Genomic DNA, 115,343 nt, shown 5'->3' on the forward strand with positions numbered 1-115,343 from the left:
TTCTGCTATCGCAAAACTGAATCCACCTCCCTTCGCCACAAGGGAGGAGCTGTGTTTTTTGCTTTGTTGTTTATTTATAGATTGTTTTGACGGATCTATGGTGAATGTAAAAAAAGGGGAAAACACCCTTAAAATTACATGCTTTTACCTCTGTTTTACTGTGTGTATGTGTTATAGTTTTGGCAGTATGAACAGTTTATCTTTAATCGTCGAGAATATTAAAGCAGATACCCAACTGAAAGAAGTGGAGTGTGACGGGATTTTAATCCCGATCTACGGACATCTCATTTGCACCGGGGAGTCGCACCGGATGATCGTTTATTTTGTAGACAGACAACACACCTTTTTGCCTTCCAAATATATTGAAGAGCATAAACTGGCCGTTAAATTCGTTTCGCACAAAGAAATGGACGGCTATTTTATGCTTACTAAAATAAAGGAGCCTGTTTATGCCTATCTAAATACGGTACATCCTGAACTGAATTGCTTATCGGTCAACGAACCGGTAAGGGAAACGTATTATCAATTGGCCCATTAAGTGGTCGTTGAAACTGTGTAATGATTTTTTTGTTTGGATAGTAGTTCCAGTTTTTGTTTGAGTGAAAAGAGGTTGTCTAAAAAGCCCTGAACAAACTTGATTTGTCACCCTGAGCTTGTCGAAGGGTAGTCGAAGACGCATTGATAATCAATTAATGATGCTTCGACAGGCTCAGCATGACATCTGAGTTTATAGCTTTTTAGGCAGTCTCTTTTATGTGTTATTTTGTTGTTGTTACTTTACCACCTCCACAAATAAACCATCATCGGTTTTATTCACTTTTGCCAGTTTGTGCTTGGTAAGGCCTTTTATGGTCTTGTCCCATTTTTTGTTGCTTAGCTCTGATTGTGCTTTCAAGTCGGATAAGGGCATGGGTTCTTGTTTTTTCAGGAGGTCAAAAACCATTTTTTCTTCTTCGTTCAACGCGACGTCCAATTTTTTCTCCGGACGCATTTGCGGGAAGAACAACACTTCTTGAATGGACGAGTTGTTGGTCATCAACATCACCAAACGGTCGATTCCGATTCCGATTCCCGAAGTAGGGGGCATTCCGTATTCCAAAGCGCGAAGGAAATCCTGATCGATAAACATGGCTTCGTCGTCTCCTTTTTCTGAGAGTTTCAGTTGTTCTTCAAAACGTTCGCGTTGATCTATCGGGTCGTTCAACTCCGAATAGGCATTGGCGAGTTCCTTTCCATTGACCATGAGTTCAAAACGTTCTGTCAAAGCCGGATTATCACGGTGTTCTTTGGTAAGCGGACTCATTTCTTTGGGATAGTCGGTGATGAATGTCGGCTGGACGTAATGGTGCTCACATTTTTCACCAAAGATCTCATCGATCAGTTTCCCGATGCCCATACTTTCATCAACAGGGATATCGAGTTTTTCGCATACGCCATGCAATTCTTCTTCATTCATTCCCGCCACATCATAACCGGTGTGGTCTTTTATGGCTTGAAGGATAGGCACACGCGGGTAGGGCGCTTTAAAGTCGATTTCATTATCGCCTACTTGCACTTTCGAACTTCCGTTGGCATCCACAGCTACTTTTTCAAGTAATTCTTCGGTCATACTCATCATCCAGTTGTAATCTTTGTAGGAAACATAAAGCTCCATCACGGTAAACTCCGGATTGTGGGTTTTGTCCATTCCTTCGTTACGGAAATCCTTGGAGAACTCATACACGCCGTCAAAACCGCCCACGATAAGTCTTTTTAGGTACAATTCGTTGGCGATTCTCAGGTAAAGCGGAATGTTCAACGCATTGTGGTGGGTGACAAACGGCCGTGCTGCCGCTCCCCCCGGAATGGATTGTAAAATCGGGGTTTCCACCTCGATATAGTCACGCTTGTTAAAGAAATCGCGTATGCTGTTTGTTATCTTGGTTCGTTTTAAGAAAGTCTCTTTTACATGCGGATTCACGATTAAATCCACATAACGTTGTCGGTAACGCAATTCCGGGTCGTTAAACTCGTCAAACACTTTTCCTTCGCTGTCTACTTTTGGCAATGGCAACGGACGAAGGGATTTGTTCAGCACCGTAAAGTTCTTCACCATCACAGTCATTTCGCCTACTTTGGTCTTGAAGAGTGTTCCTTCAATACCGATAATATCACCGATGTCGAGTAGTTTTTTATAAACGTCGTTATAAAGCGTTTTGTCTTCACCGGTACAAATTTCATCCCGGTTAAAGTACAACTGAATACGCCCTTCACTATCCTGCAACTCAGCAAAAGAAGCCTTCCCCTGGATACGTCGGCTCATCAATCGTCCGGCAAGCACCACCTTCTTGTCCTCCTCAAAAGTTTCCTTGACCTTTTTAGAGGTATGGTCAACCGGATATAAAGCTGCCGGATACGGGTTAATGCCCAATTCACGTAGCTTTCCAAGCTTTTCCCTGCGAATGATCTCCTGTTCTGAAAGTTGCATAGTCTGTCTTTTGCGTTTTAAGCTTGCAAATTTACATGAATTTTTTTTCATTAGAAATTCCAAAAAGCTAATAAAATTTTATTGGTCTAAGTTGTGGGTTTAAACCCCTGCCCCCGAACCGTCGGGGTATTGCAGTTGCTTTTAGTTTCTATAAATTATAGCCACAGATTCACGGATATATTTAACTCCCCTCCTTTGGAAGAGTTGGGGGGGGAAAGCATTTGTGAATTAGTGGCAAATAGACTTTCAGTTCACTGCAATCCCTCCCTCGAAAAGTGTAACAAAATGAGGAATATGACGTCATATAAATAAATCATCAATTATATTTGTCATTTACCTTGGCCTTGTTCCGATGTAAAATACCAAATAATAAAACCCACTTAGTGGGATCAGTCAAAAAACAAATCAAAAATGAGTATCTGGAGAGTATTGCTTTCAATTTTATGCCCGCCTTTGGCCGTATTGGACAAAGGTTGCGGTTCTATCGTTATCGTATTTATATTATGGCTTTGTGGGTGGATCCCCGGAGTTATCGCTGCACTTATTATTTTAAATAATCCGAATAGGTAGAAGAAGTTTGTTGTTTTTGACCAAGAACCTCCTATTGTACGTCCCTGATATGGGTTGACCACATATATTATAGGTCTTAATTTAAAGTTACTTAATAATAAAAACAAAAAACGGTTCCTCCCTTCAGACGAAGGGAGGTGGATTCAGTTTTGCGATAGCAGAACTGAAGACGGAGGGTTTTGAAATCCCATGTCATTGGTATAGAACAAATGCTCGGTGATTTAACCATAAAGCTTGGGCTTTCAAAACTCCCCTTTCTCCGCCGTTGGCAGATTCATTCCCCTCTTCGTCTGAAGAGGGGAGCTGTTTTGATAACTAATGAAAGAATATTATAGATTCAAAAATGGTCAACCTTATTTAGGGATATACTGTACTTCTAATTTCGTATTTCGTACTTCTAACTTCCTTCGTATCTTTGTCCCTATGAACAAAGCTGTTGAGTTACAGGATTTAGGTTATAAAGATTACAAGGAAACCTGGGATTATCAGGAGGAGCTTTTTAAAGGGATTTTGGATATCAAAATTCAAAACCGGCGTGAGAATACGGATAAAGAGACGCCTAATTATTTCCTTTTTGTAGAACATCCACATGTGTACACCTTGGGAAAGAGTGGCGATATCGATAATCTTTTGCTAAATGAAGATCAATTAAAAGCAAAGGGGGCTACTTTTTATAAGATTAATCGCGGGGGTGACATTACCTATCACGGCCCCGGACAGATCGTAGGTTACCCCATCCTGGATTTGGACAATTTTTTTACCGATATTCATAAATACCTCCGCTTTCTTGAGGAAGTCATTATTCTTACTTTGGATGAATACGGTATCAAAGCGATGCGTAGCGAAGGCGAAACAGGGGTGTGGATCGATGTAGGAACTCCTTTTGCCAGAAAAATTTGTGCGATGGGCGTGCGGGCTTCCCGCTGGGTAACTATGCACGGATTTGCTTTGAATGTCAATTCCGATTTGGGGTATTTCGACAATATTATTCCGTGTGGGATTAGGGGAAAAGCTGTAACATCACTCAATGTAGAGCTGGGAAAACCCGAAATTCCGGTGGAAGAAGTAAAAACAAAACTGTTAAAGCATTTTAAAGCACTTTTTGAAGTGGAGTTTTTTGAAAGGGAAAAAGTGTAGATTAGATGGTAGAGGGTGTCTAAAAAGACTGTTTACACAAATTGTCAGTCTGAGCCTGTCGAAGACGATTTAATTCTCATTACACTTCGACAGGCTCAGTGTGACAAAGGTTTTAAAGACTTTTTTAGACACTCTCTTGCTATGAAAGAGCCTGCCATTTATTAATTCATTTTATAGCAGATAATCGAGTTTTCATCACCAACAGTTACAATCTCTGGTTTTTTATCATTGTCAATATCGGCCATGTCGATGGCAGAATCACCATAAACAGGGAAATTCTTGATCATTTTTGCGTTGCTGTCATATAAATACACCTGATGTGTCTGCCTGTCGGTTACGGAAACGTATATTTTGTCGTTGAGATAAAATATTCTGGGTTCGGTGTAGATGCCGAAATCCAATGTAGCTTTGTTCTCTTTGACAGTTAAGATATTTTCAGAAACCGTGGCCAGGGTTTTGGTGGTGGCATCTATCCTGTGTTCATCTTTCAGTCCTAACTCAATTTTGTTGATACCTCCTTTTTGATCAATTTGGATCAGGTCTCCGGAAGAGTTTGTTGTTGTAAATCTTCCGTTATAGAGATATACCTTGTTACCCGAAAAGTCAATTTTCCCATTAAGTTTGATCCTGACACTCCCCGTACGGTGAAGAATATCCAATTTTCCGTCAGATTCCTGCATCACAATATAATCTTTGTTCCCAATGCGGATATGCTCGGGTGGGTTGATCAATGGATTTTGGGTTTTCTTTAATGTAAATCCGCTAACGATAGAGGCGTTGCGGTCATACATTTTTATTTCGTTCCCCATCACGACAAGGAAGCGGTAATTTTTGTTTTTGTCATAATCAAAAACAGCCAAAGGTTGCGTAATGGTGTTTTTAAAACTCAGTGGAAAAGGCGGAACATCTTTTCCGTTCCTGTCAACGATCATCAATTTGTCAGCGGTGGTGAAAGCAAGTTGTAGTCTTCCGTTTCTGTAGAGGTCAACCTGGGTGATATCACCTTTTATTTTGCTGTCCAGTTTTTTCTTCCAAAGCACTTTTCCTTCAGTAGAAATAAGATAAAGATTGTTATCGGCATCCTGAATAACGATCTCCTTTTTCTTGGTGTGGTGATTCAAAAGAAATTGTGGTCTTGTAATGGGTTCGGCATCCAGTGTCGTATTGTACATCTGGGTAATGAGGCTGGAGCTGGTTGTGGAAGTGTTTGCTTTTTTCAGCAATGCATGAAAATGTGCAAAATCACCTTCAGCTATATATTGAACCGCTGTAAACTTATAGTCTTTAAAATCTTTTTTAGCAATTCCTTTACTGAAGTCTTCAGAGAGAATATTGTTGTTGTCTTTTAGTTTTTCGAGATTCCCGACAATTAAAACTGAAGATTCACCGGCAAGTTCACTTCTTAAATTTTTATAGGTGAGTAGTTGTGACAGGGTTGCATTGTTCTGGAAGTTGGAGATGATGTCTTCCAGCACCTCACGATTTTCAGTAAAAACATAGAAATCACCAATTTTAGCTACCAGGTTTGTGGGTAGTTGCCCCACAATTTTTGAAAAATTGGTAGTGATCAGCTCGTCTGTGTTGAGTTGCCAGATGGTTTGATCCCGATAAGAGCTTTTTCCACTCACATATTTTTGAAGGATATCTTCAAATTTAACCTCCTGAGTGGTTTTGACAGCGAAGACTTGAGTGTCGTTGAAGCTTATTTCAGCTACTTCCGTACTGTTAAAGAAAAGGGAATCACTTGGTTTTCCCAGTTTTTCGGCAAGCTTTTCTTCTAATGGATATGATACAAAATAGGAAGTGTTGAGCGGAGTGATATCGGCAATACTACTAGCGCCCGGAGCGGTGTATTTAAGAATATTCAACGTGTTATTGATGGAATCACTCGCCACGGCAATACCGTTGAGTTTGATGTAATCTTGAGCAATACTGGAATCGAAGGAGGTCCAATCGTTGAATTTGGTCAGTTTTTTGGCAAAAGTGCCGGAAAAGACATTTTCAAAAAACGAATTCCCTTTTTTGTGATTGATAAAGATGTTTGCCGGAACATTTTCCTGAGCTACTTGATATAGCTTAAGTAGTTTTTTATCGGTATAGTCCGCACCGTTATTTCTTATCAGGTTTTCTATGATGAGTTTTGATGAAGATCCTATAAAGTGATCGTCGATGGAAGTACTGTATATTTTTTTATCCCCAATGGACAATACTTTTATAGAAGCATTTTCATAAGTCAGGGTTTCAATTTTTCGATCGGTTGTAGAATCAATGGCAAATAGTTCGTTGTGGTTTTTGGTGATAAAAGTATAGTCGAAAGCATTTTTCCCAATTTCATTAAAAGCCAGAAGTGAAGTTCCATTCGGGTTCAGATACTTTAGGGAAGAAAGCAGGGACTGTGAATTTTTATAAGGACCGATGTTTTTTAATTCTTTCAGGAAATTATTGTTGATGATCTCACTTTTGAAGGCTTGGTAGTCATTGATCTTGATAACTGATGTAGCGTTAAGCGGGGTATAGGAAACAAGTCCGTTATCACGAGGGGTAGGTTTTTCACAAGCGTGAATAAGAAAAAGGACGATAGGCAACAACCAAAAATATCTTTTCATCTGTTATTTTAATTATTTCTTCAAAGTCATCCCGTCCCGATAATAACGAGAGAGGTCAACATAAATTGCCATGGTTCATTCTATCATAAACCAAGAAGCTCAGCACAAAAATATAATTTAATTGTCAAGTGGCAATTTCAAAAAAATAATCGAAATAATGTTAAAAAATAGGTTTGTGATAAAAAATAAGTTGTTAAATGTGAGAAATTATGTCAAAATGATATTATTTTAACTTATTAAATATTTAATATGTAGAAAATATGTCAATAATAAAGATTTTTTTTAAAATATTAATATTTATAAGTGTTTTTATTTTTATTATTAAGAAAAATTTAAGATATTGCATATGGCTAATTCAAATAAATTAAAGATGAGATTAAAATTTACTTGGTTGCTAACACTGTTCTCGGTGTTAGTAATGCAGTTTTCTTTTGCACAGGAAAAAGAGGTTACTGGAATTGTAACCGATCAGGACGGCTTGCCGTTACCGGGTGCAAATGTAACTGTAAAAGGAACAACAACAGGAACACAAACAGATTTTGACGGAAACTATTCTATCTCTGTTGCTACAGGAATGACTTTAGTCTTTTCATATGTAGGTCAAACAACACAGGAAAGGGTAGTAGGTGCTTCGAGCACGATTAACGTAACCTTACAAGAAGATGCTGAGGCATTGGAAGAGGTGATAGTAACGGCTCTGGGTATTAGGAGAGAAGAAAAAGCCCTAGGTTATTCTGTACAAGGAATCGGAGGAGAAGACCTTACCGAAGCAAGGGAAAGCAACTTGACCAATGCTATTAGTGGTAAGATATCCGGTGTTCAGGTAACTGCCACTTCTGGTAGTGTAGGTGCCTCTTCAAGGATTGTACTAAGAGGAAACTCTTCTATTACAGGTAATAACGAGCCGCTCTATATAGTTGACGGTGTGCCTATTGATAATACCAGTTATGGTAACGCAGGATCTGGCGGTGGTGTCGATTTACCAAATGGTGCAGCAGACATCAACCCGGATGATATAGAATCCATATCCGTGTTAAAAGGACCTAACGCCGCTGCCTTGTACGGATTAAGAGCAGGTAATGGTGTGATTGTAATTACAACAAAAAGGGGCTCAGCTGGAAAAAAATTCAGTGTATCTTTAAATACCAATGTGACTTTTTCCAATCCTCTAATCCTGCCGGACTATCAAAACAAATATGGCCAAGGTGGTGACACCAGTGGTTTTGAATTTGTGGATGGTGCCGGTCATGGTATTGGCGATGGAGTTGACGAAAGTTGGGGGCCGCCCTTGGACACAGGTTTAAGTTTTGTCCAATGGAACTCACAGTTGCAGGGAGGAGGGCCATTGCCGTGGGTTTCCTATCCGGATAATGTTAAGGATTTCTTAGATACAGGAATCAATATAAGCAACAACTTGTCTTTAACTACTGAGAACCTGAGGCTGTCAATTGGTAATAGTGAAGAAAAAGGTATGATTCCATTTACTGAACTCAATAAATTTACTGTAGGTTTTGCTGGCAATTTAGAATTAGGCGATCAGTTTACTGCGGGGCTTAATGCTAATTATTTCAATGTCGATAGCGACAACTTACCAATCACTGGGTACAATAACGAAAACCCTTTCCAACAATTTATATGGTCTGCCAGAAATGTTGATTTTCAACAATTGAGGGATTGGAGGAACTTTCCCCTGGCTCCTGAGGGTACAGCAGCCGCAGGAACTCCCTTGAACTGGAACCACAACTTCCAGAACAACCCATATTGGGTACTCGAGACCAACAGGAACACTCTTGAAAAGGACCGTTTGGTAGGTAATATAGACTTGAATTATGATATAAACGATTGGCTGAGTTTAAACACCAAATTAGGTGCTGATTTCTACAGTCAATTTGAAACCAGGCGCAAAGCCAAAGGAAGTAACGGTGCTCCAGATGGATATTATCTCCAAATCCAAAGACGTTTTGAAGAGATTAATGCCAGCTTCTTGGTAAGTATGAACAAAGACATTACTGAAGATCTTTCATTTTCGCTTAATCTGGGAGCGAATCACATGAACAGAAGGTACAACAGTACTCTGGGGGAATTGCCCGCGCTAGAGCTTCCCGACCTATACAACCTGTCTAACTTACAAACAGGATCTACAGCACGTTTAGACAATGCTGAACAGAACCAAAAAATTAACAGTTTATACGGTTATGGTCAGCTAGCTTATAAAGGCTTCTTATATGTAGACTTTACCGGAAGAAACGACTGGGCTAGTATTTTACCCATTCAAAACAACTCCTTCTTTTACCCCTCTGTTTCAGGATCATTGGTTCTTTCTGATGCATTTGATTTGGGAGAAAATATCGATTTACTCAAACTAAGAGGAGGTTGGTCCAAAGTAGGTAGTACAGGAGCGCTCGATCCCTACAGTATTAATGCGACATTCAACTTGACTAATACAGGTTTTGGTAACCAGGGTTCTGTACCAAACACTCAATTTAACCCTGATTTAAAAGCGGAAACTGTTACCGGAATTGAATTTGGTCTTGACGCTAAATTTTTCCGAAACAGATTAAGGTTCAGTGGTACTTACTACGATCAAAAGAGTGAGGACCTGTTAGTACCTATTCAAGTGTCCGCATCAACTGGTTACACCAGTGTATGGGACAACATTGCAGATATGAACAACAAAGGGGTTGAAATCCAACTCGGAGGTACTGTATTGAGATCGGATGATTTTAGTTTTGACATAGATCTGAACTGGGCTATAAATGACAACCAAGTCACCTCACTAGGGGAGCTTGACACTTATATCCTAGGTGGCCAATGGGGAGTTACCCTGGAAGCCAGACCTGGAGAACCTTATGGTGTAATCGTCGGTAGAGATTTTGAAAGGACCGAGGATGGGCAAGTCATCTATGAAGATGGTTTACCGCTAATCGACCAGACCGCACAGGTACTTGGAGACATTGCTCCAGACTGGACCGGTGGTGCCAACTTTGCTATTAGGTATAAGAACTTCGATTTTTCAACGCTGATAGACGCCAAGATAGGCGGTGATATCCACAGTATGACTTATGCTTGGGGTAGATATGCCGGTACACTGGAGGAGTCCACCATAGGAAGAGAAGACGGTTTGGTAGGAAATGGAGTGATGTCTGACGGAAGCGGAGGATATGTTCCAAATGATGTGATTATTCAAGCCAAGTCATTTAACCAGGCTTCGTATAACAACTCTGTTGAATCAAGTGCTGTCTTTGATGCTTCATACGTAAAATTAAGACAGGTCACTTTGGGCTACAGTATACCGTTAAGGTTATTGGAGAACACACCTGTGGAATCGATTAAATTTTCTGTAGTAGGTAGAAACCTAGCAATATTATACAAGAAAGCGCCACATATTGACCCCGAAACAGGGTTTAGTAGCTCTAATGGTGAACAAGGTCAAGAATTCGGTCAATATCCTTCTGCAAGGAACATAGGTTACAACATAAGCATAAAATTCTAATAGGTTAAAAGATATATCATGAAAAGAATTAAAAAAATATTGTTTGCGTTATTCAGCCTCGCATTGATCACAAGCAGTTGTGACAAAGACTTTGAGGAGCTGAACCAAGACCCGAACAACTCTACGGCACTTCCTGCCCATCTATTACTGGGCTCCAGTCAAAGAATATACACCAATGTGTTATATGGTGTTTTAGGAGGTACAGGAGGTGATATGGGAGCCATTTGGGCTCAACATATGACCAAAGTGCAGTATAATGATGAGGAAAGGTATGTACCACGTAGAGGTGTAATTGATAATATATACAATTCTATTTACTCTAATGTTGCTTCTGAAACCAACGCCATGTACAATTTGGCTGCGGAGGAAGAAAACCAGGTACTTCAGGGCGCTGCCTTAGTAATGAAAGGCGTTGCATTCCAAACTTTAGCGGAACTTTACGGCCCCGTACCTTTTACCGAAGCATTAGACCAAACCATTTTAAAACCCGCCTACGACGATGAAGCAACAGTTTTCGAGGGGGTAATTGATCTGTACACTCAAGCAGCCGGCTTGCTAGGCTCAGGCAACGGATCCATTGAAGCAACATCAGACCTCTATTACGGAGGGGATGCCTCCCAATGGAGAAAGCTTGCCAATTCGTTAAAATTCAGAGCCTTGATGAGGATTTCTTCAACGCGGGATGTGAGTTCAGAATTACAAGCCTTAGTTAATGGAGGGCAACTCTTTACCTCTAATGCTGATAATGCACAATTACCGTATTTAGAAGCTTCACCAGACGCCAATCCATTTTATGAAACCATCGTTTTTGGTTCTAGGTTGGAATACAAAATAAATTCAGCATTGACTGACCTTATGGAGTCTTTGAATGATCCAAGGTTGGAAGTTTATGCAGGTGAGAATGTTGACGGAGATATTGTCGGTAAGCCGTCCGGATATGGTAGCCCAACAACGCTTCCAAACGAGGATCTTGGCTATACCTATGCTAATATTTCCGGTTTGGGTGATTTTTATCTTGACCCTACTTTGCCGGGGGTGTTGATGTCGTATTCACAGCTTAACTTCTTAATGGCTGAGGCCGCGAATGAAGGTTATATTTCGGGGGGCACAACTCAAGCCCTTGAGTATTATATGGAGGGAATACAGGCCAGTTTTGATTTTAATGGTGTTGATGCTTCCACATACTTAGCTCAGACAGATATAAGTTTTTCCTCACAAGCTGAAGCGAGAACTAAAATAGGCCAACAAGAATGGTTAGCATTGTTCGGGCAAGGTTTTGAAGCATGGACAGAATGGAGAAGAACCAAACTTCCAGCATTAAGTCCTGCCATAGAAGGTGCTCTTAATCAAATACCTTCTCGATATTATTACCCTACTACCGAAGTTTCTTTAAATAAAGACAACTACGATAGTGGTGCGCAAAGAATAGGAGGAGATGAATTAACATCTGCATTATTCTGGCAGTAAATTTTAGACTTTAAAAAACAGTAAAAGATGAAAAATATAACATATATAATTTTTGCTTTATTCATATTATCCATCCCGATGTCATGTGTTGATGATGATAATGATGAGTTAACGGGTAATGCGGCAACTGGAGGTGTCATGATTGATATTAAATCTGACTCTGAAGGACAATTTTTAGGATCACCTGAAAGTGGGGTTGACCTAAGCGAAGCTATGGTGGATGTCACTTCAGCCAGTCTCCATTTGGTGATAAACCAAGTTTCGGGCTCACTTGAAGATGTTGAAAAACTAGAGATTGTCAAATCTCTTAACGGAGGGGAAGAAAGTCTTGTTTCCGAAACCACATCGCTTCCTTATACTTTAGATTTAAACTCGATTGGGGATTTACTTTCCGGAACAGGTGTATCTGAATCTGATTTAAGGATTGGCGATCAACTGGCGTTTAAGATCAAGGTGTACAAAAGTGATGGAGATATTCTTTCCTATGCCAATTCTATAGGAGTGTTTGCGATGACTTTAAACTGCTCTTATGACCTTGCGGGCACTTATACCATGTCCAATACATATTGCGAGAGTCTGGAAACAGTTACTATTTCGCAAAATGCAGATGGAACATGGTATGCTTCAACTGCTGACGGAGGTTTGTTGCAGTTCTGTACTACAAACACTTCATTGCAAAATGACGGTAATTTTTCAGTTTCTTGTGGAGGTGTAGTCCCTCCAAGCGATGATGTTGCCTTCTGCGGTAGTAATGGAATTGGATGTATTACTGGAGGTACTTGGGATCAAGAGACCGGGATTTTGATTTTAGAGCACAGTGACGCATTCTTTGATGCTGGGAATTATACTTCGACTTATGTCAGGCAATAAGATTTAAAATGAACCACCAAATAAATAAAGGTCGTCTAACAATATTTAGACGGCCTTTTTTTCCTCCCTTTTGCATCTCTACATTGATTATTTCTTTATTGTAAAAAGGAGCCGATAAGTTTCTTTTAAGCTAGGCTTACTTTTATTAGTGTCTAAAATAGAATATTAAATGATTTTACTAATGAAAACAATTAAAAGTAAAATTTTAAGTAATTTTTAATACTATTTTGGTAAAAAATAACATTTTGAAGCATTTTTGTTTTTGTTGTTAAGAAAAATTTAAGATATTCGGTGTTGCTAATTCAAATAAATTAAATATGAGATCAAAAATTACTTGGCTACTAACACTGTTTTCGGTGTTGGTAATGCAGTTTTCTTTTGCACAGGAAAAAACGGTTACTGGAAATGTAACTGACCAGGATGGTCTGCCGCTTCCTGGTGCGAACGTAGTAGTAAAGGGTGCCGGCACAGGTACTCAAACAGATTTTGATGGTAACTACGCCATCAATGCTGAATCAGGACAAACTCTTGTTTTTTCCTATCTTGGAATGGTAAGTGTTGAAGAAATTGTAGGCTCCAACAACACTATTAGTGTTCAGCTAAGTGAAGATGCACAAGCCCTTGACGAGGTTGTAGTTGTAGGTTATGGTACGCAAAGCAAACGTAAATTAACAGATAATATCGCTAAACTTACAGCTTCTGACATTGATGAAGTACCAACCCCCGGCCTACAGAATTCACTTTCAGGTAAAGCTGCTGGGGTGCAGGTGACACAAACCAATGGTAAAATTGAAAGTGGGGTTTCCATTCGGATTCGAGGAGTTTCCAGCATTGGTGCAGGAGCTGAACCTTTATACGTTCTCGATGGAGTGCCGCTAATCAATGATAACGAATCAAACAACGGATCACCTACCAATCCACTGCTAACCCTGAGTTCAAACGAAATTGAATCGATTGATATTCTAAAGGATGCTTCTGCATCGGCAGTGTACGGATCCAGAGGAGCCAACGGAGTTGTGCTTATTACCACCAAAAGAGGAAAACAAGGAAAGGGCACCCTATCTATTAATTTGTCTCAAGGCTTCAGTCGCCCTACCAACAAAAGAGAGTTTCTCAATGCCTCCGAATATGTAGAGCTACTTACGGAGGCCGCAGTCAATTCTATGGGGCAAGAAGACGGAACCGCTTATATAGAAAGTTTCTTTGACACATATTCTGCTGGTACAGACTGGCGTAATAACGAAGTAGACACGGACTGGCAATCTCTCGCCTTTCAAAATGGCTACACTACAGATGCCGACGTTTCCATGTCAGGCGGAAATGAAAAAACAACGTACTTCTTCTCAGGGTCATACAACAACACCGATGGTATTGTAAAAGGGAACGAACTCGAAAGAATTACCTCCCGGATAAATGTTACCCATAAACTGTCCGACAAATTTACTGCCGGTGCCAACTTAAGTTTTTCAAGAACAGACATTGATAGAATTGCTAACGACAATGCTTTTGTAACACCATTACAAGCTATTGCACAAGCCCCAATATCACCAGCATTTTTAGATAATGGAGATCCAAACCCGGATACCATTTATGCTAACTTCCTATTACAAGATCGACATGCATACTACAATACTGTAATCAGAAGGGTTACCGGTAGAGCTTTCGGGGAATATCAATTTTTGCCATTCCTTAAATTTAATTCCGACTTCGGTTATGATCTTTACTATCAAACAGAAGACTCCTTTACAGGAAGACTGGCTCCGTTTCAATCTACAAATGGAGAAGCTTACGCCTCTTCTTTGGGAACAGAATCATATGTTTTTAGTAACTACTTCACCTTCTATAAAAACATCAACAACACTCATGATATAGAAGTTGTTGCAGGGACAGAATTTAACAAAACCAATAGAAGGTTTCAAAGTGTGACAGGAATTGAATTTCCTACAGATGACTTCCAGACCATCGACAGTGCTGCGGAGATAACAGCAGGAAGTGGAAGTACTTCAGGAAATCGATTTGTTTCTTATTTTGCCAGAGCAACCTACTCTTTTTTGGACAAGTACCTGATCAAAGCAAGTATCCGTCATGATGGTTCTTCTCGTTTTGGTAGGAATGTACAATTTGGTACTTTCTCCGCCTTCTCTGCCGGATGGATCATTTCAGAAGAAGAGTTTCTACAAAATTCTGAAGTTTTATCTTTCTTAAAGCTAAGAGCTAGTTGGGGAGAAACCGGAAATGCCAATATTGGAAACTTTGCGTCGCGAGGACTGTTTGGCGGAACCTCATACAACCAACGTCCTGGTATATCACCAAGCCAAGCAGAAAACTCTCTGCTCACATGGGAAAATGTAACTCAAACCGATTTCGGTATTGAATACGGTTTTCTAAATAATCGTATTTCTGGTGAAATTGATTATTATATCAAAGAATCAGATGGCCTTATTTTTGACACTCCCTTGCCTGGCACTTCAGGGCAATCCAGTATCCAGAAAAATATAGGCTTGATGGAAAACAAAGGGGTTGAACTTGTTTTGAACACCAAAAATGTCCTAACCGAAAACTTTAAGTGGAATACCAGCATTAATATCGCGAAGAATGATAACCAGGTAAAATCACTACCTAACGAAGGCGCCGATATTATTACCGGAAGATCAATCTTAAGAGAAGGTCAGCCTATTTCGGCATTTTACCTATTGGAATATGCAGGAGTTGATCCGGAAAACGGAGATGCCTTGTTTTACACCAATACTGAGAATGCTGACGGAAGTCTTAGCAAGGAAACTACTAACGACTCGAACCAAGCAAGCAGAATTATTGCAGGAAAACCCTATGCAGAATGGATTGGAGGTTTAACCAACACCATTACATATAAAGGAATTGATTTCAGTTTTACATTCCAAGGGGAATGGGGAGCCAGCATCTATAATGGTGGTGGTATTTACCAAACCGCTAATGGAGATTATTTCGACAACCAGACCAGGGATCAAATGAGAAGATGGCAAAACCCAGGAGACATTACTGATGTTCCTCAAGCCCGTTTGTTTGGAGGAAATGGAGTCACACATTCTACCCGATATTTACAAGAATCAGACTTCATTAGACTGAGAAACCTGACACTAGGCTATACCTTGCCAGAACAAACCATAGAAAAAATGGGGCTTAGTAAACTACGTGTATACTTCACAGGTCTCAACCTATTAACTTTTACAGATTACGATGGGTACGACCCTGAAGCTCGTAGCGATGCCGGTTCTGGTGCCGGAGTTGATTTTTATTCAGCACCTGCAGCATCCACATATTCTATTGGTGTAAATATTAACTTTTAATGAAACGTATTATGAAAAGATATAACCTTACAGGGATTCTGGTTTTGATTATCTTATTTGCTTCATGCGAAGATGAACTCAACCTTGAACCCGCTCAATCAATTTCTGTAGAAACAGCGCTTTCCACTTCGGAAAACATACAGAACATCCTTATAGGTACTTATGCAGAAGCAGGGCAATCTGATTCCTATGGTGGCCGCCTTCAAATGCTTTCAGACCTATATGGATTTACAAGTCAAGCTTCGTGGAATGGTACCTTCCAACAACCCAGAGAAGTTTTCAATAAAAACATATTGACCGACAACAGCTTTATCAGGGACTACTGGTTGAACTCGTACGAAGTTATAAATCAAGCCAATCTGGTAATCGATCATATCGACATTGTTGAAGCCGAAGTTCAGAGCACGGTACTCGGAGAAGCAAAATTTATTCGCGCCCTTGCTTATTTTGATTTGGTGAGGCTTTTCGGTAGTCAATATGTAGCCGGACAGCAAAACAGCCAGCCCGGAGTTCCTCTTTCCCTAGAAGGGATTATCGATTATTCCGGAGATTTAGAACTCCCGAGGAGCAGTGTTGAAGAAGTATACATTCAGGTTATTAATGATTTAAACGATGCTTATGGGTTATTACCTGCTACAAATAGCTTCTTTGCCGATAAGTATTCAGCACAAGCGTTACTGGCCAGAGTCTATCTTCAACAAGGAGATTATGCAGGTGCCAGAGATACAGCACATGATGTTATTGAAAATAGTGGGCACGCTTTAACCGGTACCTATGCAGCTGCGTTTAATAACGATGTTGATTCTTCCGAAGACCTGTTTGCCTTTCAGGTAACCACCCAAGGCGGGACCAACCAACTCATTGTTCATTATGCAGATCAACCCAACGGAGGAAGAGGAGATGATATCACTGTCAACGACGAATACCTCGCCATGTTTGATTCGGCTGATGATGTGAGAGCTTCATTCTTTTATCCCAGTGCACAAGGAGGAGGAAGACTGACATCCAAATACACCAATCAATACGGAAACATCACACTTGTCCGTCTTGCTGAAATGTATCTTATCAGAGCTGAAGCTAACCTAAATGAAGGAACATTCATCGGCAATAGTCCTGTTGACGACATTAATGAAATCAGAATACGGGCTAATGCAGAGGCTTTAGCTGCCGTAACCCTTGACGATATTCTTTTAGAAAGGGAGTTGGAATTGGGCTTTGAAGGTTTCCTAATCCATGACCTAAAAAGAACCGGAAGAGCAGTAGGAACAATTCCTTCGGATGACAACAAACTCATCTACCCTATTCCGCAAAGAGAAATGGATGTAAATTCACTTCTTGAACAAAACCCGGGATACGGTTTATAAACTCTCTAACATATTAAATTTGACAAAGGCTGCCTAATTTCAGGCAGCTTTTTTTGTTATTGGTTGGAATAGAAGATCACAAATCAAACTTCAACTGCTCAGGCAATAACCGAAAAGATTTTCGGTGGTATTTGGTGATACCATATTTTTTTATGGCTTCCCTGTGTTCTACTGTGGGGTAACCCTTGTTCTTTTTCCAATTATACATAGGAAACTCTTCATGGATCTTTTCCATATAAGCATCACGATAAGTTTTTGCCAAGATAGATGCTGCGGCAATACTCAAATATTTACTGTCCCCTTTTACGATACATTGATACGGAATATCCAAATAGGGTTTGAATTTGTTTCCATCAACAATAATATACTCGATAGCAGTCTGTAATTGCTTCAAAGCTTTGTGCATTCCCAAAATGGAGGCGTTCAGGATGTTTATTTCATCTATTTCCACAGGAAAAATATGGGCAACACCAAAAAAAGAGGCCTCTTCTTCGATGATGGGCTTTAGTAGATTACGTTTGCGTTCGCTTAGTTGCTTGGAGTCGTTAATGACTTTATTTTCAAAATCAGGAGGGAGAATAACGGCAGCGGCCGTCACGGGGCCGGCCAAACATCCTCTTCCGGCTTCGTCGGTGCCGGCTTCAAGAGGGTATGAAGAATGTGATTTCAGCATAAAATAGAATCAATGTAGTTGTAAAAATAGTAAAAATTAGCTCTTCTCTATAAAACTCTTCAAGGGTTTCAAACCCTTGAGGGGCTCAACTTCTCAGGGATGTAAAATTTTGGCATTTGGCATTTGGCATTTGGTGCTTGGAATTCGTGATTTGAAAATTTTAGCACTTTTACTTGAAAAATCTCCATTCCACAATTTCAAACTTTTATTTTCGTTCAAATACTGTACTTTTGTTTTTCAAATAAAAATGGATGAAGTGTATTAACTCACGAAGTGAGATTTTATATGTTCCGACGCTTGTGTCGAAATGTTTTTTAGGTTTTCTGCCTAATATCTCGTGGGCTTATCCCAAGAGGGTTTGTTTTTTGTTAGTCTTTTTTGCGTTTGGTATTGGGTTCACCAATGCGCAAGACAAACCTATTCCTGAGCTTGATAAGGATACGGTTCCTGAAGTTGTTAACGACACAACCCTGGTTGCTGCCCAAAAAAGAAAACAACCAAAAAAGAAGAAAGGGAAAGATGGCGAATTTCCTATTGAAGATTATAAAATCATCTCTTATGCAAGGGATACTACACATTTTGATACAACCCTGACCATACAGAAAGAATACAAGTATAATTACCTTCGGAGAGACGATTTTGAATTGCTTCCGTTTGCCAATGTGGGACAGACGTACAACGTACTAGGGGTGCGTGTAAAAGAGTCGAGTTTTTATCCGAGAATGGGGCAGACGGCCAAGCACAATAACTATATGGAGGTGGAAGATATCAAATATTACAGGGTGCCCACACCAACAACCGAACTTTTCTATAAAACGGTTATGGAGCAAGGACAGATCCTGGATGCGATGATCACATTGAATACTTCCCCGCAACTCAATATGTCCATTGCCTATAAAGGAATGCGCTCTTTGGGAAAATATAAAAATATCTTGTCAAGTACGGGGAATTTCAGATTTACTACCAGCTACCAGACCAAAAACGGACGGTACAGAATGCGATTGCATTATGCAGCACAAGATATTTTGAATGAAGAAAACGGTGGATTGGCCGTTCCGGAGCAGTTTACCGGGGAAGACGATGAGTTTGATGACCGTTCCCGTATTGATGTGAAGTTTGAAGATGCTGAGAATTTCTTGTTGGGGAAACGTTATTTTCTGGATCATGAATTTTTTATTGCCAAACAACAGGATTCTTTAAAAAATTATGGCCTTTCGTTGGGACATATCCTCACTCATGAAACCAAGACGTATGAGTATCGGCAAAATGGGGCGAATGCTTATTTTGGAGATGCTTATCAAACCTCAAACCTGAATGACAAAGCAAAACTGAGAACCACCACCCATCAGTTGAATTTGAACTACAGCAATAAAATCACCGGAAAGGCTACGTTTTTGGTGAACTATTACAAATACAATTACTTTTTCAATAGTTTGGTGATCTCAGAGGAAGATGTGATTACCAATCAGCTTCGGGATAATGAAATTTCCCTCGGGGGGAAATGGTCCAAACGGATAGGCGGATTTTCATTGGCGGGCGATTTTACCCAGAATATCGTTGGCGATATGGGAGGAACGACTTTCAACGGAAAAATGGAATATCAGTTAAAGGATAATTTAAATGTGAACGCATCCTTACACTCCTCGTCAAGGATGCCTAACTTTAACTACCTCCTTTATCAAAGTGATTACAAAGAATACAATTGGCAAAATACCGAGAATTTTGAAAAGCAAAAGATATACACCATACAAGGAGCGATCAGCCATAAAAAATGGGGGAGTGTGGATGTTGCTTATACCGTAATGGACAAATATGCGTATTTCAAGGAAAGGATCGATCAAGGGGATTCGCCCTCTACAACAGAGGATGATGTACAATATGTAGATCCTATGCAGTTTCAAGGCTCTATTAATTCGATGAAAGTGAAATTCAGCAATGATTTGCACTTTTTACGCCGATGGGGACTGGCCAATACGGTGATGTTTCAAAGCGTAAGTCAGAGTGAAAACATTTTAAATGTGCCGGAGATTGTGACTCGAAATACACTTTACTACTCCAATCATTTGTTTGACAAAGCACTTTACCTACAAACAGGGGTAACGGTGAGATATTTCAGTAAATATTATATGAATTCCTATAGCCCTGTTTTGGGAGAACTCTTGATTCAGGACAGGGAAGAGATCGGGGAATTCCCGATGATGGACTTTTTCATCAATGCAAAAGTACGCCGTACGCGCATTTATCTAAAAGCTGAACACCTCAACTCGTTTTTCTCTGAAAACAACTATTACAGTGCACCAAACAATCCGTATCGCGATTTTATTATTCGTTTTGGAGTAGTCTGGAATTTCTTTTCTTGATATAGATGTTGTGGCATTCTAAAACGTGTCTTACCTTTAGGGAATCAATCTAAAAGGTTTATGACAATAGAAAAATTCACCAATGACTTTCCCTTAGCAAATCACTCAACCTATTTAAATACCGCAGCATCCGGTTTGATGTATGAAAGTTTGATGGAATGGCGGCAAGGCCAGGATATTGATTACCTGATAAGTGGAAGCAAACTCAGGGATTCCGCCGGAAAACGTATTGAGGAGATACGCAAAACCGTTGCCGGTTTTTTTGATGCTGATGTTGAAAGTACAATGCTTGTTCCTAATTTTTCATTCGGATTAAAAACATTTGTGAATGGTATCAATAAGAAGAAAAAAGTACTGCTGCTGGAGGAAGATTATCCTTCTGTGAATTGGCCTTTTTTAAGCGGGGGATTTGATAAAGTGTCTTTTGTAAAGGTCGATCGCGATCTGGAAAATAGGATTGAAGAGGCTTTTAAAACGGATGAACCTGACATATTTGCTTTTAGTATTGTACAATACATCAGTGGTGTAAAAATAGATCTCAATTTTATCAAACAACTGAAAAAAGATTATCCCGAAGTGATTTTTTTAGCTGATGGAACTCAATATTGTGGAACAGAAGCGTTTTCTTTTAAAGATTCGGGGATCGATGTGTTGGGAAGCAGTTGCTACAAATGGTTGCTTTCCAGTTATTTCAACGGATTTATGCTGTTTTCTGAAAGGATGAGCGAAATGCTTTTTCCTGATTCTTTTGCGTTTGAACCACTACCAGAGCCATTTTTGGAGGGAAAAAACCACTTGATGTATCATTTTGAGCCGGGACATCTCGATACCTTGACTTTGGGGAGCTTGAATTTTTCCCTGCAACAATTCAGCACCATAGGAATGGAGGTTATTCAGGATTACCTCAAAGAATTATCAGTATATGCCAAAGAACGTTTGAGCGAGCTGAAGGTCATCTCCGAGGAGGTTTGCAGTAGAAAGGAGCATTCTACCATATTCAATTTGGAGATTGATAATAAAATGGTTGGAGCCATGAAATCGAGGGATATTATTTTTTCCATGCGGGGCAAAGGTGCCAGAGTAAGTTTTCACATCTATAACAGCAAAAAAGATGTGGATAAATTGGCTAATATCCTGAAACACCAATAGCGTAGCATTTTTTATTCATAGCCGTGTATTTTTAAGTATTTGAAGTTTTGGTTAAGGCTGTTTTAATAAAATGATAAATAGTTGTTTTTTAGTTGTTTATGCTGATTTTATAACTTAATTTTGAGAGGATAACCATTAAATCAAATACTTGAGAATTATGGCAATTATGAAACAATACTTAAAGTCAAGACCAGTGTGTAAGGTGACATTTACTGTGCCTGCTAAAGAAGCAAATGAAGTGGTCGTTGTAGGCGATTTCAACAACTGGAATTCTAAAGAAGCATGTTTAAAAAAGCTGAAGAACGGCAATTTTAAAGGAACTTTTGAAGTGCCGAAAGACATGACTTATGAATTCCGATATATCATAGACGGAACATACACCAATGAAGCCGAAGCTGACGCATTCAAATGGAATGATTATGCTGGTACTGAAAATGCGGTACTCTACGTGTAGATCAACCGTATGATGTTATCATTTTGCAAGCCTGATACCGGTAAATTGCCATCGAGAATGTGGGTGAAGGAAATTCCTGTAGGTATAACGGGTGAGGCTTTTGGAGGTAACAACAGAACCGCCTCGTAATACCTTTTGGTTGACCATGAATTTTCCCGTCCGCTCTTTTAAACTACCTTGGTTTTTTTTGTATTTTGGATAAGGAAGATAAGCGCTTGCCGTCCATTCCCAGCGTTTTCCCCAGTCAAAATAATCTTGTGCAGTTTCCCATTCGAATTCCGTTGGCAATCGTAAACCGCGCCATTCGGCATAGGCAAATGCCTCATAATAGGAAACATGGGCCACAGGGGCTTGAAGATGGAGTTTTTTTAATCCTTTGAAGGTGTATTGATGCCATTCGCCATCTATTTTATGCCAATACAAAGGGGCTTCAATCTGGTTTTTTTTGATCCATTCCCATCCTTCTGCATGCCAAAAATCAAAATTGGAATACCCACCATCATTGATAAATTCCAAATATTCTTCGTTAGTGATGAGTTTGTTCTTGATTTTATAATTGTGAAGATATACCTTGTGCTTGCCCAATTCGTTATCAAAACAAAAGTCTTTGGTAGCATGGCCTATTTCATAAATGCCTTTTGGTGTTTTGATCCACTTTGATTTCTGCTTTTCGATCTTATTTTCTTCAAAAGTTTCAGAAAATACAGGAAATAAAGGATTAGTCCCCAGAATGTATTTGATATCGGTAAAGAGCAATTCCTGGTGTCTTTTTTCGTAGTGAATACCAAGCATCACCAATTCTGCTACTTCTTCGGTTAAATAATCGTCCAGAAACTCAGAAAGATAATTGGTGACATGGTCCCTGTAGGTATAAACTTCTTCAATAGAAGGGCGAGTCAAGTTCCCGCGACCTGTTTTTGAAAGATTTTGATAATCACTTTTAAAAATGTTACTATACTGCGGATTGTATTCAGTATAATTTTCATCAAACTTCTTCAGGACAAATTCTTCAAAAAACCAAGTGGTGTTTCCCAAATGCCATTTCGGAGGAGAAACAAAGTTAGCCGATTGCGCCACGTAATCTTCTTGTGTTAACGGAGCACAAATTTCTTCGGTGGTTTGTCTTGTCTGAAGAAAATCATTGATTATTTCATTGGTAACGATCATGAATTTCGTATATGCTGTTAGTTTGACAGTTAAAAGTAATGATTTTAACTAAAGCTTTACGTATCAAGCCGTTAAAAATTATGAACAATCAGATATATTCCCCTCGCACATTACACCGCTACAACACCTTTAATATGCGGGTGTGGATCGTAATTCTCTAACGTAAAATCTTCAAATTTAAAATCGAATATGTTTTTCACTTCCGGATTCAGTTTCATGACAGGAAGTGGTCTTGGTTCTCTTGAGAGTTGTAGCTCTAATTGTTCCATGTGGTTGTTGTAGATATGGGCATCGCCAAAGGTGTGAACAAAATCACCGGGCTCATAGCCGCAAACCTGAGCCATCATCATGGTAAACAAGGCATAGGAAGCAATATTAAAAGGTACACCCAGAAAAATATCGGCACTGCGTTGGTATAACTGGCAAGACAGCTTTCCGTCAGCTACATAAAACTGGAAAAAAGCGTGACACGGAGGTAGCGCTGCTTTGCCGTTGGCCACATTTTCTGAAAAAGAAACAGAAGTATCCGGCATAACACTCGGATTCCATGCAGAAACCATCATTCTCCTGCTGTTTGGGTTGTTTTTAAGCGTATTGATCACCTCTTTTATCTGATCGATCTCTTCGCTGTTCCAATTCCTCCACTGATGTCCGTAAACAGGTCCGAGATCACCATTTTCATCAGCCCATTCATTCCAGATACGTACACCGTTTTCCTGTAAATATTTTACATTGGTATCTCCTTTCAAAAACCAAAGCAGTTCGTAGATAATGGATTTTAGATGTAGCTTTTTGGTCGTCACCATAGGGAAACCTTCGCTCAGGTCGAACCTCATTTGGTAGCCAAAAACGCTTTTTGTTCCGGTTCCTGTCCGGTCTCCTTTTTCATTTCCATGTTCTAAAACATGCTTTACAAGATCGTGGTACTGCTTCATTTTTTCTATTCTAAAAAGGAATGACTTAATGTAGGTCGAAATTTTGGGCAATTATAAGGATGTCTAAAAATTTTGTTTTTACACAAATTGTCAGTCTGAGCCTGTCGAAGACGATTTCATTTCTATTGCACTTCGACAAGCTCAGTGTGACATAGGTCTTCAAATTTTTTAAAACCCTTATAAGATACAACGAAAATAAAAAAAGAGCCATAACATTTTATTAATGTAGGCTCTTTTTTATCAAAAGGTTATTAACCATCCACTCACTAAGTGGGTTTTATTTTGTGTCGATTTGAAGTAATTTTAAAATTTTGTGGAATACCTCATTGTTTTCATACACTCCGGTAAATTTATTTGAATGCGGTCCGTAAGCAAAAATAGGAATTAGTGTGCCGGTATGATCGTTTGTAGTAAAATCACCTTCAATGGTATGGTTTTTCATATCCCCTTGAGGGATGCTAAACCCTCCGGTTTCGTGATCAGCAGTAATAATGACTAGGGTTCCCGGGTTTTGATCGGCAAACAGGATGGCTTGGCTTACGGCTTTGTCAAAATCAATGCCTTCGCTTACAATGGTACTTGTACTGTTGGCATGTCCGCCACTGTCAATTTTTGCAGCTTCAACCATCAGAAAAAATGGTTTTTGTTTGTCTTTTAAATACGTTAAGCTGTTTTGGGTAACTTCTGCCAGTAAATCATTTCTTCCTTCAAGAACAGAAGGAACTCCATTTTTAGCCATAAAATAACCGACTTTATCAGTTTTTGCTTGGGCAATGGCATTGGGGGAATCGACAAGAGTGAAATCTCCATAGGACTTAAAGTGATCTTTCCCACCGGCAGCAAATAAACTAACATTGCTTTCTAAAAAATCTTCAACAATACCTGAAGTCATACCGCGATCCTTCACATGGGCATAAAATGCTGAGGGCGTAGCTCCTGTAATCTGATCGGTAGTCACAAGACCGATGTTATAACCGTTAGGATGGAGTAGTTCTGTGATGTTGGTGATGGGCTGTCGCAACGAGTCCATTCCAATAGATCGGTTGTAAGTCTTTTCTCCTGTAGCGTAAGCAGTTCCTCCCGCTGCTGAATCCGTAGTAAAATCATCTGAAGATTGGGTTTTCAACAGACCTATACTTTTTAGTTGTGTAATGGTCAATGCACCATTATTGGCCAAAGTGGCTGCGGAAAGCTGTGTTAAACCATTGCCATCTCCTATCATCAAAATGACATTTTTGACGGTTTCCGGCTTTTGATCGTGTTTGAAAGTAGGATGATATACTTCTGAAAACACCGTGTTGGTATATACGCGTTTTGATAGTGTACCGACATAATTCACACAGGTAAAAGGATAATCAGTATTGATAAAATCAATCCCGAGATCAGAAAAGGCTTTCCACGCTGTTTTGGTGTCCGGAGTGGCCCAAAAACGGAAAGGTTTGTTGTATGCATGCGTTTTGTTGATAACTTCAGTAACCTTTTCCAAGTCTTCTTTTGTAAGTCTTCCCAGGCCGTTCCATTGAGAGTAATTGCGGAAACTCAGGCTGATGAGCGCTACTTTCTCCCAGGATTCTTTAGGAATGTTTTCCAGATCTTGATAATCGAACTTTATAAATTCAGGGTAATTTATGTATTCCGATGGTTTTGGGCGATTCCCGGAAATAACAAATGTTAGTTTTTTGTTTTGAGTCAGCTTAGGGTACTTTTTTAAAGTGACAATTAAGGCATCCAGCGTTTTGTAAGCATCAGATTTAAAATCAATGAGCAATTGAAGGTCTTGTTTTTCTCCAAGACCCAAAGCGAATGCCTTTTGTAAAGGTTGAAGGTACAGATTCTCTATATACCGGCCTTTCTTGATTTCGCCTTCGCTATGTGTAGCATACAATTGTCCGTTTTTTAGGAATACATCGACTTCAATAGAATGTACACCTGACGAAAAAGCATTCCAAAACGGAACGGGATGCTCATAATCGTTATGGGAATGAATTTTTGTTTGTTGGGCCTTGCCACTAACAAAAAATAAAATGAGGAAACCTAAATAAAGATACTTTGTTTGCATGCGGGTAAAACTACAATATCGTCTATAAGCGAATTTAAACATAAAATTAAATCTATCTCAGGTTAAGGTTAACTACTTTGATTTTTTAAAGGAATACCAGGTTAACCATTAATGTTGAATTAACACTTTTAACATTAAGTTCAAACAAACTTGTTGCTTTCTTCATTTAAGGGTAACGACTTCTGATTTTCATCGCTATTACTTTGCGCAACTAACATTTAAATCAATATCATAACATGTTTAAACATTTTAATTCAATACTGTTTGTGTTTTTAATGGGCTTTATGTCTATTTCATGGGCACAAACAAGCATTTCAGGTCTGGTAGTAGACGAAGAAGGTGCTCCCATACCAGGCGCTAACGTGACAATAGAAGGGACAACCCGAGGAGTGCTCACCGATTTTGACGGAAATTTCACTATAGAAGTTGAAATAGGGGATGTACTTAAATTCAGTTATGTGGGGATGAAACCTCAAGGAGTGAGCATTACAAATTATAACGATCTTTCTATAGTGGTGCAGACAGACCAAATGGAATTGGAAGGGGTTGTTGTGGTTGGATATGGAACCCAAAAGAAAACCGATGTAACCGGATCTATCGGATCGGTAGCTAATGAAGATTTTAACAAAGGCTTGGTGAGCAATCCGGGGCAGCTTTTGCAAGGTAAGATTGCCGGGGTAAATGTTTCCGTAGTTAATGGAGAACCCGGAGCCTCACAAGATGTGATTATTCGTGGTGTAGGGAGTATGCGTGCCGGTACGACCCCTCTTTATGTAGTGGATGGTTTTGCATTGGACAATTCTTCAACAGGGGTAGCAACCAATCCGTTAAACTTTATCAATTCAGAAGACATTGAAAGTATAGATGTGTTAAAAGATGCGTCTGCTACAGCAATTTATGGATCGAGAGCAGCCAATGGGGTGATTGTAATTACCACTAAAAAAGGAAAGTCCGGTAAGGCGCAAATGGACTTGAGTATAACATCGGGTGTTTCTACCCTTGCCAATAAAGTGGATGTGTTTACTGCTGATGAATTCCGCCAACAAGTGGTAGCTGCCGGGGGTACCCTCGATGATGGTGGTGCAAATACTGATTGGCAAGATGAATTGACCCGAACAGCTTATTCCAAGAATGTAAATTTATCAATGAGTAATGCGAGTGATAATTTTTCATATTATGGCGCACTGGGGGTTAAAGATCAGGAAGGAATTTTAAGAGGAAACGATCTTAAGCTTTATTCAGGGCGTTTGAATCTTACTCAAAAGGCACTTGAAGACCGGTTGAATGTAACATTTAACTTATCAGCAACAAGAACAGAGAATACCAGGGTAGACTCCAGGGCTATGGTTACTAATATGTTGCAGTTGAACCCTACAACTCCGGTTTATACCAATGGTGAACCAACCTTGTTGGATAATATGCTAAACCCGCTGACCCGTGAGGAGATTTACAGTGACGATGCGATAAACAACCGTATTCTGGTCAATATTTCCCCTTCAGTTGAAATTATAGATGGCTTGACTTATAAATTAAATGTAGGAGCTGATTATTCGACCACAAATAGAGATATTCAATACAAGCCCTATCCACTGTTGGAAGATTATATTAACGGTGGTTTAAATTCTATCACTACAACCAATAAAAACTTTTTGGTAGAGAATACCTTGACCTATAATTATTATACGGAAAAGCACAATGTGTCTTTTTTGGTGGGGCAAACCTATCAAGAGACCTTTGCGCATCAAAAGCGTTTTGATTTAGAAGGGTTTTCGGATAATGGAATAGATCCGAAGTATCAAGATCAGATCAGTGGGGAAAGTACACCGACATATATGAGTACTTATGCTTTTGAAAATCAGTTGCAATCTTTCTTTGGCCGGCTTAATTATGTATACGACAGCAGGTACATGCTTACAGCGACCATGCGGGCCGATGGTTCGTCAAAATTTGGTGACAATAATAAATATGGATATTTCCCTTCTGTTGCTTTAGGTTGGAATATCATGAATGAAGATTTCTTAAGTTCATCTGATGTTATAAACAATCTTAAATTAAGAGCGAGCTGGGGTAGGACAGGGAATCAGGAAATTCCTCCTAAAATAACAAAGTTGAGTTTTTCCGATAGCAAAGGTGAAAATGATACTTATCCTATTAATGGAAATGAAACGAATATAGATGATTACCCATACGGAACCATTTTTACGCGTTTGGCCAATCCCGATATTCAGTGGGAGGTTTCCACGCAAACCAACGTTGGGCTTGATTTCGGCTTCTTTAATTATAAACTGACAGGGACGATAGACTACTTCAATAAAGTTTCTGAAAACATTTTGCTGGAAGTAACCCCGGCAGATCCGGTGCAACCAACGGACAGGTATTGGACCAATATCCCGAATATGCAAATCAAAAACAACGGACTTGAAGTCGCTTTGGATTATAGAGGGAATTTCACTGAAGATTTCAGCTACAATATTGGGGGTAATATGGCTTATACAAAGAATGAAGTTGTGGATTCTCCATATAAAGTGTTAACTACGGGTGCCGCACAAGGCGCCGGACAAACCGATGCAACCATAAATGGTAATATCAATGGAGAACCCATAGGATCATTTTATATGCAGGAATTTTTGGGGATTGGTGATGATGGTTTGAGTTTATTGTCTGATGAGCGCACAATAGTGGGCAGCGCATTACCGGATCTGGTTTATGCTTTTTATCTGAACCTGGCTTACAAAAGCTTTGATTTTGAATTGAATTTTAATGGTGTATCCGGTAATAAAGTATACAACCACAATGCCATGACATTATTTAATAAAGGACAATTGGTTTCCAATTTTAATACCACTGATATGACAACTCAATATCCTAACGAGGATATCACAAACTCCAATACCGTATCGACCCGCTATTTGGAAGACGGTGATTTTCTACGGTTGAATAACGCGAGTCTGGGGTATAACTTGGATCCGAAACAGATAGGTTTGGATAATGTGCTTACTAACATCCGATTTTCCTTAACAGGTCAGAATCTATTTGTCATTACCGATTATAACGGATATGACCCGGAAATCAATTCCAATCTCTCAATGGATGGAATCCAGACATTCGGAATTGATTATTTCAACTATCCAAAATCAAGAACAATACTTCTTGGTTTAAATGTATCATTCTAATCAAAAAAACACTTCAAAATGAAGAATACTATTTTAATTACACTTTTCGGGGTTTTCTTACTGTCAAATGTAAGTTGTACCGATTTAGAAGAAGACGTTTTAGACGAATCCCTAGAGGGAAGCGGACAGGCTGAAACCATTAGTGGTGCGATAGCCCCGGCTTATGGACAAGTATCATGGACATGGAGGCACACCAATTATTACGGTTTACAATTAATTCCTGCTGATGAAGCCATATTGCCTTATCGCGGAGGAACAGACTGGTTTGATGGCGGAAAATTTCTGGATGCCCATGCGCATACCATTTCTCCAAGTAATGATTTGGTTGGGAGCGCATGGAATGAGGTAACCAAAAATATATCGAGAACACTTTTGGCTATAGAGGTTTTAAGACCTTTGGCAGAAGAAGGAGATACGGAAGCCGAAGGAGCTTTGTACGAAATGATCGCCTTAAGAGCTTATTTAAACATGCTGATGCTGGATAGTTGGGGATTGGTATTCAAAAAAGAAGTATCGGATGAAGATTCTGAAATTCTCCGCCGGGAAGAGGCTATCGGTTATATTGAAAATGAACTTTTATCAGTGGTAGATGTTATCAATACCGACAGGGAACCTGGTCGAATGACACAAGGCGCAGTTTGGGGTCTGTTAGCAAGACTGTATCTGAATGCTGCTGTTTATCGCGATCCATACGGAACGCCACAATTCACTCAAGAAGATATGGACAAGGTGATCATGTACACAAGCAATATTATCGATTCGGGTAAATTCAATTTATCACCGGAATACTTCGATTTGTTTAATGATAATAATCACAAGAATGCTGAATTGATCTTTGCATTGGATCAACGAGGTGTGCTGAGAAGGGAGCATAGTCGTTGGGCATATTGGTCGCTTGCAGGATCTTGGTTTCCCAGACCTGAACATCCAAGTGCAGATGGAACCGACGGTCCGGCCATTACATCGGATTTCTACCAAACATGGGTGGATGCCTATGGAGGTGTAGATCCTGCTGATGCTGATGCAAGGTTTTATAAGAAAAATCAGGAGATTCCGGAAGAACTTCAGGATCTAAGCGGACTTTCACCCTTAAATGATCAGGATCATTACTATTGTATTGCTGCTGAAGATTTTGAGATCGACAGAGGGATTATAAGAGGTATCATTTGGGGGCCTAGAAAAGATGAAAACGGTTCGTTCTACACCTGTGATGGCGGTTATCGAATCTATCCTGTAAAACAAATAAAAGGAAATGGCCCTGATAAGGATGTGGGATATGTAAATCATATTGAGCAAGTTGATTTCACCAATGAAGGAAGATTGCACAGGAATGGTTACCGTGTTTCCAAATACCAGTTTAGCCATACTTCGCCCAACGGGAACAATTACAGCAGTGTAGACCTTGTCTTGATGCGTTATGCTGAAATATTTTTAATGCGTGCAGAAGCCAAATTGAGAAACGGGGATAATGCAGGTGCTTTAGCCGATGTGAATACCGTAAGGACTTCCAGAACTGCCCGGGAACCTATTCCTCAGGCACTTTCTTCGATTGATATAGAAACCCTGTATCGTGAGCGTGGTTTTGAATTGTATTGGGAAGGGTTTAGAAGAGGAGATCAAATCCGATTTGGGCATTATGAAGATTCATGGACTGAAAAAACGGATAGTGATGTGAATCATCGTTTGTTCCCTATTCCTCAAGATGCTATAGACGGAGCTTCCAATTCCCCCGGGTATTTGGAGCAGAATGAAGGGTATTAATCTGATTTAACTTTTTTAAATAAACCACATTGAGGCTTTCTGTTAAGGCTTGATGTGGTTTATTTATTGAATAATTGTTAATCATAATGCTATGTCTCCTCGAGCGCAGTCGAGAGGTCATATGCTTTTACGTTTTTAAAATTAGGTCTCGACTGCGCTCGACCTGACAATCAGTTATATTTTAATGAAAAACAACACATATATATTATCAGTTTTGATTCTCTTGCTAATGTTCACGTTTGAAGCATGTAGTGAAAAAAAGGAAAAACCACAATCGGAAGAAAAAGAAGAACCTTTAAACATCATTCTTATGATTGGTGATGGCATGGGAATCTCACAAATTTCCACTGCCTTTTATTTTGGTGATTCCATCCCTAATTTTGAGCAGTTCTCCAGTATTGGTTTTGTAAAAACATCATCGACTAGTCACACCATAACCGATTCAGCTGCAGGAGCATCTGCTTATGCTACGGGCGAAAAAACCTATAATCGTGCAATCGGTGTTTCTAAAGATACAGTGGCACTACCTACTATTTTAGAAGATCTGAAAGATGAAGGCTATGGAACTGGTTTGGTCAGTTTGACCACAATAACACATGCCACACAGGCGGCTTTTTATGCACATGTGAAGGATCGCGACATGCACGAAGACATAGCGATGGATATGGCAAATGGTAAAGTGGATTTCTTTGCCGGGGGTGGACTGAAATACTTTGCTGATAGAAGTGATGGTAAGAACTTGTATCAGGAATTGGAGCAAAAAAATTATCATATGGACTCTTTAAAACTGAGTCAGCCTGATCCGAATAAGAAAAACGGATATTTGCTGGCAGATGAGAGTTTGCCTTCTAAAGTTGAAGGGCGAAAAGATTTTCTGCAAGATGCCACCCGATTAGCTCTTGATTATTTTGATGCTAAAAAAGAACCTTTCTTCCTGATGGTTGAGGGATCGTATATCGATTGGGCGGGGCATGCAAATGATGATGATATGATGATTCAGGAAGTGTTGGATTTTGATAAAACCCTAGGCATTGTGTTGGATTATGTGAAGAAAAATCCGAATACATTGTTGGTAGTAACAGCCGACCATGAAACAGGCGGAACATCTGTCGGAAAACACTATGAAGTAGCTGCTGACGGAAAGAAAACTGAAGTGCCTGAAAAAGTAGCTATTTATTTTAATACTGATCAACATACGGGAGAATTAATTCCTGTATTTGCCAAAGGAAAAGGAGAGCAGCTATTTTCCGGTATTTATGAAAACAGTATGATTTACCACAAACTAAAACAAATACTCAAGCAGTAGTTGCTTACTGAACTGACTGCCCGTAGTTGAAATTCGGATCCAGTTTATGTGCCTTCATCCCGATTCGGAAAATGGCATAGGTAACATTTTTAAAAGGATCGTGGTAATTTCCGGAAAGCAGGTCAGTATTGCTTACATGAGCCGGGACGAGTTTACCGTAAGTGGGATAGTAGTATGCATTGGCGTTGATGAGGGTTTTGAAATCCCTTCCTCTGGCGAGAACGCAAAATCCGGGGGATAGGGAACCAATGCGAACGCGTTCACTCCCGCCGGTATATTCGTCCTTGGCTTTTTTTGAAAGAGCCAATCGCAAAGGTCTGCTTTTAAAAAGCACTTCCGGTTTTGATCGGTTTAGTTTATTTAAAAGTTCGTCGATGAGGTTAATGGCAGTATTTGTTATAGCAGGGAATCCAATGGCAGAAGTGAAGGCTGTTCCTGTATCCGATTTTAAAAATTTAAAAATGCGTTGCCACCACCTTGGTTCTAGGTGTTTGACCACTTCAAAGGTCATTTTGGCCAAACCACCCGGAATTTCAATCGGTCGGTTTCCGAAGGCTTGTTTAAAATCGGTTTTAAGGTCCCTGGGTTCTACGGGTTTCTTTTTAATTTGATTATAGAGATCCAAACCGGCAGCAATGCTCCAAAAAGCTGCGTCAAAATATTTGTCGGAGGAGTTTTCATCCTTTCCAATGTTGATCCGCATCGTAGCCCGTGTTTTTTTATCCACTTCTACATCTTTTCCGATATGAAAAGACTGCATTTCCATGCTCATGAGAATATCCGGTTCTTCTTTCGAGCCGTCGATAAGTGGGGTGACCTCAGAAGATTCAAATACAGGGGCACCCTCTTCCTTATTTGATAATTGAAAAACAATAAACTGATTGCTCAGCTCACTTTCATTGATGATCTTACCGTCTTTTTGACTAAAAGCGATGGTACCACGACTATTGGGCAGTTGATAAGCCGCCAAATCGGGGTTTTTAACCGCTTTCTGAAGCGTTTTTGCTTCCCCCGAAATAAATTCAGGGCTTATAATATCATCTTGGTGGAATTCAAATGGTTTCATGGTCTGCCTATTTTAAAAAATGAGGGGTTACTCAAAGATAATGGATATAAAATAAAATCTAAATGGAAATTCTTTCAACTTTGAGAAGATAAACAGATTTTACTTCCGCAAAGTCAGGAGTCCCGAAATTCCTGAGCTATTGCTGCCGATAATTATCGGGATTAGTTTCCACAAACATTAGACTTCCAAAATAAATTACCCTTTTAAGAATTTGCACTCTATTATATCACTTGCTGTTGTTGCTCTGAATTTATAACTACCAAAGACAAGAATAAAATTTTCAATTCCGCTATTGCGGGAAATTGCCCAAATTGCACTTTATTGCCTCGAAATACAAATAAGGATTTTTAATACTGTAAAAAATCCAAATCTTATTTTTGACAGAATTTTCTTATATAAAACCTTGTTTATTCCTGTAGTTAAGAGAGAGTTTCCCCATATCAACCCCTAGGATACCCCATAGATAAGCCATTACATGTACTAAAACAGTGTTTTTTTATCCATAAAATATCCGCAATTGCTGATAGTGTGGAAATGTTTTCCGTGCAGTGTATTATTCATGCACTGTTTATAAATGGGATATATAGTTGTTAGAGCTTAGTTTTATAAAGAATATACAAAGCAATAAAATATAGGGATACAAAGAGGATCAGGGTTTTCGTGTTTATTTTAAAGGATGCCCACTCCATAGTAGAAGTTGAGGTTTTATCAACTCCAAAAATGTATATCAACACAAAAAATAGAATGGTAATTATTAAAAAGTATACTTTTTTCATTTTAGCTTTTTATTCTGTTGCTCTACTCCTCGAAGTCGCCCGACTTCGAGCAAATGAACCGGTTTTACTTCCGCAAAATGAGAAGGAATTTTCGGATTTGATTAATATTCTAAAGGTTCTTTTATGGCATAACGCACCCGAATAATAAATACAGTTTCTTTTTCAATAAGATAGGATATTCTATAAGAGTGTTTTTCGTAAGCTCTAATATTCCCTTTATTGTTTTGTTTGAGCGTATCTAATTTATAAATCTCCGGATTTGTAGCTAATATTGAAGTCGATTCGTAAATTTCTGTAATAATTCGTGTTGTGATTTCAACCGATTCGGATTGTTCTAATAGGTCTAAGAAAGCTTCGTGTAGTTCTGCATCAGCTTGATGTGTCCAAATTATTGTTTTGTCCATTGCTTGATACGTTCTCCCATTTCTTTATGAGTGTAAACTTTCCCACTTTCTATTTGCTTAATAGACGCATCAATTTCGTTGTTGTATTGCTCGATACTAATACGGTCTGACGATACTTTTTCTCTGTACTTCAACATATTCTTAAAAACTTTGATTAAAGTAGGATCTTTTACTTTATCCAGTTCTTGGTGTATCCATTTTAAATCGGCTTGTAAATCCATAATGATGATCCTTTAGATATTGTAAAGATACAATTTATGTTCAATATGTTTAGTTTGTACAAGCGCATAGATTTTACTTCCATAAAATCAGCCCCGAAGCTTCAGGATGCGGAACAAGTCCCCCTCCCTTGGGGAGGAGCTAAGGGTGGGCTTTTCACCCAATAATCATCCCCGCAATAGTCGCAGAAAGTAAGGAAGCCAGGGAACCACCCAAAACAGCTCTCATCCCAAATTCAGACAAGGTTGTTCGCTGCCCCGGCGCCAAAGAGCCAATACCACCGATTTGAATCCCGATGGAAGCAAAATTGGCAAATCCGCAGAGCATATAGGTCGCCATGATAACCGATTTGTTGTATGTAAAGTGTGTAATGCTGCTCATGTTTTTTAATTCGGCTAACTGTATATAACCTACAAATTCACTAGCAGCCAGTTTAATTCCGAGTAATTGTCCCATAAGCATCATATCTTCCTTGGCAACACCGATCAGCCACATGAGAGGAGCAAACACAAAACCAAGAATGGACTCCAAAGAGAATTTTTCATAGGGAGTATTGTCTGCCAAAACAGAATTGAGCGTAGTAAAATCACCTATCCAGCCCAAAACATGATTGATCATAGCAATAAAAGCGACAAAAACTAATAACATCGCTCCTACATTTGCGGCCAGTTTTAACCCTTCGGTAGTTCCGTTAGCAATGGCATCCAGGATATTGGCGCCTATTTTATCTGATGAAACTTCAACATTGGTGTCTATTTTTTCTTGCTGCGGATAGAGCATTTTGGAAATAACAATTGCTCCGGGAGCGGCCATTACAGATGCGGCCAATAAGTGTTTTGCAAATTGAAGGCGAAGTTCGGGATCGTTACCCCCGAGGAAACCAATATAGGCAGCCAACACCCCACCGGCGACAGTAGCCATACCGCCTATCATCACCAATAAGATCTCTGATCTTGTCATGCGTTCCAAATAGGCCTTGATCATCAAGGGGGATTCCGTTTGCCCCAAGAAAATATTTCCGGCAACAGATAAACTTTCAGATCCGGAGATACCCAAAAGCTTTGTAAGTGCCCACGCCATACCTTTCACCACAATTTGAATGATACCCAAATAGAACAATACCGATGTGAGTGCTGAAAAGAAAATAATGGTCGGTAGTATTTGGAATACGAATATAAATCCGTAACTGTCTTCATTCATCATATCACCCAAAAGGAATTCGCTTCCGGCCTTGGTGAAATCGAGGATCAAGACAAAAATACCTCCAATCCACTCAAAAATACTTTGAACAAAGGATATTTCGAGTACGCCAATGGCCAAAATCAACTGTACAGCCAGTCCTATCCCTACGGTTTTCCAGTTAATACCTTTTTTGTTGCTGCTGAATACAAAAGCGATGAGGAGTAAGCACAGCATACCTACAATACCTCGTATAAGACTTTGAAAACTGAATCCCTGACTGGGGATAAGTGAAGCAGTATCAATTATTGTGTTATCTTCATCGTTCTTCTGGGAAACCTGAAAATGAAGCGCGGTTTCTTGATTTTTAAGTACAAGTGTAGAGTCTGTAAGCGTATTTACCTTAAACCTTTCAATACTATCAGCAGGGATGTCGAAATAAAAGATGAGGTTGTTGTTTTGATAGATGTAACTCCCTTTGAAACGCTCTTCGTTTTTGTTGAAACTGAAATCCCCATTTTTAAAACTGAGCTCTTTGATAGAGGAAGTGGTCGGGTTGTCTTTGGATAATTCCCAGTTTTTTTGGATAGACTGGGCATTTAAAAACAAGGCTGTAAAACATAAAGCCAGGAGTAGAGATAGTTTTTTTTTCAACACGTTTACACGTTTTTGTTTAACAAAATGCTAATTTGGTTACGGTTGGTTGCACAGCGTTATTTTTGTTCTCTTTTGGAGATTTCATCCCTGATCTTGGCCGCTTTTTCATAGTCCTCGTTGGAGACGGCTCCGTCAAGCATTTTATACAATTCTTGTAGTGAATATGTTTTGTATGAAATGTCGCTTTTTTTGGGTTTTTCTTCAGTACTCAACACTTCATCTACGATAATACTTTCTTCTTGATCTTCATTTTCTTCCTTCTCTTCTTTTGAGGAAAACTTGAGATAGATGCCGGCTTTATCCAATATGTTTTTATATGTAAAGATTGGTGCGTTGAATCGGAGGGCAAGGGCAATAGCATCACTGGTCCTGGCATCGATGATCTCTTCGATTTTATCGCGCTCACAAATAATACTCGAATAGAAAACCCCATCGACCAATTTATGGATAATTACCTGTTTGACCACAATGTCAAAACGGTCGGCAAAACTTTTAAAAAGATCGTGTGTCAACGGCCTTGGCGGTTTTATCTCTTTTTCTAATGCTATGGCAATAGATTGTGCCTCAAAAGCCCCAATTACGATAGGGAGTTTTCGTTCACCATCAACTTCGTTCAAAATTAAAGCGTAAGCACCATTTTGAGTTTGGCTATATGAAATTCCTTTTATGTTTAATCTGACTAAACTCATACATCATCTAAAAATAGCAAGGGCTGTCTGAATCATTGGGCTTATCCCAAAATTCAGACAGCCCTTCCGGGCACAATTTAACAAAAATTATGCGTTATTTGCCTTAAATTCCTTCAATTTTTCGATTAACTGTGGTACCACTTCAAAGGCATCTCCAACCACACCATAATCTGCTGCCTTGAAGAATGGAGCTTCCGGGTCGTTGTTGATCACGAGTTTTACCTTGGATGCGTTGATCCCGGCCAAGTGCTGAATAGCTCCTGAAATCCCGATAGCGACATAAAGATTGGCTGCTACAGGCTTTCCAGTTTGTCCAACGTGTTCGCCATGAGGTCTCCATCCCATATCCGATACCGGTTTGGAACATGCGGTAGCCGCTCCGAGTACATCGGCCAATTCTTCGACCATGCCCCAGTTTTCGGGTCCTTTTAATCCGCGACCACCAGAAACTACGATTTCTGCATCGGCTATGGTTACTTTTCCGCTTACTTTGTCTATTGAAGCCACTTCTGTAGAGAAATCGGCATCGTTTAATGCCGGGGAAAAGTCTTCGGCAGTGGACGTAGCACTATTTTCTTTGAGTCCAAAGGCATTTTTAGAAAGTCCGATAAGTTTTACATCCGTAGTGATTTCAGTGATATTGAAAGCCTTATTGGTGAAAGCAGTCCTTTTCACTTTAAATGGACTTTCGCTTTCAGGCAAAGCAACAACATTAGAAGCATAACCGGCTTCAAGGTTGATAGCAAGTACAGGAGCCATGAATTTGGCGTCGGCGCTGGAACTTACCACGACAACCTTACTACCTTCTTTTTCGGCGGCTTGTTTTAACACATCGGCATAAGCTTTGGCGTTGAAATTGTTGAGTTTATCATTTTTTACAGAAAGTACCTTGTCAACCCCATATTTTCCCAATTCGCTGGTGTCATCGGCATTGATGGCTACGGCAGTAACCGTTGTACTTATCATATCAGCCACTCCTTTAGCGTAAGAAGCGACTTCAAATGCTGTTTTTTTGAATTTTCCGTTTTCCGTTTCAGTATAAACAAGAACAGACATATATTTTTGAGTTAAAAGTTATGAAGTTGAAAATTTAAAAGTGACGCTTTGGTAAGTTACTCTTCTTAGTTAACTACGTCATATCTTCTTATTTCAAACTTCGTATTTCTAATTTTATATTACTTTGGCTTCGTTGTGAAGTAAGTTTACCAGTTCGTCCAGATTATCAGGCGAAACAAGTTTTACCTCTCCTTTTGGCGCCGGTTTTTCAAACTTTACTGCTTGAGTGGTGTTGGCACTATCGGTAGGTTCTACTACATTCAAGGTTTTTTTACGGGCCATCATAATACCACGCATGTTTGGGATTTTAAGGTCGCTTTCTTCAACCAAACCTTTTTGTCCGCCGATAACTAGCGGCAATGTGGTTTTAAGGGTTTCTTTCCCACCGTCTATTTCACGGATGGCAGTAGCGTTTTCACCTTCAACTTCCAAACCGATACAATTGTTTACATAATTGGCGTTGGTCAATGTAGCCAACATGCCGGGTACCATACCCCCGTTGTAGTCTATGGATTCCCTTCCGGCGATAACCAAATCGTAATCTTTGGCGATTTCAGCAAGTTGTTTGGCAACAAAAAAACCATCGGTTGGTTTTGCGTTAATCCTAATAGCCTCGTCGGCTCCTATGGCCAAAGCTTTTCTAAGGGTGGGTTCGGTCTCAGCTTCACCAACACTGACCACAGTAACGGTAGCGCCTTGTTTCTCTTTGAACCACATAGCACGTGTTAAACCAAATTCGTCATTCGGATTTATAACAAATTGCACACCATTTGTATCAAACTTGGTGTCTCCATCAGTAAAATTTATCTTTGATGTAGTGTCTGGCACATGGCTAATACACACTAATATCTTCATATTTCAGGTATTTTATTGTGATTTTAATAAATGTGCTACGAAGATACTGATATTTTATAAAATATGCTATGCGCGCATAATATTTTTTTATTCAAATCTTCTTGAAATAGTTATTTTAGAATTACTATTTTTGCTATGCCAAAAAAAGGACTAAAATAATATCAATATAAAATAGATGAGAACAATTCAGTTTAGAGAAGCAGTATGCGAGGCGATGAGCGAAGAAATGCGCAAGGACGATACAATATATTTAATGGGAGAAGAAGTAGCAGAATATAACGGTGCGTACAAAGCTTCTAAAGGAATGTTGGACGAGTTTGGAGCAGATCGTGTATTGGATACACCTATTTCTGAACTTGGTTTTGCAGGAATTGGAGTTGGGTCGGCAATGAATGGAAATAGACCTATTATAGAGTTTATGACCTTTAACTTCTCTTTGGTTGGAATTGATCAAATTATCAATAATGCTGCTAAAATAAGACAGATGTCTGGCGGACAGTTCAATTGTCCGATTGTTTTTCGCGGACCTACGGCATCTGCAGGTCAGTTGGGCGCAACCCACTCACAGGCTTTTGAAAATTGGTTTGCCAACTGTCCCGGGCTTAAGGTAGTAGTTCCTTCAAATCCTTATGATGCAAAAGGATTGTTGAAATCGGCTATACGGGATAACGATCCTGTGATTTTTATGGAATCTGAGCAGATGTACGGAGATAAAGGAGAAGTGCCAGAAGATGAATATACACTTCCGCTTGGGGTTGCCGACATCAAAAGAGAGGGGAATGATGTGACGATTGTTTCTTTTGGTAAGATTATTAAAGAAGCCTACAAAGCAGCCGACGAACTGGAAAAAGAAGGTATCAGTTGTGAAATCATCGATTTAAGAACTGTTAGTCCGATGGATCACGATACGATATTGAAATCAGTTAAGAAAACAAACAGATTGGTTATTCTTGAAGAGGCTTGGCCTTTTGGAAATGTGGCTACAGAAATTACATATCAAGTACAGTCACAGGCATTTGATTATTTGGATGCTCCGATTGAAAAAATAAATACTGCAGATACACCGGCACCATATTCTCCTGTTTTATTCGAAGAATGGTTGCCTAATGCAGGCGATGTTGTTAAAGCTGTTAAAAAAGTTTTATACAAATAATAGGTTCTTTACGTTATTATAACTTCATCGGCTATATATTAGCTGGTGAAGTTTTCTTTTTTATAAAATGAGCATAACAATTGAGTTGATACCAACCGATATGTCTAATGGCGAAACCGAAGGTTCACGAACTCAATTAATAAAACATAATGTATGTGCATAATTCCATCTGACCTTTAAAAAGCAATAAATATGAACAGATGAAACAGGTATTTTTATTGACCATATTGTTCTTTTCAGCTACCCTTTTTTCTCAAACAAAGGTGAGTGGAGTGGTCGTAGATGATTTTGGAGCGGTGATTCCTTATGCAAATGTCATGTTTCAAAACTCTACTGAAGGGACGATCACCAACGAAGAAGGTCGTTTTTACCTTGAATCGGACACTACCTATGATGTGCTTTCGGTAAGTTTACTGGGATATACTGCTCAAGAAATAGACTTGGAGAAAAAAGTGAATTACGATATGGAAGTCATGCTTACTGAGGGGGAGGAATTGGACGAGGTCGTGCTTTATGTAGGGAAACGACCGAAGAAGGACAATCCGGCAATAGCGATATTGAAAAAAGTTTGGGCGAAAAAAAGGCAAAATGGAATCTACTTGTTCGATCAGTATAAGTATGATAAGTATGAGAAGATAGAATTCGATTTCAATACCATCGACAGTGCTTTTATGAACAGAAAACTCTTCAAAGGAATGGAATTCATCTTTGATGAGGTCGATACTTCTAATGTTACCGGAAAAACGTATTTGCCTATTTTCATCAACGAATCGATAGCTGAAGTATATGGCGACAACAATTTAAACGAGAAGATAGAAAAACTGAAAGGGAACAAAAATTCAGGTTTCAGTACGAATCAGAGTATTACGGCTTTTGTAAAAGACCTTTATGCCGATTATAACATCTACAATAATTATATTAAGCTTTTCGACAAGAGTTTTGTGAGCCCGCTTTCAAAAACAGGAGTCGATGTATATAACTATGTCCTTTCAGATAGTGCATATGTAGATGATAAATGGTGTTATAATATTACTTATTACCCGAGACGGACAAATGAACTGACATTTAAAGGCTACTTTTGGGTAAACGATACCACTTTTGCAGTAAAGGATATCAATATGCAAGTATCTAAAAGCGCCAACTTAAATTGGATAAAAGAACTGTATATTGAACAGGAATTTGATGTCTTGAACGACTCTGTTTTCCTTTTGAAAAAGGATTATCTGTTGAGTGATTTTAGTTTTCGGGATAAGGAAGAATCAAAAGGACTTTATGGAAAACGGACGACGGTTTATGATAATTATGTCTTCGACGAAGAAAAACCTAAAAGTTTTTATAAGCAAAAGGTCGATCCGTATAACGAACTTGTCTACAACAGAGACGACTCCTTTTGGGATGAAAATCGTCTGGAGAAACTGAATGAAGACGAAAAAGGGGTGTATACCATGCTGGATACACTTAAAACCGTACCTAAATTCAGACGTCTATATGATCTCGCTACGATATTGGTTTCGGGTTATGTCGAGTTTCCTCAGATAAATTTTGATTACGGACCCATTTATTCAACCTTTGGTTATAACGATGCTGAAGGTGTTCGTTTACGCGGTGGCGGACGCACCTATTTTGGTCCGAACGATCCTTGGCGATTAGAAGGGTATGTCGCCTACGGATTCAAAGACAAAAAGATGAAATACGGATTTTCGGGGAAATGGTTATTAGACAGAAGGAACCGACTGATCGTTTCCGCAGGAACAAGAAGGGATATTGAACAATTAGGGGTAAGTCTGACATCTTCTGCTGATGTCTTGGGGAGAAGTTTTGCCTCATCGGCTGTATTTACGGCGGGAAGTAACACAACGCTTACAGATATCAACCTAACAACAGTAGGGATTGAATATGAATTTCTAAAGAATGTAACCTTTAAAACCGGAGCTACGTTTAAAACTTTAAAATCCGCTCTCCCGAATGATTTTAACCTTGATTATGTAAATCCGGAAGCCCCTGACGGAATTTCAAGTCAGGTTAAACAATTTGATGTCAATCTCTCATTGGACGTAACACCAGGCAGAAAAACAACCGGGTATGGGGTGGAAAGAACAATTTTGAGTAGTAATTATGCACGCTTATATTTGATGTACACTACTGGTTTGAGAGGATTTCTTGAAAGTGATTTTGAATATGAAAAGTGGCAATTTTACTACAGACAGCCTTTTCAATTGGGTGGATTGGGACGAACAATCACTACGGTTGAAGCCGGGAAAACCTTTGGGGAAGTGCCACTTGGTTTGCTTAGCCCCATTCCGGGGAACCAAACTTATTTTTCGATATTCAACACCTTCCCGAACTTGAATTTTTACGAATTTGTGACCGATACTTATGTTTCCGGACAGATCGAACACAATTTTAATGGGAAATTGTTTTCCAGAATTCCTTTCCTGAAAAAATTGAACTTGAGGGAGATTGTAGGATTCAGAGCCGTTTGGGGAGAACTTTCAGACGCCAACAGGGCTTTGAGTGCACCTACGGGAGCGGTGCTTCTTGCTCCGACAGACGAAGTGTATTATGAGTATTCTTTTGGGGTGGGGAATATTTTTAAAGTTATTCGTATCGACTTTAACTTCCGCGGAAATTATTTAGACCTTCCCGATGCCCGTCCGTTCTCCATCACTGGGAATTTTGAATTTTCTTTTTAGGGAATTGTTAATATCACGTTCGTGGAATGGGAAAAACGGTTAACTCCTCTCCTTTGGAGGGGTTGGGGGAAGACTTTTGGCAAAGATTCAACAAACTAAATCCTTTCATTCATTGCCTATATAGCGATATTTGACTACTTTTGCAGTCCTTAAAATGTAAGTTTTATGTGTGTTTAGTGAAATGAAGTCAGTCAATAACACATAAAACTCGTCTAAACTTTTTTGATTGAAGCGAAAAATGATGATTTTTGTTCCATATGAAGGCTTTTTTGAGCCGCATAGCCATAGCTACGTGGTGAGGAAAAGACGAATATGGTGCAAAAAGGGCATTTTTTCAGCCAATTGAGAAAAGTTTAAATGAGTTCATAGTTTAAAAAGAAAAACAAAACAAGATGAGTTCAGATCAAATAGAATCTTTTGATGTATTAATTGAGATCCCAAAAGGGAGCAGAAATAAATATGAATACGATTTTAAATTGAAGAAGATACGATACGACCGTATGATTTTTTCTTCGATGATGTATCCTGCCGATTACGGCTTTGTGCCTGAAACATTGGCATTGGACGGGGATCCCCTGGATGTGTTGGTGTTGGTTACCGAGCCTACTTTTCCGGGATGTGTGATGGAAGTAAAGCCAATCGGAGTATTCCATATGGAAGACGAAAAAGGACCGGATGAAAAAGTAATCTGTGTGCCGATTTCAGACCCGATATCAAATAGGGTAAGCGATTTGAGCGAATTGAATCCGCATTTGATCAAGGAAATAGAGCACTTCTTCCAAGTGTATAAAGATTTGGAGAAAAAGAAAGTGTCTATCGGTGGATGGGGCGATGTTAATGAGGCCAAAGATATCGTTGTAAAGTGTATCGAACGTTTTAAGAGTAGCGATATACCAAAAGAAAAGGTAAGTATCCAATAGAGGAAAACAAATAGAACTTGTTTAAACGAGTTCATATTTAAATTATAGAGAAAGCAATAACCGAAAAGTTATTGCTTTTTTTATTCTAGTGGTTTTCTTACATTTATCCGAAACTTATTTACTAACGAACCTTTTAATATGGAATCTAATATTATCTACGTACCTATTGTAATGGCCATTCTTGGCCTTATTTTTATGGGTGTAAAAGCAGTTTGGGTTAAAAAACAAGCTGCCGGGAATGAAAAAATGCAATCTATTTCAAAAAGTATAAAAGAAGGAGCCTTAGCCTTTTTGCATGCTGAATATCGCCTGTTACTCATATTTGTCATCGTTGCTTCTATTGCGCTGTTTGCTGTTTCATCCTTTGTTGATACTACGAGTTGGATGATCGTTCCGGCTTTTGTTATCGGAGCTGTCTTTTCAGCATTGGCAGGGAATATCGGGATGCGAATCGCTACCGAAGCTAATGCCAGAACAACTGAAGCCGCAAAAACGAGTTTACCTCAAGCCTTAAAGGTTTCTTTTGGAGGAGGTACCGTTATGGGGCTTGGTGTTGCCGGATTGGCGGTATTGGGGCTCAGTCTGTTTTTTATGATTTTTGTTGGACAATTCATGGGGCAAGAAGGTTCTTTTTATAATAATATGACTGTGGTTCTTGAAGCGCTTGCCGGATTTTCGCTGGGAGCCGAGTCTATCGCACTCTTTGCCCGTGTTGGTGGTGGAATCTATACCAAAGCTGCCGATGTAGGAGCCGACTTAGTAGGAAAAGTTGAAGCCGGAATCCCGGAAGATGATCCCAGAAACCCGGCGACGATTGCCGATAATGTGGGAGATAATGTAGGTGATGTAGCCGGAATGGGAGCTGATTTATTTGGATCGTATGTTGCTACAGTGTTAGCCGCAATGGTGTTGGGGAATTATGTCATTCGCGATATGAGTATTGATACACCTTTTACTGATGCTTTTAATAATATGGGACCTATTTTACTTCCTTTGGTTATTGCCGGAGTGGGTATTTTGGCTTCTATCATAGGGACTCTTCTAGTGAGAATTTCTAATAATGACGCAAAAGAACCTCAGGTTCAAAAAGCATTGGATATGGGTAATTGGGGCGCTATCGCCCTTACATTGGTGGCGAGTTACTTCTTGATAGATTATATGTTGCCCGAAACCATGAATATGAAATTTTTTGGAAGTACTGAAACGGTAGCCATTCCTTCGATAAATGTATTTTTGTCGGCTTGCATCGGTTTGGCCGTGGGAGCATTGATATCAGTTGTGACTTCTTTTTATACCAGTTTGGGTAAGAAGCCTGTATTGGATATTGTGCAAAACAGTTCTACCGGGGCGGCAACAAATATTATTGCCGGTCTTGCCGTAGGGATGAGATCAACGTTTTGGTCGGTATTGTTGTTTGCAGCGGCTATTTATGGTTCTTATGAATTTGCAGGATTTTACGGAGTAGCGATAGCGGCTTCGGCTATGATGGCTACAACGGCGATGCAATTGGCTATCGATGCTTTCGGGCCGATTGCCGATAATGCCGGAGGTGTTGCCGAAATGAGTGAATTGGAGCCGGAAGTAAGGGAACGCACCGATATATTGGATTCCGTAGGAAATACTACCGCAGCCGTAGGGAAAGGTTTTGCCATTGCTTCTGCTGCATTGACGGCCTTGGCGTTGTTTGCGGCCTATGTTACTTTTACCGGAATTGATGGTATCAATATTTTTAAAGCTGATGTGTTGGCGGCTCTTTTTGTAGGAGGAATGATTCCTGTAGTGTTTTCAGCTTTAGCGATGAAATCCGTTGGAAAAGCGGCTATGGAAATGGTACAGGAAGTAAGACGACAGTTTAAAGAAATCCCCGGAATTATGGAAGGAACTGCCACTCCTGAATATGGGAAATGTGTGGCAATTTCAACCAAAGCTGCGTTAAGGGAAATGCTTTTGCCCGGATTGTTGACCATTATTACCCCTATTATTATTGGAGCAGTTTTTGGTCCTGAACCCCTTGGTGGATATATGGCAGGAGTTTGTGTGTCCGGAGTAATGTGGGCGATTTTCCAAAACAATGCTGGAGGGGCATGGGACAATGCCAAAAAATCGTTTGAAGCCGGAGTGGAGATCAATGGTGAGATGACCTACAAAGGTTCGGATGCACACAAAGCGGCAGTGACCGGAGATACGGTTGGAGATCCGTTTAAAGATACCTCAGGACCGTCTATGAATATTCTGATAAAACTCACCTGTTTAGTAGGATTGGTTATTGCGCCTATTTTGGGCGGACATGGCTCAGATGAAATAGTGGCCAACTCCAAAGATATCCTTCAAAAAGAGATAAGAGTTCAAACGAGTGCTGTAGATGAAGAAGAAACTAAAGCAGTGATAACTATTACAAAAACAGTTGATGGAGAAACCGTGACCGAAGAAAAGGTGGTTGAGGGAAATGCTGAAGAAATTCAGGCTAAAGTAGAAGAACTAAAGAAAAAGGAATAACCTCTGGTTTTCTGTTATCCCGAAGAGGGTGAAAGTAAATTTTTCAGCCTAAATCATTGTATATCAAAAAAATATGATTAAATTTGTAACAGAAACTGTTGCCCACAATTAATGAGTAGGATGTGGGTAACTTGGGGTAGTTTTGAGAAGCTAAAAGCGTTGTCATCAATGTTTTTAGCTTCTTTTATTTAGAATCATTGTTGTTCTATAAAAACTGAAGCAATAGGATAGAGCGGAAATGTTTTCTGTGCCAAGCATTATTCATGCACGTTAAAACAAACCGTTTATTTCTGCATCGATCATATTGATAATCTCTCCCAGGTCTTCCGGATTGTCCACAAAATTGTATTTGTCCACATCAACGATAAGTAGCTTTCCTTTGTCATATCCATGGATAAAGGCTTCGTAACGTTCGTTCAGCCGACTTAGGTAATCAATAGAGATCGAATTTTCATATTCGCGTCCGCGTTTGTGGATCTGATTGACCAAATTCGGAATCGAACTTCGAAGGTAAATAATCAGGTCGGGCGATTGCACCAAACTTTCCATCAATTCAAACAAAGAAGAATAATTGTTGAAGTCCCTGTTGGTCATCAAGCCCATGGAATGCAGGTTGGGAGCAAAAATATAAGCATCCTCATAGATGGTCCTGTCCTGAATGATCTTTTTTCCACTTTCCCGGATTTCCAGTATTTGACGGAAGCGGCTGTTGAGGAAGTAGACTTGCAAATTGAAGCTCCAGCGTTCCATTTTCGTATAGAAATCATCCAGATACGGGTTATCCACAACATCTTCAAAATGTGCTTCCCATTTATAATGTTTAGATAATAATCGGGTTAAGGTGGTTTTTCCGGCTCCTATATTGCCTGCTATTGCAACGTGCATGGACGATTTGTTTTTTAAAAGATAAATTTAGGTAAATATACGAGATATGCCCGTTTGATGAAAAATAATTTTGAGGAGATACCATCCTTTTAAAAAAATCGGTTAAACGTTTTTAAGTTTCAATCTTATTAGTACATTTGCAATCAGAATTTTGAGGAAAGATTTGACTGATTGCCACCTCGTAAAAAAAGAGCTAAAGCAGTAATCACTTCTTTAGACGCACCTGTCAAAATTCTTTCCCAGTTCTATAAAGTAGAAGATTAAAGAAAATTATGGCGTATTTATTTACATCGGAGTCCGTAAGCGAAGGACATCCGGATAAGGTCGCAGATCAGATAAGCGATGCCCTTTTAGATCATTTTTTAGCATTTGATCCTGAAAGTAAGGTCGCGTGTGAAACCTTGGTTACTACCGGACAGGTGGTTTTGGCCGGAGAGGTGAAAAGTCACACCTATCTCGATGTGCAGAACATTGCACGGCAAGTGATCAATAAAATTGGATACACAAAAGGAGCTTATCAGTTCAGTGGGGATTCTTGTGGTGTTATTTCGCTGATACATGAACAGTCCAAAGAGATCAACCAGGGAGTCGATCGCGCTACTAAAGAAGAACAGGGAGCCGGTGACCAAGGGATGATGTTCGGCTATGCGACCAAGGAAACCGAGAATTACATGCCCTTGGCTTTGGATATATCGCATAAAATTTTGATTGCCTTATCAGATTTGCGTAAAGAAGGAAAAGAAATAACCTATTTGCGTCCTGATGCCAAAGCGCAGGTTACAATCGAATATTCTGATGATAATGTTCCGCAGCGGATCGATACCATTGTGATTTCCACACAACACGATCAGTTTGATGACGACGATGAAAAAATGTTGAACAAAATCAAGAAGGATATTCTGGAGATATTGATTCCGCGTGTTGTAAAACAATTACCGGAATACATTCAGAAATTGTTCAACGATCAGATAAAGTATCATATAAACCCAACCGGGAAATTTGTTATAGGAGGTCCACATGGCGATACAGGACTTACGGGAAGAAAGATTATTGTGGACACCTACGGAGGTAAAGGAGCACACGGTGGTGGCGCATTTAGTGGAAAAGACCCGAGTAAAGTAGACAGAAGTGCAGCTTATGCGGCCCGACACATTGCTAAAAACTTAGTAGCAGCCGGAGTGGCTGATGAAGTATTGGTTCAGGTAAGTTATGCAATTGGTGTAGTAGAACCTACATCAATTTTTGTAAACACCTACGGAACTTCAAAAGTACCTTTGTCTGACGGAGAAATCGCCACCAAAGTAAGAGAGTTGTTTGATTTGCGTCCGTTTGCCATTGAAGAACGTTTAAAATTGCGCAATCCGATCTATTTGGAATCGGCTGCATACGGACATATGGGGAAACAACCAAAAGTAGTGACCAAGGTTTTTGAATCTCCGTATAACGGAAGGATAGAAAAAGAAGTGGAATTGTTCACTTGGGAAAAACTGGATTATGTGGACAAGGTAAAGGAAGCCTTTTCCTTGAACTCGGTTAAACAAGTTCATTAATAGTAGATTACAAGTAGAAGATTTGGAAAATCAAATATTATTTCTGAATCTTTGACTTAGTGTAAGTTGAGTGGCCAAGAAGCAACTCACTTAATGTTCACGCAAATACTGAGATGTTATCAAGAAAGGCGGAAGGAATAGACCTGATGATGCCTTAGCAACCCTTGTTCCTCCCCCTAACCCCTCCGAAGGAGGGGAGTTTTTGGCTCCCTCTCCGACTAAGTCGGAAGGGCCGGGGAGGGGATAAGAAGGTGCTACATTCTACTCTTAGTACTGAATTTATTTCAGGACAGGGATAGATAACGTTGAAATTACTTCCCGTAGTTTTTACAACTTTCTTTTTAACATCATATACATAGAAGTAAAAGTATCCGAATTGATTACTTTTTTAACGATATGCTAATGATTGTATTTACCGAATTTCCAAAATAGGGATAAGAAAACATAGAAATAAAAAATAAAAGTTGAAAAACGAATTATTGCACATATCACTTGAGAATTTCACCACGCTAAGCGGTGTGACACAGGATTTGAACCTGTCCTACCAGCTTTTTGGTCGGCCTTTGCATTCGGCGCCAATTGTGATGGTAAATCATGCGCTTACGGGGAATTCGAATGTAAGTGGAGAAGATGGCTGGTGGAAAGACCTGATAGGAGAAGGAAAGGCAATCGATACAGATAAATACACCGTTCTCGCACTTAATATTCCCGGGAACGGCTATGATGGTTTTATCATTGACAATTACAAAGATTTTGTAGCCCGTGATGTTGCCCGAATCTTTTTATTGGGATTGGAAAAATTGAAGGTAACAGAATTGTACGCACTTATCGGTGGCTCTTTGGGAGGAGGAATTGCATGGGAAATGGCAGCTTTAAAACCGGATATAACCCAACATTTCATTCCTGTGGCAACCGATTGGAAATCGACCGACTGGTTGATTGCCAATTGCCAGATACAAGGACAATTTTTGGTCAACTCCAAACAACCGGTACACGATGCACGTATGCACGCGATGTTGTGTTACCGTACTCCGGAGTCGTTTAAAGAACGTTTCAAGCGAACGACCAACGACGAACTTCAGGTGTTTAATGTGGAGAGTTGGTTGTTGCACCACGGAAAAAAATTACAGGAACGTTTTCAGCTGTCGGCCTATAAATTGATGAATCAGCTCTTGAAAACCATCGATGTAACCCGAGAGAGGCCGGAGCACTTTAATGTGTTGGAGTCCATTCAGGCCAATGTACATATTATCGGGGTGAGTTCCGATCTCTTTTTTACTGCGGAAGAAAATAGGGAAACACACAAGCAGCTGGCACAGGCAAGCGATCGTGTGCGATACGGAGAGATTATTTCGGTACACGGGCATGACGCCTTTTTAATAGAATATGAACAGTTAGAAAAATTGATCGGAGGCATTTTTGAATCGTCTCTTAAAGATAACAAGATGAAAGTTTTAAAGTTTGGAGGAAAATCCCTGGCCAATGGCAAAGGGATCAATAATGTAGTTGATATTATAACCAAAAAGGTAAAGGATGGTGAACGAATCGCAGTGGTGGTTTCTGCAAGAAATAATGCTACGGACGAGTTGGAAAGTATTTTAGATACTGCTTCCAGAAATCAGGATTACCAGCATTTGTTTGAAGCGTTTAAAAAATACCAAACAGAGGGTTATGAAAATTTAGACCTTTCAGCCGAGTTTGAAAAACTTGAAAAACTGTTTTCCGGTATAAGCTTGTTGGGCGACTACAGTGCCAAGGTGAAAGATGAAGTGCTGGCACAGGGAGAGATTATTTCAGCTAAATTACTCACAGAGATACTAAAGGAAAAAGGGATCAAAGCCAACTTTACCGATTCCCGAAAACTGATAAAAACAGATACTGCTTTTGGGAATGCACAACCATTGGAGAAATTGTCTAAGAAAAATATAGTATCACACTTTTCTGAACATAATGGAGCAACGGTTAATATCGTTACCGGTTTTATCGGTTCTAACGAAAAAAACGAAACGACCACTTTGGGAAGAAACGGAAGCAACTATACGGCTTCTTTGTTGGCCAATTTCTTGGATGCAGGGGAATTGCAAAGTTTTACACATGTGGATGGTATTTTTACCGCCAATCCCGACTTGGTGCCTACAGCACAGCGAATCGAAGAGCTTTCTTTTAACGAAGCGAATGAGATGGCCAATTTTGGGGCAACAATCTTGCATGCAAAAACCATTATTCCGCTACTTGAAAAGAATATTCCGCTGCGGATTTTAAACACCTTCGACCACGATAATGAAGGGACTTTGATTACAGCCCATCCGAAGAAAAAAGGCACCAAATCCTTGTCAGTTTTGGAAAATGTGGCCTTAGTCAACCTTGAAGGACGTGGATTGTTGGGGAAAGCCGGAGTCGATGCGCGTATTTTTAATGCGCTTGGAAAGAAAGACATCAGTGTGAGTATAATTTCCCAAGGTTCTTCGGAAAGGGGAATCGGTTTGGTGGTCAATGCAGAAGATGCTACCGAGGCGGTTATTGAACTGGAAAAAGAGTTTGAAAGCGATTTTTACTCCAAAGATGTCAATAAGATCTCTGTGGTAGATGATGTCTCTGTGATCTCGATTATTGGTTTGGATTTGAGTAGTTTCCATAAACCTTACAACGCACTTATCAAAAACCAAGTGGTGCCCATCCTTTTCAACAACACCGTTACCGGGAAGAATGTGAGTTTGGTAGTGAAACATTCAGAATTGCACAAAGCACTGAATGTAATTCATGGGGAGATTTTTGAAATTTCAAAGAAAGTTAACATCGCCATTTTCGGTCATGGATTGGTAGGCGGTACCTTGATCGATCAAGTGCTTACATCAGCGGCAAATATTGAAGAACGTAAGAAGATAAAACTCAATATTTTTGCGGTTGCCAATTCCCGAAAATTACTATTGGATAAAAAAGGCATCGATGCAGTTTGGAAAGATGAGATTCAAAAAAGTGAAACCGTATCGGATATTCAGCATGTGATTGATTTTGCAAAAGAACACCATTTGGAAAACCTAGTGGCTATCGACAATACAGCGAGCAGTGAATTTGTTGAAAATTATGGAACATTGGTTGAAAATGGCTTCGATTTGGTATCGTCCAATAAAATTGCCAATACCTTGAGTTTTGATTTTTATAAGGAGCTAAGAGCCTTGTTAGAGAAAAATCAGAAACAATATTTATACGAAACCAATGTTGGGGCGGGGCTTCCGTTGATAGATACTATCAGGATATTACACCTTTCCGGGGAAAACATCACACGGATTCGCGGTGTCTTTTCAGGAACCTTGAGTTATTTGTTCAATCGTTTTTCTTCAGAAGAAAAATCATTTAACGAGATTTTAAAGGATACGATCGACAATGGATTTACAGAACCCGATCCGAGAGAAGACCTTTACGGAAATGATGTAGGCAGGAAATTGCTTATTTTAGCAAGGGAGCTCGATCTTCATAATGAATTTGAAGATGTAAATATCCAGAATTTGGTGCCCGAAGGACTTCGGGATAAAGAAGTGCCGGAATTTTTACAAAGCCTCGAACAGTTCGATGAACCTTATCAGCAAATAAAAAATGAACAGGAGGAAGGACACGTTTTACGTTATGTAGGCGATTTGCACGGCGATCTTCAGCAAGACAAGGGAGAATTGGACGTGAAACTGGTTTCTGTGCCTTCAACAAGTGTGTTGGGGCAGGTAAAAGGAGCCGATTCCATTTTTGAGATTTATACCGAATCCTATGGTGACCGACCTATTGTGATCCAAGGAGCTGGTGCCGGTGCGGCAGTAACCGCAAGGGGTGTTTTTGGTGATATCCTGAAATTGGCAGAACGTGGATAACAGTAGGGGGCGAATCCGTGTATTCGCCAAAAAAATAAAAACAACAAGTTAAAATAATGAGCAAAAAGAATTTTGAAACCGAAGCGATCAGAACACAAATTGAACGATCTGAATTTTTAGAACATTCCGCACCCATATACCTGTCTTCAAGTTTTGTTTTTGAAGATGCTGAAGATATGAGAGCTTCGTTTGCAGAAGAGAAAGAGCGAAACCTCTACAGTCGGTTTACCAATCCGAATACGACAGAATTTGTAGAAAAGATCTGCAAGATGGAAGGTGCAGAGGCCGGATATGCTTTTGCGACCGGAATGTCGGCAGTTTTTTCAACCTTTGCTGCTTTGTTGAATAGCGGTGATCATATAGTGTCTTGTCGATCGGTTTTTGGTTCAACACATGCCTTGTTTACCAAATTCCTTCCAAAGTGGAATATAGAAACATCTTATTTTAAAGCAAATGAGGTCGAGGATATTGAAAAATTCATTCAGCCCAATACAAAAATACTTTTTGCTGAAACCCCAACCAATCCTGGTGTGGATGTGTTGGATTTGGAATATTTGGGGGCTATTGCCAAAAAGCACAATCTTATTTTGGTTATCGATAATTGCTTTGCAACCCCTTATTTGCAAAAACCACTCGATTTTGGCGCGCATATCGTTGTGCATTCCGCTACAAAATTGATCGACGGACAAGGCCGTGTTTTGGGGGGTGTAGCTGTTGGCCCATCAGATTTGATCAGGGAGATTTATCTTTTTTCACGCAATACCGGTCCGTCACTTTCGCCTTTTAACGCCTGGGTGTTGTCAAAAAGTTTGGAGACCTTGGCAGTAAGGGTCGATCGGCATTGTGAAAATGCACTGAAAGTAGCTGAGTTTTTGGAAAGTAACGAACATGTAAATTGGGTAAAATATCCATTTTTGAAATCACATCCGAAGTATGAGGTTGCTAAAAAGCAAATGAAACAAGGTGGTAGCATCGTAGCTTTTGAAGTAAAAGGCGGTGTGGAAGCCGGTAGAAAATTTCTGAATAACATCAAAATGTGTTCGCTTTCGGCCAATTTGGGTGATACCAGAACCATAGTGACACATCCTGCATCAACTACGCATAGCAAACTTTCTGAGGAAGACAGGATGGAAGTGGGCATTTCCGACGGACTTGTACGTGTTTCTGTAGGTCTTGAAAATGTTGAAGATGTTATAAATGACCTTCAGCAGGCGTTAAGTAGTTAAAATTCTTAAAAATGGTTTGTTTTTTAGGAATTAAGTATTACTTTCGTCTTTTAATTCTATTAACCTATCGATTAAGTAGAGTAATAAAATTGATGGACTATGATTTTGGATAAAGTATTAGAAGGAAACCGCAACAAACAGAAGGCAAAAATCGCTTCATCAGAAAAAATAAGCAGAAGCATTGCCAAATCAGTGAGCTGGAGGATTATTGGTACTTTAGATACGATCGTGATCTCTTGGCTTGTTACAGGTACTTTAACATTGGCATTGTCCATAGGCTTTATAGAATTGATCACGAAAATGACCCTTTATTTTTTCCATGAAAGGATATGGGAGAAAATAAAGTGGGGAAAGTAAGGCATTAAAGAAAGTTGTTTTTCAGGTAATAAAGGAAGATAACAACATTGCAAATAATGAAAACTTGAAAATATGCAAAGTTTTAGAACAGAGATTGAGAATCCCGTTGTAGAAAGAGATATTATAGAATTAGAGAAGAAAATTCGTCTTTTTAGAGAGGGAAAAGTAGATGAAGAACGCTTTAGGAGTTTGCGTTTGGCACGTGGTGTTTACGGTCAGCGTCAACAAGGCGTTCAGATGGTTCGTATAAAGTTGCCCTACGGAAAGGTAACAGGTGATCAGCTATTGCGTATTGCTGATGTTTCTGATGAGTATTCACGCGGGCGATTGCATATTACAACCCGTCAGGATATTCAGATTCACTATGTGAGTTTAGACAGGACTCCTGAGCTTTGGGCAGAACTTGAAAAAAATGATGTAACATTGCGTGAAGCATGCGGAAATACGGTTCGTAATGTTACGGCAAGTCCGGAAGCGGGTATAGACCCTGACGAATCTTTTGATGTGACTCCGTATGCCGATGCAGCATTCCGTTTCTTTTTGCGGAACCCTATTTGTCAGGAAATGGGAAGAAAGTTCAAGATGTCTTTCTCTTCTTCAGATTCTGATACGGCCTTGGCTTATATCCATGACTTAGGGTTTATTCCGAAGATAAAAGACGGAGAAAAAGGTTTTAGAGTATTATTAGGTGGTGGTTTGGGTTCTCAACCGAGACATGCCGATGTGGTCTATGAGTTTTTACCAACAGATCAGATCATACCGTTTATAGAAAGTGTCTTGAGGATTTTTGATAGACATGGGGAGCGCTCGAAACGTTTAAAAGCAAGAATGAAATTCCTGGTTAAGGATATTGGTTTAGAAGCGTTTTTAGAATTGGTTGAAAAAGAAAAAATTGCACTAGCTTACCAGTCATATCCGATAGATGATAGCGGTTTTGAACCCGACCATACCTTTTTAGATAACATACAGGTTCCAAAAGTGGAATTGAAAGACGTTGAAGGCTACGAAAAGTGGAGAGCTTCTAATGTTTCTGAACAAAAACAAAAAGGATTTTACGCCATCGGTATCAAAGTGAAGCTAGGTGATTTCTATACAGATAAAGCAAGAAAACTGGCTGCTTTGATTAAAAAATATGCAGCTGATGAACTCAGGTTGACCTTGCGTCAGGATATTTTGATCCGTCATGTAAAAGAAGAATTGTTGCCGTTGTTCTATTTAGAGCTGAAAGAAATGGGCTTTACCGAACTAGGGTATAATTCTACAGTAGATATTACGGCTTGTCCGGGAACAGATACTTGTAATCTAGGAATTGCGAGCAGTACGGGAATAGCCGATGTACTGGAAAAAGTGTTGGATGAAGAATATCCTCAGTATAAAGACAATCGCGAGATAGCCATTAAGATCAGTGGTTGTATGAATGCATGTGGACAACACAACATGGCACATATAGGTTTTCAGGGAATGTCGATCAGAACCAAAGATAAATTGGTAGCACCGGCACTTCAGATTTTGTTGGGTGGTGGAGTCCTTGGAAATGGAGAAGGAAGATTTTCTGATAAAGTGATAAAAATCCCTTCCAAAAGAGGGCCACAGGCTTTGCGTTTGATCTTGGATGATTATCAGCAAAACAAAGAGAAAGAAGAAGACTTTTTAGCGTATTACGATAGAAAAGAGAAAATCTATTTTTACGATTTTCTAAAACCTTTGTCGGATACCGATAACCTGACTGAAGACGATTTTGTAGATTGGGGACATGATAAGAGATATGTTCAGGAAGTAGGAGTTGGAGAGTGTGCCGGAGTTGTGATCGACTTGGTAGCTACGCTGTTGTTTGAAAGTGAAGAAAAAATTGAAAAAGCACAATTTTCTTTAGAAGAAGGAAAATGGGCAGATAGTATATATCAGTCATATACGTCGTTGGTAAATACCGCTAAGGCATTATTGACGGCAGAAAATAAAAAAACCAATACCCAAGCAAGTATCATTAACCAGTTTGAGGAGGTTTTTGTCGCAACAGGTAAGATAACACTAAACTCATCTTTTCCTGATCTCGTTTATCAAATTAAGAATAATAAACCATCTGAGGCATTTGCAAAGTCGTTTTTAAACGATGCGCAGGCTTTTTACCAAAAAGCTGATGCTTTCAGGAAACAAGAATTAGCTCATGCGGACAAATAACCAACCAAAACTGACTTTAGTAGGGGCAGGTCCGGGAGATCCGGACTTGCTCACTGTTAAAGGTATGAAAGCTTTACAAACAGCTCGCGTTGTTTTGTACGACGCCTTAGTCAATAAAAAGTTGTTGAAGTATGCACCGGAGGCAGAACACATTTTTGTGGGAAAACGAAAAGGTTGTTATGCCTATCGCCAGGAACAGATTAATGAATTGATTGTGAGCAGAGCAAAAACACACGGACATGTAGTTCGGTTAAAAGGAGGTGATCCTTTCGTTTTTGGTCGAGGAGCAGAAGAAATGGAATATGTAACAAAATATGGTATTGAGACAGCCTTTGTGCCTGGAATATCATCGGCTTTAGCAGTTCCGGCATATCAAAATGTACCACTGACCAAACGAGGAAGCTCTGAAAGTTTTTGGGTCATTACGGGCACCACCAAAGCACACAAATTGTCAAAAGATGTGGAGCAGGCTTCAAAATCATCGGCTACGGTTGTGATTTTGATGGGTATGAGCAAGCTGGGGGAAATCACAGCATTGTTTAAAAAAGAAAACAAACATCAACTGCCGGTGGCTATTATCCAAAGTGGGACCACGGCAGAAGAAAAAATAGGAATTGGAACTATTGACACCATTGAAGCGGTTGTTGCTGAAAAACAATTGGCCAACCCGGCAATTATTGTCATTGGAGAGGTTGTAAACCATCGCGAAAGTTTAGCGGCGGTATATGAACAGGCAAATACTGTTGTAAAATAGAGAGATATGGAAGGGGTAGCACAAAACGAATTGTATCCGGTTTTTTTGAAGGTCAACAAACTCAATACCCTTATTGTCGGGGGTGGGAATGTGGCCCTGGAGAAACTTACTTTCCTGCTGAAATCGAGTCCGAATGCCAAAGTGCAAATGGTAGCTCCCTTTTTTAAGGAAGAAACCGTTGAAAAAGCAGTGGCACATGATGTGGAGATGATCGAAGATCATTATAATAAAAAATATCTCGATGGAAAACATATTGTGATCGCTACGACAAATGACGAGGAAGTGAATGTTGAGGTGTATAAAGATTGCAAAGCGAATAATGTGCTTGTGAATGTAGCCGACAATCCGCCATATTGCGATTTTTATATGGGAGGAATTGTAACCAAAGGAAATGTAAAGATTGCCATTTCGACCAATGGAAAGTCGCCGACAACGGCCAAACGATTAAGACAGTTTTTTGAAGAAGTGATTCCTGAAGATATCGACGAACTTGTTCAAAACCTGAATAAATACAGAAAGACCATCAAAGGGAATTTTGGGGAGAAAGTTGAGAAACTGAACGAAGTTACCAAGAGTTTGGTTTCAAAATAGAAAAAGAGAAAAAAGAAAGAAAAAAGTAAAAGTTAGAAGAGATGATTAAAACAGATATGCTGATTATTGGCGCAGGGCCAACGGGATTGTTCACTGTTTTTGAAGCAGGATTGTTAAAACTGAAATGTCATTTGATAGATGCCTTGCCACAACCAGGAGGGCAGTGTTCGGAAATCTATCCGAAGAAACCTATCTATGACATTCCGGCCTTTCCGGAAGTGTTGGCGGGTGATTTGGTGAAGAATCTGCTGGAGCAGATCAAGCCTTTTGAACCCGGATACACCTTAGGGGAAAGAGCAGAAACCATCGAGAAGCTGGAAGACAAAACCTTTGTGGTTACGACCAATAAAGGGACAAAACACCACGCGCCGGTGGTAGTTATAGCCGGAGGTTTGGGTTCGTTTGAACCGCGTAAGCCAAAGATCGATAGTATTGAAAAATATGAAGATAATGGTGTGGCATACATGATTAAAGATCCGGAGATCTATCGCGACAAGAAAGTGGTCATCGCTGGTGGCGGGGATTCAGCATTAGACTGGTCTATTTTCTTGGCCGATGTGGCTTCAGAAGTTTATTTGGTACACCGTAGAAATGAATTTAGAGGTGCTTTGGATTCCGTAGAAAAAGTAGCCGAACTTTCTAAAAAAGGAAAGGTAGAACTGATTACCGAAGCAGAGGTGGTACAAGTACACGGTGAAGATAAACTGGAAGCAGTAACGGTAAAACACCTTAAAAACGGGGAATCGCATATCGAAACCGATCACTTTATCCCGCTTTTCGGACTCTCACCAAAACTCGGACCTATCGGGAATTGGGGATTGGAGATTGAAAAAAATGCCATAAAAGTGGATAATTCATATGATTATGCAACCAACATTCCCGGGATTTATGCCATAGGTGATGTGAATACATATCCCGGAAAATTGAAATTGATCCTTTCCGGTTTCCATGAAGCAGCAATTATGTGTCAAAGTGCTTATCAACGAATTTTCCCCGACAAGAGGTATGTTATGAAATATACAACTGTAGGTGGTGTTCAAGGCTTTGACGGAACCAAGAAAGAAGCGAAAAAAGAAGTGGTGAAGAGTATAGTGTAAACCCCTTTTTTACTTGTATAGCAGGACAAGCCTAACACATTGTGAAGGTTTGTCCTGTTTGTGTTTTTGGTCGGAAGTGTCACGCGAAAATTGATGAATTCCATTTGTTTAAAGGGTAAATGTAAGTTATATTTGCAGTTCATTTGTTCATAAGCATACTGAACGTTATCAAGAAAGGTGAAGGGATTAGACCCATAGAAGCCTTAGCAACCCTTAGTCTCCCCCTAACCCCTCCCAAATGGAGGGGAGTTTAATTAACTCCCTCCCCGCCTCTGGCGGGAGGGTTGGGGAGGGGCCGAGAAGGTGCTACGTTCTACCACGCTTTGACGTGGGCAGATAACAAAAAGACTTCTGTTTTTTTACTTCCCGTTTTCTTGATAATATTTTTGTATAAATGCTGTATTTTGTTGCTTGTTCATACTATTGTAACACAAAGTACAGTTGAAGGAATATGTGATTGAAAATCTCGTATCAGTAAACAACCTCGGGGTAATCCCACGAGGCATTAGGGGGAAAACCTACCCGTCGCTGTGAACGACGCAAGTCAGGCAGGCGTTTGGGCATTTCAAATCTCACTTAGTGAGTAAAAAGAAAAATTGGGAGATGAAAAATATAAAAGAAGAACTTAAAAAGAGGATTTTGGTCTTAGACGGAGCCATGGGAACCATGTTGCAACGTCATAAATTCACCGAAGCCGATTTTAGGGGAGACCGATTTAAGGATTTTGAGCATCCGCTTCAAGGGAATAACGACCTGTTGTCATTAACCCAACCGGAAGCCATTGCTGAGGTACATGCAAAATATTTTGAAGCTGGAGCCGATATTGTAGAGACCAATACATTTTCAGGAACAACCATCGGGATGGCCGATTATCATTTGGAGGATGTTGTGTATGAACTCAACTACGAATCGGCTAAAATAGCCAAAAAAGTAGCTGATGAATTTACAATCAAGGAGCCTGAAAAACCTCGTTTTGTAGCAGGTTCTATTGGACCGACCAACAGAACAGCCAGTATGTCTCCTGATGTGAACGATCCCGGTTTTCGCGCCATTACTTTTGACGAATTGCGAATTGCCTATAAGGAACAAGTAGAAGCACTTGTAGATGGAGGGGTGGATATTTTGCTTGTCGAAACAGTTTTTGACACGCTGAATGCGAAAGCGGCTTTATTTGCCATTGAAGAGGTGAAAGATGAACGTAATATAGATGTTCCGATCATGGTGAGTGGTACAATTACTGATGCGTCGGGACGAACACTATCCGGACAAACAGCTGAAGCTTTCTTGGTGAGTATTTCCCACATCCCTTTATTGAGTGTTGGTTTTAATTGTGCTTTGGGTGCCGATCAACTATTGCCCTATGTAAAAAGATTGTCAGAACAGTCGTCTTTTTATGTGTCGGCACACCCGAATGCCGGTTTGCCCAACCATTTTGGAGAATACGACCAAACAGCTGAAGAAATGCAGGAGTTGGTAAGAACCTATTTAGATGAGAATGTCGTCAATATCATAGGAGGCTGTTGCGGAACAACCCCCGAACATATCAAGTTGATAGCAGATTTGGCGAAAGAATATGAACCGAGGAAAGTGGTTGTTGGTTGTTAGTTGTTGGAATTTCAATGATAATCATAAATTAAAAAATGAAGTCGTATCTAGAATTAGACGTTTGGATTGAAGCAAGAAAGTTAGCGAATGATGCTTATGCGATTACTAAAATCTTTCCGAAGGAAGAACAATATAGTATGATAAGCCAAATGAGGAGATGTGCTGTTTCTGTTGTTTCCAATATAGCTGAAGGTTGTGGGAGGAGTTCTTCTAAAGAGACAATTTATTTTTTACACATTTCAAGAGGTTCTTTATTTGAACTTGAAACTCAGGTTTACATTGCATTTGATCAAAATTATTTGGAAGAAAATAAGCTAAATGAAATTTTGGAGCAAATTACTGCCTGCAAAAGATTAATTAACGGCTTCATAAATTATTATAAGAAACTGTGATGGCTGAAAACGAACAATCAACAACCAACAACCAACAACGAGCAACCAACAACCAAAAGCAATTAAAACTTTCGGGCTTGGAACCGTTGGTCGTGACCTCGGATAGTAATTTTATAAATATAGGGGAACGAACCAACGTTACCGGATCACGTCGTTTTCTTCGTTTGATAAAAGAAGAAAATTACGATGAGGCTTTAGAAGTAGCCAGAGCGCAAGTTGAGGGTGGTGCACAGATCATTGATGTGAATATGGATGAAGGAATGCTTGACGGAGTCAATGCCATGACAACGTTCCTAAACCTAATCGCAGCAGAACCTGATATTGCCCGTGTTCCTGTTATGATCGACAGTTCGAAATGGGAGATTATTGAGGCTGGACTTAAGGTGGTACAGGGGAAAGGAGTGGTGAATTCCATCAGTTTGAAAGAAGGAGAAGAGGAGTTCATCCATCGTGCAAAACAGATAAAAAGATATGGAGCGGCAGTGATCGTTATGGCGTTTGATGAGGACGGACAAGCCGATAGTTATGAAAGACGTATTGAAATATGTAAACGATCGTATGATGTCTTGGTAGAAACAGTGAAATTCCCTCCTCAGGATATCATTTTTGATCCAAATATTTTTCCGGTAGCTACGGGAATGGAAGAACACCGACAAAATGCGGTCGATTTCTTCAGGGCTACACAGTGGATCCGTGAAAACCTTCCCCATGCACATGTGAGTGGGGGTGTGAGTAATGTGTCCTTTTCTTTCCGTGGAAATAATACGGTTCGCGAAGCGATGAACGCCGCTTTTTTATACCACGGCATAAAACACGGAATGACAATGGGGATTGTCAATCCCGAAATGTTGGAAGTATATGATGAAATTCCGAAAGACCTTTTGGAATATGTTGAAGATGTATTGCTGGATCGGCGGGATGATGCTACAGAACGCTTGTTGGATTTTGCTGAAACCGTAAAAAACAATGGCAAATCCGATGAAAAAAAGGTCTTGGAATGGCGAAGCGGGGAATTGCAAGAACGTATTACCCATTCTTTGGTAAAAGGAGTGTTGGAATTTATTGAAGATGATGCAGAGGAAGCCCGGCAATCGGTAGAAAAACCGATAGAAGTGATCGAAGTGTTTTTGATGAATGGAATGAATGTTGTGGGTGACCTTTTCGGAAGTGGAAAGATGTTCTTGCCACAAGTGGTAAAATCGGCCAGGGTGATGAAAAAGGCGGTGGCTTATCTCTTGCCGTTTATTGAAGCTGAAAAAACCGATGATTCACGTTCCGCAGGAAAAATATTAATGGCCACCGTAAAGGGTGATGTGCATGATATCGGAAAGAATATCGTAAGTGTAGTTTTGAGTTGTAACAACTATGAAATCGTAGACCTTGGGGTGATGGTACCGCCTGAAAAGATCATTCAAACAGCTAAGGACGAGCAGGTTGATGTTATTGGGCTTAGCGGACTTATAACACCTTCTTTGGATGAGATGGTTTACCTGGCTAAAGAATTGGAAAAACTGGGATTAAGCATTCCGGTTATGATTGGAGGGGCAACAACATCCAGAGCACATACAGCGGTGAAAATCGCTCCGGAATATTCAAAGACAGTGGTTCACGTGAACGATGCCTCAAGGGCTGTGAATGTTGCCGGAAGTTTGATCAATCCGAAGCTGAAAGAAGACTATGGAATTGCACTAAGAGCGGAATACGATAAATTGCGCGAAGGTTTTTTAAACAGATCCCGCCAAAAGAACTTTTTGAGCATAGAACAGGCACGGGCCAATAAATTATCATTGGATTGGGACGAATATACACCTTCGAAGCCTGATTTTATTGGGGTTAAGCAAGTGGAAATAGAACTGGAAGATCTCAGGGAGTACCTCGATTGGACACCATTTTTCCGTTCATGGGAGTTGCATGGGAAATATCCGGCGATTCTAACGGATAAGGTAGTGGGCGAACAGGCATCCAAGTTGTTTGCTGAGGCTACCGATATGTTGAATAGGATCATTGATGAAAAATGGTTGACTGCCAAAGGGATTCTGGGTATTTTCCCTGCCAATCAGGTGGATGATGATGACATTCAATTGTATGATGAAGATGGAGCAGAATTGAATAAATTCCTAACTCTTCGTCAGCAATCACAAAAAACCAAAGGAGCGCCTAATATCGCTTTGGCAGATTTTATTGCACCCAAAGATTCAGGAAAACAGGATTATATGGGCGCTTTTTGTGTCACTACCGGATTTGGAGTTGATGAGATATCAGATCAGTATATAAAAGATCTGGATGATTATAATTCGATTATGATTAAAGCCCTAGCCGATCGGTTGGCTGAAGCTTTTGCTGAATATTTGCACGAAAAGGTGCGTAAGGATATCTGGGGATATGCTTCTGATGAAAAACTGACCAATGCTGAATTGATCAAAGAATCCTATAAAGGGATTCGTCCGGCTCCGGGTTATCCGGCATGTCCGGACCATTTGGAGAAAAAAGTGATTTGGGAGGTTTTGGATGTAGAGAATGAAATAGGCGTGAAGCTTACCGAAGGCATAGCCATGTGGCCAGCATCATCCGTTTCAGGATATTATTTTGCTCATCCGAAAAGTAGATATTTCGGACTGGGGAAAATTAAAAAGGATCAGGTGGAAGATTATGCTAAACGTAGGAATATCAGTATAGAAGAAGCTACCAAATGGTTAAACCCGAATATAGCGGATTAATATAAATTTGGTCGGAAGTCCGAAGACAGAAGTCGGAAATTTTGAAAAACAATCCCCCTCCTTTAGAGGGGTTAGGGGAGGATTAGAGATACGTAATAAATCCAATTAAACAATAAAAATGAAATCAAAATTTATAGAATTATCCTTAGGAAGTCATATTATTGTTCATGGATACGATCAGTTGAATAAAGAAATTACAGAAGAAGTAAAGTCAGACAGGTTTTCTAAAAAGTTGGTCGCCCTGTCCAGGATCAAATCAGTAAGTGAAAAATATATACTGACAGACTACCTCGGCGGTCGATGGATTTACTGGGAGTATGAAGGGGATTTTGAAGACATTAGAAAAAAATTATTATAACCAACCAAAACGAGTAAGAATAGAATAGATGAAAGTAACCGATCATATAAAAAGAGCCCAAGGGAAAACTTTGTTCTCTTTTGAGATTGTACCACCCCAAAAAGGAAAAAAAATTGAGGATCTATACAAAAATATCGATCCGTTAATGGAATTTAACCCGCCTTTTATTGATGTAACAACCTCTAGGGAGGAATTTGTTTATGTTGAAAAAGATGGCTTGTTGGATAGAAAAATAACAAGGATGCGTCCCGGGACAGTGGGAATATGTGCCGCCTTGAAACACAAATACAATATAGATACCGTTCCGCATGTACTCTGTGGAGGATTTACCAGAGAAGAGACAGAATACTTGCTGGTGGACTGCCATTATTTGGGGATTGAAAATGTGATGGCCCTACGTGGCGATGCGATGAAACATCAACGCTATTTTGAGCCTACAGAAGGAGGACATCGGTATGCAAATGAGTTGGTGAGCCAGATTCGGAACCTGTGTGAGGGGAAATACCTGCATGAAACTATAGAAGCTAGTAAAACTGATTTTTGTATCGGTGTGGCAGGATATCCTGAAAAGCACCTCGAAGCCCCTTCTTTGGACTTTGATCTTAAAAAACTAAAAGAAAAAGTTGATGCGGGTGCGGATTATATCGTAACACAGATGTTTTTTGATAACAGCAAGTTTTTTGAGTTTGTAGAAAAAGCCAAGGCATTCGGGATAGATGTGCCTATTATTCCGGGTATAAAACCCATTGCTGTAAAAAGACATTTACGATTATTACCTCAGGTGTTTAAAATAGATCTTCCTGAAACGCTGATTACTGAAGTAGAAAAATGTAAAGACAACAAAGAGGTGCGTCAGGTCGGAATCGAATGGTGTATTCAGCAGTCTAAAGAATTGAAAGATGCAGGAGTACCTTTACTTCATTATTATTCCATGGGGAAATCGGATAACATAAAAGCTATTGCATCGGCAATATTTTAAAATATAAAATTACTTTTGCCGTTGAACTAAGTGGTATGCAAAAAACTATTGTAGTCCTTTTACTGTTATGTTCCTTTTCTGTGAGTGCACAGCAGGAAGCAAAAACGAAATCTTATATCGATCTTAATTATTTCTACGGAAATATTTCAAGACATAACAACGATATCTATCATTTAATAACAGGGCATCCCGAAGGGTATATCCTAAGTTGGAACCGGAAAACCTATGGGAAAAAGGAGTGGGAACAACTTTTTAATTATCCCGATTACGGACTTTCCCTGGGGTATCAAGACTTGAAAAACAAACACCTCGGTGATAATGTCGCGATTTATGCACATTATAATTTTCATTTTTTTAACCGAAACCTGATGTTCCGTATCGGGCAGGGGGTTGCCATAGCAGGAAATCCATATGACAAAGAGGAAAACTACCGAAATGTCGCCTTTGGTTCCCGGTTCATGAGTAGTACCTATATGATGCTCAATTATAAAAAGGAACGCATTTTTGACAGATTCGGACTTCAGGCAGGGCTGACTTTGATCCATTATTCCAACGGAAATACTAAAGCGCCCAACACTAGTATCAATTCGGTTGCATTTAATGTCGGACTCAACTATCAACTGGATGCTGTTCAGCCGGAATATATTGATGATGATCTTAGTTTGAAATTCAACGAACCTGTGCGCTATAATTTTGTTTTCAGAACCGGAATTAACGAGAGTGATGTGGTGGGAAGCGGACAATTCCCATTTTATGTCTTTTCTTTTTATGCCGATAAGCGGATCAACAAAAAAAGTGCTTTTCAGTTAGGGACCGATATTTTTTATTCAAATTTCCTGAAGGAATACATAGAATACAGCGGAATAGCCTATCCTGAGCGAGGTATTGATGGAACGGAAGATTTTAAACGAACAGGGATTTTTATCGGTCACGAATTATTTATCAACAAATTTTCGGTCATAACCCAAGCCGGGTATTATTTGTATTACCCTATCAATTATGAAGGGGAAGTCTATTTAAGGGGCGGACTGAAAGGTTATTTTACGAAGAAGAAAAACCTGTTTGGTGTCATAAGCGTAAAAGCGCATGCCGCCCAGGCAGAGGCTATCGAAATCGGAATTGGTTACAGATTGTAAAGAATGGAGAATAAAAAGAAATATAAGATCCGAGTTTTTAAGCTGACTTTTATTACTGTGCTGTTCTTTTTATCAGCATGTAACAGTGAGAGTGCGAACGATTGTTTCCAATCCGCCGGAAAAATGGTAAAAGAGGAAAGGAGTGTACAGCCGTTTACCAAAATTTTGGTAAACGAGGGTATATCAATGGTAATTAAACAAGGGGAAACTTATAAAGTAGAAGTGGAATCCGGTAAGAACCTGTTGAACGATATTACAGCAGAGGTTATTGACGGTCAACTGATCTTGACAAATGAGAATGTTTGCAATTATGTGCGCGATTATGAACTCACGACTTTTTATGTAACAGCACCGGAAATTGAAGAGATTCGAAGTGCAACACAAAGGGAAATCCGTTCGGATGGGGTGTTGAATCTTGAAAGTCTTATGGTTTATTCCGAAAATTGGAGTGAAAATGAATATTTAACCAGCGGGGATTTGTATTTAAATCTGAATGTAAATTCGTTCCGAATGGTTTTTAACGGACTCTCCAACATTCATCTTACAGGAAGTGCAAGCTCTCTTAACATTAACATGGCTTCCGGAAACGGACGCTTTGAAGGGGAAAATTTTATGGTTGAAAATGCTCAGGTGTACCACAGGGGATCCAACGATTTGATACTGAATGTGCAGAATTCTTTAAAAGGGAATATCTACAGCACGGGTGATATTGTTTTGGTGAGCAGGCCTGAAACCGTTGAGGTGGAAGAACATTATCAAGGACGACTTGTTTACAGGGATTAAGGAGAGGTAAGTTCGATAAACAAATGCTCCAACCCTTTATTTTTTTGATTTAGTTGAAGTGTTTTGAGTCCGTTGTCATGCGCAAAATCAAACACGGTTGATCGCATGTCTTTTTCTGTCTCAAAAGTAATTTCATAAACAAACCCAATAATGTTTTTTACCTTTTTCACCTTCGGTAATTGCTGAAGGAGGACTTCTTCAACCCGATAATCAAATTCAACGGCTATTATTTGTTCCTGTGTTTTTCTGAGATCGCTTAACTTTTTGTCAGCTACGATTTCTCCTTTATTGATGATAATCACACGGTCGCATACAGCTTCTACCTCCTGCATGATATGCGTAGAAAGTAAAATGGTCTTTTCTTTACCGATATTTACGATAAGTTTCCGGATCTCTATCAACTGATTAGGATCTAACCCAGTGGTGGGTTCGTCCAGAATCAAAACATCCGGGTCGGAGATTAAAGCGGCAGCCAGCCCCACACGCTGACGGTATCCTTTGGAAAGTGCTCCTATCTTTTTATTCGCTTCAGGTGAAAGTCCACATTGGGAAATAACAGTTTCAATCCGTGTTTTGGGAGCCTTGTAGAGGGAAGCCGTGTATGCCAAGTATTCCCGCACATACATATCCATATGTAGCGGATTGTGTTCAGGGAGGTACCCTACGCTTTTTTGTACGTCGTTCTTTTGGGTGTCAATATCAAAATCGTTGACTTTGGCATGTCCTTCGGTGGGTTGGAGGTAGGTCGTCAAGATTTTCATCATTGTTGATTTTCCGGCACCATTAGGCCCTAAAAAACCAACAATTTCCCCTTTGTTGATGGAAAAAGACACCTTGTTGAGCGCGGTTTGCGCTCCGTAGGTTTTAGTAATATTGGAAACAGCTATAGACATATTTCAAATATAGGTGTAAAGTTGAAAGTTTGAAAGACGTGGGGATTTAAAACCGTTAAAATGGTTAGTTTATTGCTGTCTTTACTCTGCTAGCGCGAAAATGTTCCTTAAATCCGCGTTATCATATTAGTTGTCAAAATTTGGTGCTCATGTCAAACACGATAGTGTGGAAATGTTTTCCGTGCAATGCATTATCCACGCACGGTAGTACTTAATACTTTGTACTAACTACTTTAATACTTTTCTTCACTTCTTCGGCAGTACTTCTGGCGGTGTTTATATCTTCGTGGACAATGGTTACATGGCCCATTTTCCGAAACGGACGGGTTTCGCGTTTTCCATAGATATGAGGGGTAACGCCTTCCATGTCCATGATTTTTTCAATGTTTTTATAAACTACAGGTCCGTTATGTCCTTCTTCGCCGACAAGGTTCACCATGATTCCGGTCACTTTGCTATCGGTTTTTCCTAATGGAAGTCCGAGAATGGCTCTTAGGTGTTGTTCAAACTGATTGGTATAGCTGGCTTCGATGCTGTAATGTCCGCTATTATGAGGTCTGGGGGCTACTTCGTTGATCAGGATTTCGTCATCTTGGGTCTGGAACATTTCCACAGCCAAAAGTCCTACGTGTTGGTAGGCCTGGGAAACCTTGAGGGCGACGAGTTGTGCTTTTTTAGCTACTTGATCATCGATGCGAGCCGGACAGATCACATATTCTACTTGATTGGCTTCGGGGTGGAATTCCATCTCTACCACCGGATAGGTTTTTACATTTCCTTTGGTATCCCGGGAAACAACAACTGCCAATTCATTTTTAAAAGGGATCATTTTTTCAGCAATACATTCCCCTTCCGGCAGGGTATCGAGATCAGAATAGGTTCTGATGACCTTCACCCCTTGTCCGTCATACCCAAAGCGGGCACTTTTCCACACAAACGGGAACGATAAGGATTCGTTTTTAATGGCAGTCAGCATTTCATCCGGATAGGCAAAACGGGAAAAATCGGCCGTTGGGATGTTGTGATCCACATAAAAAAGCTTTTGTTTGGCCTTATTTTGAATGATTTTCAGTGTTTTTGATGATGGATACACGGTTTTTCCGTCTTTTTCAAGTTGTTCCAGTGCATCTACATTTACATTTTCAATCTCAATGGTAATGACATCTGCTTTTTTTCCGAATTTATAAACGGTATCAAAATCCATCAAATCTCCTTTGAAGAATTCGTTACAAGCGATTCTGGAAGGCGCTTCATCGCTAGGGTCCAGTACGAGAGTATAGATATCGAATTTCCGGGTTTCATTAAGCAACATTTTTCCCAGTTGTCCGCCTCCCAGAATTCCCAATTTAAAGTCAGATGAAAAATAATTCATTATAATTGAAGCTTTATAAAATTTAAATGTTTATACTGTTTTTTGAAAAATATGTCGCAAAAATACGGTTAATTGTGAAATACTGGATGAAATCGATTAATTTTAAAGGGAAAACAAAATTCTATATATTATCTTTGCAACTTTATAATTTTAAGAAACTTGATAAAGCTTCACGATAAATACTTTGAGCCTTTTATTTCGGCTGATGAGATAGACGCTGCCATCAAAAAGATGGCTAAAGCGGTAAAAGCCGACTTTAAAAATGAAACACCCATCTTTGTATGTGTGTTAAACGGGGCTTTTATGTTCGCTTCTGATTTCATCAAACATTATGATCAGCCTTGCGAAGTGAGTTTTGTAAAACTGAGTTCCTATCACGGAATCTCTTCCACTGGGATTGTGAAAACACTATTGGACGTGTCTGAAGATATAGAAGGGAGAAGTGTGGTGATTTTGGAAGACGTGATCGACACCGGAAGTACGGTAAAGGAATTGGTGTCTATGTTTTCAAATATCAATGTAAAACGGTTTAAGATAGCCTCTATGTTTTACAAGCCGGAAGTGTATTCGGGAGAATACAACATCGATTATGTGGGAATAGAAATTCCGGACAGGTTTATTGTGGGCTACGGACTCGATTACAACGAATTGGGAAGAAATCTACCTGAAGTATATCAAATAAAAGAAGAATAAATATGATCAATTTAGTACTGTTCGGCAAGCCCGGAGCAGGGAAAGGAACTCAAGCCAATTTTTTAAAAGAAAAATATGATTTAAAACACATTTCCACTGGTGATGTTTTTCGATTTAATATAAAAAACGGTACCGAATTGGGTACACTTGCAAAATCATTCATTGACAAGGGTGAATTGGTTCCGGATCAAGTGACTATTGATATGCTAAATGCAGAGGTTGAAAAGAATCCCGAAGCAAAAGGTTTTATTTTTGACGGTTTTCCACGAACCAATGCACAGGCCGAAGCCCTTGATTGTTTGATGGAAGGAAAGAACATGATGATTCACGCGACCATAGCGCTCGAAGCTAACGACGAAATACTTATAGAACGTTTGTTGGAACGCGGGAAGATAAGTGGAAGAAGCGATGATCAGGATGAAAGTAAGATCAGGAACCGCTTTGAGGAATACAATGAAAAAACAGCGCCCTTAATCGAATTTTACAAAAGCCAAGGGAAATTCCACAGTGTGGACGGCATTGGTTCTATCGAAGAGATTACTGGTCGCTTGAGCAAAGTGATCGAAGCTTTGCAATAATATCAGCTTAACCAGCCGGAACTCCAAACCCAACACCAAAAACGAAGAAGATTTAAGATGACAGAAGGGAATTTTACAGATTATGTAAAAATAAAGGTAGCATCCGGAAAAGGCGGACAGGGTTCCAGCCATTTACGCAGGGAAAAATATGTGGCCAAAGGAGGCCCCGACGGTGGTGATGGTGGCCGAGGAGGCCATATTATCATTAAGGGGAACGAAAATCTTTGGACCTTATTCCATTACAAATTCAAAAAACACTTTCAAGCCGGACACGGAGAACACGGAGGGAAACAAACCAGTACGGGTGCCGACGGACAAGATGTGTATGTTGAAGTGCCTTTGGGGACTTTGGTGAAAAATCCTGAAACGGGAGAAACCTTGTTTGAGATCACCAAAGACGGTGAAGAAAAAATAGTGGTCAAAGGAGGTAAAGGTGGACTCGGGAACTGGCATTTTAAGTCATCGACCAATCAAACACCGCGATATGCACAACCGGGATTGCCGGGAGAAGAAGCTGAGCTGCTGCTGGAATTAAAATTATTGGCCGATGTAGGCCTAGTTGGGTTTCCAAATGCAGGGAAGTCAACCTTACTTTCTGTGATTACTTCGGCTAAGCCCAAAATAGCTGATTATGAATTTACAACCTTAAAACCGAATCTCGGGATCGTTAAGTATCGGGATTATCGCACTTTTGTGATGGCCGATATTCCGGGTATCATTGAAGGCGCTTCCGAAGGAAAAGGACTCGGACATTATTTTCTTCGTCATATTGAACGTAACTCTACGCTGTTGTTCCTTATTCCGACAGACAGTAAAGATATCTATAAAGAATACGAGATTTTACTAAACGAACTTAAAAAATACAATCCGGAATTGCTGGATAAAGAGCGTTTGGTAGCTGTATCAAAGTCTGATATGCTGGACGATGAATTAAAGGCGGAGATGAAGCAAGAACTCGACGCTTCTTTTAAAAATATAAATTACCTTTTTATTTCATCGGTGGCACAACAAGGTATCCAGCAGCTTAAAGACAAACTTTGGGAGATGCTGAATGCGGAAGAAGAGTAGGATCTGGTAATGTTAACAGACCCTGTAATTCGTTTTTTTGTTTATCTTAGTCAAAAGTTAAGCCATGAAAAAAAATATTTTCTCGCTACTACTATGCATAATGATGGTTTCTTGTGGTTCCGTAATGGTGAACTATGACTATGACAAAGCGAGGAATTTCTCCAAATATACCTCATACAGTTTTTATCCCGATATGGAATCGGGACTAAGCGATCTTGATACAAGACGTATTACACATCAAATAGATAGTTTGTTGCAGTCCCGGGGATTTGAAACTTCTTCTTCCCCCAATATTTATGTCAACATCAAGAGTTCTGTACGTCCAAAACCAAGAAATAGCTCTGTCGGAATCGGAATTGGCGGAACCGGACGAAATGTGGGTGGAGGTGTTTCCGTTGGATTGCCTGTGGGGCAAAGAGAGCTTTATCGTGAGATTGTTATTGATATTGTTGATGCTGTTGATGACGAATTGGTATGGCAGGCCGTGAGTGAGGGCACCATTACAGAAAATATGAAACCGGCCATGCGCGAAGCCAAGTTAAAGGAAGTAGTGGAGAAAGTGTTTTCCAAATATCCGCCAAAGCAATAAGGGTATTTACAAGCAATTCCGAAGGACAAAACAAAACTTTTCTTATGTGGAAAGAAAGCCTTTTTGCATAAGGGAATTACTGACTATTTTTTATCTTTGACCGGAATAAAAACACGTATTTTGAAGATTCATTTTATAGCCATTGGCGGCAGTGCGATGCACAATCTTGCATTAGCATTACATCAAAAAGGATATACAATTACAGGAAGCGATGACATTATTTACGAACCTTCCAAATCCCGTTTAGAGGCAAAAGGTCTTTGTCCGTTTACTTTTGGTTGGTTTCCTGAAAAAATTACCCTTGATCTGGATGCTGTAATTCTCGGAATGCACGCCAAACCCGATAATCCTGAATTGGCAAAAGCACAGGAATTGGGCGTGAAAATCTATTCGTATCCGGAATTTATTTTTGAGCAGAGCAAATACAAAACCCGTGTTGTTATCGGTGGAAGTCACGGAAAAACAACCATCACTTCGATGATCCTTCACGTGTTACACTATCACGATAGAGAGGTGGATTATATGGTGGGTGCACAGTTGGATGGTTTTGATACCATGGTGAAACTTACTGAAGAAAACGACTTTATCGTTTTGGAAGGAGATGAATATTTGTCGTCTCCCATAGACAGAAGACCCAAATTCCATTTATACCAACCCAATATTGCTTTGTTGAGTGGAATTGCCTGGGATCACATCAATGTATTTCCGACCTACGACAATTATGTAGAGCAATTTGATATTTTTGTGGATTCGATCGTAGAAGGGGGGAGCATTACCTATAATAAAGAAGATGAAGAGGTAGTAAAAGTGGTCACAAGATCAGAAAATCAAATTCGGAAAATACCATATATCACACCGGAATACACAGTTGAAGACGGAATTACCTATTTGGAAACCCCGGAAGGCGCCATGCCTATCGAAGTTTTCGGGAAGCACAACCTTAACAACTTAGCCGGAGCCAAATGGATTTGTCAGCATATGGGAATTGATGAAGTCGATTTCTACGAAGCCATAGCGAGCTTTCAAGGGGCTTCAAAACGTTTGGACAAACTAGCTGAAAAAGGGAATAGCGTTGTTTATAAAGATTTTGCACATGCACCTAGTAAGGTGAAAGCAACTTTGGAAGCGGTAAGAGAACAATTTCCGCAGCGACAGGTGGTGGCTTGTTTGGAATTGCACACCTATAGCAGCTTGAATGCCGACTTCCTGAAAGAATACCAAAATACATTGGATCCTGCTGATACTGCTGTTGTTTTTTATTCCCCTGAAGCTGTCAAAATAAAAAAACTCGATGAAGTGACCCCCGAGCAAATAGAAGAAGCCTTTGGACGTGAAAATCTTATAGTTTATACCAATCCACAAGATTTTAAAGAATATCTATTCAAATTGAAACTCGACAACACTGCTTTGCTTTTGATGAGTAGTGGGAATTACGGCGGACTCGATTTTGATGAGGTAAAAGGTTTGGTGGGTTGATGTTATAATAGCAGGGTGTCTAAAAAGAAAAAGACTGTTTTATACAAATTGTCAGTCTGAACTTGTCGAAGACGATTTGATTTTCATTGCATTACACTTCGACTGTGCTTCGACATGCTCAGCATGAACATTGGTCAGTGTGACAAAAGTTTTCAAGTCTTTTTCTTTTTAGACACCCTCTTCTTTTAGCATCGAAATTTTATAACGAAATTTCCTAGAGAAAGATCCAACTAAACAAACATCTTCATTGTCATTTTATCAAAAAAACCACAAACTAAGTATTTAAAACACACTTTAAGATTATTTTTTTTGGAATAATAAAAGTAAAATGTACTTTCACTAAAATAAGTGAGTATTTTAAGGTGGTTTTCCACGTTTTTATGGAAGTCATTTTAATTGAATTAAACTAATTAAACAAAAAAATGAAGAACAACTTTTTTCTTATGAGACTTAAGAAAAACAGTAGCGCATGGTGTATGTTGTTATTGTTTTTTGGGTCACCATTGCTATTTGCCAATGATGCAGATGCGATACAGTTAACCGTAAGCGGTCAGGTGACTTCAGCTACAGATGGTATGCCATTACCCGGGGTAAGCATTATGGTGCAGGGAACTACCCAAGGAGTGGTTACAGATTTTGATGGAAATTACGAAATTGGCAGCGTCGCATCCGATGCGGTATTGGAGTTTTCCTATATCGGGTTCAGCACACAATCAATCTCGGTTGATGGTCGTTCCACGATCAATATTACCTTATCAGAAGACTTAGAACAACTAGATGAAGTTGTTGTAGTGGGTTATGGTACACAAAGTCGGCAAAAAGTAACCGGAGCATTGTCATCGATAAAGTCGGAAGACATTGTCACACAGGGTTCTGCAGGAGTGGAAAAAGCCCTGCAAGGAAAAGTTCCCGGAGTTCAGGTCGAATCAGCTGGCGGAAATCCAGGATCTGGAGTACGTATTATGATCAGAGGTACAGGTTCGCTAGGGAACAACGACCCTTTATACATTGTTGATGGTGTTCAGGTGAATGACATCAATAATTTAAATCCAACGGATATCTCGTCAATGGATATACTAAAAGATGCTTCTGCAGCTGCCATCTACGGATCCAGAGCAGCCAATGGAGTAGTTATCATCACGACGAAGACAGGAAGATCAGGAGAAAACGTTATCGATTTCAGTACCTATTACGGCTTCCAGACCATAACAAACCGAATGGATGTATTGAATGCTTCAGAATGGGCTACAGTAAGTAATGCAGCTCACGATAATGCCGGACTTCCAAGATTGGAGCTTGCTGAAAATCCGGAATCACTTGGTAAAGGTACCGACTGGCAAGACGAGATTTACAGAACGGCTCCTATTAAAAATTATACATTATCAGCCAGTGGTGGTGGCGAAAATTACACATACAGCCTATCCGGAGGATATATTGATCAGGATGGTATCGTGAAAAAAACAGGATACAACCGTTGGAACCTTCGCTTAAAATCTACTTTGACCAAAGGAAGATTTAAATTAGGACAATCGGTAATTCTATCTAAAGAACACTGGAGAAGAGCTGAAGGCCTTGGTGGACAAGGAGGAAACGCCGTAGGATCGGCACCAAAAATGATCCCTGTCTTTGATGTCTACAATCCAGATGCTGTTGGAGGTTATGGAGGTGCTTACGGACCTGTGGTGGATATCGCTAGTCCCGTAGCCCAGTTGAATTTGAGAGAACCTGAAACTGACACCAAAAAAGCAATTCTAAATGCTTTTGTTGAAGTAGATATCGTTGCCGGTTTGAAATATAAATTCAATGCAGGTTATACCTCTACTGAAGGTCACGATTATACCTATACCTATCCGTATGAAGTTGGGGCTTTGTTTACCAATCAGGATTCAGATTTGTATGAAAGACGATTTGAAACGGATTACATATTGGCGGAAAATACCCTGAATTATGAAAAGACTTTTGGAAAACACAGTGTGAATGCATTGGTGGGATATACATTTCAAAATACCGAATTTAGAGAATTGACAGGAAGCAAGAGTGGAATGCCTCCTGGAGTATTTGTGCTTGATGCCGGAACAGTAAATGCAGCAGCAGGGAGTAATGCATGGGAAAACTCTTTGGTTTCCTATTTAGGAAGATTGACCTACTCTTTTGACGATCGTTATGTGGTAACAGGAATTATCAGAAGGGACGGTTCTTCAAGATTTGGATCCAGCAACCGTTTTGGTAATTTCCCATCCTTGGCATTCGCGTGGAATATTTCAAATGAATCCTTTTTTGAAAGTATAAAACCTACGGTTAGCAATGCTAAACTTAGAGCGAGTTATGGGGTGTTAGGGAATCAAGAATTTGATGATTATCGATACAGTCCCGCGATCAGCTTGAATACTAACTACGTGACAGGACAAGGTCAAACCTTATGGCCGGGAGCGATACAAACGGCTTTTGCAACACCTGATATAAAGTGGGAAACTTCAAAAACATTGAATATAGGTGCTGATATCGGATTCTTTAACAGAAAACTACAATTCATCTTTGATTATTTCGTAAAAGAAAATTCAGACGTATTGTTGCAGGTGCCCATTCCAAATTCAACAGGAGCCAGTGGGAACAGTCCGTTTATCAATGCAGGGCAAATCACCAACAAAGGATTTGAAACCTCTTTGTCATTCAACAATACACATGGGGATTTCTCCTATCAGATAACAGGAACTTTGGCGGCTGTAGATAATGAGGTAGATTATTTGGGTACAGGTTCCCAGCAAATTTTTGGCGGACAACCGACACACCACGGAGCTTCTGCTACCGTAACTCAAGCTGGATTGCCTGTGGGATCATTTTATTTGATCAAAACCGATGGAATTTTTAATTCTACGGAAGAAGTCAATGCACACACTAGCAATGGCGAACTGATTCAACCAAATGCACAACCGGGAGATATCAAGTTTGTCGATCACAATGGTGATGGCCAAATTGATCAGGACGACAGACAGTTTCTGGGAAGTCCGACCCCCGATTTTACCTACGGTTTGGGAGCTAACTTTGCCTGGAAAGGTTTTGATATGAACTTGTTTTTCCAAGGAACGCAAGGAAACAAGATCTACAATGGAATACGTCAGGATTTGGAAGGAATGAATTTAGAGTACAATTATGCTAAATCAACGCTTAATGCCTGGGCGGTAGACAATCAAAACACCAACATCCCAAGAGCGGTGATTAATGACCCGAATTTGAATTCAAGAACTTCAGATCGCTTTTTGGAAGACGGTTCTTATTTCAGGTTTAAAACCCTTCAATTGGGGTATACCATCCCTTCAAAAGTGTTGGAAAGTGTGAAGATCAATAAGCTTAGAATCTATTTGAGCCTCGATAATGTTTTCACCATTACCGATTACTCCGGATATAACCCTGATTTGGGAAGAACCGGTTCCGTATTAGACCGCGGAGTTGATTTTGGGCATGTTGCCTATCCGTTATCCCGTACATTGTTAACAGGGGTAGAGCTATCATTTTAAGAAGCAAACACTAAAGACAAAAAAATGAAGAAATATATTTATATACTGATGTTTTCATCCGCTCTATTAGCGTGTGATGATGAATTGGAACAGGTTAACCCAAATGTGGTTACGCAAGAAAATTTCTGGAAAACAGAAAATGATGTGTTGTCGGGCTTGGCAGCTACTTATAAAATGTTCAGGCATATCGATAACGGGTATTGGGGAGTAAGAGGAGTCGAACTGACCAATGGTCGGGGGGATGACTTTTTTATCAGAAATGATGTGAAAGCCCTTTACGAACTTTCAACCTTTACCAACAACCCATCAACGGGAACGCCAAGTTCGATGTTTACCGGAGCTTATACAGGGATTTTTAGAGCCAATCAGATTTTGGACAATATAGAAACCGTGGAAATTTCTGATGCTGAAAAAGAAGCTTTCATTGCTGAGGCAAAATTTTTAAGAGGATTGAATTACTTCCACTTAGCTATCAATTTTGGTGCGGTTCCTATTTTTACGACAGTTCCACAAACCCGAGAAGACTATTTTGTGGCACAATCGCCAGAAGAAGCAGTTTGGGAACAAGTGGAAAACGATTTTAAAGCTGCCGCTGCTGCTTTGCCGGTTACATATCCTTCTGAATGGGTTGGACGTGCAACTAAAGGTGCGGCGATTGGTTATCTAGGAAAAGCTTATCTATATCAAGAGAAGTGGACTGAAGCTGAAGCACAATTCGCTCAATTGACCGGTACAACCGGAGCACCTAAAGCACCGTATAATTATGATCTTTTGCCCAATTATGAAGACAATTTCGTTGCCGGAAACGATAACAATATTGAGTCTTTGTTTGAGATCCAAAACCAAAATGTTGGAGGGACCAATCCGTGGGCCGGAGAGAATGCAGATGAATCACAAGGGGTAACTACCGCACAGGAGTTTGCGCCTACCGAAGTAGGAGGTTGGTTTGAAGCCTTCCCTACCGAAAAAATCTTTAACGAGTTTCAGAAAGAGAAAACGGTAGAAGATGATTTCGATCCACGTATGTATGCTTCATTGGTGTGGGATTATCCCGGAGCGGAGTTCTATAACATCCCTTATACAGAAATTTCATCGCCTTTTGGGCATAGCTCCAGAATCAGAAAATATCAAAATTGGAGAGATGATGACGAAGGAATTTGGATATCAGAAATAAATGAAAAAGCATTACGCTTTGCCGATATTTTGTTGATGTATGCTGAAGCCTTGACTATGCAAGGGAGAACTACTGAAGCATATCCATTTGTAAACAGAATCAGGGAGCGTGCCAATCTGGCTGATCTAGCTGCCGGAATGGGACAAGATGCTTTGATGGAAGAAATACGTCATCAACGAATGATAGAATTCTTTAGAGAAGGATTCCGTTTTTACGACCTAAAACGTTGGGGATTGATTGGTGAAGAGATCGAGAACAGCGATAAGGTTGGTAAAGAATTCTTGACTTTACCAAAGCATGAATATTTCCCAATTCCACAAGGAGAAATGAATACAAATCCGGAAATAGAACAGAATCCGAATTGGTAAGAAATTTGAGTTAGCTTGATTTGAGATTGCTGTTTTTCATGCAATTTTAAGCCTGTGAGTTTTAAGACTTGCAGGCTTTTTTTGTAGTAGAATTATCCGGGTTGAAAAACTCCACCATTTTGATTGATAAAAGACGCTGCCTTCTAAAAAGAGTAAGTTCAGATGTCATACTGAGTAATGTTATGCTGTCGAAGAACGGTCGAAGTATAACTTATTGCAATCCAACATGTCTTCGCCCCCCAAGCGTCGGGACAGACTGACAAATCAAATTCACCAAGGGCTTTTTAGACATGTATTTAATAATTCAATTTCTTATAGAACATTTTTCATTCATGAGAGTATAACAATCATAATTTATTATATTTAAATCATGAATGAAAAACCAACCTCATTTTCGATTAAAAACTGGAGTGTAAGTGACCGGCCAAGAGAGAAATTGCGTCAAAAAGGAAAGGAAGTATTGACAAATGCTGAGTTGATTGCTATTTTGATAGGTAGCGGAAATCGCGATGAAAGCGCTGTGGAATTGTCAAAACGAATACTTTCTTTCGTGGATAACAATTTAAACGAACTCGGAAAACTCAAAGTAAGTCAACTTTCAAAATTTAAAGGGATAGGCGAAGCTAAAGCTATTTCTATAGTGGCAGCCCTAGAACTGGGGAGAAGAAGACGCGCCGAAGATGTCCTGGAAAAGAAGAAGATAAAGAGCAGTACTTCCGCCTACGAATTGATGCAACCCATCATCAGTGAATTGGAACACGAAGAATTTTGGATCGTTTATCTGAACAACTCCAATTCGGTGATACAGACATTACAGTTGAGCAAAGGAGGTATAACCGGAACATTGGTCGATGTGCGATTGGTTTTAAAGCAGGCATTGGAGCTTAATGCTACCGCAATTATCTTGGCGCACAATCATCCGTCGGGGACATTAAGGCCCAGTAAAGCCGATAAAGAAATCACCCAAAAAATAAAAAATGCAGCTTTTGCGATGGATATTAAGTTACTTGACCATCTTATTGTAACTGAAAAATCTTACTTTAGCTTTGCAGACGAAGGATTTTTATAAGAACTCATTTAAACTTTTTTGATCGAAGCGAAAATTAACTATTTTGAGCTTGGTTGAAGGTTTTTTTGAGTTAGGGTCGAGCGTAAAGAAAAGGTTTAGCAAACCTTTTTAGCGAAGGAGCCAGGTGGTGCGCTGGCAAATTATCAGACTCAAAAGAGTAATTTTTTAGCCGATTGGAAAAAATTTAAATGAGTTCTAAAAATGCTATTAGTTTATACGTATAAAATTACACCAAGGCTTACTTATATCATAAAGCACATTTTTTCAAAAATGTTGCTCGTTGATGTGAGTATAACGACCAAGGTAGAGGATTTTATAGCGCATAAAGGACCTAAGATTACCTACACCAAACAGCCACTGCAAAACGAATTTTTTATAAAAAGTCATGAATTGTTGTTTGAGCAGGGCATCTCTGATGTAGAGATCAATGTGCATATGTGGGACGACACTCCCTGTTTTTTTCCTACGACAGAGAAAAGTACCATCCCCTTCGATATTTTTGCTGCGGGTTTTTACCTGTTGAGCCGATATGAAGAGTATTTGCCCCATGTAAAAGACGAACATGGACGGTATCCGGTAGAACAGAGTTTGGCTTATCAGAACAATTTCTTGGAATTGCCGGTAGTCGATATGTGGGTGGTGAAACTCAAAAAGATCCTAAAAGCACACTTTCCTGAGATGGAATTTCCCAAAAGAAGCTATTCGCGAATGTCCGTTATGGATGTGGCCGTGGCTTATGCATACAGAAAAAAAGGGATTATCCGCACCTTTGGCGGTACGATGATAGACTTGTTTGCCTTTAGGATCGCTCGTGTTTTTGACCGCTATTTGGTGTTGTTGGGATTCAGGAAAGATCCATATGATTTTTTCGATAAGATAACGGAACTACATAAAAAATATAAAGTCCCTGCAATTTTCTTTTTTCTGATGGCTGATTATTCCGCATATGATAAAAATATCTCGGTCATCAATCCGAGTTTCCGTTCCTTGGTAAAATCAGTTGCCGATTACAGTATAGTGTCGTTGATGGCTTCCTATAAATCCTTCAGTGATATTACAGTATTGAAAAAAGAACGAAAACGGCTTATAGAGTACATCAACAGACCGGTAAAAAGAGTACGACAGCGTTTCAACAGACTGAATATTCCTGATACATATCAGCTTATGGTCGATGCTGGTTTTAATGAAGATTACACCATGGGATATGCCAGGGAAGTAGGTTTTAGAGCCGGAACCTGTACCTCTTTCTTCTTTTACGATATCAGTTTTGAAGAGCAAAAACCAATTAAAATCAATCCGTATTGTGTGCAGTACACGGCTTTGTATCAATATAAAAGTGTACGCAAGGCTCAGGAAAAAATTTCAGAACTGGAACAACGGGTAAGGGCAGTGCAAGGTGATTTTAATATGGTTTTTTCCAATGAGGTGCTGAATCTAAACGAAAGGAATTCCTGGCAAGATCTATACGTGAACTTTTTGAAGAACAATAGCTAAAACGAGCGCCTGCCAGGTAGGGTTGCATACGTTCTTAAATTTTTAATTAACTTATTGTCAAATTTTAAACGTGTGAAAAAATGTTGAAAAAGGAGGAGATCACCGATGTATTTTTTGACCTTGACCATACCTTGTGGGATTTTGAACGAAATTCCGGATTGACCTATGAAAAGATATTGAAAACAAATGCCATTGATGTTGGTTTGGAGCAATTCCTCGAGGTATACGTGCCTAACAATCTCAAATTATGGGAACTTTACAGGGAGGATAAGATCACGAAGGAAGCCTTGCGGTTTGAACGCTTGAAAACAACTTTCGATATGTTGAAAATAGCGATTCCTGAAGCTGTGATCTTAAAACTTTCAGACGATTATATCACACATCTGCCGGATTTCAATCACCTTTTTAGTGACGCCGTGGACATTCTGGAATATCTACATCCGAAGTATAATTTACATATCATAACTAACGGTTTTGCCGAAGTGCAACAGAAAAAGCTCCAAAATTCCGGAATTGACTATTTTTTTCAAGTGGTGATGAATTCGGAAACAGCCGGAGTGAAAAAGCCAAATCCGTTGATTTTTGAAAAGGCACTCAAACAAGCTCGGGTAAAGCCTGAAAATGCCCTGATGGTAGGCGATAGCTATGAAGCTGATATATTGGGAGCTAAAAAAGTAGGTATGAAAACCATTCTCTATACGCCAAACGGAGGTTATTTAAATGTTAAGACACATATAATTAACGAATTGGAAGAAATAAAAAGCTATCTTTAAGATAGGACAGAGCGTTAAAAATTAATCCGGTGGACTAATTTAGCAGTACCGAACGTTAAGAAAATGTCCGGTGGACATTTTTAGTGAAGGGGCCAGCCGGCGCGTGGACCAAATAAAGCCAGCCGGCGCGCTGGCAAATGAAACCACAGGCTTGTTGTGTGGGCATATAGAGCCGGGAGTCGCATGGACAAAAAAAGATTATTTTGCAGCCAATTGAAGAAAGCTTAAACGAGTTCATAATATTATCTGTTTTTTAAACGTTAATATGATATGCCAGGATCAACCATCCATAAAAATATTCTTCTACTGCTTATTGGTAGCTTGCTCATGTTTTCCTGTGTGAAAGATGTCGATTTTGATCAGGCGGAAACCTTTGAGTTGACACCGGTTGTGGATGTAAGCCTCGTTCATTTTGATATTTCTGCATCGCAGATAGGAGAAGCACAGGGGAATTCTTTGGGCTATACGTTTAGTGACAACACAAACATTGATGTCTTCTCAGAATCTTATTTTGATGATAGCCTGCAAGAAGCTGACTTCATTTTTGAATTCACCAACACCATAGCGCGTTCTTTTAGTGCCGAAATAATCTTGTATAATGCTTCAGGAAACCCAATTGACGACATTTCTGTTGATGTTAGTGCATTTGAAAATGTAACGACCGAAAGGAAGTATAACGAAAGCGAAATACAGACAATAAAGGATATGGAGCGTATAGAAGTGAGTTTGACCTTGGATAGTGGTACACCTGAATTAACCCCCGATTCTGAAGGAGCACTTTTGTTTAAATCTGCAGCAACCTTCCACATGTCTATTGATGATGACCAGTAAGATTACCTTGTTTTTGATGTTGTTAATCGGGATATGCTTGCATGCCCAAAACAAGCAATTACTCTATAATTTTACTGAAATTCCGCAATCCTTGATGATCAATCCGGGCGGAAAGATAGATTTTAAGTGGTATACCGGGCTTCCTCTTGCATCCGGGATCTATGCTAATGTCGGTTCGAGCGAGACTTCCGTTTATGATCTTTTTGCTGATAATGGGGTGGATTTCAATACCAAAGTGCGAAATGCAGTCTATAACTTGAATTCAAATGACGTACAGCGCGTCCATCAACAATGGGAAGTGTTTAATGCCGGGTTTAGGGTAGGAGGACTCTTCAGGGATGATTATATTACCTTCGGATTTTATCAAGAGATCGATGCTTTTAATTACTGGCCGGAAGACATGGCAATTTTGGCCTATGAGGGGAATTCCCCGAATATCGACAGACCCTTTCGCTTGGATGATGTTAATGTCAAAGGCGAACTCCTAACGGTTTTTCATGTCGGATTTCACAGCAAGATCAACGATAAGATCAATTATGGTGTTCGTGCCAAAGTCTACAACAGTATTATCGACTTTACCTCTACAAACAACAGTGGTTTTTTTGTTACTACTGAAGGGGATGAGAACTTTTATGCACACACACTTGTTTCTGATGTAGAAGTGAATACATCGGGTTATGCCAGACTTCGTGAGGATGATGTTGACGGTGCGGGGAATGTGATCGATATTTTGAAAAGCAGGAAGTTTTTTGGCGGTAATTTAGGTCTTGGGGTCGATTTTGGGATTACTTATGAACCCACAGAAGAGTGGACCTATACTGCCAGTGTTCAGGATTTGGGATTTGTAAGACATACAAAAAATGTGGAACGCTACCGATTGAGAGGGGATTACACCCTGGAAGGTATCGAATTACCTTTTGACGACTTGTTTGACAGTAGTGGTCTTACCGATAATTGGCAAGAACTTGTAGATGCGCTCGATGAGGCCTTTCCGCGGGATACCTTGACAAGTCCGTATACCACTATGAGACCGGTAAAGTTCAATGCGGCCGTTATGCATAATTACGGCGACAGATATGGGAACAGACCTTGTGATTGTAGGGACAATAACAGAAAATTGCCCAACTCAGTTGGTTTACAATTGTTTATGGAAAAGCGTCCCAAAAGACCGGAAATGGCCATTACAGCCTTTTATTACAGAAGGTTATGGGATTTTTTAAGAGGAAAAGTAACCTATACAGCAGATAAATTCTCAAAAACGAACATCGGACTTGGATTATCGACGCATTTTGCTAACTTTAACTTCTATTTGCTGACTGATAATTTGCTGGAATATCAAAATTTGGCGGATGCAAATAATGCCTCGATACAATTTGGACTGAACTACATATTCCCTATGGATAATTAATTTTAAACGAGTGAAACGAACATGAATTTTATTAATCATAAAACATACAAAACGTATGATTAAAAAATTCATGTGAGCCTGCCTGCCGGCATAGACAGGAGCGCAGCGGTTCCATGTGTGCAACAATTTTTTGCACATTTTAGCCATTGTAAAAAAAAATTAAACACATGAAATGAGCCATAACAATTGAGTTGAAACCAACTGATATGTTCAACGGCGAATTCCATCTGACCTTTAAAAAACAATAAATTTGAACAGATGAACAAAATTTTTTTATTAGGATTGTTTTTATTATCAATCGGTATGTATGCACAAAGCGATGATTTGAATAACTATAAATACATCATTGTTCCCAAAAAGTTTGATTTTCTTAAACAAAAGAATCAGTATCGAGTGAATACATTTACCAAATTTCAGTTTGAAAAGAGTGGCTTTACTGCGGTTTATGATGATGCCAAACCAGAAGAGTTGCAAACAAATCCGTGTTTGGGCTTAACAGCCGATGTGGTGAATAACTCTTCCATGTTTACGACCAAGTTGAATATTACTTTGGAAGATTGTAGGGGTGATATTGTTTATACCTCTTCAGAAGGAAAAAGTAAGACCAAAGATTACCAAGGCGCCTATCAGGAGGCGTTGGAAAATGCATTTAGATCGATCAAAACTTTGAATTATGCATATGACCCTGTTGAAGCTCCGAGTCAGCCAAAAGTTGGAACCGTATCGGCTCAACCGACTGTAGTTTCAACTCCAACTCCGGTAGCCGAAAAAACAGAAACTGTTGTTGAAGAAACCACTACGGCGGTTCAAGAAGTTAAAGAAACCCCTAAAACTATTGTACCTGCGGCAGCAGAAACCGTACAAACAGCAAAAGATGCTTTGTTTGCACAGCCTATTGCCAACGGATTTCAATTGGTGGACATGACACCCAAAGTGGTCTATAAAATCCTAAAAACAACCCAACCGAATTATTTTATCCTTCAAGGAAAAAGCGGAGTGGTGTTTCAAAAAGGAGGTAAGTGGATCGCAGAATACTACGAAGGAGCAACCCTAAAACAAGAAGAGTTGAATATTAAGTTTTAGATACCACTTTAATAGCGTCCAAAACGTTTTTATTAAATTTTATAAATATACTGAATTTGCTGAGGTTTTGATGAGATTTCAATGTTTGTGGTTTGGTTCCGGCCTACGATAAAAATATTGAAAATCAAGGAAGCAGCGGTGGCTTAGAGATAAAAATCTGTTTGAGTTCCGCCTGAAGGCGGAATGAGTTATTTTTATCTGTGGTTGGGGATTCCGTAGTATTTTCTTATGTTTTTATCGTCAGCCTAGATTTTTTTGGTTCGTTTTTTCATCAATGAATTGCACAGCAATCATGAACACCTATAAAAACAATAAAAAAGAGGTGAATAAAAAAATGAACAGGTAAAATTTATTTAGGACGGAATTGATTCCACTTAAGAAAAAGTAATAAAATAAAACCTCACAGGCTTATGAAACTTGTGAGGTTTGTTTTTTAATGTTAGTTCGATGTAATATCGATCCTTCTGAAAGCCGTCAATTCGAGTGATTTTTTTCGTAGCTCTGCGAAGAAAAAAATTATATCGAGAATAGGCTTATGAACGGAAATCACTTGTTCTCGATACACCCTGTGGAATAGGTTGTTTTCACAACATTCCACAGGGCACTGAACTGACGTTGTTTAGTGAACAGCATCAATACCCATACTTATCCTTCCAACGTTTTTTGAGAAAATCCCGTAAAGCATTTTCACGCTGATTGTTTCCGGGTTCGTAGAAGGCAGTGTTCTCTATTTCCTTCGGAAGGAATTCCTGTTCTACAAAATTATTCTGATAGCTGTGGGCATATTTATAATCTTCCCCATAGCCCAGGTCTTTCATAAGCTTTGTGGGGGCATTCCTTAAATGAAGTGGGACTGATAGGTCTCCAGTCTGTTTTACCGTGCTTATGGCCTTGTTGATGGCTTCATAAGAGGCGTTGCTCTTTGCTGAGGTGGCAAGATAAACAGCACACTGACTTAATACTATCCTCGCTTCCGGATATCCAATGGTAGTTACCGCTTGAAAAGTATTGTTGGCAATAACCAGGGCAGTAGGATTGGCAATTCCAATATCTTCCGAAGCAGAAATAAGCATTCTGCGGGCGATGAACTTGACGTCTTCCCCGCCTTCAATCATTCTGGCAAGCCAATAAATTGCTCCGTTGGGATCACTACCGCGAATAGATTTGATAAAAGCTGAAATAATGTCGTAGTGTTGTTCGCCCGTTTTGTCATACAACACCGTGTTTTTCTGTACTTTTTTAAGCACCAGGTCGTTAGTGATGACTATAGGTTCTTCTGTTTCTGAATTGATAAGCAGTTCAAAGATGTTCAGTAATTTTCTTCCATCTCCACCCGACAATCTCAGCAGGGCTTCTGTTTCTTTCAGCTCAATATTTTTTTTTGAAATGATGGAGTCTTCTTTTATGGCCCTATCCAAAAGGGATTCCAAATCAGTTTTATCAAAAGCGTTTAAAATGTAGACCTGACAACGGGATAACAGGGCAGGAATCACTTCAAAACTTGGGTTCTCCGTGGTCGCACCAATGAGCGTGATCCAGCCTTTTTCAACAGCACCCAAGAGCGAATCTTGTTGTGATTTGCTGAAACGATGGATCTCATCAATAAAAAGAATAGGATTTTTAGCCGTAAAAAGTCCGCCACTTTGTTTGGCTTTGTCAATTACTTCCCGAATGTCTTTTACACCGCTATTGATAGCACTCAAGGTATAAAACGGACGTTCGCTTTCATTGGCGATAATATTGGCAAGGGTGGTTTTTCCCGTGCCGGGAGGTCCCCATAAAATTAAAGAAGGGATAGTGCCTCGCTTGATTTGAGCCGTTAAAGAGCCCTTGTCACCAACCAAGTGTTTCTGACTGATGTATTCCTCCAAACTTTTCGGACGGATGCGTTCTGCTAAAGGTTCATTCATGTTTCAAAAGTACATGAATTTTTTACAGAAGAAAAGTACGATTTTCAATGCATAAAATTTATAAAGTTGGTAGATTGTCATGTTGAGCTTGTCGAAGCATTTTAGTAAATTCCCTATTTCACAATAGCACTTCGACAGGCTCAGTGTGACAGCATTTTTGAGATCGCATTTTCGATATTTAACATCAATAAACTCACGTCATACCTATTTCCCCTTCTGACAAAATATCAGTAATTTTAAGTTGGTTCTAATTTTGATGAAGTTTACACATGAAATGCATATAAACTTTTTAAACAGATGAAAAAAGATGAAACCCTAACTTTTTCCCTTTGGATGCTTATCTATCCGCTGTTTTTTGGCCTGATCATTTGGGCCGTCTATTGGTTTGAGCTCACTTTTGGATATGACTTTAAGGATTTTGGGGTTAATCCCAGAACACTTTCAGGTTTGAAGGGCATTGTTTTCAGTCCGTTTATCCACAGTTCTGTAGATCACTTATACAGCAACACTTTACCGCTTATGATTCTCAGTTCGGCACTATTTTACTTTTACAATAAAATAAGTTGGAAGGTTATTCTCTACGGAATATTATTGAGCGGATTTCTTACCTGGTTGATAGGCAGGCCCTCTTATCACATTGGCGCCAGTGGATTGATTTATGTGTTGGTAAGTTTTATTTTTTTTAAGGGGGTGTTGGCAGGGAATAAACGATTGGTAGCGCTGTCGTTGGTTACAGTCTTTGCCTACGGAGGGATGTTCTGGTTTATCTTTCCGATAGAAGAAAAAATATCTTGGGAAGGACATTTATCAGGTTTTATAGTGGGTTTACTCCTCGCTTTTGTTTTTAGAAAAGAAGTGCTTCGGAAAGAAAAATACGATTGGGAACGCGATGATTATAATGAAGATGATGACCCTTTTTTAAAGCATTTTGATGAGGATGGGAATTTTATTGAAGCCCCCTCCGATTCCCCCGAAGGGGGAGAGGACAGTGAGCTCTTTGTTAATTATATTTATAAAGAGGGTAATCGTGATGATGAGTAAAGTCTCCTTTTCCACTAAAGGCGATACTCTTCCTTAAAAATGGAGGATTATTCCTCCCCGCCTCAGGCGGGAGGTTAGGAGGGGATTCTCTGCCGAACCACCTCATATAAAAAAGCCCCACAAGCTACAGATACATTAAGGGAAGCTATTTCACCCAGAAGTGGAAGTTTAGCCTTTTGATCGATAACTTTTAAAATAGAAGGGGAGATTCCACTACCTTCTGAACCCATAATAATAGCTGTTGGATTTTTAAAATCAACATCATAGAGAGCCTGATCGGTTTTTTCGGTCGCAGCGACCACCTGAATACCCGAAGCTTGCATATGGAAAACAGCATCTTTAATATGATCTACCTTGCAAATAGGCACTTTAAAAACAGCTCCAGCCGAAGTTTTAACCGTGTCTGCTGTTACAGGAGCCGCCCCTTTCTTCTGAATGATGATTCCGTGTACCCCGGTACATTCTGCAGTCCTGATAATGGCACCAAAATTTCGCACATCCGACAACTGATCTAAAAGTAAAAATAGAGGAGTGTCACCCGATTCGATGGTTTGCATGATCAGGTTTTCAAGGTCGTGAAATTCGATAGGTGATATATTGGCCACCACACCTTGATGGTTCTTTTTGGATAGTCTGTTCAGCTTTTCAACCGGCACAAAAGATGTGTTTATTTGATCTTGCTTCAACAGTTGTTCCAGTTCTTGAAACAAACTTCCTTTAAGCCCTTTTTGCACAAAAACTTTATCAATTGTTTTTCCCGATTGAATCGCTTCAATAACCGTTCTTATCCCAAAAATTTGGTAGTTGTTTTCCATGTTGGTAAAGGTACATAAAAAAACACCCCGCAATTGCGAGGTGTTTCAAATTATATAACTAAACTTTTTTGATAAGCTTAGTTTACATCCCACCATAATTTGGAATAGATAACATCACCATTACTCAATCTATCTGCAGCTTCTTTTCTGTTAGCTCCATTTAGGGTTTGTTCTTGAGCAGGGTATCGCATTCTATAAGGAAGGTCTGTAACTTGCTCCACTAATGGGTTGAAAGTTTTATCCAACCAAGTATCTGTTGATGGGATATACAAACTATAATCTTGATGAGGTGGGATTAAAGTTTTTGGATATCCTGTTCTTCTATACTCTGTCCAAGATGAAGTTCCTTGCATGTACAAAGCGATATATTTCTGAGTAAGAACATTTTCCATATTAGCGGCTGGTACTGTACCTAAATATGCAGTAGCGTCAGCAGATGCTACTCCCCATTTTTCCATAGAGGCGCTAATTCCCATTTCATACCAATCTTGGTCCCATCCGTTCAATTCACTTTGGATAAAGCAAATTTCAGAATACTCCAATAAGGTTTCAGCAAATTCTGGAGTGTCAATAATCGCACTACCCGGTAATGATTCTACTGTAAATGTTGCGGCATCTGCAGAACTTTCAGAAATAAACATTCCCACAAAGTTTCCTTCAGAATTTTCCTGAGCATAAATTGGCAAACGTGGGTCTGTTAGACCGGAAAAAGGATTAGGATTTGCTCCAGCAGGTTGACTAGTATGTGTATGGTCTACCAGATTTTCTCCTTTTAGCAAAGTAACAAAGCTATGTCCTACAGCAAAATCACTTCGGTTATTTACATGCCATGCTCTGTACATAGGAGATGCATTTACATCACTGGTTTCATAAGCAAACATTGCATTGTCACTGTTTGATGTAAATACACCATCAGATATTGCATCATTGATATGGGTGTTTGCTAAGCTTGCATCTGCACCTTTTATCTTATTGGCAATCTTCAGTCTAAGCGAATTAGCAAATAATTTCCATTTAGATACATCTCCGTGATATAAATTATCACCGTCCATTCCATCTAGACCAAGATTTAACTGATCTTGTGCCTCACTTAACTCATTTAAGATATCGGCATAAATCTTGTCTTGAGTCGCATATTTTGGAGTTAGAATTTGTTCTTCATCGGGATATCCGGCAGTACGAAGAGCCTCAAAATCCGGATCATCGCTACCATAAGAATAATAGGGAATATCCCCCCAAGTATCTGCCATATTATTGAACAAATAGGATAACATTATTCTGCTAACTGCAATTTGATTTACATTAGCTCCTGATGATGCGGCCGCATCTTTAGTAGTGGGATCTTCATTTAACTCTATAATTTCCCTAAAGTTCTCTGCGATTTCATAAAAAGTGTTTTGAGTTTGTCTCATAGACTCTCTGTACACATAACGGTCTTCATCACCATATTCAGATTGTTGCCAGTATTGCATAGTAGCATAGGTGAAACGACCTGAAAAGAAACCGTCACGGGATGCATCTACCATCCTTTTCATGTTATTATTAAATAGCGCTGATGTTGGTACACTACTTGGTTCATTTGGATTGTCTTCGTAATCCACATCACAAGCTACCGCTAGTAGCACCAAATTAATAATAAGAAATATTTTAAATTGTTTCATTTTTATAATTCTTTATTAATTAAAAAGTAAGTTTTAAGTTAACCCCATACGTTCTGAAAATAGGTTGTAACCCACCTTCTAGACCCTGTACGTTTCCAGATCCATTCGCTGCCATTTCAGGGTCAAAACCTTCTTTGTCTAACCCAAATGTTAGTAGGTTTCTACCGTATGCAGAAATACGAGCACTCTTCACTAGGTTATTAAACATCTCTGTAGGGAGATTATATCCTAATGTCAATTCTCTAAGTTTAATATAATCTGATTTGAATACAGATTGTGCACTAGGTGTACCAAAACCATGATAGTGATTTGCAGCCCAAGATGACCCAGAGACATAGGTTTCGTTAGGGGCAGTATCAGTAACTGTATATGTTCCATCTTCATTCCACGTTACAGTACCAGTTACACCGTCTAGTTTAATTCCTCCATCATCAGCAACAGGATCTCTTATCTCATTTCCTTGGTCATTTACACCAGCAGTTTCAGCCAGCATACCGGAATAGGTTCCCCACATGTGTGTTAAAGAGTAGAAATGTCCACCTTTGCGGATGTCAAATAAGAAAGACATATCAAAATTCTTATATCTGATGCTATTTGAAATACCCATTGTGTAATCCGGTAATACAGATCCTAATGGAGTTAAGTCTGGATTAACAGCATATTGTCCATTGTCTTGAATAACTTTATTACCTTGATCATCATATAGGAAATCATTTCCCCAGAGCATTCCATAAGTATCTCCAACACTAGCGCGTAAGGTTACTCCACCAAAAGGAGCTGCTTGAATATCTAAAGCTTCTAAATCACCATAGAGTTCTTCTAATTTATTGTCTACTTTGGTGTAGTTTACATTTATGGCCCATTCAAAATCTTCAGTTCTTACTGGAACTAAATTTACACCAATCTCTATACCTTTGTTGCTCATTTCTCCAGCATTGATGAATTTAGTATTATAACCGGTTGCCTGAGATACTTGTAAGGGCATAATTTGATCAAAAGTTCTATTGTCAAAATATGTAGCACTTATATCAACTCTATTGTTAAATAAGGCTAAGTCAAGACCAACTTCTTTAGACCTTGTCGTCTCAGCTTTTAAATTTTCATTTAACAACTCATCGTCCTTAAATAGCCGTGGAGTTGACATAAAAGAACCGCTGGTGTTATATACATAGGTAGAATATACATTATAAGGGTCTGTATCATTACCTACTTCTGCCCAACCTGCTCTCACTTTACCAAGGCTTAACCAAGGAGCATCAATAAGCTCTGAGAACAAGAAACTAGCAGAGACTGAAGGATAGCTATATTTGTTGTTATCCTCTGGTAATGATGAAGACCAATCAGTTCTGTATGTGGCTTCAACAAATAACAGATCTCTAAAATCAAAAGCTAATTGTCCAAAAACAGAGTTGATTGTTTTTTCAGTTGTAATGTCATTCATTAAAGGAGCATCTGCAGAGTTTTTCAGGTTATATACTTCTGGTACTACTAATCCTCCGGAAGATTGACCTCGAAGTAAATCAAATCTTCTTTTCATTTTATTCATACCGGCCATTCCAGATACACCAAAATCACCAAGATCTTTCGAATAAGATAGTGTTCCTTCAAAGTTGTATTCAGAATTTTCTCTTACTGCTTCATAATAACTAGAAGTAGATTGAGAACCAACAGCTGTTCTTTCTCGGATGCTGAAGTTAAAGTAATCACCATATGCACTACCTCTAAAAGTTAAATTATCTATAATCTCATAAGAAAAAGATGCAGAACCAAAAAAGCGGTTACGAACATCATCTGTATAGTTTTCGTAAGCTGTCCAATAAGGGTTGTCTGAATATTTAGGAGTTGGGTCAGAGAATGAATTTCTGTTCCATACACGTTGTTCTCCTGTCGAAGTTTTATATGCTTTTAATCTTTCATAATCCAATTGACGTTGTCCCCATTGGAAAAATTTCTGCCCAACGGAATTGTCTGAATAACCTAATGTAGGTCTTCCTTGTGAATCTGTTCTAGTATAGTTTAAACTACCGTTAACAGATAATTTTTCACTTAACTGTGCGTTGGCAGTGATTCTAAAATCATTTTTTAATTGAGAAGAATTAGGCATTGCACCATCTATGTTCGTGTTTTTATATGCGAAACGCACACCATAATCTTCACCTGTTTTGTTAACACCAACTGAGTTTGTTGTTGTAAACCCTGTTTCCCAGAAGTCTTCAACATCATTTTTTGGAGCAACCCATGGTCTTGTTTCTACAGTCCCATTTTCGTTAAATCCATCCCAGTGAACTACTTGAACGTTAGGGTTATATCTTGGCCCCCATGATTCATCCACTTGATATTGAGGAGCTAAATAGGTTTGTCCGTTATGGTCGACTTGTTGAAAGCCATTTACACCACCATCAGCATCAGATACAATGGCACCACCACCATACTTTCTTTGTAGATCAGGGATAATGGCAACGTCATTAAAGCTTACAGAAGAACTAACATCTACGGAAACACCTTTAGAGCCTTTTTTGGCATTTTTTGTAGTAACAAGAACAACTCCATTAGCAGCTCTTGATCCATACAATGCCGCTGCAGGACCTCTTAAGACAGTTATGTCTTCAATTTCGTCAGGGTTCAAGTCATTCAACACATTTCCGTAATCTACTCCACCACCACCAGAAGCAGTTCCACCACCGTTATAATTAGAGTTATCCATCGGGATACCATCTACTACAAATAATGGTTGGTTGTTTTGAGTAATGGAATTGGCTCCCCTGATAAGAATACGTTTGGAACCTCCCATATTGGATGATTGCGAAATTTGCACACCTGACACACGTCCTGATAACGCACTTATCGCGTCAGTTTGTTGTAGCTTATTAAGCTCTTCACCAGCAACCTCTGTCGCAGCATACCCCAAGGCTTTTTTCTTTCTGGAAATCCCCAAAGCAGTTACAACCACTTCGTCTAAAGCCTGAGCATCTTGCTCTAAGGTTACGTTAATGCTGTTTGAAGCACCTACTGTTCGTTCTTCGGTTTGTTGTCCGACAAACGAATAAACAAGTACGTCGCCTGCATTTGCTTGAATGGTGTAGTTACCATCAAAATCTGTTTGAGTACCCGTACTGGTACCCTTTACTACTACGTTAGCCCCAGGAAGTGGGAGACCGTCTTGGTCTGTGATCACACCTGTTATGGCTTTTTCTTGTGCAAAAGTCATCTGCACAACTAGCACTAGGATTAGCGCTAGCAATCCACTAAACTTTGTTCTCATTTTATAAATTTATTTGAATTAGCTGCTGCGAAAATGATAAATATGTGTTAATAATCCAACTTTTTTTTCATAAAATACTGATTCTTTGTTATAAAAAATGAAAATTACAATATCAGATGTTGTGGAATACGTAATTATCAGCAAAAGCTTGTAAAACTGAAATATTCGTAAAATACAGGTTGTTTGGAGCTTTTTTTTATTGAAATAACAATAATGTTAAAGTTTGTATTGGAGTAGAATAGGTGCTTTTGTTGTAAAGCACGAGGATATTTGTGATATTGTTAATATTTTCTTAAAATTATTTTCGCATCCTTGGCTGATGCAATTATTGGGTTGATTTATTTCTAATTTGCTGCCCATTGTGCATTGTAATCTAAAAAGAAAAAAGTTTTTCATCTGACCGGTGGTTAGCAAATTGTTCTTGCTGGAAAACATGACAATGAACAACTTAAATGCAATTCACGAAAGGGTATTGTAAGTACTAAGAAAAATTTCCGGTGAAAGGCTTGCTCCCATGCCAAAGGCAAAATCCGCAGATAGACGATTTGGAGATAGTCGGTTTATGCCTGGTCCTTGTGTAAAATGGAATTGACAGTGAAAACCGTCACATTGATTTAAGTGCCCCATGCGTAAAAAACAACGAAATCACAAAGAACAGCTTTTTGTCTTTAAAAACCGGGAAACGTATAGCATCCTTAATTTTCACAACTGTGCCAAATCCTTAGAAGGTTTTTGAAGCAAGAGTCTTGCGGGAATAATTACGCTTACTGTAATTCAGTATCTCAATAAATCTTTTCAACAGAAAGATCAATACTGTTAAGATCAGTAAGGACGGGTCATTTCATATTTTTCAATAAATATAACCCATGGATACTCCATAGATAAGCCATGGGTAGTTCATGAAAGGAACATGAATTTTATTAATCATAAAATACACAGAAACGTATTGATTTAAAAAAAATCATGTGAGCCGGCCGGCATAGGTAAGAGTGCAGTGGTTCCATAATGTGCAACAATTTTTTTTGCACATTTTGTGTTATTTCAAAAAGAGTTGAACATATAAAAAGCATTAAAATGTACAATGTGTTAATTATGATGTAATAAGGGCGCGTGTTTTTTGCTCTTTTGCATATGTGTATTATATATATGGTGTAGCTGAAATTGAAAAAACATAAACGTAATTGAAAATTAATTAATTATGATTTGATTTCTTGACAAATATTTTTACCTTTGCCACCCTTTTAAGCGAGAGGTGTGTTCTATCGTGAGATGTAAACCGACGTTTTATAAGGATTTTTTTAATTATAAAAACATAATTATTGTAAAGTAAATTATGCCAACAATTTCACAATTAGTACGAAAAGGAAGAGTCACAATTACCAAGAAGAGTAAATCGGCTGCTTTGGATTCGTGTCCTCAAAGAAGAGGGGTTTGTACGCGTGTTTATACCACTACGCCTAAGAAGCCAAACTCTGCTATGCGTAAAGTAGCAAGGGTTCGTCTTACAAATGGTAAAGAGGTGAACGCCTATATCCCCGGAGAGGGTCACAATTTGCAAGAGCACTCGATAGTATTGGTAAGAGGCGGAAGGGTAAAAGACTTGCCGGGTGTTAGGTATCACATTGTTCGTGGTGCTTTGGATACGGCCGGAGTTCAAGGAAGAGCGCAGCGTAGATCAAAATATGGTGCAAAACGCCCTAAAAAGTAATCTAACACTTTTAAAAAGAAGAAATGAGAAAAAGACAGGCTAAAAAGAGACCTCTTTTACCGGATCCTAGATTTAACGATCAATTGGTAACGCGTTTTGTTAACATGTTGATGTGGGATGGTAAAAAGTCTGTAGCGTTCAAAGTTTTCTACGATGCGATGGATGTCGTGGAAGAGAAAAAACAAGACGAAGAAAAAACTGCTTTGGAAATTTGGAAAGACGCATTGTCTAACGTGATGCCACACGTAGAGGTGAGAAGCCGTCGTGTTGGTGGAGCGACATTCCAAATCCCGATGCAGATCAGACCAGATAGAAAAGTATCCATGGCTATGAAGTGGTTGATTAGTTTTGCTCGTAAGAGAAACGAAAAATCAATGGCTCAAAGATTGGCTGCGGAAGTCCTTGCTGCTGCAAAAGAGGAAGGTGCTGCTGTTAAGAAAAGAGTAGACACTCATAAAATGGCTGAAGCAAATAAAGCATTCTCTCACTTTAGATTTTAGTAAAAAATAAAATGGCACAAAGAGATTTAAAATATACAAGAAATATAGGAATTGCAGCTCATATTGATGCTGGTAAAACAACAACAACAGAGCGTGTTCTTTTTTATACCGGTGTTTCTCATAAAATTGGAGAAGTGCACGATGGTGCTGCTACAATGGACTGGATGGAGCAGGAGCAGGAGAGAGGGATTACTATTACCTCTGCAGCAACTACTTGTACTTGGCAGTTCCCTATGGAGAATGCAAAACCAACTCCGGAAACCAAAGGATATCACTTTAATATTATTGATACTCCCGGTCACGTTGACTTTACAGTAGAGGTAAACCGATCATTAAGGGTTCTTGATGGATTGGTTTTTTTATTTAGCGCCGTTGATGGTGTAGAGCCTCAGTCTGAAACAAACTGGAGATTGGCAGATAACTACGGTGTTCCAAGAATTGGTTTCGTAAACAAAATGGACCGTCAAGGGTCAAACTTTCTTGCTGTTGCAAAACAGGTAAAAGAAATGTTAGGTTCTAATGCAGTGCCAATCGTTTTGCCAATTGGCGATGAGGCCGATTTTAGAGGAATTGTAGATTTAGTAAAGAATAGAGCAGTTGTATGGCACGAAGAAAACTTCGGATCTACTTTTGACGTGGTAGATATTCCTGCTGAAATGCAAGACGAGGTAAATGAATACCGTGCTAAACTTATTGAAGAGGTAGCAGAGTATGATGAAAATCTACTTGAGAAATTCTTTGAAGATGAAGATTCAATAACAGAAGATGAAATTCATGCAGCACTTAGAGCGGCTGTGATGGACAGAGCGATCATTCCTATGATCTGTGGTTCAGCCTTTAAAAATAAAGGAGTTCAGTTCTTGTTGGATGCTGTTTGTAGATATTTACCATCTCCTATTGATAAAGATGCTATCGTAGGGACTAATCCTAATACTGGCGAAGAAGTTTCTCGTAAACCATTGGTTGAAGAGCCTTTTTCAGCATTGGCATTTAAAATTGCTACCGACCCATTCGTAGGTCGCTTGGCATTCTTCCGTGCATATTCCGGTAAATTGGATGCCGGTTCTTATGTGTTGAACAACAGGTCTGGTAAAAAAGAACGTATTTCGCGCATCTATCAAATGCATTCCAATAAACAAAATGCAATTGAATGTATAGAAGCAGGGGATATTGGTGCTGCTGTTGGGTTTAAAGATATCAAAACTGGGGATACCCTATCTGATGAAAAATACCCGATTGTATTAGAGAGTATGGATTTCCCTGATCCGGTAATTGGTATCGCTGTGGAGCCTAAAACAAAGGCAGATGTAGATAAGTTGGGTATGGCTTTGGCTAAATTGTCTGAAGAAGATCCTACGTTTACTGCTAGAACCGATGAGGCTTCAGGTCAGACTATTATTTCCGGAATGGGTGAGCTTCACTTAGATATTATTGTAGATCGTTTGAAGCGTGAGTTTAAGGTTGAAGTAAACCAAGGTCAGCCTCAGGTAGAATACAAAGAATCTATTACGCAAAGAGCAGAACACAGAGAGGTTTATAAAAAGCAATCTGGTGGACGTGGTAAATTTGCAGATATTGTGTTTACACTTGAACCTGCAGAAGAAGGTAAAACCGGACTTGAGTTTGTTTCTGAAATTAAAGGTGGTAACGTTCCAAAAGAATTTGTTCCATCTGTAGAAAAAGGTTTCAAAGAAGCGATGAAAAATGGTCCGTTAGCGGGTTATGAAATAGACGCTATGAAAGTGACCTTGACTGATGGTTCATACCACGATGTGGATTCCGATCAGTTGTCATTCGAATTGGCTGCCAAATTAGGATTCAGGGCTGCTGCAAAAGCTGCAAAAGCTGTTGTCATGGAGCCAATTATGAAACTTGAAGTGTTAACTCCTGAAGAGAGTATGGGGGATATTGTTGGTGACCTTAACCGTCGTCGTGGTCAAGTAAGTGACATGAGCGACAGAGCAGGGTCTAAGGTGGTAAAAGCAAGTGTGCCGTTATCCGAAATGTTTGGTTATGTAACTGCGTTGCGTACCCTTTCATCTGGTAGAGCAACTTCTACTATGGAATTTTCGCACTATGCTGAAACACCTGCAAACATATCTGAAGCAGTTATTAAGGAGGCAAAAGGAGTTGAAGCTTAAATCTTAAGAAAATGAGTCAAAAAATCAGAATAAAACTTAAATCATACGATCACAATTTGGTGGACAAATCTGCTGAGAAGATCGTGAAGACAGTAAAAACAACCGGTGCTGTAGTAACAGGTCCAATCCCGTTACCAACACACAAAAAAATCTTTACTGTTCTACGTTCTCCGCACGTAAACAAAAAGTCAAGGGAACAATTTCAATTAAGTTCTTACAAAAGACTTCTTGACATTTACAGTTCGTCGTCAAAAACAATTGACGCTTTGATGAAACTGGAATTGCCAAGTGGTGTTGAGGTTGAAATTAAGGTGTGATAAATCACCTGCGAAGGCAGGTGTCTCATTGTAGTTAATGGGAGGATTTGCCTTTGAAGTTGAAAAGACCCTGAAACAAGTTCAGGGGATACATGTCCGGAGCTGTTAGCGAAGGAAAAACGGTAAAAAAATACATTCAGGGTTGAAAGTGTTTTTTTGACCCTGAAGTTTTTTAAATAAGTAATTAGTAATAATTTGATAGAGGATTGTTCGGTAGAGTTTATCAACCGTAAGTCCAAAATCGCAAATCGTAAATTAAATGTCTGGGTTAATAGGAAAAAAGATTGGTATGACCAGCATCTTCGACGAGAATGGGAAAAACATCCCATGTACAGTGATCGAAGCTGGACCATGCGTAGTTACCCAAGTCAGAACCAAAGAGGTTGACGGGTATGAAGCTCTTCAGCTTGGTTTCGATGACAAGGCAGAAAAACGTGCTAACAAGGCCGAATTGGGTCATGTAAAAAAAGCAGGCGTTTCTCCTAAAAAGAAAGTCGTTGAATTCCAAGGTTTTGAAGGGGAGTACAAATTAGGTGATACTTTAACAGTAGAAGAATTTGTAGAAGGAGAATTTGTTGATGTATCAGGTACGTCAAAAGGAAAAGGATTCCAGGGAGTTGTTAAGCGTCACGGTTTTGCCGGAGTTGGACAGTCAACACACGGTCAGCATAACCGTTTAAGAGCGCCTGGATCTATTGGTGCTGCATCATATCCTTCACGTGTATTTAAAGGTATGCGTATGGCCGGACAAATGGGTGCGGAAAAAGTAACAGTACAAAACTTAAGAGTATTGAAAGTGGTTCCTGAGAAAAATCTTTTAGTAGTAAAAGGATGTGTCCCGGGTCACAAAAATGCTTATGTAATCGTTAGGAAGTAATGGAAGTAGCAGTTTTAGATATCAACGGAAAAGAAACCGGAAGAAAGGTGAAGCTTTCTAAATCGGTTTTTGGTGTAGATCCAAGTAATCATGCTGTATATTTAGATGTTAAACAGTATATGGCAAATCAGCGTCAAGGTACTCATAAATCTAAAGAAAGAGCTGAGATTGTAGGAAGTACACGCAAGATAAAAAAGCAAAAAGGAACAGGTACCGCAAGAGCAGGAAGTATCAAATCTCCTATCTTTAAAGGAGGAGGAAGAATCTTCGGACCAAGGCCTAAAGATTATACACAAAAACTTAATAAGAACGTAAAGCGTTTAGCGAGACGATCTGCATTGAGTATCAAGGCAAAAGAGAAATCAATTATCGTTGTTGAAGACTTCAATTTTGAGGCTCCAAAAACCAAAGATTTTACTAATGTTTTGAAAGCTTTAGGGTTAGAAAATAAAAAGTCCTTGTTTGTGTTGGGCGATTCAAATAAAAATGTATATTTGTCGTCACGCAATTTGAAGATTTCAGAGGTTATAACATCCTCAGAATTAAGTACTTACAAAATTGTAAATGCAAAGAATGTAGTGCTTTTAGAAGGAGCTGTAGAGCAAATTGAGTCGAATTTAAGTAAATAAGAAACCGATGAGTGTGTTGATAAAACCTATAATTACCGAAAAAGCGACCGCAGATAGCGAGTTGAACAATCGTTATGGTTTCATTGTAGATCCTAAGGCAAACAAGCTGCAGATTAAAGATGCTGTTGAAGCTACTTATGGAGTTTCTGTTGAAAAAGTTCGCACAATGAATTACGGTGCTAAGAGAAGTACTCGTTACACAAAAACGGGTATCCAGCATGGGAAAACCAATGCTGTAAAAAAGGCTATAGTTCAAGTAGCTGAAGGAGATATTATTGATTTTTATAGTAATATATAAGTAAAGACAAGAAATGTCAGTTAGAAAATTAAAACCAGTAACCCCCGGGCAGCGTTTTAGAGTAGTAAATGGGAATGACGCCATTACTACTGATAAGCCGGAGAAGAGCTTGCTCGCTCCGTTAAAAAAATCGGGTGGTAGAAACAGTCAGGGAAAAATGACTATGCGCTACAAAGGTGGTGGTCATAAGAGAAAGTATCGTGTGATAGATTTCAAAAGAGCTAAAACAGGAGTTGAGGCTACTGTGGAGTCTATTCAATACGATCCAAACAGAACTGCATTTATTGCGTTGATTACCTATAAAGATGGTGAGAAGAGCTACATTATTGCTCAAAACGGTTTGCAAGTAGGTCAAACAGTTGCTTCCGGTAAGGGAGTGTTGCCGGAGATAGGAAACACAATGCCTTTAAGTGAAGTTCCACTGGGTACTATTATATCTTGTATAGAATTACGTCCGGGACAAGGGGCTGTGATGGCTCGTTCTGCCGGTGCTTTTGCACAGTTAATGGCAAAAGAAGGTAAATATGCTACCGTTAAGCTTCCTTCAGGTGAGACAAGAATGGTGTTGGCAGGTTGTTATGCGACAATCGGAGCTGTATCAAATTCTGACCATCAGTTGGTAGTTTCAGGTAAAGCAGGTAGAAAACGTTGGTTGGGTAGAAGACCAAGAACAAGACCGGTAGCGATGAACCCTGTCGATCACCCAATGGGTGGTGGTGAAGGAAGAGCTTCTGGAGGTCACCCAAGATCGAGAAACGGAATACCTGCTAAAGGATTTAGAACAAGAACTAAGTCTAAGGCGAGTAATAAGTATATTATAGAACGTAGAAAGAAATAAAAGTATTAAGAGATGGCACGTTCACTAAAAAAAGGACCTTACGTTCACTATAGTTTAGAGAAAAAAGTTCAACGAAATGTTGAATCTGGTAAGAAGACAGTTATTAAAACATGGTCCAGAGCATCAATGATCACTCCGGATTTTGTTGGACAGACAATAGCTGTGCATAATGGTCGCCAATTTGTTCCTGTATATGTAACAGAGAACATGGTAGGGCATAAGTTAGGAGAATTTTCACCAACACGATCTTTTAGAGGTCATGCAGGTGCTAGAAATAAAGGAAAAAAATAATAAGTAGCCATGGGAGTTCGTAAAAGAGAGAGAGCAGAGCAAATAAAAGAGGCTAAGAGAGATTTAGCGTTTGCAAAGTTGAATAACTGCCCAACTTCACCTAGAAAAATGAGGCTTGTTGCTGATTTGATTCGCGGTGAAAAAGTTGAGAAGGCACTTGCTATTTTGAAATTCAACCAAAAAGAAGCGTCAAATCGTTTGGAGAAATTGTTGGTGTCTGCAATAGCAAACTGGCAAGCTAAAAACGAAGATGCTGACTTGGAGGAAGCAGATTTATTTGTTAAAGAGATCAGGGTAGACGGTGGAAGTATGTTGAAAAGACTTCGTCCGGCTCCTCAGGGTCGCGCACATAGAATCAGAAAACGTTCCAATCATGTCACATTGGTGATTGGTTCTAAAAATAACACACAAAGTTAATAGATAAATAGTATGGGACAGAAAACAAATCCGATCGGAAATCGCCTTGGAATTATCAGAGGATGGGAATCCAACTGGTATGGGGGTAATGACTATGGAGATAAACTTGCTGAAGACGATAAAATCAGGAAGTATATCCATGCTCGTTTGTCAAAAGCTAGTGTGTCTAGGGTAATTATTGAGCGTACGCTTAAACTTGTAACCGTTACTATCACCACCGCTCGCCCGGGAATCATTATCGGTAAAGGCGGTCAGGAGGTAGACAAGTTGAAAGAAGAGCTTAAAAAGATTACTGAAAAGGAAGTTCAGATCAACATCTTTGAAATCAAAAGACCGGAACTAGATGCTAATCTTGTAGCTGCAAGTATTGCACGTCAAATTGAAAATAGAATTTCATACAGACGTGCGACAAAAATGGCAATTGCTGCTGCAATGCGTATGAACGCTGAAGGTATCAAAATTCAGATTTCAGGGCGTTTGAACGGAGCTGAAATGGCACGTTCAGAGTCTTATAAAGATGGTAGGATTCCTTTGTCAACATTTAGAGCTGACATTGATTACGCATTACACGAAGCTCATACTACTTATGGTAGATTGGGAATCAAAGTGTGGATCATGAAAGGCGAGGTATATGGGAAAAGAGAGCTTTCTCCGCTTGTAGGAATGTCTAAGAAGCAAGGGAAAGGTGGTAATGCCGGTGGAAGAAAATCTCGTCGTAGAAAGTAATTTTTTAAAGTAAAGAAAAATGTTACAGCCGAAAAGAACAAAATACCGTAAGCAGCAGAAAGGCCGAATGAAAGGGAACTCTCAAAGAGGGCACCAGCTTTCAAATGGTATGTTTGGGATCAAATCATTAGATTCGTCATTTATCACAGCGCGCCAAATTGAGGCCGCTCGTATTGCCGCTACTCGTTTTATGAAAAGGGAAGGGCAATTGTGGATCAAAATTTTCCCGGACAAACCAATTACCAAAAAGCCTTTGGAAGTGCGTATGGGTAAAGGTAAAGGTGCCCCTGAATATTGGGCAGCCGTTGTTAGACCAGGTAGAATCATGTTTGAAATAGGTGGTGTGCCTATGGATGTTGCAAAAGAAGCTTTAAGGCTTGCAGCCCAGAAACTACCTGTGAAAACGAAGTTTATTGTAGCTAGAGATTATTCAGCTTAATTAATTTAAGAAGATCATGAAACAATCAGAGATTAGAGAATTATCTACTGCTGAGCTACAAGAAAAGCTTGGTATTGTTAAAAAACAATATGCAGATTTAAAATTGGCTCATGCCATAACACCTTTGGAGAATCCACTTCAGTTGAGAAAAACTAGAAGAACGGTGGCTAGATTGGCAACGGAGCTTACTAAAAGAGAATTACAATAATTCGATTCTGCTAGAAGATGGAAAATAGAAATTTAAGAAAAGAAAGAATAGGAGTAGTTACAAGTAACAAAATGCAGAAATCTATTGTGGTTTCTGAAGTGAAACGAGTAAAACACCCTATGTACGGTAAGTTCGTGTTAAAAACAAAAAAATATGTTGCGCACGACGAAAAAGACGATTGCAACATTGGCGATACTGTAAAGATCATGGAAACAAGACCTATGAGTAGAACCAAATGTTGGAGATTAGTTGAAATCATTGAAAGAGCGAAATAATTATGGTACAACAGGAATCTAAATTAAAAGTAGCAGACAACACCGGGGCAAAAGAAGTTTTGACCATTCGTGTTTTAGGAGGTACTAAAAGAAGATATGCTTCTGTTGGTGACAAAATTGTAGTTACCATAAAAGATGCAACTCCAAACGGAAACGTTAAAAAAGGACAAGTATCTACAGCAGTAGTAGTTCGTACCAAGAAAGAAGTAAGACGACCAGATGGTTCTTACATTCGTTTTGATGATAACGCTTGTGTATTGCTTAACCCTACAGGAGAAATGCGCGGAACCCGTGTGTTTGGACCGGTAGCAAGAGAGCTACGTGACAAGCAGTTTATGAAAATTGTATCATTAGCGCCAGAAGTGCTTTAATACATTAAGGAAAATGATAAAACTAAAGATAAAATCAGGAGATACTGTAAGAGTGATTGCCGGAGACCACAAAGGTTCTGAAGGGAAAGTTCTTAGGGTAGATCGTGAAAAGAACAAAGCGATTGTTGAAGGGGTAAACCTTGTGTCTAAACACGAGAAGCCAAGTGCTAAAAACCCTCAAGGCGGAATCGTTAAGAAGGAAGCTCTTATTCATATTTCAAACTTGTCGTTGCTCGATCCTAAATCAGGTGAGCCTACAAGAGTTGGTTTTGAAGTGAGAGATGGTAAGAAAGTAAGATTTTCTAAAAAATCTAATGAAGTAATTTAATTATGGCTTACATTCCAAGATTAAAAGAAGAGTATAAAGAAAGAGTAATTTCTGCTCTTACAGAAGAATTTGGGTATAGCAACGTTATGCAGGTGCCTAAACTGGAAAAAATTGTTATTAGCCGTGGGGTTGGTGAAGCTGTTGCAGATAAAAAGTTGATCGACTATGCAGTAGATGAACTATCAAGAATATCAGGGCAAAAAGCAGTAGCAACAATGTCTAAAAAAGATGTTGCGTCTTTCAAATTGCGTAAAGGAATGCCAATTGGGGCAAAAGTTACTTTGCGGGGAGAGCGTATGTATGAGTTTTTAGACAGATTGGTTACTTCTGCATTACCAAGGGTTAGAGATTTTAATGGTATCAAAGCAAATGGTTTTGATGGGAGAGGGAATTATAACCTTGGTATTACCGAGCAAATTATTTTTCCTGAGATCGATATCGACAGAGTGAACAAGGTTGCCGGAATGGATATTTCATTCGTAACCACTGCTCAAACTGATAAAGAAGCAAAATCATTATTAAGCGAATTAGGATTACCTTTTAAAAAGAATTAGTATGGCTAAAGAATCAATGAAAGCCCGTGAGGTAAAAAGACAGAAATTGGTAGAAAAGTATGCTGAAAAGAGAAAAGCTTTAAAAGAAGCCGGAGACTATGAAGCATTGCAAAAACTACCAAAAAATTCTTCACCTGTACGTTTGCACAACCGTTGTAAACTAACAGGGAGACCAAAAGGGTACATGCGTACTTTCGGTATCTCTCGTGTTATGTTCAGAGAGATGGCAAACAAAGGTTTGATCCCGGGAGTTAAAAAAGCAAGTTGGTAAAACATTAACTGGTAGTAAGTTCATCCTGATAGCTATCGGGATAGAAAACTGTTACCGCAAATAAATAGAGATGTATACAGATCCTATAGCAGATTATTTAACAAGAATTAGAAACGCGAACAGCGCTGGGCACAGAGTGGTAGAAATACCAGCTTCTAACTTGAAAAAAGACATGACTAAAATATTATTCGATCAAGGATATATTTTAAGTTACAAGTTTGAAGAGAACTCCACACAAGGAGTAATCAAAATCGCTTTGAAATACGATAAGCTGACCAAAGAGCCTGTTATCAAGAAGTTGAAGCGTGTGAGTACACCCGGACTACGTAAGTATGTAGGGAAACATGAACTCCCAAGGGTTCTTAACGGACTTGGAATTGCGATCATATCTACTTCACACGGAGTGATAACAAGTAAGCAAGCCCAGAAAGAGAGCGTTGGAGGTGAAGTATTGTGTTACGTTTACTAATAAATAAAGACAAAAGAAATGTCAAGAATAGGTAATAGTCCAATAGCAATTCCGGAAGGAGTTACTGTAGATATTAAAGAAGACGAAGTTACCGTAAAAGGTAAACTTGGAGAATTAAAGCAAACAATTTCAAATGTTACCATAAAGGTAGAAGATGGAGAAGTTGTTCTAGAACGTTCTTCCGAGGCGAAAAACATTAAAGCCAAACACGGTCTTTACAGATCATTGATCAATAACATGGTTGAAGGTGTTTCAAAAGGCTTTACTAAAGAATTGGAGTTGGTAGGGGTTGGTTACAGAGCCAGCAACCAAGGGCAAAAATTAGATTTGGCCATTGGTTTCTCTCACAATATCGTTATGGAATTGGCACCTGAAGTAAAGGTGGAAACCATATCTGAAAAAGGTAAGAACCCGATTGTAAAACTAACTTCACACGATAAGCAATTAGTTGGTCAAGTAGCAGCTAAGATCCGTTCTTTCCGCAAGCCGGAACCTTACAAAGGAAAAGGAATCAAGTTTGTTGGTGAAGAACTAAGAAGAAAAGCAGGTAAATCAGCTTAATAATTAGCACTATGGCATTATCAAAGACTGAAAGAAGAAAGAGAATTAAAAACAGAATCCGTAAGGTGATTTCCGGAACGGAAACAAGACCGAGATTGGCTGTTTTTAGAAGTAATAAAGAAATTTATGCTCAATTGATCGATGACGTATCAGGAAAAACCCTGTTGGCAGCATCGTCAAGAGATAAAGAAATTAGTTCTGCAAAAGGTACTAAAACTGAAATAGCTGCCCTTGTTGGTAAAGCTATTGCAGAGAAAGCAAAGAGCGCCGGATATGAAAAAATCTCTTTTGATAGAGGTGGATATTTGTATCACGGTAGGGTTAAATCATTAGCAGAAGGTGCTAGAGAAGCAGGACTTAAATTCTAAGAAAATATGTATCAAGATTATAAAAACGTAGAATTAGTAAAGCCTGGCGGACTTGAATTGAAAGACCGTCTTGTAGGTGTACAAAGAGTTACTAAAGTTACTAAAGGAGGTAGAGCATTTGGTTTTTCTGCAATTGTAGTAGTTGGAGACGAAAATGGAGTGGTTGGTCACGGATTGGGAAAATCCAAAGAGGTGGCAGACGCTATTTCAAAAGCAGTTGAAGACGCTAAGAAAAATTTGGTGCGTATCCCTCTTAACAAAGGTACATTGCCTCATGAGCAAAAAGGAAAATACGGCGGTGCCCGCGTATATGTTCAACCGGCCTCACACGGTACGGGAGTTATAGCAGGTGGTGCAGTGCGTGCCGTACTGGAATCAGTAGGGGTACAGGACGTACTTTCTAAATCGCAAGGATCTTCAAACCCTCACAACGTGGTGAAAGCAACTTTTGATGCTTTGTTACGTTTGAGAGACGCCAAGACCATTGCAGCACAAAGAGGAATTTCTTTAGAAAAAGTTTTTAAAGGATAAATCAAGGATATCATGGGAAAGATTAAAGTTACACAAGTAAGAAGCAACATAAAGCGTCCTCAGGACCAAAAGAGAACGCTGGAAGCACTAGGCCTTAGAAAAATAGGTCAAGTAGTAGAGCATGATGCAACGCCAAACATCCTTGGTATGGTAAAAAAAGTTAAACACTTAGTTTCTGTAGAGGAAACTAAATAACAATATAGTTATGGATTTAAGTAACTTACAACCAGCTAAAGGTTCAGTACATAAAGATGGAAAAAGAGTAGGCCGCGGACAAGGTTCCGGTAAAGGTGGTACAGCTACCAGAGGTCACAAGGGAGCTAAATCCCGTTCAGGTTACTCTAAGAAAATTGGTTTTGAAGGAGGGCAAATGCCACTTCAAAGACGTGTTCCTAAATTTGGTTTCAACAATTTTAACAGAAAAGAATACGTAGGGATCAATTTGAACAAGTTACAGGAATTGGTTGATAAAGGTGTGGTGAAAGACACTGTTGATTTAGAACTTTTAGTGAACAACGGATTGGTAAAATCTAACGACCTGGTTAAAATATTAGGTGGAGGAGAACTAAAAGCTAAATTAAAAATATCAGTACATAAATTTACCGCCAGCGCAAAAGCAGCTATCGAAGCAGCCGGAGGTGAAGCAGTAAGTTTATAACCCAATAAGTAACCATGAAGAAATTTATTGAGACATTAAGCAATATCTGGAAAATCGAAGAACTAAGAGGTAGAATTTTAGTCACCTTAGGTCTTTTGCTTGTTTACCGTTTTGGTGCGCAAGTGGTATTACCGGGTATTGATACACAACAATTAGCAGAATTATCTTCCAGAACAGATGGAGGAGGTTTATTAGGAATCCTGAATGCATTTACAGGAGGGGCATTTGCAAATGCTTCTTTCTTTGCCTTGGGGATCATGCCTTATATTTCTGCTTCTATTGTAGTACAGTTAATGGGCTTGGCTATTCCTTACCTTCAAAAATTACAGAAAGAAGGGGAGAGTGGTAGAAAAACCCTAAACCAGATTACAAGATGGTTGACCATAGGGATCTGTTTGGTGCAAGCACCGGCTTATCTTTATTCATTAGGGTCTTTGGGAGTTCCCGATAGTGCTTTTATGATGGGTAAAGGCCTTGACTTTATGATTCCGGCCGTGTTGATCTTGGTTACCGGTACTATTTTTGCCATGTGGCTTGGAGAAAAGATTACCGATAAAGGAATCGGGAATGGTATCTCTTTGCTTATTATGGTGGGGATCATCGCTACCATGCCACAGTCGTTTGTTCAAGAATTCGTTTCGAGAACAGCAGGCTCTAACGGAGGGTTAATGTTGATATTGATTGAATTGATTATATGGTTTGTTGTAATTCTTGCATGTATCATGCTTGTAATGGCAGTGAGACAGATACCGGTTCAATATGCAAGAAGAACTGCTTCGGGTGGTTATGAAAAAAATGTTTTCGGTTCAAGACAATATATTCCATTGAAGTTGAATGCTTCAGGGGTAATGCCGATTATCTTTGCACAAGCGATCATGTTTGCGCCTGCATATATCGGAAGAATCGGACCTTTGAAAGATACTGGAGCTGGGCAATGGTTGCAAACAGAGTTTAGCAATATCTTTGGATTGTGGTACAATATAGTATTTGCGTTGTTAATCATAATATTTACGTATTTTTACACCGCAATTACAGTACCTACTAATAAAATGGCTGATGATCTGAAGAGAAGTGGTGGATTTATACCGGGAATTCGTCCGGGTAAAGAAACAGCAGACTATTTAGATAAAATAATGTCTCTTATCACGCTCCCGGGATCAGTATTCCTGGCATTAATAGCAGTATTACCCGCTATTGTCGTGAAATTGATGGGGATTCAACAAGGATGGTCATTGTTCTATGGAGGTACTTCATTGCTCATTATGGTAGGAGTTGCCATCGATACAATGCAGCAGGTAAATTCATACTTGTTGAACAGGCATTATGATGGCTTGATGAAAACAGGTAAAAACAGAAAAGTTGTAGCTTAATTATGGCAAAACAACCCGCAATAGAACAAGACGGAAGTATAATTGAAGCATTGTCTAATGCAATGTTTCGAGTTGAACTGGAAAATGGTCATGTGGTAACAGCACATATTTCAGGGAAGATGCGTATGCATTATATCAAACTTTTACCTGGAGACAGGGTAAAACTGGAAATGAGCCCGTATGACCTTACTAAAGCAAGAATTACTTATAGATATTAGATATGAAAGTAAGAGCATCATTAAAAAAGAGAAGTCCCGAGTGCAAGATTGTGCGTAGAAAAGGGAGATTGTACGTAATTAATAAAAAGAATCCTAGATTTAAACAAAGACAAGGATAAGTTATGGCTAGAATCGCAGGAGTAGATTTACCAAAGCAAAAAAGAGGAGTTATCGGATTAACTTACATCTTTGGTATAGGAAAAAGTAGAGCTAAAGAAATCTTAGAAAAAGCTCAGGTAAGTGAAGACACTAAAGTTAACGACTGGGCAGACGATGAGATCGCTCGTGTCAGGGAAGCAGTTTCTTCATATAAGATTGAAGGAGAGCTTCGTTCTGAGGTTCAGTTGAGCATTAAGCGTTTAATGGACATCGGTTGTCATAGAGGGATTCGTCATAGATCGGGTCTTCCTTTAAGAGGACAGCGTACTAAGAACAACTCTAGAACAAGAAAAGGTAAAAGAAAAACTGTTGCTAACAAGAAGAAGGCAACTAAATAATTAGACATTAGTCATTAGTGTTTGGGTGTTAGATGAATCTGTTTGAAATAGAAATGTTTAGGATTCTAACAACTAAAAACTAACAACTAGAAACTAAAACAATATGGCAAAGTCAAATGCAAAAACTGCTAAAACTAAAAAGCGTAAGGTAGTAGTAGAATCTGTAGGAGAAGCTCATATCGCTGCATCATTCAACAACGTTATTATTTCCTTGACCAACAAAAAAGGAGATGTTGTTGCATGGTCTTCAGCAGGGAAAATGGGATTCAGGGGTTCTAAGAAAAATACACCTTATGCTGCTCAGATAGCTGCAGAAGATGCTGCAAAAGTAGCTCAGGAAGCAGGTCTTAGAAAAGTTAAAGTGTACGTTAAAGGACCGGGATCAGGTAGAGAATCTGCAATCCGATCTATCCATAATGCGGGTATTGAAGTAACAGAAATCATAGATGTTACTCCATTGCCACACAACGGATGTCGTCCACCGAAAAGAAGAAGAGTTTAATCAATTTTTTAATGTTTAAAAGAAGGTTTTTACGATTATCGAAGGATAGCCTTAATTCATAATCACCTTCAAAATTATACAAAAACATGGCAAGATACAGAGGTCCAAAAACCAAAATAGCCCGTAAATTCGGAGAAGCGATTTTTGGAGACGATAAGTCTTTCGAAAAAAGGAATTACCCTCCTGGACAACACGGTAATAACCGTAGAAGGGGTAAAAAATCAGAATATGCTGTCCAGTTAATGGAAAAGCAAAAAGCAAAATACACTTACGGTATTTTGGAAAAACAATTTAGAAACCTATTTGAAAAAGCAAACCGTAGCAAAGGTGTTACCGGTGAAGTGCTTTTACAGTTCTGTGAGTCCCGTTTGGACAATGTAGTGTACAGAATGGGAGTTTCTCCTTCAAGAAGAGGAGCAAGACAATTGGTTTCCCACCGTCACATTACCGTAAATGGTGAAATCGTGAACATTCCTTCTTATCAATTGAAAGCTGGTGATGTTGTAGGGGTAAGAGAAAAATCAAAATCATTGGAAGCTATCGAAAGATCACTTTCCAACAATAGTAGTGTTTACGAATGGATTACCTGGAACAACGAGAAAAAGGAAGGTTCGTTTGTGAGCGTTCCCGAGCGTATCCAGATTCCGGAAAATATCAAAGAGCAATTAATCGTCGAGTTATACTCTAAATAATAATTAGACAGCAGTCGTACTATGGCAATACTAAATTTTCAGAAGCCCGATAAAGTTATAATGATCGATTCTACCGATTTCGAAGGTAAGTTTGAATTCAGACCTTTGGAACCCGGATACGGATTGACCGTAGGTAACGCATTACGAAGAGTTCTTTTATCTTCATTAGAAGGTTTTGCAATTACATCAACAAGGATTGATGGCGTTGAACACGAATTTTTTACAATAGAAGGTGTGGTCGAAGACGTTACAGAAATCATTTTGAACTTGAAACAAATACGTTTCAAAAGGCAAATTGATGATGTTGATAACGAAACCGTTTCCATATCTATTTCAGGTAAAGAACAGATCACTGCTGGAGATTTCCAAAAGTTTATCTCAGGTTTTCAGGTACTGAATCCAGATCTTTTGATCTGTAATTTGGATCCTAAAGTGACCATCAACATGGAAATCACAATCGAAAAAGGTAGAGGATATGTGCCTGCTGAAGAGAACAAGAAAGCCAATGCGCCTCTTGGAACTATCTTTACAGATGCGATCTATACACCTATCAAAAATGTTAAATTCAGCATCGAGAATTTCCGTGTAGAACAGAAGACTGACTACGAAAAATTGGTTTTCGAAATTGTTTCAGACGGCTCTATTCATCCAAAAGATGCTTTAACTGAAGCAGCAAAAATCCTTATCCACCACTTCATGTTATTCTCTGATGAGCGTATTACATTAGAAGCGGATGAGATTGCGCAAACTGAAACTTATGATGAAGAATCTCTTCACATGCGTCAGTTGCTAAAAACGAAGTTGGTCGATATGGATCTTTCCGTAAGAGCACTCAACTGTTTGAAAGCTGCGGAAGTAGATACACTTGGTGACTTAGTATCTTTTAACAAGAACGATTTAATGAAATTCAGAAACTTTGGTAAAAAATCATTGACTGAGCTTGAAGAACTTGTAAACAACAAAGGCTTGAGCTTCGGAATGGATTTGTCAAAGTATAAATTAGATAAAGACTAGCAATAATAATCCAATCTTCATAATTTGCTCCCTAGAGTGGGTTGAGCAAGATGAAGGTTTAAAACAAATGTCATGAGACACGGAAAGAAATTTAACCATTTAGGTAGAAAAGCACCTCACAGAAAAGCAATGCTTGCTAATATGGCTTGTTCGTTGATCGAACACAAGCGTATTAACACTACCTTGGCTAAGGCAAAAGCTTTGAAGCAGTTTGTAGAGCCTTTAGTAACCAAATCTAAGGAAGACACTACACACAACAGAAGAATTGTTTTTAGCAAAATTAGAGACAAGCATGCCGTAACTGAACTTTTCAGGGAAGTAGCTGCTAAAGTAGGTGATAGACCGGGAGGTTACACCAGAATTATCAAACTGGGTAACAGATTGGGTGATAACGCAGACATGGCAATGATCGAATTGGTAGATTACAACGAGATATACAATGCTGGTAAGCCTGCCAAGAAAAAATCAACAAGAAGAGGTAGAAGTAAAAAAGCCAAAGAGGAGGAAGAAGTAGTTGCTGAAGCACCTCAGGCTGAAGAAACATCTGCTCCAAAAGAGGAAGCTTCTGATGATGAAAAACCGGAAACTTCAAAAGAATAAAGATAAATAGAGTTTGATAATCTATTTAAAAAAGGATAAACATTTTTGTTTATCCTTTTTTATTTTATAAGAAATATTTCTTATTTTTTGAGGTAGAAAAATATGTGAGGACTCAAAACCTTTCATATAAAGAAGAAAGACATATTTCATCGATATTACGGTATAGTGAAAGAGAATAATTTAATAGATATATAAAAGGGTAAAAGAAAAATAAATAAGAAGTAGTCAACTATAGATTGGGTGCTATGTTAATTAATAATTAAATTTCTAAAAGGAGTTATAATTGTAACTCCTTTTTTACTGCAAAATTGTTTTAAAATCATATGTAAAAGTTATCTTTGTAAAACCTTTCTTTACAATGAAGTATCAAGAACACAAAAAAGCATTAATTCTTTTAAAAGACGGCACCATATTTTATGGGAAAGCCGTAGGTGATAAGCAAGGAACAGCATTTGGCGAAGTTTGCTTTAATACCGGAACAACAGGCTATCAAGAAATCTTTACCGATCCGTCCTACTATGGACAATTAATGGTGACTACCAATGCGCATATTGGGAACTATGGCGTTAAAGAGGGTGATGAAGAGTCTGAGACGGTTAAAATTGCCGGACTTATCTGTAAAAACTTTAGTTATACAGCGTCCAGGGCAGGAGCCACAGATTCCCTCGAAAATTTTTTAGCAGCTAATAATTTGTTAGCCATTTCTGATGTCGATACCAGGGCCTTGGTAAGTTATATCCGCGATCACGGTGCCATGAATGCTGCGATCTCTACGGAAGTTGATAAAATAGACGAGCTTAAGAAGCAGTTGGCTGAAACACCAAACATGGTAGGTCTGGAATTGGCTTCAAAAGTATCTACAAAAGAACCATATTTCTTCGGGGATGAAAACGCAACTTACAAAATCGCAGCTTTAGACCTTGGGATCAAAAAAAACATCCTTAGAAATCTGGCGAAGAGAGATTGCTATATCAAGGTTTTCCCATATAACGCCACTTTTAAAGAAATGGAAGCGTTTGGTCCGGATGGCTACTTCTTGTCCAATGGTCCCGGAGACCCTGAACCTTTGGAATCAGCGATTAATCTGGCAAAAGAACTTATCGAGAGAAACCTTCCGCTGTTCGGAATATGCTTGGGACATCAGATTATAGCCCTTTCTCAGGGAGTGTCAACATTCAAAATGTATAACGGACACCGAGGAATCAATCATCCGGTGATGAATCATTTGACAGGAAAAGGGGAAATCACTTCTCAAAATCACGGTTTTGCCATCAATAGAGAGGAAACAGAAAAACATGCTGACCTCGAGATTACACATTCACACCTAAACGATAATGAAGTGATGGGGATCAGACATAACAAAAAAAACTGTTTCTCTGTGCAGTACCATCCAGAAGCAGGTCCAGGACCCAATGATGCTACGTATTTATTTGATCAATTTATAGAAAACATTAAACAACAAAAATTAGAAACAGTATGAGTATAATTATAGGTGTTCACGCACGTCAAATACTTGATTCGAGAGGAAATCCTACCGTAGAAGTAGATGTGGTAACAGAAAGTGGAATTTTGGGCAGGGCTGCTGTGCCTTCAGGAGCTTCTACCGGAGAACACGAAGCTGTAGAACTTCGCGACGGAGGAAAAGATTATATGGGAAAAGGAGTGTCTGAAGCCGTAAAGAACGTAAATACCATTATTGCTGAAGAGCTGGTAGGTGCTTCTGTATTCGAACAAAACTTGATCGATCAGACGATGATCAACCTAGACGGAACTCCAAACAAATCAAAATTGGGAGCTAACGCCATTTTAGGGGTTTCCCTTGCCGTGGCTAAGGCTGCTGCTAACGAATTGGGAATGCCATTATACCGCTATGTAGGTGGTGTAAGCGCCAACACATTGCCAGTACCTATGATGAACATCATCAACGGGGGGTCGCACTCTGATGCACCAATTGCTTTCCAAGAGTTTATGGTAATGCCTGTTAAAGCGAAAAACTTTACACATGCCATGCAAATGGGAACTGAGATTTTCCATAACTTGAAAAAAGTATTACACGATAGAAACTTGAGCACTGCTGTTGGAGACGAAGGAGGATTTGCACCTACTTTAGATGGAACAGAAGACGCTTTGGATACCATCACCAAAGCTGTTGAAAAAGCCGGTTATAAAATGGGTGACGAAGTGATGATTGCGCTTGATTGTGCTTCAGCAGAATTCTATGAAGATGGAAAGTATAATTACGCCAAATTTGAAGGGGGTAAAGGAGCGGTAAGAACTTCAGAAGAACAAGCACAATATTTAGCTGACCTTTGTGATAAATACCCAATTATCTCTATTGAAGATGGTATGGACGAAAACGATTGGGACGGTTGGAAAGTGCTTACAGAAAAAGTAGGTGATAAAGTTCAATTGGTCGGAGATGACTTGTTCGTTACCAATGTTGAACGTCTTTCTAAAGGAATTGAGAACGGAATAGCCAACTCTATCCTTATCAAAGTAAACCAAATTGGAACCTTGACTGAAACAATTGCAGCGGTAAATATGGCTAAAAATGCCGGATATACTTCTGTAATGTCTCACCGATCAGGGGAAACAGAAGACAATACTATTGCAGATCTTGCCGTGGCTTTGAAC

General features: G+C 39.4%; 101 protein-coding genes and 2 riboswitches (1 of these 103 only partly in view). Of the genes, 81 read left to right on the forward strand and 20 right to left on the reverse strand.

Features of this window, described 5'->3' with window-relative positions:
- Positions 1–187 precede the first annotated feature (187 nt).
- Complete coding sequence (locus tag OOZ15_RS05710; RefSeq protein WP_265954985.1) at positions 188–538, forward strand: hypothetical protein; 351 nt, start codon at positions 188–190, stop codon at positions 536–538.
- Between the two features lie 234 nt (positions 539–772).
- Here OOZ15_RS05710 and lysS read toward each other — a convergent pair whose 3' ends face one another.
- Complete coding sequence (gene lysS / locus OOZ15_RS05715; RefSeq protein ID WP_265954986.1) at positions 773–2,467, reverse strand: lysine--tRNA ligase; 1,695 nt, start codon at positions 2,465–2,467, stop codon at positions 773–775.
- 411 nt (positions 2,468–2,878) lie between these two features.
- Between lysS and OOZ15_RS05720 the strand changes: the two genes are divergently transcribed.
- On the forward strand, positions 2,879–3,037 hold the full coding sequence (locus OOZ15_RS05720) for a YqaE/Pmp3 family membrane protein (protein WP_265954987.1): 159 nt from the start codon (positions 2,879–2,881) through the stop codon (positions 3,035–3,037).
- 423 nt (positions 3,038–3,460) lie between these two features.
- Positions 3,461–4,174 carry a lipoyl(octanoyl) transferase LipB gene (gene lipB / locus OOZ15_RS05725; protein WP_265954988.1) on the forward strand — a complete coding sequence of 238 codons (714 nt, stop codon included), beginning with the start codon at positions 3,461–3,463 and terminating at the stop codon, positions 4,172–4,174.
- Positions 4,175–4,335: 161 nt separating this feature from the next.
- On the opposite strand, the gene OOZ15_RS05730 is transcribed toward lipB, so the two are convergent.
- Complete coding sequence (locus OOZ15_RS05730) at positions 4,336–6,780, reverse strand: ribonuclease HII (RefSeq protein ID WP_265954989.1); 2,445 nt, start codon at positions 6,778–6,780, stop codon at positions 4,336–4,338.
- A 370-nt stretch (positions 6,781–7,150) separates the two neighbouring features.
- Here OOZ15_RS05730 and OOZ15_RS05735 point away from each other — a divergent pair, with 370 nt between their 5' ends.
- From OOZ15_RS05735 to OOZ15_RS05755, 5 genes are all read left to right on the forward strand, one after another.
- Positions 7,151–10,273, forward strand: coding sequence for a SusC/RagA family TonB-linked outer membrane protein (locus tag OOZ15_RS05735; RefSeq protein ID WP_265954990.1), 3,123 nt, complete (start codon positions 7,151–7,153; stop codon positions 10,271–10,273).
- Between the two features lie 18 nt (positions 10,274–10,291).
- Entirely contained in the window at positions 10,292–11,740 is a 1,449-nt protein-coding gene (locus tag OOZ15_RS05740; protein ID WP_265954991.1) for a SusD/RagB family nutrient-binding outer membrane lipoprotein, read from the forward strand.
- A 27-nt stretch (positions 11,741–11,767) separates the two neighbouring features.
- Positions 11,768–12,610, forward strand: a complete 843-nt coding sequence (locus tag OOZ15_RS05745; RefSeq protein ID WP_265954992.1) for a hypothetical protein — start codon at positions 11,768–11,770, stop codon at positions 12,608–12,610.
- 317 nt (positions 12,611–12,927) lie between these two features.
- Complete coding sequence (locus tag OOZ15_RS05750; RefSeq protein WP_265954993.1) at positions 12,928–15,936, forward strand: SusC/RagA family TonB-linked outer membrane protein; 3,009 nt, start codon at positions 12,928–12,930, stop codon at positions 15,934–15,936.
- 11 nt (positions 15,937–15,947) lie between these two features.
- Positions 15,948–17,300 (forward strand): RagB/SusD family nutrient uptake outer membrane protein, encoded by a 1,353-nt coding sequence (locus tag OOZ15_RS05755; RefSeq protein WP_265954994.1) that lies wholly within the window; start codon positions 15,948–15,950, stop codon positions 17,298–17,300.
- A gap of 76 nt (positions 17,301–17,376) precedes the next feature.
- Here OOZ15_RS05755 and rnhB read toward each other — a convergent pair whose 3' ends face one another.
- Complete coding sequence (gene rnhB, locus OOZ15_RS05760; protein ID WP_265954995.1) at positions 17,377–17,973, reverse strand: ribonuclease HII; 597 nt, start codon at positions 17,971–17,973, stop codon at positions 17,377–17,379.
- Between the two features lie 365 nt (positions 17,974–18,338).
- On the opposite strand from rnhB, the gene OOZ15_RS05765 reads away from it, so the two are divergent.
- From OOZ15_RS05765 to OOZ15_RS05775, 3 genes are all read left to right on the forward strand, one after another.
- A complete protein-coding gene (locus tag OOZ15_RS05765; protein WP_265954996.1) occupies positions 18,339–20,333 on the forward strand; it encodes a putative porin in 1,995 nt (664 codons plus the stop codon).
- A 60-nt stretch (positions 20,334–20,393) separates the two neighbouring features.
- Entirely contained in the window at positions 20,394–21,482 is a 1,089-nt protein-coding gene (locus OOZ15_RS05770; protein WP_265954997.1) for an aminotransferase class V-fold PLP-dependent enzyme, read from the forward strand.
- A gap of 157 nt (positions 21,483–21,639) precedes the next feature.
- Positions 21,640–21,936 carry an isoamylase early set domain-containing protein gene (locus OOZ15_RS05775; RefSeq protein WP_265954998.1) on the forward strand — a complete coding sequence of 99 codons (297 nt, stop codon included), beginning with the start codon at positions 21,640–21,642 and terminating at the stop codon, positions 21,934–21,936.
- 18 nt (positions 21,937–21,954) lie between these two features.
- Here OOZ15_RS05775 and egtB read toward each other — a convergent pair whose 3' ends face one another.
- From egtB to OOZ15_RS05790, 3 genes are all read right to left on the reverse strand, one after another.
- On the reverse strand, positions 21,955–23,103 hold the full coding sequence (gene egtB, locus OOZ15_RS05780) for an ergothioneine biosynthesis protein EgtB (RefSeq protein WP_265954999.1): 1,149 nt from the start codon (positions 23,101–23,103) through the stop codon (positions 21,955–21,957).
- A 110-nt stretch (positions 23,104–23,213) separates the two neighbouring features.
- Complete coding sequence (locus tag OOZ15_RS05785; protein ID WP_265955000.1) at positions 23,214–24,038, reverse strand: thymidylate synthase; 825 nt, start codon at positions 24,036–24,038, stop codon at positions 23,214–23,216.
- Between the two features lie 277 nt (positions 24,039–24,315).
- Positions 24,316–26,097 (reverse strand): alkaline phosphatase, encoded by a 1,782-nt coding sequence (locus tag OOZ15_RS05790; protein WP_265955001.1) that lies wholly within the window; start codon positions 26,095–26,097, stop codon positions 24,316–24,318.
- 236 nt (positions 26,098–26,333) lie between these two features.
- Here OOZ15_RS05790 and OOZ15_RS05795 point away from each other — a divergent pair, with 236 nt between their 5' ends.
- The 3 genes from OOZ15_RS05795 (at position 26,334) to OOZ15_RS05805 (ending at position 32,337) form a co-directional block, all read left to right on the forward strand.
- Entirely contained in the window at positions 26,334–29,270 is a 2,937-nt protein-coding gene (locus OOZ15_RS05795) for a SusC/RagA family TonB-linked outer membrane protein (RefSeq protein WP_265955002.1), read from the forward strand.
- Between the two features lie 18 nt (positions 29,271–29,288).
- On the forward strand, positions 29,289–31,031 hold the full coding sequence (locus tag OOZ15_RS05800) for a RagB/SusD family nutrient uptake outer membrane protein (protein WP_265955003.1): 1,743 nt from the start codon (positions 29,289–29,291) through the stop codon (positions 31,029–31,031).
- Between the two features lie 184 nt (positions 31,032–31,215).
- Entirely contained in the window at positions 31,216–32,337 is a 1,122-nt protein-coding gene (locus OOZ15_RS05805; RefSeq protein ID WP_265955004.1) for an alkaline phosphatase, read from the forward strand.
- Positions 32,338–32,341: 4 nt separating this feature from the next.
- Here OOZ15_RS05805 and OOZ15_RS05810 read toward each other — a convergent pair whose 3' ends face one another.
- The 7 genes from OOZ15_RS05810 to OOZ15_RS05840 all read right to left on the reverse strand — a co-directional run bounded on the left by OOZ15_RS05810 (position 32,342) and on the right by OOZ15_RS05840 (position 39,238).
- Positions 32,342–33,403, reverse strand: coding sequence for a hypothetical protein (locus tag OOZ15_RS05810; RefSeq protein ID WP_265955005.1), 1,062 nt, complete (start codon positions 33,401–33,403; stop codon positions 32,342–32,344).
- Positions 33,404–34,280: 877 nt separating this feature from the next.
- Positions 34,281–34,583: a type II toxin-antitoxin system RelE/ParE family toxin gene (locus OOZ15_RS05815; RefSeq protein ID WP_265955006.1), complete on the reverse strand. Its 303-nt coding sequence runs from the start codon at positions 34,581–34,583 to the stop codon at positions 34,281–34,283.
- Positions 34,568–34,804, reverse strand: coding sequence for a hypothetical protein (locus OOZ15_RS05820; protein ID WP_265955007.1), 237 nt, complete (start codon positions 34,802–34,804; stop codon positions 34,568–34,570). The genes OOZ15_RS05815 and OOZ15_RS05820 overlap by 16 nt, the downstream gene beginning before the upstream one ends.
- Before the next feature lie 154 nt (positions 34,805–34,958).
- Complete coding sequence (locus OOZ15_RS05825; protein WP_416337310.1) at positions 34,959–36,638, reverse strand: NupC/NupG family nucleoside CNT transporter; 1,680 nt, start codon at positions 36,636–36,638, stop codon at positions 34,959–34,961.
- 56 nt (positions 36,639–36,694) lie between these two features.
- The gene (locus tag OOZ15_RS05830; protein ID WP_265955009.1) at positions 36,695–37,327 is read right to left on the reverse strand and encodes a bifunctional nuclease family protein; all 633 of its coding nucleotides are present in this window, start codon (positions 37,325–37,327) and stop codon (positions 36,695–36,697) included.
- Positions 37,328–37,414: 87 nt separating this feature from the next.
- Positions 37,415–38,383 (reverse strand): electron transfer flavoprotein subunit alpha/FixB family protein, encoded by a 969-nt coding sequence (locus tag OOZ15_RS05835; RefSeq protein WP_265955010.1) that lies wholly within the window; start codon positions 38,381–38,383, stop codon positions 37,415–37,417.
- 114 nt (positions 38,384–38,497) lie between these two features.
- A complete protein-coding gene (locus OOZ15_RS05840; RefSeq protein WP_265955011.1) occupies positions 38,498–39,238 on the reverse strand; it encodes an electron transfer flavoprotein subunit beta/FixA family protein in 741 nt (246 codons plus the stop codon).
- A 175-nt stretch (positions 39,239–39,413) separates the two neighbouring features.
- Here OOZ15_RS05840 and OOZ15_RS05845 point away from each other — a divergent pair, with 175 nt between their 5' ends.
- The 4 genes from OOZ15_RS05845 to OOZ15_RS05860 all read left to right on the forward strand — a co-directional run bounded on the left by OOZ15_RS05845 (position 39,414) and on the right by OOZ15_RS05860 (position 46,500).
- Positions 39,414–40,391 (forward strand): pyruvate dehydrogenase complex E1 component subunit beta, encoded by a 978-nt coding sequence (locus tag OOZ15_RS05845; RefSeq protein ID WP_265955012.1) that lies wholly within the window; start codon positions 39,414–39,416, stop codon positions 40,389–40,391.
- Between the two features lie 200 nt (positions 40,392–40,591).
- A complete protein-coding gene (locus OOZ15_RS05850; protein WP_265955013.1) occupies positions 40,592–43,084 on the forward strand; it encodes a DUF5686 family protein in 2,493 nt (830 codons plus the stop codon).
- 392 nt (positions 43,085–43,476) lie between these two features.
- Complete coding sequence (locus tag OOZ15_RS05855) at positions 43,477–44,004, forward strand: inorganic diphosphatase (RefSeq protein WP_265955014.1); 528 nt, start codon at positions 43,477–43,479, stop codon at positions 44,002–44,004.
- 138 nt (positions 44,005–44,142) lie between these two features.
- A complete protein-coding gene (locus OOZ15_RS05860) occupies positions 44,143–46,500 on the forward strand; it encodes a sodium-translocating pyrophosphatase (protein WP_265955015.1) in 2,358 nt (785 codons plus the stop codon).
- A gap of 270 nt (positions 46,501–46,770) precedes the next feature.
- Here OOZ15_RS05860 and OOZ15_RS05865 read toward each other — a convergent pair whose 3' ends face one another.
- Entirely contained in the window at positions 46,771–47,385 is a 615-nt protein-coding gene (locus OOZ15_RS05865; protein ID WP_265955016.1) for a deoxynucleoside kinase, read from the reverse strand.
- A 272-nt stretch (positions 47,386–47,657) separates the two neighbouring features.
- Here OOZ15_RS05865 and metK point away from each other — a divergent pair, with 272 nt between their 5' ends.
- The 15 genes from metK to OOZ15_RS05940 all read left to right on the forward strand — a co-directional run bounded on the left by metK (position 47,658) and on the right by OOZ15_RS05940 (position 66,968).
- The gene (metK, locus tag OOZ15_RS05870; protein WP_265955017.1) at positions 47,658–48,935 is read left to right on the forward strand and encodes a methionine adenosyltransferase; all 1,278 of its coding nucleotides are present in this window, start codon (positions 47,658–47,660) and stop codon (positions 48,933–48,935) included.
- 113 nt (positions 48,936–49,048) lie between these two features.
- Positions 49,049–49,241: riboswitch (SAM riboswitch) on the forward strand.
- Positions 49,242–49,399: 158 nt separating this feature from the next.
- Positions 49,400–52,795 (forward strand): bifunctional aspartate kinase/homoserine dehydrogenase I, encoded by a 3,396-nt coding sequence (gene thrA, locus OOZ15_RS05875; RefSeq protein WP_265955018.1) that lies wholly within the window; start codon positions 49,400–49,402, stop codon positions 52,793–52,795.
- 56 nt (positions 52,796–52,851) lie between these two features.
- The gene (locus OOZ15_RS05880; protein WP_265955019.1) at positions 52,852–54,021 is read left to right on the forward strand and encodes a trans-sulfuration enzyme family protein; all 1,170 of its coding nucleotides are present in this window, start codon (positions 52,852–52,854) and stop codon (positions 54,019–54,021) included.
- A 99-nt stretch (positions 54,022–54,120) separates the two neighbouring features.
- Positions 54,121–54,378 carry a DUF2061 domain-containing protein gene (locus OOZ15_RS05885; RefSeq protein WP_265955020.1) on the forward strand — a complete coding sequence of 86 codons (258 nt, stop codon included), beginning with the start codon at positions 54,121–54,123 and terminating at the stop codon, positions 54,376–54,378.
- A gap of 72 nt (positions 54,379–54,450) precedes the next feature.
- Positions 54,451–56,556 carry a HEPN domain-containing protein gene (locus OOZ15_RS05890; RefSeq protein WP_265955021.1) on the forward strand — a complete coding sequence of 702 codons (2,106 nt, stop codon included), beginning with the start codon at positions 54,451–54,453 and terminating at the stop codon, positions 56,554–56,556.
- On the forward strand, positions 56,543–57,310 hold the full coding sequence (cobA, locus tag OOZ15_RS05895; RefSeq protein WP_265955022.1) for a uroporphyrinogen-III C-methyltransferase: 768 nt from the start codon (positions 56,543–56,545) through the stop codon (positions 57,308–57,310). The genes OOZ15_RS05890 and cobA overlap by 14 nt, the downstream gene beginning before the upstream one ends.
- 6 nt (positions 57,311–57,316) lie before the next feature.
- A complete protein-coding gene (locus OOZ15_RS05900; protein ID WP_265955023.1) occupies positions 57,317–57,901 on the forward strand; it encodes a precorrin-2 dehydrogenase/sirohydrochlorin ferrochelatase family protein in 585 nt (194 codons plus the stop codon).
- A 41-nt stretch (positions 57,902–57,942) separates the two neighbouring features.
- Positions 57,943–58,998, forward strand: coding sequence for an NAD(P)/FAD-dependent oxidoreductase (locus OOZ15_RS05905; RefSeq protein ID WP_265955024.1), 1,056 nt, complete (start codon positions 57,943–57,945; stop codon positions 58,996–58,998).
- 162 nt (positions 58,999–59,160) lie between these two features.
- A riboswitch (SAM riboswitch) is annotated at positions 59,161–59,341 on the forward strand.
- Between the two features lie 260 nt (positions 59,342–59,601).
- Complete coding sequence (locus tag OOZ15_RS05910; RefSeq protein ID WP_265955231.1) at positions 59,602–60,603, forward strand: homocysteine S-methyltransferase family protein; 1,002 nt, start codon at positions 59,602–59,604, stop codon at positions 60,601–60,603.
- Positions 60,604–60,638: 35 nt separating this feature from the next.
- On the forward strand, positions 60,639–60,995 hold the full coding sequence (locus OOZ15_RS05915; RefSeq protein WP_265955025.1) for a four helix bundle protein: 357 nt from the start codon (positions 60,639–60,641) through the stop codon (positions 60,993–60,995).
- Positions 60,995–63,712, forward strand: a complete 2,718-nt coding sequence (gene metH / locus OOZ15_RS05920) for a methionine synthase (protein ID WP_265955026.1) — start codon at positions 60,995–60,997, stop codon at positions 63,710–63,712. Before OOZ15_RS05915 ends, metH begins: the two co-directional genes overlap by 1 nt.
- Positions 63,713–63,830: 118 nt before the next feature.
- The gene (locus OOZ15_RS05925; protein WP_265955027.1) at positions 63,831–64,070 is read left to right on the forward strand and encodes a hypothetical protein; all 240 of its coding nucleotides are present in this window, start codon (positions 63,831–63,833) and stop codon (positions 64,068–64,070) included.
- A 28-nt stretch (positions 64,071–64,098) separates the two neighbouring features.
- A complete protein-coding gene (gene metF, locus OOZ15_RS05930; protein ID WP_265955028.1) occupies positions 64,099–65,049 on the forward strand; it encodes a methylenetetrahydrofolate reductase [NAD(P)H] in 951 nt (316 codons plus the stop codon).
- A 35-nt stretch (positions 65,050–65,084) separates the two neighbouring features.
- Entirely contained in the window at positions 65,085–66,185 is a 1,101-nt protein-coding gene (locus OOZ15_RS05935) for an acyloxyacyl hydrolase (protein ID WP_265955029.1), read from the forward strand.
- A 3-nt stretch (positions 66,186–66,188) separates the two neighbouring features.
- Positions 66,189–66,968 carry a head GIN domain-containing protein gene (locus OOZ15_RS05940; protein ID WP_265955030.1) on the forward strand — a complete coding sequence of 260 codons (780 nt, stop codon included), beginning with the start codon at positions 66,189–66,191 and terminating at the stop codon, positions 66,966–66,968.
- Here the strand turns inward: OOZ15_RS05940 and gldA are convergent.
- Together gldA and OOZ15_RS05950 are read right to left on the reverse strand one after the other, a co-directional pair.
- On the reverse strand, positions 66,965–67,861 hold the full coding sequence (gene gldA, locus OOZ15_RS05945) for a gliding motility-associated ABC transporter ATP-binding subunit GldA (RefSeq protein WP_265955031.1): 897 nt from the start codon (positions 67,859–67,861) through the stop codon (positions 66,965–66,967). The genes OOZ15_RS05940 and gldA overlap by 4 nt on opposite strands.
- A 211-nt stretch (positions 67,862–68,072) precedes the next feature.
- The gene (locus tag OOZ15_RS05950; protein WP_265955032.1) at positions 68,073–69,233 is read right to left on the reverse strand and encodes a 5-(carboxyamino)imidazole ribonucleotide synthase; all 1,161 of its coding nucleotides are present in this window, start codon (positions 69,231–69,233) and stop codon (positions 68,073–68,075) included.
- A 159-nt stretch (positions 69,234–69,392) separates the two neighbouring features.
- Here OOZ15_RS05950 and hpt point away from each other — a divergent pair, with 159 nt between their 5' ends.
- The 13 genes from hpt (at position 69,393) to OOZ15_RS06010 (ending at position 85,352) form a co-directional block, all read left to right on the forward strand.
- Positions 69,393–69,926 carry a hypoxanthine phosphoribosyltransferase gene (hpt, locus tag OOZ15_RS20155; RefSeq protein ID WP_323053793.1) on the forward strand — a complete coding sequence of 178 codons (534 nt, stop codon included), beginning with the start codon at positions 69,393–69,395 and terminating at the stop codon, positions 69,924–69,926.
- 2 nt (positions 69,927–69,928) lie between these two features.
- Entirely contained in the window at positions 69,929–70,504 is a 576-nt protein-coding gene (locus OOZ15_RS20160) for an adenylate kinase (protein ID WP_323053794.1), read from the forward strand.
- A gap of 57 nt (positions 70,505–70,561) precedes the next feature.
- Positions 70,562–71,572 (forward strand): GTPase ObgE, encoded by a 1,011-nt coding sequence (gene obgE, locus OOZ15_RS05960; RefSeq protein WP_265955033.1) that lies wholly within the window; start codon positions 70,562–70,564, stop codon positions 71,570–71,572.
- Between the two features lie 64 nt (positions 71,573–71,636).
- Positions 71,637–72,161 carry a DUF4136 domain-containing protein gene (locus OOZ15_RS05965; protein WP_265955034.1) on the forward strand — a complete coding sequence of 175 codons (525 nt, stop codon included), beginning with the start codon at positions 71,637–71,639 and terminating at the stop codon, positions 72,159–72,161.
- 120 nt (positions 72,162–72,281) lie between these two features.
- Positions 72,282–73,637, forward strand: coding sequence for a UDP-N-acetylmuramate--L-alanine ligase (locus OOZ15_RS05970; protein ID WP_265955035.1), 1,356 nt, complete (start codon positions 72,282–72,284; stop codon positions 73,635–73,637).
- A 443-nt stretch (positions 73,638–74,080) separates the two neighbouring features.
- Positions 74,081–77,152, forward strand: a complete 3,072-nt coding sequence (locus tag OOZ15_RS05975; protein WP_265955036.1) for a SusC/RagA family TonB-linked outer membrane protein — start codon at positions 74,081–74,083, stop codon at positions 77,150–77,152.
- Between the two features lie 24 nt (positions 77,153–77,176).
- Positions 77,177–78,694, forward strand: a complete 1,518-nt coding sequence (locus OOZ15_RS05980) for a RagB/SusD family nutrient uptake outer membrane protein (RefSeq protein WP_265955037.1) — start codon at positions 77,177–77,179, stop codon at positions 78,692–78,694.
- A 370-nt stretch (positions 78,695–79,064) separates the two neighbouring features.
- Positions 79,065–79,763 (forward strand): RadC family protein, encoded by a 699-nt coding sequence (gene radC, locus OOZ15_RS05985; protein ID WP_265955038.1) that lies wholly within the window; start codon positions 79,065–79,067, stop codon positions 79,761–79,763.
- A gap of 201 nt (positions 79,764–79,964) precedes the next feature.
- The gene (locus OOZ15_RS05990; protein ID WP_265955039.1) at positions 79,965–81,257 is read left to right on the forward strand and encodes a DUF7033 domain-containing protein; all 1,293 of its coding nucleotides are present in this window, start codon (positions 79,965–79,967) and stop codon (positions 81,255–81,257) included.
- Between the two features lie 80 nt (positions 81,258–81,337).
- A complete protein-coding gene (locus OOZ15_RS05995; protein WP_323053795.1) occupies positions 81,338–82,030 on the forward strand; it encodes a YjjG family noncanonical pyrimidine nucleotidase in 693 nt (230 codons plus the stop codon).
- Positions 82,031–82,300: 270 nt separating this feature from the next.
- Positions 82,301–82,861: a hypothetical protein gene (locus tag OOZ15_RS06000; RefSeq protein ID WP_265955040.1), complete on the forward strand. Its 561-nt coding sequence runs from the start codon at positions 82,301–82,303 to the stop codon at positions 82,859–82,861.
- The gene (locus OOZ15_RS06005; RefSeq protein ID WP_265955041.1) at positions 82,848–84,269 is read left to right on the forward strand and encodes a DUF5723 family protein; all 1,422 of its coding nucleotides are present in this window, start codon (positions 82,848–82,850) and stop codon (positions 84,267–84,269) included. Before OOZ15_RS06000 ends, OOZ15_RS06005 begins: the two co-directional genes overlap by 14 nt.
- 258 nt (positions 84,270–84,527) lie before the next feature.
- On the forward strand, positions 84,528–85,352 hold the full coding sequence (locus OOZ15_RS06010) for a hypothetical protein (protein WP_265955042.1): 825 nt from the start codon (positions 84,528–84,530) through the stop codon (positions 85,350–85,352).
- 632 nt (positions 85,353–85,984) lie between these two features.
- On the opposite strand, the gene OOZ15_RS06015 is transcribed toward OOZ15_RS06010, so the two are convergent.
- Positions 85,985–87,262 (reverse strand): replication-associated recombination protein A, encoded by a 1,278-nt coding sequence (locus tag OOZ15_RS06015; protein ID WP_265955043.1) that lies wholly within the window; start codon positions 87,260–87,262, stop codon positions 85,985–85,987.
- Positions 87,263–87,559: 297 nt separating this feature from the next.
- On the opposite strand from OOZ15_RS06015, the gene OOZ15_RS06020 reads away from it, so the two are divergent.
- On the forward strand, positions 87,560–88,303 hold the full coding sequence (locus OOZ15_RS06020) for a rhomboid family intramembrane serine protease (RefSeq protein ID WP_265955044.1): 744 nt from the start codon (positions 87,560–87,562) through the stop codon (positions 88,301–88,303).
- Between the two features lie 74 nt (positions 88,304–88,377).
- Here the strand turns inward: OOZ15_RS06020 and rlmB are convergent, their stop codons facing one another.
- The 3 genes from rlmB to OOZ15_RS06035 form a co-directional block, all read right to left on the reverse strand.
- Positions 88,378–89,118 (reverse strand): 23S rRNA (guanosine(2251)-2'-O)-methyltransferase RlmB, encoded by a 741-nt coding sequence (rlmB, locus tag OOZ15_RS06025; RefSeq protein WP_265955045.1) that lies wholly within the window; start codon positions 89,116–89,118, stop codon positions 88,378–88,380.
- Positions 89,119–89,195: 77 nt separating this feature from the next.
- On the reverse strand, positions 89,196–90,743 hold the full coding sequence (locus OOZ15_RS06030; protein WP_265955046.1) for a SusD/RagB family nutrient-binding outer membrane lipoprotein: 1,548 nt from the start codon (positions 90,741–90,743) through the stop codon (positions 89,196–89,198).
- Between the two features lie 55 nt (positions 90,744–90,798).
- On the reverse strand, positions 90,799–94,041 hold the full coding sequence (locus OOZ15_RS06035) for a SusC/RagA family TonB-linked outer membrane protein (protein WP_265955047.1): 3,243 nt from the start codon (positions 94,039–94,041) through the stop codon (positions 90,799–90,801).
- 1,333 nt (positions 94,042–95,374) lie between these two features.
- Here OOZ15_RS06035 and rpsL point away from each other — a divergent pair.
- From rpsL to eno, 34 genes are all read left to right on the forward strand, one after another.
- Complete coding sequence (rpsL, locus tag OOZ15_RS06040) at positions 95,375–95,749, forward strand: 30S ribosomal protein S12 (RefSeq protein ID WP_265955048.1); 375 nt, start codon at positions 95,375–95,377, stop codon at positions 95,747–95,749.
- A gap of 23 nt (positions 95,750–95,772) precedes the next feature.
- Positions 95,773–96,249 (forward strand): 30S ribosomal protein S7, encoded by a 477-nt coding sequence (rpsG, locus tag OOZ15_RS06045; RefSeq protein WP_265955049.1) that lies wholly within the window; start codon positions 95,773–95,775, stop codon positions 96,247–96,249.
- Between the two features lie 11 nt (positions 96,250–96,260).
- Positions 96,261–98,390: an elongation factor G gene (gene fusA, locus OOZ15_RS06050; RefSeq protein WP_265955050.1), complete on the forward strand. Its 2,130-nt coding sequence runs from the start codon at positions 96,261–96,263 to the stop codon at positions 98,388–98,390.
- Positions 98,391–98,401: 11 nt separating this feature from the next.
- A complete protein-coding gene (gene rpsJ, locus OOZ15_RS06055; RefSeq protein ID WP_007094989.1) occupies positions 98,402–98,707 on the forward strand; it encodes a 30S ribosomal protein S10 in 306 nt (101 codons plus the stop codon).
- Positions 98,708–98,966: 259 nt separating this feature from the next.
- Entirely contained in the window at positions 98,967–99,584 is a 618-nt protein-coding gene (gene rplC, locus OOZ15_RS06060) for a 50S ribosomal protein L3 (protein ID WP_265955051.1), read from the forward strand.
- Entirely contained in the window at positions 99,584–100,213 is a 630-nt protein-coding gene (gene rplD, locus OOZ15_RS06065; RefSeq protein WP_265955052.1) for a 50S ribosomal protein L4, read from the forward strand. Before rplC ends, rplD begins: the two co-directional genes overlap by 1 nt.
- A gap of 7 nt (positions 100,214–100,220) precedes the next feature.
- Positions 100,221–100,511 carry a 50S ribosomal protein L23 gene (gene rplW, locus OOZ15_RS06070; protein WP_265955053.1) on the forward strand — a complete coding sequence of 97 codons (291 nt, stop codon included), beginning with the start codon at positions 100,221–100,223 and terminating at the stop codon, positions 100,509–100,511.
- Positions 100,512–100,524: 13 nt separating this feature from the next.
- Positions 100,525–101,349 carry a 50S ribosomal protein L2 gene (gene rplB, locus OOZ15_RS06075; protein ID WP_265955054.1) on the forward strand — a complete coding sequence of 275 codons (825 nt, stop codon included), beginning with the start codon at positions 100,525–100,527 and terminating at the stop codon, positions 101,347–101,349.
- Between the two features lie 12 nt (positions 101,350–101,361).
- Complete coding sequence (rpsS, locus tag OOZ15_RS06080; protein WP_265955055.1) at positions 101,362–101,640, forward strand: 30S ribosomal protein S19; 279 nt, start codon at positions 101,362–101,364, stop codon at positions 101,638–101,640.
- Positions 101,641–101,649: 9 nt separating this feature from the next.
- Positions 101,650–102,057, forward strand: coding sequence for a 50S ribosomal protein L22 (rplV, locus tag OOZ15_RS06085; RefSeq protein ID WP_265955056.1), 408 nt, complete (start codon positions 101,650–101,652; stop codon positions 102,055–102,057).
- A 12-nt stretch (positions 102,058–102,069) separates the two neighbouring features.
- Positions 102,070–102,783: a 30S ribosomal protein S3 gene (gene rpsC, locus OOZ15_RS06090; protein ID WP_265955057.1), complete on the forward strand. Its 714-nt coding sequence runs from the start codon at positions 102,070–102,072 to the stop codon at positions 102,781–102,783.
- A 19-nt stretch (positions 102,784–102,802) separates the two neighbouring features.
- The gene (gene rplP / locus OOZ15_RS06095; RefSeq protein WP_265955058.1) at positions 102,803–103,222 is read left to right on the forward strand and encodes a 50S ribosomal protein L16; all 420 of its coding nucleotides are present in this window, start codon (positions 102,803–102,805) and stop codon (positions 103,220–103,222) included.
- A 16-nt stretch (positions 103,223–103,238) separates the two neighbouring features.
- Positions 103,239–103,430: a 50S ribosomal protein L29 gene (rpmC, locus tag OOZ15_RS06100; RefSeq protein ID WP_265955059.1), complete on the forward strand. Its 192-nt coding sequence runs from the start codon at positions 103,239–103,241 to the stop codon at positions 103,428–103,430.
- Between the two features lie 17 nt (positions 103,431–103,447).
- Complete coding sequence (gene rpsQ, locus OOZ15_RS06105; protein ID WP_265955060.1) at positions 103,448–103,705, forward strand: 30S ribosomal protein S17; 258 nt, start codon at positions 103,448–103,450, stop codon at positions 103,703–103,705.
- A gap of 2 nt (positions 103,706–103,707) precedes the next feature.
- The gene (gene rplN / locus OOZ15_RS06110) at positions 103,708–104,076 is read left to right on the forward strand and encodes a 50S ribosomal protein L14 (RefSeq protein ID WP_265955061.1); all 369 of its coding nucleotides are present in this window, start codon (positions 103,708–103,710) and stop codon (positions 104,074–104,076) included.
- Between the two features lie 13 nt (positions 104,077–104,089).
- On the forward strand, positions 104,090–104,404 hold the full coding sequence (gene rplX, locus OOZ15_RS06115; RefSeq protein WP_265955062.1) for a 50S ribosomal protein L24: 315 nt from the start codon (positions 104,090–104,092) through the stop codon (positions 104,402–104,404).
- 2 nt (positions 104,405–104,406) lie between these two features.
- Positions 104,407–104,958, forward strand: coding sequence for a 50S ribosomal protein L5 (gene rplE, locus OOZ15_RS06120; RefSeq protein WP_265955063.1), 552 nt, complete (start codon positions 104,407–104,409; stop codon positions 104,956–104,958).
- Between the two features lies 1 nt (position 104,959).
- The gene (rpsN, locus tag OOZ15_RS06125) at positions 104,960–105,229 is read left to right on the forward strand and encodes a 30S ribosomal protein S14 (RefSeq protein ID WP_265955064.1); all 270 of its coding nucleotides are present in this window, start codon (positions 104,960–104,962) and stop codon (positions 105,227–105,229) included.
- Positions 105,230–105,299: 70 nt separating this feature from the next.
- Positions 105,300–105,698, forward strand: coding sequence for a 30S ribosomal protein S8 (gene rpsH, locus OOZ15_RS06130; RefSeq protein ID WP_265955065.1), 399 nt, complete (start codon positions 105,300–105,302; stop codon positions 105,696–105,698).
- Positions 105,699–105,716: 18 nt separating this feature from the next.
- Positions 105,717–106,259 (forward strand): 50S ribosomal protein L6, encoded by a 543-nt coding sequence (gene rplF / locus OOZ15_RS06135; RefSeq protein ID WP_265955066.1) that lies wholly within the window; start codon positions 105,717–105,719, stop codon positions 106,257–106,259.
- A gap of 11 nt (positions 106,260–106,270) precedes the next feature.
- Positions 106,271–106,627: a 50S ribosomal protein L18 gene (rplR, locus tag OOZ15_RS06140; protein WP_265955067.1), complete on the forward strand. Its 357-nt coding sequence runs from the start codon at positions 106,271–106,273 to the stop codon at positions 106,625–106,627.
- 6 nt (positions 106,628–106,633) lie between these two features.
- Entirely contained in the window at positions 106,634–107,158 is a 525-nt protein-coding gene (rpsE, locus tag OOZ15_RS06145) for a 30S ribosomal protein S5 (RefSeq protein ID WP_265955068.1), read from the forward strand.
- A 12-nt stretch (positions 107,159–107,170) separates the two neighbouring features.
- Positions 107,171–107,353: a 50S ribosomal protein L30 gene (gene rpmD, locus OOZ15_RS06150; protein ID WP_265955069.1), complete on the forward strand. Its 183-nt coding sequence runs from the start codon at positions 107,171–107,173 to the stop codon at positions 107,351–107,353.
- Positions 107,354–107,363: 10 nt separating this feature from the next.
- Entirely contained in the window at positions 107,364–107,816 is a 453-nt protein-coding gene (gene rplO / locus OOZ15_RS06155) for a 50S ribosomal protein L15 (RefSeq protein WP_265955070.1), read from the forward strand.
- Between the two features lie 14 nt (positions 107,817–107,830).
- On the forward strand, positions 107,831–109,186 hold the full coding sequence (gene secY, locus OOZ15_RS06160; protein ID WP_265955071.1) for a preprotein translocase subunit SecY: 1,356 nt from the start codon (positions 107,831–107,833) through the stop codon (positions 109,184–109,186).
- Between the two features lie 2 nt (positions 109,187–109,188).
- A complete protein-coding gene (gene infA / locus OOZ15_RS06165; protein WP_265955072.1) occupies positions 109,189–109,404 on the forward strand; it encodes a translation initiation factor IF-1 in 216 nt (71 codons plus the stop codon).
- Positions 109,405–109,406: 2 nt separating this feature from the next.
- Complete coding sequence (ykgO, locus tag OOZ15_RS20260) at positions 109,407–109,523, forward strand: type B 50S ribosomal protein L36 (protein ID WP_074978891.1); 117 nt, start codon at positions 109,407–109,409, stop codon at positions 109,521–109,523.
- Between the two features lie 3 nt (positions 109,524–109,526).
- Positions 109,527–109,901: a 30S ribosomal protein S13 gene (rpsM, locus tag OOZ15_RS06175; RefSeq protein ID WP_265955073.1), complete on the forward strand. Its 375-nt coding sequence runs from the start codon at positions 109,527–109,529 to the stop codon at positions 109,899–109,901.
- Positions 109,902–110,004: 103 nt separating this feature from the next.
- Entirely contained in the window at positions 110,005–110,403 is a 399-nt protein-coding gene (gene rpsK, locus OOZ15_RS06180; protein WP_265955074.1) for a 30S ribosomal protein S11, read from the forward strand.
- An 86-nt stretch (positions 110,404–110,489) separates the two neighbouring features.
- Complete coding sequence (gene rpsD, locus OOZ15_RS06185; RefSeq protein ID WP_265955075.1) at positions 110,490–111,095, forward strand: 30S ribosomal protein S4; 606 nt, start codon at positions 110,490–110,492, stop codon at positions 111,093–111,095.
- Between the two features lie 21 nt (positions 111,096–111,116).
- Positions 111,117–112,109: a DNA-directed RNA polymerase subunit alpha gene (locus OOZ15_RS06190; protein ID WP_265955076.1), complete on the forward strand. Its 993-nt coding sequence runs from the start codon at positions 111,117–111,119 to the stop codon at positions 112,107–112,109.
- Between the two features lie 72 nt (positions 112,110–112,181).
- Entirely contained in the window at positions 112,182–112,709 is a 528-nt protein-coding gene (rplQ, locus tag OOZ15_RS06195) for a 50S ribosomal protein L17 (RefSeq protein ID WP_265955077.1), read from the forward strand.
- 358 nt (positions 112,710–113,067) lie between these two features.
- Entirely contained in the window at positions 113,068–114,189 is a 1,122-nt protein-coding gene (gene carA, locus OOZ15_RS06200) for a glutamine-hydrolyzing carbamoyl-phosphate synthase small subunit (protein WP_265955078.1), read from the forward strand.
- Positions 114,186–115,343, forward strand: partial view of a phosphopyruvate hydratase gene (gene eno, locus OOZ15_RS06205; protein ID WP_265955079.1) — the 5' portion only. 132 nt of this gene lie beyond the right edge of the window; 1,158 of the gene's 1,290 nt are visible here — the first part of the coding sequence; it begins with the start codon at positions 114,186–114,188; the stop codon falls past the right edge of the window. Before carA ends, eno begins: the two co-directional genes overlap by 4 nt.

Origin of the sequence: Galbibacter kalidii (assembly GCF_026241135.1) — a bacterium.
Classification (GTDB): Bacteria; Bacteroidota; Bacteroidia; order Flavobacteriales; family Flavobacteriaceae; genus Galbibacter.

What these genes read in the sequence shown, in the direction of transcription:
- OOZ15_RS05865 (WP_265955016.1), bottom strand. Translation starts at nt 47,385, where the DNA reads ATGCACGTTGCAATAGCAGGCAATATAGGAGCCGGAAAAACCACCTTA.
- OOZ15_RS05775 (WP_265954998.1), top strand. Translation starts at nt 21,640, where the DNA reads ATGGCAATTATGAAACAATACTTAAAGTCAAGACCAGTGTGTAAGGTG.
- OOZ15_RS05880 (WP_265955019.1), top strand. Translation starts at nt 52,852, where the DNA reads ATGAGCAAAAAGAATTTTGAAACCGAAGCGATCAGAACACAAATTGAA.
- OOZ15_RS05990 (WP_265955039.1), top strand. Translation starts at nt 79,965, where the DNA reads ATGCTATTAGTTTATACGTATAAAATTACACCAAGGCTTACTTATATC.
- rpsJ (WP_007094989.1), top strand. Translation starts at nt 98,402, where the DNA reads ATGAGTCAAAAAATCAGAATAAAACTTAAATCATACGATCACAATTTG.
- rnhB (WP_265954995.1), bottom strand. Translation starts at nt 17,973, where the DNA reads ATGCTGAAATCACATTCTTCATACCCTCTTGAAGCCGGCACCGACGAA.
- secY (WP_265955071.1), top strand. Translation starts at nt 107,831, where the DNA reads ATGAAGAAATTTATTGAGACATTAAGCAATATCTGGAAAATCGAAGAA.
- OOZ15_RS05800 (WP_265955003.1), top strand. Translation starts at nt 29,289, where the DNA reads ATGAAGAATACTATTTTAATTACACTTTTCGGGGTTTTCTTACTGTCA.
- OOZ15_RS06010 (WP_265955042.1), top strand. Translation starts at nt 84,528, where the DNA reads ATGAACAAAATTTTTTTATTAGGATTGTTTTTATTATCAATCGGTATG.
- OOZ15_RS05995 (WP_323053795.1), top strand. Translation starts at nt 81,338, where the DNA reads ATGTTGAAAAAGGAGGAGATCACCGATGTATTTTTTGACCTTGACCAT.
- OOZ15_RS06015 (WP_265955043.1), bottom strand. Translation starts at nt 87,262, where the DNA reads ATGAATGAACCTTTAGCAGAACGCATCCGTCCGAAAAGTTTGGAGGAA.
- fusA (WP_265955050.1), top strand. Translation starts at nt 96,261, where the DNA reads ATGGCACAAAGAGATTTAAAATATACAAGAAATATAGGAATTGCAGCT.
- rplO (WP_265955070.1), top strand. Translation starts at nt 107,364, where the DNA reads ATGGATTTAAGTAACTTACAACCAGCTAAAGGTTCAGTACATAAAGAT.
- metH (WP_265955026.1), top strand. Translation starts at nt 60,995, where the DNA reads ATGGCTGAAAACGAACAATCAACAACCAACAACCAACAACGAGCAACC.
- rpsN (WP_265955064.1), top strand. Translation starts at nt 104,960, where the DNA reads ATGGCTAAAGAATCAATGAAAGCCCGTGAGGTAAAAAGACAGAAATTG.
- OOZ15_RS06005 (WP_265955041.1), top strand. Translation starts at nt 82,848, where the DNA reads ATGATGACCAGTAAGATTACCTTGTTTTTGATGTTGTTAATCGGGATA.
- rplQ (WP_265955077.1), top strand. Translation starts at nt 112,182, where the DNA reads ATGAGACACGGAAAGAAATTTAACCATTTAGGTAGAAAAGCACCTCAC.
- OOZ15_RS05745 (WP_265954992.1), top strand. Translation starts at nt 11,768, where the DNA reads ATGAAAAATATAACATATATAATTTTTGCTTTATTCATATTATCCATC.
- OOZ15_RS05710 (WP_265954985.1), top strand. Translation starts at nt 188, where the DNA reads ATGAACAGTTTATCTTTAATCGTCGAGAATATTAAAGCAGATACCCAA.
- rpsM (WP_265955073.1), top strand. Translation starts at nt 109,527, where the DNA reads ATGGCTAGAATCGCAGGAGTAGATTTACCAAAGCAAAAAAGAGGAGTT.
- OOZ15_RS05835 (WP_265955010.1), bottom strand. Translation starts at nt 38,383, where the DNA reads ATGTCTGTTCTTGTTTATACTGAAACGGAAAACGGAAAATTCAAAAAA.
- OOZ15_RS05905 (WP_265955024.1), top strand. Translation starts at nt 57,943, where the DNA reads ATGATTAAAACAGATATGCTGATTATTGGCGCAGGGCCAACGGGATTG.
- rplX (WP_265955062.1), top strand. Translation starts at nt 104,090, where the DNA reads ATGATAAAACTAAAGATAAAATCAGGAGATACTGTAAGAGTGATTGCC.
- metF (WP_265955028.1), top strand. Translation starts at nt 64,099, where the DNA reads ATGAAAGTAACCGATCATATAAAAAGAGCCCAAGGGAAAACTTTGTTC.
- OOZ15_RS05735 (WP_265954990.1), top strand. Translation starts at nt 7,151, where the DNA reads ATGAGATTAAAATTTACTTGGTTGCTAACACTGTTCTCGGTGTTAGTA.
- OOZ15_RS05890 (WP_265955021.1), top strand. Translation starts at nt 54,451, where the DNA reads ATGCAAAGTTTTAGAACAGAGATTGAGAATCCCGTTGTAGAAAGAGAT.
- OOZ15_RS06000 (WP_265955040.1), top strand. Translation starts at nt 82,301, where the DNA reads ATGCCAGGATCAACCATCCATAAAAATATTCTTCTACTGCTTATTGGT.
- OOZ15_RS05845 (WP_265955012.1), top strand. Translation starts at nt 39,414, where the DNA reads ATGAGAACAATTCAGTTTAGAGAAGCAGTATGCGAGGCGATGAGCGAA.
- OOZ15_RS06035 (WP_265955047.1), bottom strand. Translation starts at nt 94,041, where the DNA reads ATGAGAACAAAGTTTAGTGGATTGCTAGCGCTAATCCTAGTGCTAGTT.
- OOZ15_RS05795 (WP_265955002.1), top strand. Translation starts at nt 26,334, where the DNA reads ATGTTTAAACATTTTAATTCAATACTGTTTGTGTTTTTAATGGGCTTT.
- OOZ15_RS05785 (WP_265955000.1), bottom strand. Translation starts at nt 24,038, where the DNA reads ATGAAGCAGTACCACGATCTTGTAAAGCATGTTTTAGAACATGGAAAT.
- rplE (WP_265955063.1), top strand. Translation starts at nt 104,407, where the DNA reads ATGGCTTACATTCCAAGATTAAAAGAAGAGTATAAAGAAAGAGTAATT.
- OOZ15_RS05850 (WP_265955013.1), top strand. Translation starts at nt 40,592, where the DNA reads ATGAAACAGGTATTTTTATTGACCATATTGTTCTTTTCAGCTACCCTT.
- rpsC (WP_265955057.1), top strand. Translation starts at nt 102,070, where the DNA reads ATGGGACAGAAAACAAATCCGATCGGAAATCGCCTTGGAATTATCAGA.
- OOZ15_RS06190 (WP_265955076.1), top strand. Translation starts at nt 111,117, where the DNA reads ATGGCAATACTAAATTTTCAGAAGCCCGATAAAGTTATAATGATCGAT.
- rplC (WP_265955051.1), top strand. Translation starts at nt 98,967, where the DNA reads ATGTCTGGGTTAATAGGAAAAAAGATTGGTATGACCAGCATCTTCGAC.
- rpsD (WP_265955075.1), top strand. Translation starts at nt 110,490, where the DNA reads ATGGCAAGATACAGAGGTCCAAAAACCAAAATAGCCCGTAAATTCGGA.
- infA (WP_265955072.1), top strand. Translation starts at nt 109,189, where the DNA reads ATGGCAAAACAACCCGCAATAGAACAAGACGGAAGTATAATTGAAGCA.
- OOZ15_RS05915 (WP_265955025.1), top strand. Translation starts at nt 60,639, where the DNA reads ATGAAGTCGTATCTAGAATTAGACGTTTGGATTGAAGCAAGAAAGTTA.
- rpsG (WP_265955049.1), top strand. Translation starts at nt 95,773, where the DNA reads ATGAGAAAAAGACAGGCTAAAAAGAGACCTCTTTTACCGGATCCTAGA.
- OOZ15_RS05755 (WP_265954994.1), top strand. Translation starts at nt 15,948, where the DNA reads ATGAAAAGATATAACCTTACAGGGATTCTGGTTTTGATTATCTTATTT.
- OOZ15_RS05730 (WP_265954989.1), bottom strand. Translation starts at nt 6,780, where the DNA reads ATGAAAAGATATTTTTGGTTGTTGCCTATCGTCCTTTTTCTTATTCAC.
- rplD (WP_265955052.1), top strand. Translation starts at nt 99,584, where the DNA reads ATGGAAGTAGCAGTTTTAGATATCAACGGAAAAGAAACCGGAAGAAAG.
- OOZ15_RS05815 (WP_265955006.1), bottom strand. Translation starts at nt 34,583, where the DNA reads ATGGACAAAACAATAATTTGGACACATCAAGCTGATGCAGAACTACAC.
- OOZ15_RS05950 (WP_265955032.1), bottom strand. Translation starts at nt 69,233, where the DNA reads ATGAATTATTTTTCATCTGACTTTAAATTGGGAATTCTGGGAGGCGGA.
- OOZ15_RS05790 (WP_265955001.1), bottom strand. Translation starts at nt 26,097, where the DNA reads ATGCAAACAAAGTATCTTTATTTAGGTTTCCTCATTTTATTTTTTGTT.
- OOZ15_RS05840 (WP_265955011.1), bottom strand. Translation starts at nt 39,238, where the DNA reads ATGAAGATATTAGTGTGTATTAGCCATGTGCCAGACACTACATCAAAG.
- metK (WP_265955017.1), top strand. Translation starts at nt 47,658, where the DNA reads ATGGCGTATTTATTTACATCGGAGTCCGTAAGCGAAGGACATCCGGAT.
- OOZ15_RS05855 (WP_265955014.1), top strand. Translation starts at nt 43,477, where the DNA reads ATGAGTTCAGATCAAATAGAATCTTTTGATGTATTAATTGAGATCCCA.
- OOZ15_RS05820 (WP_265955007.1), bottom strand. Translation starts at nt 34,804, where the DNA reads ATGGATTTACAAGCCGATTTAAAATGGATACACCAAGAACTGGATAAA.
- OOZ15_RS05770 (WP_265954997.1), top strand. Translation starts at nt 20,394, where the DNA reads ATGACAATAGAAAAATTCACCAATGACTTTCCCTTAGCAAATCACTCA.
- OOZ15_RS05900 (WP_265955023.1), top strand. Translation starts at nt 57,317, where the DNA reads ATGGAAGGGGTAGCACAAAACGAATTGTATCCGGTTTTTTTGAAGGTC.
- OOZ15_RS05720 (WP_265954987.1), top strand. Translation starts at nt 2,879, where the DNA reads ATGAGTATCTGGAGAGTATTGCTTTCAATTTTATGCCCGCCTTTGGCC.
- carA (WP_265955078.1), top strand. Translation starts at nt 113,068, where the DNA reads ATGAAGTATCAAGAACACAAAAAAGCATTAATTCTTTTAAAAGACGGC.
- rplR (WP_265955067.1), top strand. Translation starts at nt 106,271, where the DNA reads ATGGCATTATCAAAGACTGAAAGAAGAAAGAGAATTAAAAACAGAATC.
- lysS (WP_265954986.1), bottom strand. Translation starts at nt 2,467, where the DNA reads ATGCAACTTTCAGAACAGGAGATCATTCGCAGGGAAAAGCTTGGAAAG.
- rpsE (WP_265955068.1), top strand. Translation starts at nt 106,634, where the DNA reads ATGTATCAAGATTATAAAAACGTAGAATTAGTAAAGCCTGGCGGACTT.
- OOZ15_RS05830 (WP_265955009.1), bottom strand. Translation starts at nt 37,327, where the DNA reads ATGAGTTTAGTCAGATTAAACATAAAAGGAATTTCATATAGCCAAACT.
- rlmB (WP_265955045.1), bottom strand. Translation starts at nt 89,118, where the DNA reads ATGGAAAACAACTACCAAATTTTTGGGATAAGAACGGTTATTGAAGCG.
- rplW (WP_265955053.1), top strand. Translation starts at nt 100,221, where the DNA reads ATGAGTGTGTTGATAAAACCTATAATTACCGAAAAAGCGACCGCAGAT.
- OOZ15_RS05885 (WP_265955020.1), top strand. Translation starts at nt 54,121, where the DNA reads ATGATTTTGGATAAAGTATTAGAAGGAAACCGCAACAAACAGAAGGCA.
- obgE (WP_265955033.1), top strand. Translation starts at nt 70,562, where the DNA reads ATGACAGAAGGGAATTTTACAGATTATGTAAAAATAAAGGTAGCATCC.
- lipB (WP_265954988.1), top strand. Translation starts at nt 3,461, where the DNA reads ATGAACAAAGCTGTTGAGTTACAGGATTTAGGTTATAAAGATTACAAG.
- rpmD (WP_265955069.1), top strand. Translation starts at nt 107,171, where the DNA reads ATGGGAAAGATTAAAGTTACACAAGTAAGAAGCAACATAAAGCGTCCT.
- cobA (WP_265955022.1), top strand. Translation starts at nt 56,543, where the DNA reads ATGCGGACAAATAACCAACCAAAACTGACTTTAGTAGGGGCAGGTCCG.
- OOZ15_RS05910 (WP_265955231.1), top strand. Translation starts at nt 59,602, where the DNA reads ATGAAAAATATAAAAGAAGAACTTAAAAAGAGGATTTTGGTCTTAGAC.
- OOZ15_RS20160 (WP_323053794.1), top strand. Translation starts at nt 69,929, where the DNA reads ATGATCAATTTAGTACTGTTCGGCAAGCCCGGAGCAGGGAAAGGAACT.
- OOZ15_RS05860 (WP_265955015.1), top strand. Translation starts at nt 44,143, where the DNA reads ATGGAATCTAATATTATCTACGTACCTATTGTAATGGCCATTCTTGGC.
- rplB (WP_265955054.1), top strand. Translation starts at nt 100,525, where the DNA reads ATGTCAGTTAGAAAATTAAAACCAGTAACCCCCGGGCAGCGTTTTAGA.
- OOZ15_RS05940 (WP_265955030.1), top strand. Translation starts at nt 66,189, where the DNA reads ATGGAGAATAAAAAGAAATATAAGATCCGAGTTTTTAAGCTGACTTTT.
- OOZ15_RS05965 (WP_265955034.1), top strand. Translation starts at nt 71,637, where the DNA reads ATGAAAAAAAATATTTTCTCGCTACTACTATGCATAATGATGGTTTCT.
- OOZ15_RS05750 (WP_265954993.1), top strand. Translation starts at nt 12,928, where the DNA reads ATGAGATCAAAAATTACTTGGCTACTAACACTGTTTTCGGTGTTGGTA.
- OOZ15_RS05810 (WP_265955005.1), bottom strand. Translation starts at nt 33,403, where the DNA reads ATGAAACCATTTGAATTCCACCAAGATGATATTATAAGCCCTGAATTT.
- rplF (WP_265955066.1), top strand. Translation starts at nt 105,717, where the DNA reads ATGTCAAGAATAGGTAATAGTCCAATAGCAATTCCGGAAGGAGTTACT.
- egtB (WP_265954999.1), bottom strand. Translation starts at nt 23,103, where the DNA reads ATGATCGTTACCAATGAAATAATCAATGATTTTCTTCAGACAAGACAA.
- OOZ15_RS05935 (WP_265955029.1), top strand. Translation starts at nt 65,085, where the DNA reads ATGCAAAAAACTATTGTAGTCCTTTTACTGTTATGTTCCTTTTCTGTG.
- rpmC (WP_265955059.1), top strand. Translation starts at nt 103,239, where the DNA reads ATGAAACAATCAGAGATTAGAGAATTATCTACTGCTGAGCTACAAGAA.
- OOZ15_RS05980 (WP_265955037.1), top strand. Translation starts at nt 77,177, where the DNA reads ATGAAGAAATATATTTATATACTGATGTTTTCATCCGCTCTATTAGCG.
- OOZ15_RS05925 (WP_265955027.1), top strand. Translation starts at nt 63,831, where the DNA reads ATGAAATCAAAATTTATAGAATTATCCTTAGGAAGTCATATTATTGTT.
- gldA (WP_265955031.1), bottom strand. Translation starts at nt 67,861, where the DNA reads ATGTCTATAGCTGTTTCCAATATTACTAAAACCTACGGAGCGCAAACC.
- OOZ15_RS05805 (WP_265955004.1), top strand. Translation starts at nt 31,216, where the DNA reads ATGAAAAACAACACATATATATTATCAGTTTTGATTCTCTTGCTAATG.
- rpsS (WP_265955055.1), top strand. Translation starts at nt 101,362, where the DNA reads ATGGCACGTTCACTAAAAAAAGGACCTTACGTTCACTATAGTTTAGAG.
- OOZ15_RS05975 (WP_265955036.1), top strand. Translation starts at nt 74,081, where the DNA reads ATGAGACTTAAGAAAAACAGTAGCGCATGGTGTATGTTGTTATTGTTT.
- rpsQ (WP_265955060.1), top strand. Translation starts at nt 103,448, where the DNA reads ATGGAAAATAGAAATTTAAGAAAAGAAAGAATAGGAGTAGTTACAAGT.
- rplN (WP_265955061.1), top strand. Translation starts at nt 103,708, where the DNA reads ATGGTACAACAGGAATCTAAATTAAAAGTAGCAGACAACACCGGGGCA.
- OOZ15_RS05740 (WP_265954991.1), top strand. Translation starts at nt 10,292, where the DNA reads ATGAAAAGAATTAAAAAAATATTGTTTGCGTTATTCAGCCTCGCATTG.
- ykgO (WP_074978891.1), top strand. Translation starts at nt 109,407, where the DNA reads ATGAAAGTAAGAGCATCATTAAAAAAGAGAAGTCCCGAGTGCAAGATT.
- rpsK (WP_265955074.1), top strand. Translation starts at nt 110,005, where the DNA reads ATGGCAAAGTCAAATGCAAAAACTGCTAAAACTAAAAAGCGTAAGGTA.
- rplP (WP_265955058.1), top strand. Translation starts at nt 102,803, where the DNA reads ATGTTACAGCCGAAAAGAACAAAATACCGTAAGCAGCAGAAAGGCCGA.
- radC (WP_265955038.1), top strand. Translation starts at nt 79,065, where the DNA reads ATGAATGAAAAACCAACCTCATTTTCGATTAAAAACTGGAGTGTAAGT.
- OOZ15_RS06020 (WP_265955044.1), top strand. Translation starts at nt 87,560, where the DNA reads ATGAAAAAAGATGAAACCCTAACTTTTTCCCTTTGGATGCTTATCTAT.
- rplV (WP_265955056.1), top strand. Translation starts at nt 101,650, where the DNA reads ATGGGAGTTCGTAAAAGAGAGAGAGCAGAGCAAATAAAAGAGGCTAAG.
- rpsH (WP_265955065.1), top strand. Translation starts at nt 105,300, where the DNA reads ATGTATACAGATCCTATAGCAGATTATTTAACAAGAATTAGAAACGCG.
- rpsL (WP_265955048.1), top strand. Translation starts at nt 95,375, where the DNA reads ATGCCAACAATTTCACAATTAGTACGAAAAGGAAGAGTCACAATTACC.